Origin of the sequence: Bifidobacterium choerinum (assembly GCF_002761235.1) — a bacterium.
Classification (GTDB): domain Bacteria; phylum Actinomycetota; class Actinomycetes; order Actinomycetales; family Bifidobacteriaceae; genus Bifidobacterium; species Bifidobacterium choerinum.
This window is the reverse complement of record NZ_CP018044.1, coordinates 461,370-576,712: the sequence shown is the minus strand read 5'-3', so window position 1 is coordinate 576,712 and position 115,343 is coordinate 461,370. Positions and strand designations below refer to the sequence as shown.

General features: G+C 64.1%; 77 protein-coding genes, 1 tRNA gene, 6 rRNA genes and 1 pseudogene (2 of these 85 cut by a window edge). 59 read left to right on the top strand and 26 right to left on the bottom strand.

Going from position 1 to position 115,343, the window contains the following annotated elements; translation table 11 throughout:
- The 10 genes from BcFMB_RS02205 to BcFMB_RS02160 all read left to right on the top strand — a co-directional run.
- Nucleotides 1-590 (top strand): 16S ribosomal RNA (locus tag BcFMB_RS02205); it begins 953 nt to the left of the window's first position.
- A 551-nt stretch (nucleotides 591-1,141) separates the two neighbouring features.
- Nucleotides 1,142-4,223 (top strand): 23S ribosomal RNA (locus tag BcFMB_RS02200).
- Nucleotides 4,224-4,416: 193 nt separating this feature from the next.
- Nucleotides 4,417-4,533: ribosomal RNA gene (rrf, locus tag BcFMB_RS02195) — 5S ribosomal RNA — on the top strand.
- Together the 16S, 23S and 5S rRNA genes form the textbook arrangement of a ribosomal RNA operon.
- Nucleotides 4,534-5,036: 503 nt before the next feature.
- Nucleotides 5,037-6,422 (top strand): MFS transporter, encoded by a 1,386-nt coding sequence (locus BcFMB_RS02190; protein WP_157775029.1) that lies wholly within the window; start codon nucleotides 5,037-5,039, stop codon nucleotides 6,420-6,422.
- A 238-nt stretch (nucleotides 6,423-6,660) separates the two neighbouring features.
- A complete protein-coding gene (locus tag BcFMB_RS02185; RefSeq protein ID WP_099720928.1) occupies nucleotides 6,661-6,930 on the top strand; it encodes a type II toxin-antitoxin system RelB/DinJ family antitoxin in 270 nt (89 codons plus the stop codon).
- 56 nt (nucleotides 6,931-6,986) lie between these two features.
- The gene (locus BcFMB_RS02180) at nucleotides 6,987-7,235 is read left to right on the top strand and encodes a type II toxin-antitoxin system YafQ family toxin (RefSeq protein WP_257790235.1); all 249 of its coding nucleotides are present in this window, start codon (nucleotides 6,987-6,989) and stop codon (nucleotides 7,233-7,235) included.
- 646 nt (nucleotides 7,236-7,881) lie between these two features.
- Nucleotides 7,882-9,424: ribosomal RNA gene (locus BcFMB_RS02175) — 16S ribosomal RNA — on the top strand.
- Between the two features lie 551 nt (nucleotides 9,425-9,975).
- Nucleotides 9,976-13,057: ribosomal RNA gene (locus BcFMB_RS02170) — 23S ribosomal RNA — on the top strand.
- Nucleotides 13,058-13,250: 193 nt separating this feature from the next.
- A 5S ribosomal RNA gene (rrf, locus tag BcFMB_RS02165) occupies nucleotides 13,251-13,367 on the top strand.
- Between the two features lie 314 nt (nucleotides 13,368-13,681).
- Nucleotides 13,682-13,933: a hypothetical protein gene (locus BcFMB_RS02160; RefSeq protein WP_024541511.1), complete on the top strand. Its 252-nt coding sequence runs from the start codon at nucleotides 13,682-13,684 to the stop codon at nucleotides 13,931-13,933.
- Between the two features lie 65 nt (nucleotides 13,934-13,998).
- Here the strand turns inward: BcFMB_RS02160 and BcFMB_RS02155 are convergent, their stop codons facing one another.
- The gene (locus BcFMB_RS02155; protein ID WP_099720927.1) at nucleotides 13,999-14,775 is read right to left on the bottom strand and encodes a nitroreductase family protein; all 777 of its coding nucleotides are present in this window, start codon (nucleotides 14,773-14,775) and stop codon (nucleotides 13,999-14,001) included.
- A gap of 154 nt (nucleotides 14,776-14,929) precedes the next feature.
- A complete protein-coding gene (locus BcFMB_RS02150; RefSeq protein WP_024541513.1) occupies nucleotides 14,930-15,367 on the bottom strand; it encodes a DUF4235 domain-containing protein in 438 nt (145 codons plus the stop codon).
- A gap of 85 nt (nucleotides 15,368-15,452) precedes the next feature.
- Here BcFMB_RS02150 and BcFMB_RS02145 point away from each other — a divergent pair, with 85 nt between their 5' ends.
- Nucleotides 15,453-16,148 carry a histidine phosphatase family protein gene (locus BcFMB_RS02145; RefSeq protein WP_232513851.1) on the top strand — a complete coding sequence of 232 codons (696 nt, stop codon included), beginning with the start codon at nucleotides 15,453-15,455 and terminating at the stop codon, nucleotides 16,146-16,148.
- 53 nt (nucleotides 16,149-16,201) lie between these two features.
- On the opposite strand, the gene BcFMB_RS02140 is transcribed toward BcFMB_RS02145, so the two are convergent.
- Nucleotides 16,202-17,962: a glycoside hydrolase family 13 protein gene (locus BcFMB_RS02140; protein ID WP_099720926.1), complete on the bottom strand. Its 1,761-nt coding sequence runs from the start codon at nucleotides 17,960-17,962 to the stop codon at nucleotides 16,202-16,204.
- 514 nt (nucleotides 17,963-18,476) lie between these two features.
- Here BcFMB_RS02140 and BcFMB_RS02135 point away from each other — a divergent pair.
- The gene (locus BcFMB_RS02135) at nucleotides 18,477-19,805 is read left to right on the top strand and encodes an ABC transporter substrate-binding protein (protein ID WP_024541516.1); all 1,329 of its coding nucleotides are present in this window, start codon (nucleotides 18,477-18,479) and stop codon (nucleotides 19,803-19,805) included.
- A 504-nt stretch (nucleotides 19,806-20,309) separates the two neighbouring features.
- On the opposite strand, the gene BcFMB_RS02130 is transcribed toward BcFMB_RS02135, so the two are convergent.
- Nucleotides 20,310-21,326, bottom strand: coding sequence for a LacI family DNA-binding transcriptional regulator (locus BcFMB_RS02130; protein WP_099720925.1), 1,017 nt, complete (start codon nucleotides 21,324-21,326; stop codon nucleotides 20,310-20,312).
- Nucleotides 21,327-21,673: 347 nt separating this feature from the next.
- Here BcFMB_RS02130 and BcFMB_RS02125 point away from each other — a divergent pair, with 347 nt between their 5' ends.
- From BcFMB_RS02125 to BcFMB_RS02115, 3 genes are all read left to right on the top strand, one after another.
- Nucleotides 21,674-22,528 (top strand): carbohydrate ABC transporter permease, encoded by an 855-nt coding sequence (locus BcFMB_RS02125; RefSeq protein ID WP_024541518.1) that lies wholly within the window; start codon nucleotides 21,674-21,676, stop codon nucleotides 22,526-22,528.
- Entirely contained in the window at nucleotides 22,525-23,364 is an 840-nt protein-coding gene (locus BcFMB_RS02120; protein ID WP_024541519.1) for a carbohydrate ABC transporter permease, read from the top strand. Before BcFMB_RS02125 ends, BcFMB_RS02120 begins: the two co-directional genes overlap by 4 nt.
- A 346-nt stretch (nucleotides 23,365-23,710) precedes the next feature.
- Nucleotides 23,711-24,367: a YesL family protein gene (locus BcFMB_RS02115; protein ID WP_099720924.1), complete on the top strand. Its 657-nt coding sequence runs from the start codon at nucleotides 23,711-23,713 to the stop codon at nucleotides 24,365-24,367.
- Between the two features lie 93 nt (nucleotides 24,368-24,460).
- Here BcFMB_RS02115 and malQ read toward each other — a convergent pair whose 3' ends face one another.
- On the bottom strand, nucleotides 24,461-26,656 hold the full coding sequence (gene malQ / locus BcFMB_RS02110; RefSeq protein WP_418215000.1) for a 4-alpha-glucanotransferase: 2,196 nt from the start codon (nucleotides 26,654-26,656) through the stop codon (nucleotides 24,461-24,463).
- Nucleotides 26,657-27,238: 582 nt separating this feature from the next.
- A complete protein-coding gene (locus BcFMB_RS02105; RefSeq protein ID WP_099720923.1) occupies nucleotides 27,239-28,846 on the bottom strand; it encodes an alpha-amylase family glycosyl hydrolase in 1,608 nt (535 codons plus the stop codon).
- Between the two features lie 255 nt (nucleotides 28,847-29,101).
- Here BcFMB_RS02105 and BcFMB_RS02100 point away from each other — a divergent pair, with 255 nt between their 5' ends.
- From BcFMB_RS02100 to BcFMB_RS02040, 14 genes and pseudogenes are all read left to right on the top strand, one after another.
- Entirely contained in the window at nucleotides 29,102-30,373 is a 1,272-nt protein-coding gene (locus BcFMB_RS02100; RefSeq protein ID WP_024541523.1) for an extracellular solute-binding protein, read from the top strand.
- Between the two features lie 303 nt (nucleotides 30,374-30,676).
- Nucleotides 30,677-32,053 (top strand): carbohydrate ABC transporter permease, encoded by a 1,377-nt coding sequence (locus BcFMB_RS02095; RefSeq protein ID WP_024541524.1) that lies wholly within the window; start codon nucleotides 30,677-30,679, stop codon nucleotides 32,051-32,053.
- Nucleotides 32,050-32,946, top strand: coding sequence for a sugar ABC transporter permease (locus tag BcFMB_RS02090; protein ID WP_024541525.1), 897 nt, complete (start codon nucleotides 32,050-32,052; stop codon nucleotides 32,944-32,946). The genes BcFMB_RS02095 and BcFMB_RS02090 overlap by 4 nt, the downstream gene beginning before the upstream one ends.
- 2 nt (nucleotides 32,947-32,948) lie before the next feature.
- On the top strand, nucleotides 32,949-34,997 hold the full coding sequence (gene pulA, locus BcFMB_RS02085; protein WP_099720922.1) for a type I pullulanase: 2,049 nt from the start codon (nucleotides 32,949-32,951) through the stop codon (nucleotides 34,995-34,997).
- 20 nt (nucleotides 34,998-35,017) lie between these two features.
- Nucleotides 35,018-35,839: an HAD family hydrolase gene (locus BcFMB_RS02080; RefSeq protein WP_024541527.1), complete on the top strand. Its 822-nt coding sequence runs from the start codon at nucleotides 35,018-35,020 to the stop codon at nucleotides 35,837-35,839.
- Nucleotides 35,840-35,875: 36 nt separating this feature from the next.
- Complete coding sequence (locus BcFMB_RS02075; RefSeq protein ID WP_099720921.1) at nucleotides 35,876-36,643, top strand: TraX family protein; 768 nt, start codon at nucleotides 35,876-35,878, stop codon at nucleotides 36,641-36,643.
- A 90-nt stretch (nucleotides 36,644-36,733) separates the two neighbouring features.
- Nucleotides 36,734-37,774: a LacI family DNA-binding transcriptional regulator gene (locus BcFMB_RS02070; RefSeq protein ID WP_099720920.1), complete on the top strand. Its 1,041-nt coding sequence runs from the start codon at nucleotides 36,734-36,736 to the stop codon at nucleotides 37,772-37,774.
- Between the two features lie 898 nt (nucleotides 37,775-38,672).
- Nucleotides 38,673-40,535 carry a molecular chaperone DnaK gene (gene dnaK / locus BcFMB_RS02065; RefSeq protein ID WP_024541530.1) on the top strand — a complete coding sequence of 621 codons (1,863 nt, stop codon included), beginning with the start codon at nucleotides 38,673-38,675 and terminating at the stop codon, nucleotides 40,533-40,535.
- Complete coding sequence (grpE, locus tag BcFMB_RS02060; RefSeq protein WP_099720919.1) at nucleotides 40,535-41,227, top strand: nucleotide exchange factor GrpE; 693 nt, start codon at nucleotides 40,535-40,537, stop codon at nucleotides 41,225-41,227. The genes dnaK and grpE overlap by 1 nt, the downstream gene beginning before the upstream one ends.
- A gap of 186 nt (nucleotides 41,228-41,413) precedes the next feature.
- Nucleotides 41,414-42,454 carry a DnaJ C-terminal domain-containing protein gene (locus tag BcFMB_RS02055; protein WP_099720918.1) on the top strand — a complete coding sequence of 347 codons (1,041 nt, stop codon included), beginning with the start codon at nucleotides 41,414-41,416 and terminating at the stop codon, nucleotides 42,452-42,454.
- Nucleotides 42,455-42,459: 5 nt separating this feature from the next.
- Entirely contained in the window at nucleotides 42,460-43,020 is a 561-nt protein-coding gene (locus tag BcFMB_RS02050) for a heat shock protein transcriptional repressor HspR (protein ID WP_099720917.1), read from the top strand.
- Between the two features lie 189 nt (nucleotides 43,021-43,209).
- Entirely contained in the window at nucleotides 43,210-43,959 is a 750-nt protein-coding gene (locus BcFMB_RS02045) for an HAD family hydrolase (protein ID WP_232513850.1), read from the top strand.
- A gap of 42 nt (nucleotides 43,960-44,001) precedes the next feature.
- Nucleotides 44,002-44,220 (top strand): annotated as a pseudogene (locus BcFMB_RS09465) (FMN-binding protein); the annotation flags it as partial.
- Between the two features lie 259 nt (nucleotides 44,221-44,479).
- Nucleotides 44,480-44,734 (top strand): GlsB/YeaQ/YmgE family stress response membrane protein, encoded by a 255-nt coding sequence (locus BcFMB_RS02040; protein WP_024541535.1) that lies wholly within the window; start codon nucleotides 44,480-44,482, stop codon nucleotides 44,732-44,734.
- 71 nt (nucleotides 44,735-44,805) lie between these two features.
- Here the strand turns inward: BcFMB_RS02040 and nagA are convergent, their stop codons facing one another.
- The 5 genes from nagA to BcFMB_RS02015 form a co-directional block, all read right to left on the bottom strand.
- Nucleotides 44,806-46,095, bottom strand: a complete 1,290-nt coding sequence (gene nagA / locus BcFMB_RS02035; RefSeq protein WP_099721691.1) for an N-acetylglucosamine-6-phosphate deacetylase — start codon at nucleotides 46,093-46,095, stop codon at nucleotides 44,806-44,808.
- Nucleotides 46,096-46,142: 47 nt separating this feature from the next.
- Nucleotides 46,143-46,931, bottom strand: a complete 789-nt coding sequence (gene nagB, locus BcFMB_RS02030) for a glucosamine-6-phosphate deaminase (protein WP_024541537.1) — start codon at nucleotides 46,929-46,931, stop codon at nucleotides 46,143-46,145.
- A gap of 88 nt (nucleotides 46,932-47,019) precedes the next feature.
- Nucleotides 47,020-47,988 (bottom strand): ROK family protein, encoded by a 969-nt coding sequence (locus tag BcFMB_RS02025; protein WP_099720916.1) that lies wholly within the window; start codon nucleotides 47,986-47,988, stop codon nucleotides 47,020-47,022.
- Nucleotides 47,989-48,034: 46 nt separating this feature from the next.
- Nucleotides 48,035-49,183: an ROK family protein gene (locus BcFMB_RS02020; protein WP_232513849.1), complete on the bottom strand. Its 1,149-nt coding sequence runs from the start codon at nucleotides 49,181-49,183 to the stop codon at nucleotides 48,035-48,037.
- A gap of 160 nt (nucleotides 49,184-49,343) precedes the next feature.
- Nucleotides 49,344-50,867 (bottom strand): hypothetical protein, encoded by a 1,524-nt coding sequence (locus tag BcFMB_RS02015; RefSeq protein WP_099720915.1) that lies wholly within the window; start codon nucleotides 50,865-50,867, stop codon nucleotides 49,344-49,346.
- Between the two features lie 313 nt (nucleotides 50,868-51,180).
- On the opposite strand from BcFMB_RS02015, the gene BcFMB_RS02010 reads away from it, so the two are divergent.
- The 6 genes from BcFMB_RS02010 to BcFMB_RS01985 all read left to right on the top strand — a co-directional run bounded on the left by BcFMB_RS02010 (nucleotide 51,181) and on the right by BcFMB_RS01985 (nucleotide 59,641).
- Nucleotides 51,181-52,497 carry an ABC transporter substrate-binding protein gene (locus tag BcFMB_RS02010; RefSeq protein WP_099720914.1) on the top strand — a complete coding sequence of 439 codons (1,317 nt, stop codon included), beginning with the start codon at nucleotides 51,181-51,183 and terminating at the stop codon, nucleotides 52,495-52,497.
- A 244-nt stretch (nucleotides 52,498-52,741) separates the two neighbouring features.
- On the top strand, nucleotides 52,742-53,608 hold the full coding sequence (locus tag BcFMB_RS02005; RefSeq protein WP_232513900.1) for a carbohydrate ABC transporter permease: 867 nt from the start codon (nucleotides 52,742-52,744) through the stop codon (nucleotides 53,606-53,608).
- 38 nt (nucleotides 53,609-53,646) lie between these two features.
- Entirely contained in the window at nucleotides 53,647-54,564 is a 918-nt protein-coding gene (locus BcFMB_RS02000; protein WP_418215008.1) for a carbohydrate ABC transporter permease, read from the top strand.
- Nucleotides 54,565-54,723: 159 nt separating this feature from the next.
- Nucleotides 54,724-56,883 (top strand): 1,3-beta-galactosyl-N-acetylhexosamine phosphorylase, encoded by a 2,160-nt coding sequence (gene gnpA / locus BcFMB_RS01995; RefSeq protein WP_099720913.1) that lies wholly within the window; start codon nucleotides 54,724-54,726, stop codon nucleotides 56,881-56,883.
- Nucleotides 56,884-56,928: 45 nt separating this feature from the next.
- On the top strand, nucleotides 56,929-58,080 hold the full coding sequence (locus BcFMB_RS01990) for a phosphotransferase enzyme family protein (RefSeq protein WP_024541545.1): 1,152 nt from the start codon (nucleotides 56,929-56,931) through the stop codon (nucleotides 58,078-58,080).
- Entirely contained in the window at nucleotides 58,073-59,641 is a 1,569-nt protein-coding gene (locus BcFMB_RS01985; RefSeq protein WP_099720912.1) for a galactose-1-phosphate uridylyltransferase, read from the top strand. The genes BcFMB_RS01990 and BcFMB_RS01985 overlap by 8 nt, the downstream gene beginning before the upstream one ends.
- Here BcFMB_RS01985 and BcFMB_RS01980 read toward each other — a convergent pair.
- Complete coding sequence (locus tag BcFMB_RS01980) at nucleotides 59,629-60,258, bottom strand: flavodoxin (protein ID WP_099720911.1); 630 nt, start codon at nucleotides 60,256-60,258, stop codon at nucleotides 59,629-59,631. The two genes, BcFMB_RS01985 and BcFMB_RS01980, sit on opposite strands and share 13 nt — an antisense overlap.
- A 323-nt stretch (nucleotides 60,259-60,581) precedes the next feature.
- On the opposite strand from BcFMB_RS01980, the gene BcFMB_RS01975 reads away from it, so the two are divergent.
- On the top strand, nucleotides 60,582-61,226 hold the full coding sequence (locus BcFMB_RS01975) for a flavodoxin (RefSeq protein WP_099720910.1): 645 nt from the start codon (nucleotides 60,582-60,584) through the stop codon (nucleotides 61,224-61,226).
- Between the two features lie 269 nt (nucleotides 61,227-61,495).
- Here BcFMB_RS01975 and BcFMB_RS01970 read toward each other — a convergent pair.
- A tRNA-Ala gene (locus BcFMB_RS01970) sits at nucleotides 61,496-61,568 on the bottom strand.
- A gap of 258 nt (nucleotides 61,569-61,826) precedes the next feature.
- Between BcFMB_RS01970 and BcFMB_RS01965 the strand changes: the two genes are divergently transcribed.
- The 5 genes from BcFMB_RS01965 (at nucleotide 61,827) to yicI (BcFMB_RS01945) (ending at nucleotide 68,684) form a co-directional block, all read left to right on the top strand.
- Entirely contained in the window at nucleotides 61,827-62,831 is a 1,005-nt protein-coding gene (locus BcFMB_RS01965; protein ID WP_099720909.1) for a LacI family DNA-binding transcriptional regulator, read from the top strand.
- Between the two features lie 145 nt (nucleotides 62,832-62,976).
- Nucleotides 62,977-64,287: an ABC transporter substrate-binding protein gene (locus tag BcFMB_RS01960; RefSeq protein WP_024541550.1), complete on the top strand. Its 1,311-nt coding sequence runs from the start codon at nucleotides 62,977-62,979 to the stop codon at nucleotides 64,285-64,287.
- A 108-nt stretch (nucleotides 64,288-64,395) separates the two neighbouring features.
- Nucleotides 64,396-65,364, top strand: a complete 969-nt coding sequence (locus BcFMB_RS01955) for a carbohydrate ABC transporter permease (protein ID WP_099720908.1) — start codon at nucleotides 64,396-64,398, stop codon at nucleotides 65,362-65,364.
- A gap of 3 nt (nucleotides 65,365-65,367) precedes the next feature.
- A complete protein-coding gene (locus BcFMB_RS01950) occupies nucleotides 65,368-66,294 on the top strand; it encodes a carbohydrate ABC transporter permease (RefSeq protein WP_099720907.1) in 927 nt (308 codons plus the stop codon).
- Between the two features lie 41 nt (nucleotides 66,295-66,335).
- Complete coding sequence (yicI, locus tag BcFMB_RS01945; protein WP_099720906.1) at nucleotides 66,336-68,684, top strand: alpha-xylosidase; 2,349 nt, start codon at nucleotides 66,336-66,338, stop codon at nucleotides 68,682-68,684.
- Nucleotides 68,685-68,810: 126 nt separating this feature from the next.
- On the opposite strand, the gene BcFMB_RS01940 is transcribed toward yicI (BcFMB_RS01945), so the two are convergent.
- Together BcFMB_RS01940 and BcFMB_RS01935 are read right to left on the bottom strand one after the other, a co-directional pair.
- On the bottom strand, nucleotides 68,811-69,551 hold the full coding sequence (locus BcFMB_RS01940; protein ID WP_099720905.1) for a DedA family protein: 741 nt from the start codon (nucleotides 69,549-69,551) through the stop codon (nucleotides 68,811-68,813).
- Nucleotides 69,552-69,980: 429 nt separating this feature from the next.
- Nucleotides 69,981-70,634 (bottom strand): YesL family protein, encoded by a 654-nt coding sequence (locus BcFMB_RS01935; protein ID WP_157775025.1) that lies wholly within the window; start codon nucleotides 70,632-70,634, stop codon nucleotides 69,981-69,983.
- 468 nt (nucleotides 70,635-71,102) lie between these two features.
- Between BcFMB_RS01935 and BcFMB_RS01930 the strand changes: the two genes are divergently transcribed.
- From BcFMB_RS01930 to BcFMB_RS01895, 8 genes are all read left to right on the top strand, one after another.
- On the top strand, nucleotides 71,103-72,167 hold the full coding sequence (locus BcFMB_RS01930; RefSeq protein WP_198405432.1) for an ABC transporter permease: 1,065 nt from the start codon (nucleotides 71,103-71,105) through the stop codon (nucleotides 72,165-72,167).
- 46 nt (nucleotides 72,168-72,213) lie between these two features.
- Nucleotides 72,214-73,170, top strand: coding sequence for a carbohydrate ABC transporter permease (locus BcFMB_RS01925; protein ID WP_232513848.1), 957 nt, complete (start codon nucleotides 72,214-72,216; stop codon nucleotides 73,168-73,170).
- A 117-nt stretch (nucleotides 73,171-73,287) separates the two neighbouring features.
- Complete coding sequence (locus BcFMB_RS01920) at nucleotides 73,288-75,054, top strand: extracellular solute-binding protein (RefSeq protein ID WP_099720902.1); 1,767 nt, start codon at nucleotides 73,288-73,290, stop codon at nucleotides 75,052-75,054.
- A 274-nt stretch (nucleotides 75,055-75,328) separates the two neighbouring features.
- Nucleotides 75,329-76,846, top strand: coding sequence for an alpha-L-fucosidase (locus tag BcFMB_RS01915; RefSeq protein ID WP_232513847.1), 1,518 nt, complete (start codon nucleotides 75,329-75,331; stop codon nucleotides 76,844-76,846).
- A 70-nt stretch (nucleotides 76,847-76,916) separates the two neighbouring features.
- A complete protein-coding gene (locus BcFMB_RS01910) occupies nucleotides 76,917-79,046 on the top strand; it encodes a glycoside hydrolase family 3 C-terminal domain-containing protein (protein ID WP_099720901.1) in 2,130 nt (709 codons plus the stop codon).
- Between the two features lie 83 nt (nucleotides 79,047-79,129).
- Nucleotides 79,130-81,160: an alpha-xylosidase gene (gene yicI / locus BcFMB_RS01905; RefSeq protein WP_099720900.1), complete on the top strand. Its 2,031-nt coding sequence runs from the start codon at nucleotides 79,130-79,132 to the stop codon at nucleotides 81,158-81,160.
- A gap of 115 nt (nucleotides 81,161-81,275) precedes the next feature.
- Entirely contained in the window at nucleotides 81,276-83,303 is a 2,028-nt protein-coding gene (locus BcFMB_RS01900) for a beta-galactosidase (protein WP_099720899.1), read from the top strand.
- Between the two features lie 114 nt (nucleotides 83,304-83,417).
- Nucleotides 83,418-84,356, top strand: a complete 939-nt coding sequence (locus tag BcFMB_RS01895; RefSeq protein ID WP_024541563.1) for an ROK family protein — start codon at nucleotides 83,418-83,420, stop codon at nucleotides 84,354-84,356.
- 12 nt (nucleotides 84,357-84,368) lie between these two features.
- Here BcFMB_RS01895 and BcFMB_RS01890 read toward each other — a convergent pair whose 3' ends face one another.
- From BcFMB_RS01890 to BcFMB_RS01880, 3 genes are all read right to left on the bottom strand, one after another.
- Complete coding sequence (locus BcFMB_RS01890; protein WP_232513846.1) at nucleotides 84,369-85,175, bottom strand: TetR/AcrR family transcriptional regulator; 807 nt, start codon at nucleotides 85,173-85,175, stop codon at nucleotides 84,369-84,371.
- Nucleotides 85,176-85,298: 123 nt separating this feature from the next.
- Nucleotides 85,299-86,120 carry an alpha/beta hydrolase gene (locus BcFMB_RS01885; protein ID WP_099720898.1) on the bottom strand — a complete coding sequence of 274 codons (822 nt, stop codon included), beginning with the start codon at nucleotides 86,118-86,120 and terminating at the stop codon, nucleotides 85,299-85,301.
- 110 nt (nucleotides 86,121-86,230) lie between these two features.
- Complete coding sequence (locus BcFMB_RS01880) at nucleotides 86,231-87,853, bottom strand: dolichyl-phosphate-mannose--protein mannosyltransferase (RefSeq protein ID WP_232513845.1); 1,623 nt, start codon at nucleotides 87,851-87,853, stop codon at nucleotides 86,231-86,233.
- Between the two features lie 134 nt (nucleotides 87,854-87,987).
- On the opposite strand from BcFMB_RS01880, the gene rsmI reads away from it, so the two are divergent.
- Nucleotides 87,988-89,004: a 16S rRNA (cytidine(1402)-2'-O)-methyltransferase gene (gene rsmI, locus BcFMB_RS01875; protein ID WP_099720896.1), complete on the top strand. Its 1,017-nt coding sequence runs from the start codon at nucleotides 87,988-87,990 to the stop codon at nucleotides 89,002-89,004.
- 41 nt (nucleotides 89,005-89,045) lie between these two features.
- Here rsmI and BcFMB_RS01870 read toward each other — a convergent pair whose 3' ends face one another.
- Both BcFMB_RS01870 and BcFMB_RS01865 read right to left on the bottom strand, forming a co-directional pair.
- Entirely contained in the window at nucleotides 89,046-89,390 is a 345-nt protein-coding gene (locus BcFMB_RS01870) for a variant leucine-rich repeat-containing protein (protein ID WP_232513844.1), read from the bottom strand.
- Between the two features lie 103 nt (nucleotides 89,391-89,493).
- Nucleotides 89,494-90,318: a hypothetical protein gene (locus tag BcFMB_RS01865; RefSeq protein ID WP_099720895.1), complete on the bottom strand. Its 825-nt coding sequence runs from the start codon at nucleotides 90,316-90,318 to the stop codon at nucleotides 89,494-89,496.
- Nucleotides 90,319-90,843: 525 nt separating this feature from the next.
- Between BcFMB_RS01865 and metG the strand changes: the two genes are divergently transcribed.
- A complete protein-coding gene (gene metG / locus BcFMB_RS01860; protein WP_024541570.1) occupies nucleotides 90,844-92,706 on the top strand; it encodes a methionine--tRNA ligase in 1,863 nt (620 codons plus the stop codon).
- Between the two features lie 694 nt (nucleotides 92,707-93,400).
- Here the strand turns inward: metG and BcFMB_RS01855 are convergent.
- Both BcFMB_RS01855 and BcFMB_RS01850 read right to left on the bottom strand, forming a co-directional pair.
- Nucleotides 93,401-95,197: an ABC transporter ATP-binding protein gene (locus BcFMB_RS01855; RefSeq protein WP_099720894.1), complete on the bottom strand. Its 1,797-nt coding sequence runs from the start codon at nucleotides 95,195-95,197 to the stop codon at nucleotides 93,401-93,403.
- Nucleotides 95,198-95,227: 30 nt separating this feature from the next.
- Entirely contained in the window at nucleotides 95,228-97,117 is a 1,890-nt protein-coding gene (locus tag BcFMB_RS01850) for an ABC transporter ATP-binding protein (RefSeq protein WP_099720893.1), read from the bottom strand.
- Between the two features lie 313 nt (nucleotides 97,118-97,430).
- Here BcFMB_RS01850 and BcFMB_RS01845 point away from each other — a divergent pair, with 313 nt between their 5' ends.
- From BcFMB_RS01845 to BcFMB_RS01825, 5 genes are all read left to right on the top strand, one after another.
- Nucleotides 97,431-99,797: a beta-L-arabinopyranosidase gene (locus tag BcFMB_RS01845; protein WP_099720892.1), complete on the top strand. Its 2,367-nt coding sequence runs from the start codon at nucleotides 97,431-97,433 to the stop codon at nucleotides 99,795-99,797.
- Complete coding sequence (locus BcFMB_RS01840; protein WP_024541574.1) at nucleotides 99,794-100,750, top strand: TatD family hydrolase; 957 nt, start codon at nucleotides 99,794-99,796, stop codon at nucleotides 100,748-100,750. Before BcFMB_RS01845 ends, BcFMB_RS01840 begins: the two co-directional genes overlap by 4 nt.
- A 261-nt stretch (nucleotides 100,751-101,011) precedes the next feature.
- Nucleotides 101,012-103,198, top strand: coding sequence for a KUP/HAK/KT family potassium transporter (locus BcFMB_RS01835; RefSeq protein WP_024541575.1), 2,187 nt, complete (start codon nucleotides 101,012-101,014; stop codon nucleotides 103,196-103,198).
- Nucleotides 103,199-103,355: 157 nt separating this feature from the next.
- Nucleotides 103,356-104,231, top strand: coding sequence for a class II glutamine amidotransferase (locus BcFMB_RS01830; protein ID WP_099720891.1), 876 nt, complete (start codon nucleotides 103,356-103,358; stop codon nucleotides 104,229-104,231).
- A 46-nt stretch (nucleotides 104,232-104,277) separates the two neighbouring features.
- Complete coding sequence (locus BcFMB_RS01825) at nucleotides 104,278-104,991, top strand: HD domain-containing protein (protein ID WP_099720890.1); 714 nt, start codon at nucleotides 104,278-104,280, stop codon at nucleotides 104,989-104,991.
- A 110-nt stretch (nucleotides 104,992-105,101) separates the two neighbouring features.
- On the opposite strand, the gene BcFMB_RS01820 is transcribed toward BcFMB_RS01825, so the two are convergent.
- Nucleotides 105,102-106,313, bottom strand: a complete 1,212-nt coding sequence (locus BcFMB_RS01820) for an ATP-binding cassette domain-containing protein (protein ID WP_099720889.1) — start codon at nucleotides 106,311-106,313, stop codon at nucleotides 105,102-105,104.
- Entirely contained in the window at nucleotides 106,310-107,782 is a 1,473-nt protein-coding gene (locus BcFMB_RS01815; protein ID WP_099720888.1) for an ABC transporter permease, read from the bottom strand. The genes BcFMB_RS01820 and BcFMB_RS01815 overlap by 4 nt, the downstream gene beginning before the upstream one ends.
- A 407-nt stretch (nucleotides 107,783-108,189) precedes the next feature.
- On the opposite strand from BcFMB_RS01815, the gene BcFMB_RS01810 reads away from it, so the two are divergent.
- On the top strand, nucleotides 108,190-109,905 hold the full coding sequence (locus BcFMB_RS01810; protein WP_099720887.1) for a hypothetical protein: 1,716 nt from the start codon (nucleotides 108,190-108,192) through the stop codon (nucleotides 109,903-109,905).
- An 81-nt stretch (nucleotides 109,906-109,986) separates the two neighbouring features.
- Here BcFMB_RS01810 and BcFMB_RS01805 read toward each other — a convergent pair whose 3' ends face one another.
- Nucleotides 109,987-111,042: a GmrSD restriction endonuclease domain-containing protein gene (locus tag BcFMB_RS01805; protein ID WP_232513843.1), complete on the bottom strand. Its 1,056-nt coding sequence runs from the start codon at nucleotides 111,040-111,042 to the stop codon at nucleotides 109,987-109,989.
- A gap of 429 nt (nucleotides 111,043-111,471) precedes the next feature.
- Here BcFMB_RS01805 and BcFMB_RS01800 point away from each other — a divergent pair, with 429 nt between their 5' ends.
- Nucleotides 111,472-112,293 (top strand): ADP-ribosylglycohydrolase family protein, encoded by an 822-nt coding sequence (locus BcFMB_RS01800; RefSeq protein ID WP_099720885.1) that lies wholly within the window; start codon nucleotides 111,472-111,474, stop codon nucleotides 112,291-112,293.
- Nucleotides 112,294-112,739: 446 nt separating this feature from the next.
- Here BcFMB_RS01800 and BcFMB_RS09690 read toward each other — a convergent pair whose 3' ends face one another.
- Complete coding sequence (locus BcFMB_RS09690; RefSeq protein WP_232513842.1) at nucleotides 112,740-114,740, bottom strand: InlB B-repeat-containing protein; 2,001 nt, start codon at nucleotides 114,738-114,740, stop codon at nucleotides 112,740-112,742.
- 258 nt (nucleotides 114,741-114,998) lie between these two features.
- Here BcFMB_RS09690 and BcFMB_RS01785 point away from each other — a divergent pair, with 258 nt between their 5' ends.
- On the top strand, nucleotides 114,999-115,343 hold the 5' portion of the coding sequence (locus tag BcFMB_RS01785; protein ID WP_099720883.1) for an S-layer homology domain-containing protein. Its footprint extends 1,413 nt past the window's final position; only the first 345 of its 1,758 coding nucleotides appear in the window; it begins with the start codon at nucleotides 114,999-115,001; its stop codon lies beyond the right edge, outside the window.

The following is a 115,343-nucleotide window of genomic DNA, read 5'->3' as shown; positions in this document are numbered from 1 at the left end:
ATTCGATGCAACGCGAAGAACCTTACCTGGGCTTGACATGTGCCTGACGATCCCGGAAACGGGGTTTCCCTTCGGGGCGGGTTCACAGGTGGTGCATGGTCGTCGTCAGCTCGTGTCGTGAGATGTTGGGTTAAGTCCCGCAACGAGCGCAACCCTCGCCGCATGTTGCCAGCGGGTTATGCCGGGAACTCATGCGGGACCGCCGGGGTCAACTCGGAGGAAGGTGGGGATGACGTCAGATCATCATGCCCCTTACGTCCAGGGCTTCACGCATGCTACAATGGCCGGTACAACGCGATGCGACATGGTGACATGGGGCGGATCGCTGAAAACCGGTCTCAGTTCGGATCGCAGTCTGCAACTCGACTGCGTGAAGGCGGAGTCGCTAGTAATCGCGGATCAGCAACGCCGCGGTGAATGCGTTCCCGGGCCTTGTACACACCGCCCGTCAAGTCATGAAAGTGGGCAGCACCCGAAGCCGGTGGCCCAACCGTTTTTCGCGGGGGGAGCCGTCTAAGGTGAGGCTCGTGATTGGGACTAAGTCGTAACAAGGTAGCCGTACCGGAAGGTGCGGCTGGATCACCTCCTTTCTACGGAGTTCTGTGGGGCGCCCGTGTGGCGTCCGTTTCGGGACGATGTGTTTCCCGCCCTTGTGGGGGTGGGGGTCGTCCCTGCTGGTGTGGAAGAGATCAAGGATCTGTTGCCGGCCCTGTGGGTCGGTGGTGGTGCGGTGCATGCTGTTGGGTCCCCGGACCGCCACGCCCCTTGTGTGGGGTGGGTGTTCCGCGCCCATGGGTCCGGTGCGGCGTGTTCGTCGTGTCGTGCGGGCTTGTGGTGTGGTGGTGGTTTGAGAACTGGAGAGTGGACGCGAGCAACGGCCGCATCCGTTTGGGTGTGGTTGGTGTTCGTACTGTGAATGAACCGAGGCGCATCGGTCCGTTGTGGCTGGTGCGGCCTGGACGCATCCCTGTTGTGGGGTGTGTGTGTTCGTTCGTTTGTTTCGTGTCGGCCATGCCCTGTTGTGGGGTGTGGTTGATGTGTGTGATGATCTGATAGTCGAGTGTTCCAGTTGGACACAGTTTTGTGTTTTTCGTTGTGTGTTCGCGATGGCCGCCCATGGGTCCCTGTTGGGGCTGGTGGTCGGGTTGTTGTGAAGGGCGCAGTGGTGGATGCCTTGGCAGACAGTACCGATGAAGGACGCGTGGGGCCGCGATAGTCCTCGGGGAGCCGCCGACATGGCTTTGATCCGAGGGTTTCCGAATGGGGCAACCCGCCAGCCGTCATGGGCTGGCACCGCATGTTGTGCGGGGGGTACGCAGGGAAGTGAAACATCTCAGTACCTGCAGGAGAGGATACTCCGTGAGTAGTGGCGAGCGAAAGCGGATGATGGCTAAACCGTGGTCGTGTGATACCCGTCGGGGGTTGCGGCTTCGGTGTCGTGGGAGCGTGTGTCCCGGTGCCGACGTGCCGGGCGTCAGTGATAAAACCGTGTGTGAGGCGAACCGGGTTGGATACCGGGCCGTAGAGGGTGATGGCCCCGTAGCCGAACGCGCATGGTCTGGCGATCGCGTCTCCCGAGTAGCGCGGGCCTCGTGGAATCCCGTGTGAATCCGCCCAGACCGTTGGGTAAGCCTGAGTATAGCTGTCTGACCGATAGTGGACGAGTACCGTGAGGGAAAGGTGAAAAGCACCCCGGGAGGGGAGTGAAAGAGTTCCTGAAACCGTGCGCCTACGAACCGTCGGAGCCTGGATTCGTCCGGGTGACGGCGTGCCTATCGAAAAATGAGTCTGCGAGTCAGTGGCATGTGGCGAGCATAAGCCGTGTGGCGTATGCGTAGCGAAAGCGAGTCTGAAAAGGCGTTTTTCAGTCGCGTGTCCTGGACCCGAAGCGGGATGATCTAGCCCTGGGCAGGTTGAAGCGTGGGTAAGACCGCGTGGAGGACCGCACCCACTTAGGTTGAAAACTGAGGGGATGACCTGGGGTTAGGGGTGAAAGGCCAATCAAATTCCGTGATAGCTGGTTCTCTCCGAAATGCATTTAGGTGCAGCGTCGGTTGATTGCGCGCAGGGGGTAGAGCTACTGGATGCTTGCGGGCCCGTACCGGGTACCAACAGCAACCAAACTCCGAATACCTGTCGCGTGTATGCCGGCGGTGAGTCGGCGGGGGATAAGCTCCGTCGTCGAGAGGGAGACAGCCCAGACCGTCGTCTAAGGTCCCCAAGCGCGTGCTAAGTGGGAAAGGATGTGGAGTCGCATAGACAGCCAGGAGGTTGGCTCAGAAGCAGCCATCCTTGAAAGAGTGCGTAACAGCTCACTGGTCTAGTGGTTCCGCGCCGACAATGTAGCGGGGCTCAAGCACGCCACCGAAGACGCGGACGCCAGTTTGTCTGGCGTGGTAGGAGAGCGTCCCTTGAGGGTCGAAGCCGCCGGGGAACCGTGTGGTGGACTTCAGGGGAGTGAGAATGCAGACATGAGTAGCGAGAGCAGGGTGAGGATCCCTGCCGCTGGATGACCAAGGGTTCCAGGGCCACGTTCGTCGTCCCTGGGTGAGTCGGGTCCTAAGGCGAGGCCGACAGGCGTAGTCGAATGGATGAACGGGTCGATATTCCCGTACCGGCCGCATGACCGATCAGCGGTCCCTTGACCGATCGCGTGTTTCCATCGGATCCGTCCTTCCTTCGGGTTGGTCGGTGATGTTCGGGTTCGCGCGTGGCGTCCTGGGGTCGAGCGCATGGAGTGACGCGGACGGGTAGCCGGCCGGGGAGGTGGTTTTCCCTGGTCAAGCGTGCGGCCCCGCCCCCAGGCAAATCCGGGGGCAGCATGGGGCGAGGCGTGATGATGGGGGCCTTGATGGCCCGATATCCGGTGATCCCGTCGGCCGAGAAAAGCTTCGGCGCGAGGTGGGCGGCCGCCCGTACCCCAAACCGACACAGGTGGTCAGGTAGAGTATACCGAAGCGAGCGAGCGAATCCTGGTCAAGGAACTCGGCAAACCGCTCCCGTGCCTTCGGCATAAGGGAGACCCCCCGCGGTGGGACGTCCTTGCGGCGTCGAGCGGTGGGGGGTGGCACAAGCCAGGGGGTAGCGACTGTTTACCAAAAACACAGGTGCATGCCAAGACGCAAGTCGCCGTATATGCACTGACGCCTGCCCGGTGCCGGAAGGTTAAGAGGATCCATCAGCGCTTTGCGCGAAGTGGTGAATTCAAGCCCCGGTAAACGGCGGTGGTAACTATAACCATCCTAAGGTAGCGAAATTCCTTGTCGGGTAAGTTCCGACCTGCACGAATGGCGTAACGACTTCCCCGCTGTCTCGACCAGGAGCTCGGCGAAATTGCAGTACGAGTAAAGATGCTCGTTAAGCGCAGAAGGACGAAAAGACCCCGGGACCTTTACTATACCTTGGTATTGGCATCAGGTGCGGATTGTGTAGCATAGGCGGGAGACTGTGAGGCATGCACGCCAGTGTGTGTGGAGTCGGCCAGTGAAATACCGCTCTGTCCCCATCTGATGCCTAACCCGGACAAGTCAGCCTTGTCGGGGAGAGTGCCTGGCGGGTAGTTTAACTGGGGCGGTTGCCTCCCAAAGAGTAACGGAGGCGCTCAAAGGTCCGCTCGGCCCGGTTGGCAATCGGGTGTCGAGTGTAATCGCACAAGCGGGCTTGACTGCGAGATCGACGGATCGAGCAGGGACGAAAGTCGGAGATAGTGATCCGGTGCCGGCGTACGGACGCGGCATCGCTCAACGGATAAAAGGTACCCCGGGGATAACAGGCTGATCATTCCCAAGAGTCCATATCGACGGGATGGTTTGGCACCTCGATGTCGGCTCGTCGCATCCTGGGGCTGGAGCAGGTCCCAAGGGTTCGGCTGTTCGCCGATTAAAGCGGCACGCGAGCTGGGTTCAGAACGTCGTGAGACAGTTTGGTCTCTATCCTCTGCGCTCGTTGGAATCCTGAGGAGGCCTGCCCATAGTACGAGAGGACCTGGGTGGACGAACCTCTGGTATGCCGGTTGTCGCGCCAGCGGCACGGCCGGTTGGCTACGTTCGGGAGGGATAACCGCTGAAAGCATCTAAGCGGGAAGCCCGCTCCAAGATAAGGATTCCTGACACCCCTCCGGGGGTGTGTGAGACCCCACATGAGACCATGTGGTCGATAGACCGGACGTGGAAGCCCCGCAAGGGGTGGAGCCGACCGGCACTAACGGTCGAAGACGACCCCCACCGCGACCCATCGCGCGGCACACGCGTGCGGGACACGCGACCATCGGGAGTCACACGGCAAAGCATCGAACACGCGAACAGACGACGACACATCGTCCCGGTACGAACACGCAGCGCGTCCACCATCCGGTCCCCAAACCAACCACCAACCGGCCCGACGGGTCGGGAACATGGATAACAGAACAACAAGTCTTGCGGCGGTCACAGCCCAGGGGAGACGCCCGGCCCCATTCCGAACCCGGAAGCTAAGACCTGGCACGGCGATGGTACTGCACCCGACAGGGTGTGGGAGAGTAGCACGCCGCCGCACCCACACTTCACACGAAAGCCCCGAACCGGCACACCGGTCCGGGGCTTTCCCATACCCACACCCCGAAACCGCTTCTTAGCCCGTTCCGAGGCCGCTGCATATCACTGAGGCCCAAACTTCAGATTCATGCGCAAACGCTGCAAGATTCGCGTCCGCATGCCTTCCATATCCGCCCCAGGCAATAGCGCCTGTCGGGTATACTGGGACAGTGTCAAGCGAGGTCCTGCCTCGCTTCTTCCATGCCGTGCCGCACAAGCGGACGGCGTGCCCTTCCTGTAGTGCTCGGCAACGCGGAATGGGCCGCAATCCTGCCGAGCCAAGAAAGGTAGCCGGGAACGGCTTACGCACCGATGCCCAATCGCGTCCCCAACGATTCCTCATTGACGTCTCAATCCTCCCAATCTCATCCTCTTGCTTCGTCAGATGCACGCAATGCCGGCGAATCACCTGCGGCTGAACATATCAAACCGAAACTGCTGCTCGCAATCGTCGCGACCGGCGTCATGGCTTTCATCGGCATCCTGACGGAGACGATGACCAACGTGCTCTTCCCGACGCTGATGGAGGAGTTTCACATCGGCACGGCCGTTGTGCAATGGCTGACGACCGGCTATCTGCTCGTCGTCTCGATCGTCGCGCCGCTTTCGTCGTATCTCAATCATCGATTCACGCTCAAGGCGTCCTTCATCGTCGCGATCGCACTGTGCATCGCCGGCCTGCTGACGGCCGCCCTCGCCGTGAACTTCCCGATGCTGATGGTCGCCCGCATCCTGCAGGGCGCCGGTACCGGCATCGCACTGCCGCTCATGTTCAACATCATCCTCGAGCAGTCGCCGCGGTCCCGTCTGGGATTGCTGATGGGCGTCGGCAACATGGTGTGCGCGATCGCGCCGGCGCTGGGGCCCACCGTCGGCGGTGTTGGCGTGGCCGCGATTGGCTGGCGTTGGATGTTCGCGATTCTGATCCCGTTCCTCGTGATCGCCGGTGTCATCGGCGCGGTGACGATCCGTCAGCCGCGTCCGACCGAACGTGTGCATTTCAGCTGGGCGCAGCTTGCGCTGTTGATGGTCGGCTTCGTCGCCTTCGTGTTCGCGCTCGATCGCTTTGGTGCCTCCATCACGGCACTCACCTCCAGTGAGCCGAACGCCTCCGGTGTTCTTGCGCTTGCGGTGGTGCTGCTCATCGTGTCGGTGGCTGCGCTCGTATGGTTCGCGATGGCGAGCAAACGTTCGCGCGATCCGCTCATCCATATGGGCGTGCTCCACTCGGTGCCGTTCCGCTGGCATCTGCTGGCCTATGTGATGCTCGAAGGCGTCACGATCGGTTTCGGTTATCTTATCCCGAATCTCGCTCAGCTCGGTTTTGGCTCGACGACGACCGTCGCGGGTCTGCTGATCCTCCCGGGTGCGCTGCTCGGCGCTGTCCTCGCGCCCGTCGGAGGCGCCTTGCTCGACCATTTCGGACCGATGCGTCCGATTCTGTCCACGATGGCGCTTGCGATCGTCGGCATCGTGCTGATGCTGCTCATGGTGCGTCTCACTGCGAGCGTGTGGATGATCTGCGTCAGCTATATCGCCTATATGATCGGTTTCTCGATGGCCTATCCCGATACGATGACGGCCGGCATGGGCGCCGTCCGGACGGCGATGCAGCCGGACGGCAACGCGATGTTCAGTACCTTCCAGCAGCTCGCCGGTGCCGTCGGCACGACGGTGATGTCCATCTGCCTGGGTGTGGCCCAGTCCGGGCGCAACCTGGAAACGGACAAGGCGGCCTTTGAGGCCGCCACGCAGCGCGGGGGACGTGCCGGCATGATCGTATTGCTCGTCGTGCTGATCTGCGCGTTCCTCGCGAACGTACGCGCCTTCGCCATACGTCGCGCACGCTGAGCGATCATTGTCGGCGTTGAACCGATGTTCCACGTGAAAACACGAAACATCGGTTCAGCGCCAGGTTCATACCGTTTTGCCTGTGCTGCGTTTCACGTGGAACGGGTGGTTTTTCTTTCGCCGACCGCACTGCGTTTGCGGGCTGGTCGCTCGTGGGTGAAGCACGGGGCCAGAGCGATGATGTTGACTATCGTGAGGCGCAGATATAATATTGTCTTACGTTGGTCAAGGAGTGATCATGAGCATGACATCGGTGACGGTTCGGGTCGATGAGGATACGAAGAAGCAGGCCTCGGAGATCGCGGAGGATTTCGGCTTCGATCTATCGAGCATCACGCGTGCGTTTTACCGCCAGATCGTGCGTGAACGACGCATTCCGCTGAATCTGTCCTACGGCAACGCGCCGGAGGAGACACTGGAGGCATTGGCGGATGCCCGCCGCATGGCCAAGGAGGGCGAGCTCCGCTTCCAGGACGCCGATGAGATGTTCGAGGCATTGGGGATCTGAATATGGCGCGGTTGGAAGCGGATTACACCCCGGCCTTTCGCCGCGACGTCAAGTGATTGCGGCGCAGGCATGTCGATCTGACGGAGCTGAAGAACGTCATACGGTTGGTTCTCGAGGACACGGAGGAAGCCAAGGAGATATTGCGCGTCCGGCATCGTGCCCACCGGCTCAATGGCAAGGATTGGCAGGGTGTGGTCGAATGCCATGTGGGCAATGCTGGCGATTGGCTCGCCGTATGGACCCGCGAGGATTCCTTTGCCGTGTTCATGCGTACAGGCACGCATGAAGAGATATTCGGCGGATAGCGCCGTGCGTCCGGATCCGATGTTGTCTTCGCCGCGAATCGGCCGTGACCGAGACGCCGCTGTATCGGCGATGCCTCTGCTCCGGCGTTCAGTCCGGCGGTGGATTCGTCGCTGTTCGGTGGCGGCTTGTGCTTGAGGTACGTGGTGTTCTCCGTTCGTGCCGGCGGTGGCTGTTGATTCGGTGGTTGGTGTTTTCGACACGCCGGGTGGTGGGTGTTTTTGGTTGGTTGGTGGTGGTGTTGTGGGTGTGGTTGGGTGTGGTGTGGGGTGGTTTTGGGGTGTTTTCGACACGCCGTTGGTTGTGTGTGTTTGCAAGGGTTTTGGGGTGGTTGGTGTGGGGTGGGTTTGCGTTTTGGTTGGGGTTCGTGTAAGTTATTCATCTTGCTGCCGGTTGGTGAGCTTCTGGACTGGGTCCGGAGGGGTTCGTCGGCCGTGTGTGGTGGTTTGAGAACTCAATAGTGTGTACTGTACTACTTCATCACATGGCCTTTGTTGGTTGTGTGGTGGTCTTTGATTGCCAGTCCGATGCCCGCCCGTGTGGTACCCGAGGGGGTTTGATGGGTGTCGGGGTTTTTGTGTGACCGTCCTTCCTTATTGGATGGTCCGTCTTTTTCTTTTGGGGCCGTTTGGCTCTTCATGAAGGTTTTTTGTGGAGGGTTCGATTCTGGCTCAGGATGAACGCTGGCGGCGTGCTTAACACATGCAAGTCGAACGGGATCCGGCCGGGCTTTGCTTGGCTGGTGAGAGTGGCGAACGGGTGAGTAATGCGTGACCAACCTGCCCCATGCACCGGAATAGCTCCTGGAAACGGGTGGTAATGCCGGATGCTCCGCACCTTCGCATGGGGGTGTGGGAAATGCTTTTGCGGCATGGGATGGGGTCGCGTCCTATCAGCTTGTTGGCGGGGTGACGGCCCACCAAGGCGTTGACGGGTAGCCGGCCTGAGAGGGTGACCGGCCACATTGGGACTGAGATACGGCCCAGACTCCTACGGGAGGCAGCAGTGGGGAATATTGCACAATGGGCGCAAGCCTGATGCAGCGACGCCGCGTGCGGGATGGAGGCCTTCGGGTTGTAAACCGCTTTTGTTCAAGGGCAAGGCGGGTCTTCGGGCCCGTTGAGTGGATTGTTCGAATAAGCACCGGCTAACTACGTGCCAGCAGCCGCGGTAATACGTAGGGTGCAAGCGTTATCCGGATTTATTGGGCGTAAAGGGCTCGTAGGCGGTTCGTCGCGTCCGGTGTGAAAGTCCATCGCTTAACGGTGGATCCGCGCCGGGTACGGGCGGGCTTGAGTGCGGTAGGGGAGACTGGAATTCCCGGTGTAACGGTGGAATGTGTAGATATCGGGAAGAACACCAATGGCGAAGGCAGGTCTCTGGGCCGTTACTGACGCTGAGGAGCGAAAGCGTGGGGAGCGAACAGGATTAGATACCCTGGTAGTCCACGCCGTAAACGGTGGATGCTGGATGTGGGGCCCTTTCCACGGGTTCCGTGTCGGAGCTAACGCGTTAAGCATCCCGCCTGGGGAGTACGGCCGCAAGGCTAAAACTCAAAGAAATTGACGGGGGCCCGCACAAGCGGCGGAGCATGCGGATTAATTCGATGCAACGCGAAGAACCTTACCTGGGCTTGACATGTGCCTGACGATCCCGGAAACGGGGTTTCCCTTCGGGGCGGGTTCACAGGTGGTGCATGGTCGTCGTCAGCTCGTGTCGTGAGATGTTGGGTTAAGTCCCGCAACGAGCGCAACCCTCGCCGCATGTTGCCAGCGGGTTATGCCGGGAACTCATGCGGGACCGCCGGGGTCAACTCGGAGGAAGGTGGGGATGACGTCAGATCATCATGCCCCTTACGTCCAGGGCTTCACGCATGCTACAATGGCCGGTACAACGCGATGCGACATGGTGACATGGGGCGGATCGCTGAAAACCGGTCTCAGTTCGGATCGCAGTCTGCAACTCGACTGCGTGAAGGCGGAGTCGCTAGTAATCGCGGATCAGCAACGCCGCGGTGAATGCGTTCCCGGGCCTTGTACACACCGCCCGTCAAGTCATGAAAGTGGGCAGCACCCGAAGCCGGTGGCCCAACCGTTTTTCGCGGGGGGAGCCGTCTAAGGTGAGGCTCGTGATTGGGACTAAGTCGTAACAAGGTAGCCGTACCGGAAGGTGCGGCTGGATCACCTCCTTTCTACGGAGTTCTGTGGGGCGCCCGTGTGGCGTCCGTTTCGGGACGATGTGTTTCCCGCCCTTGTGGGGGTGGGGGTCGTCCCTGCTGGTGTGGAAGAGATCAAGGATCTGTTGCCGGCCCTGTGGGTCGGTGGTGGTGCGGTGCATGCTGTTGGGTCCCCGGACCGCCACGCCCCTTGTGTGGGGTGGGTGTTCCGCGCCCATGGGTCCGGTGCGGCGTGTTCGTCGTGTCGTGCGGGCTTGTGGTGTGGTGGTGGTTTGAGAACTGGAGAGTGGACGCGAGCAACGGCCGCATCCGTTTGGGTGTGGTTGGTGTTCGTACTGTGAATGAACCGAGGCGCATCGGTCCGTTGTGGCTGGTGCGGCCTGGACGCATCCCTGTTGTGGGGTGTGTGTGTTCGTTCGTTTGTTTCGTGTCGGCCATGCCCTGTTGTGGGGTGTGGTTGATGTGTGTGATGATCTGATAGTCGAGTGTTCCAGTTGGACACAGTTTTGTGTTTTTCGTTGTGTGTTCGCGATGGCCGCCCATGGGTCCCTGTTGGGGCTGGTGGTCGGGTTGTTGTGAAGGGCGCAGTGGTGGATGCCTTGGCAGACAGTACCGATGAAGGACGCGTGGGGCCGCGATAGTCCTCGGGGAGCCGCCGACATGGCTTTGATCCGAGGGTTTCCGAATGGGGCAACCCGCCAGCCGTCATGGGCTGGCACCGCATGTTGTGCGGGGGGTACGCAGGGAAGTGAAACATCTCAGTACCTGCAGGAGAGGATACTCCGTGAGTAGTGGCGAGCGAAAGCGGATGATGGCTAAACCGTGGTCGTGTGATACCCGTCGGGGGTTGCGGCTTCGGTGTCGTGGGAGCGTGTGTCCCGGTGCCGACGTGCCGGGCGTCAGTGATAAAACCGTGTGTGAGGCGAACCGGGTTGGATACCGGGCCGTAGAGGGTGATGGCCCCGTAGCCGAACGCGCATGGTCTGGCGATCGCGTCTCCCGAGTAGCGCGGGCCTCGTGGAATCCCGTGTGAATCCGCCCAGACCGTTGGGTAAGCCTGAGTATAGCTGTCTGACCGATAGTGGACGAGTACCGTGAGGGAAAGGTGAAAAGCACCCCGGGAGGGGAGTGAAAGAGTTCCTGAAACCGTGCGCCTACGAACCGTCGGAGCCTGGATTCGTCCGGGTGACGGCGTGCCTATCGAAAAATGAGTCTGCGAGTCAGTGGCATGTGGCGAGCATAAGCCGTGTGGCGTATGCGTAGCGAAAGCGAGTCTGAAAAGGCGTTTTTCAGTCGCGTGTCCTGGACCCGAAGCGGGATGATCTAGCCCTGGGCAGGTTGAAGCGTGGGTAAGACCGCGTGGAGGACCGCACCCACTTAGGTTGAAAACTGAGGGGATGACCTGGGGTTAGGGGTGAAAGGCCAATCAAATTCCGTGATAGCTGGTTCTCTCCGAAATGCATTTAGGTGCAGCGTCGGTTGATTGCGCGCAGGGGGTAGAGCTACTGGATGCTTGCGGGCCCGTACCGGGTACCAACAGCAACCAAACTCCGAATACCTGTCGCGTGTATGCCGGCGGTGAGTCGGCGGGGGATAAGCTCCGTCGTCGAGAGGGAGACAGCCCAGACCGTCGTCTAAGGTCCCCAAGCGCGTGCTAAGTGGGAAAGGATGTGGAGTCGCATAGACAGCCAGGAGGTTGGCTCAGAAGCAGCCATCCTTGAAAGAGTGCGTAACAGCTCACTGGTCTAGTGGTTCCGCGCCGACAATGTAGCGGGGCTCAAGCACGCCACCGAAGACGCGGACGCCAGTTTGTCTGGCGTGGTAGGAGAGCGTCCCTTGAGGGTCGAAGCCGCCGGGGAACCGTGTGGTGGACTTCAGGGGAGTGAGAATGCAGACATGAGTAGCGAGAGCAGGGTGAGGATCCCTGCCGCTGGATGACCAAGGGTTCCAGGGCCACGTTCGTCGTCCCTGGGTGAGTCGGGTCCTAAGGCGAGGCCGACAGGCGTAGTCGAATGGATGAACGGGTCGATATTCCCGTACCGGCCGCATGACCGATCAGCGGTCCCTTGACCGATCGCGTGTTTCCATCGGATCCGTCCTTCCTTCGGGTTGGTCGGTGATGTTCGGGTTCGCGCGTGGCGTCCTGGGGTCGAGCGCATGGAGTGACGCGGACGGGTAGCCGGCCGGGGAGGTGGTTTTCCCTGGTCAAGCGTGCGGCCCCGCCCCCAGGCAAATCCGGGGGCAGCATGGGGCGAGGCGTGATGATGGGGGCCTTGATGGCCCGATATCCGGTGATCCCGTCGGCCGAGAAAAGCTTCGGCGCGAGGTGGGCGGCCGCCCGTACCCCAAACCGACACAGGTGGTCAGGTAGAGTATACCGAAGCGAGCGAGCGAATCCTGGTCAAGGAACTCGGCAAACCGCTCCCGTGCCTTCGGCATAAGGGAGACCCCCCGCGGTGGGACGTCCTTGCGGCGTCGAGCGGTGGGGGGTGGCACAAGCCAGGGGGTAGCGACTGTTTACCAAAAACACAGGTGCATGCCAAGACGCAAGTCGCCGTATATGCACTGACGCCTGCCCGGTGCCGGAAGGTTAAGAGGATCCATCAGCGCTTTGCGCGAAGTGGTGAATTCAAGCCCCGGTAAACGGCGGTGGTAACTATAACCATCCTAAGGTAGCGAAATTCCTTGTCGGGTAAGTTCCGACCTGCACGAATGGCGTAACGACTTCCCCGCTGTCTCGACCAGGAGCTCGGCGAAATTGCAGTACGAGTAAAGATGCTCGTTAAGCGCAGAAGGACGAAAAGACCCCGGGACCTTTACTATACCTTGGTATTGGCATCAGGTGCGGATTGTGTAGCATAGGCGGGAGACTGTGAGGCATGCACGCCAGTGTGTGTGGAGTCGGCCAGTGAAATACCGCTCTGTCCCCATCTGATGCCTAACCCGGACAAGTCAGCCTTGTCGGGGAGAGTGCCTGGCGGGTAGTTTAACTGGGGCGGTTGCCTCCCAAAGAGTAACGGAGGCGCTCAAAGGTCCGCTCGGCCCGGTTGGCAATCGGGTGTCGAGTGTAATCGCACAAGCGGGCTTGACTGCGAGATCGACGGATCGAGCAGGGACGAAAGTCGGAGATAGTGATCCGGTGCCGGCGTACGGACGCGGCATCGCTCAACGGATAAAAGGTACCCCGGGGATAACAGGCTGATCATTCCCAAGAGTCCATATCGACGGGATGGTTTGGCACCTCGATGTCGGCTCGTCGCATCCTGGGGCTGGAGCAGGTCCCAAGGGTTCGGCTGTTCGCCGATTAAAGCGGCACGCGAGCTGGGTTCAGAACGTCGTGAGACAGTTTGGTCTCTATCCTCTGCGCTCGTTGGAATCCTGAGGAGGCCTGCCCATAGTACGAGAGGACCTGGGTGGACGAACCTCTGGTATGCCGGTTGTCGCGCCAGCGGCACGGCCGGTTGGCTACGTTCGGGAGGGATAACCGCTGAAAGCATCTAAGCGGGAAGCCCGCTCCAAGATAAGGATTCCTGACACCCCTCCGGGGGTGTGTGAGACCCCACATGAGACCATGTGGTCGATAGACCGGACGTGGAAGCCCCGCAAGGGGTGGAGCCGACCGGCACTAACGGTCGAAGACGACCCCCACCGCGACCCATCGCGCGGCACACGCGTGCGGGACACGCGACCATCGGGAGTCACACGGCAAAGCATCGAACACGCGAACAGACGACGACACATCGTCCCGGTACGAACACGCAGCGCGTCCACCATCCGGTCCCCAAACCAACCACCAACCGGCCCGACGGGTCGGGAACATGGATAACAGAACAACAAGTCTTGCGGCGGTCACAGCCCAGGGGAGACGCCCGGCCCCATTCCGAACCCGGAAGCTAAGACCTGGCACGGCGATGGTACTGCACCCGACAGGGTGTGGGAGAGTAGCACGCCGCCGCACCCACACTTCACACGAAAGCCCCGAACCGGCACACCGGTCCGGGGCTTTCCCATACCCACACCCCGAAACCCGACACACCAAACCGGGGGCTTCTTCATATCTGGACCTCTACGCCACCAACCAGCATCGCGGACCGTGACCATCAGAATCCCAAGACCATCCGCCGGCCCTGGAATCCTCCTGTTGCCGGCCGGCCGCATTGCCAGTCGAAACCATTGCGCATCCGCCCTCCGAGCAGGAAGACATGCAGCCTTCCCCACCCGGGCCATCATGTTGCTGCCTTCGGTCGGGGAGACGCATCTATGATGTGCAATATGCACTATTTCACGCCGAAACGCTGCGAGACGACGAGCAAGATCATGTACCATGATCAGCAGACCGCGTGGCAGGCGGCCGAGCAGAGCCGCATCGAACGCGGCATGGAGCTATGGGTGTACCGATGCCAGTACTGCGGCCAATGGCATCTGACGCATCACGACCCGGCGCTGAATCAGGCCGTAGGCCATTTCAAACGCTCGCAGAAGCGGTATTCACGAAAGAAAGGGTACAAGCCGCGCTATCGGTGACACGGCCCGTACCCTTGCCATCCTCGTCGCGCACGACATCATCGCCATGCATAACGAACCATCAATCAGCGATTCAGCTCGAAGCCCTGCTTCGCTGCATGTTCGAGGCCGCGGCCCAGCACCTCGCCGGCGACGGCTTTCTTCGCGATCTGCGCGTCATAGGTCGGCAGCGGCGTATTCGGATCGCGCAGGTCATAGTACTGATGCACTTCCTCGTTGAACTCCGCGATGTTGCGCATGATGAAGGAAGGATCGTCGTTGTAGCGGTTGTCGAAGAACTGCAGGTCGGCGCCCATGCGCGGCTTGACCTCCGGCTCCTGGGCGGGCTTGCCGATCGCAAGGCCCAGCACCGGATACGTATACTTCGGCAGATGGAACAGCTCGATGAGCCGCGGAATGTCGTTGAGGATCGAGCCGAGGATCACGCAGCCGAGTCCGAGCGACTCCGCCGCCGTCTCCATCGCATGGAGCGCAAGGACGGCGTCGTTCTGCGCCTGCGTGAAGCGGTAGCTGTTCTTGAGGGTGAACGCATCGGAATCGACGGCGCCACCCTGTTTGCGGGCAATCACCATATTGCGGTATTCGTCGAGGACGAAGACGTAGAGCGCGGGCGCCTGCGCGATGTACGGTTGCTTCGCGATCGCGGCGAGATCGTCCTTGAGGCTTTGGTCGACGACGCGAATCGCCGACCAGTCGTTGAGATACTGGCTCGACGCCACATGCTGCGCGGCGGACTCGATCGTCGCCGTCATCTCGGGCGACAGCGGCTCGGGACGGAACGCGCTGATCGAACGACGGTTGAGCAGGACATCGACGGTGTCATTATGCAGTAGTTCAGTCATACCGGTATTATCCCAGACCGCCGCTGTTGCGCGCGTCGGACGTACCAATAGCGCAACGGCGACCTACAGATATGCACGGATATGCGATCGCTGACCAAACGAAAGGTACGGCAGCAAGAAGGCCCGGCGACGATCGTCGCCGGGCCTTCGTCGTTCAGCCGCGCCTGCGCTGCAGCCGCGTGATGATCTTCTGGACGCCCTTCGTCGAGACGTCGGTCAGCAATGTGCCGAAGGCCGCCGACGCGGCCGCGAACAGCATGCTCATGACGAGTCCTTGCTGCCGGTCCTGCGCATCGTCGTCGGGGTTCGGATGGATCTTCGCCGTGACCAGATTCCACACGGAGCTGAACACCTTGCCGCCGATGAGACCGACGACGGCGGGGAACGCCATGCGGAAGACCTTATCGCCGAGCGTGTCCGGATCGGCCATGCGGGCTTCGCGCATGGCCGTGACCTTGTCGTTCACGTTGTTCAGCGCCGCGACCGTCCTGTCTGTCGTCGCGTCGAGATCGGAGCGTTCACCGGCGATGGCGTTCGTCGCAGCGGTGAGCTTGGCGTCCGCGGACGCCGATTCATGCTGATGCTTCTTCATACTGCACCAGTGTATGCCATCGTCGATGCAAGGTCGCCGTGAACGGTCGCGTCCCGTCATTCATGCGGCACGGTACAGTGGGCATATGCAGAATTCAATGATGAATGACCACGCGAAGCGTTACGGCACGCTCGTGCTGCTTCGCCATGGGCAGACGCGCTGGAGCGAGACCGGCCAGTACATCGGGCGCACGAACATCCCCCTCACCGACGTCGGCATGCAGCAGGCACGCGACGCCGGCGAGCGTCTGCGCGCGTTGTTCCCGGACGGCTTCGCCGACGGCGACGTCTACTGCTCCGATCTGCAGCGTGCGATGACGACGGCGAACGAGGCCGGATTCCTGACGCCGACGCTCACGCCCGACCTCGAGGAGTGGGATTACGGCCGCGCCGAGGGACGCACGCGCGCGGAGCTCTTCGCCGCGCTCGGCGAGGAGTGGAACGTCTGGGCGCAGGGACCGACGGCGCTCGCCGACCATCTCGCCGGCGAACGCGTCGAGATTTTCCCCGATGGCCAGCAGATCACGATCATCAACGGCCCGGGCGAAAGCATCGAGGACGCGGCCGCACGCGCCCGCCATGTCATCGACCGGGTGATGCCGGCGCTCGAGGCCGGCCGCGACGTGCTGTGCGTGGCACACGCGCACATCCTGCGCATCCTGACGACGCAATGGCTCGGCGTGGATCCGCGCTTCGGCCGCAATCTCAAACTCGACACCGCGCACATCTGCGCGCTGTCCGTCTACAAAGGCGACCACGTGATCTGGAAGTGGAACGTCTGAGCGGACGGACGACGCGCCGATGTGCGCGGTGACGGATGGACGGCGACGCGCGATCAGATGCGCATCCACACGGCCGCGTCGACCGGCAGCGAATAGCCGTCGAAGGCCGTCGAACGCAGCACGATGTCGCCATGCGGCAGCTCGACCGGCGACGGGCCGAAGTTGACGATGCAGGCGAAGCGGTCGCCGTCGACGGCCGGACGCGCATAGGCGATCACGTCGGATTCGCCCGGGTCGAGCACGTCGTCGCCGAGCCACGCGAGCGACAGGTCGCCGGTCGGCGTCAGATGGTCCTGACGCCAATGCAGCGCGCGCCGGTAGAGATTGAGCATCGACGTGTCGTCGGCGTCCTCGGCGTCGGCCGCATAATCGGCATACCACAGCGGCTGCGGCAGATGCGGGTCGGCGGGGACGGATCCGTCGGCCGGCGCCGACGAGAAGCCGAAGGACGCGCCGGTGCCGAAGCGGGGATCCCAGTCGGCCGGGCGCGGACGGTCGGCGGCGACCCACGGCAGCGGCACGCGGCAGCCGTCGCGACCCTTCTGCGCGTCGCCATGGTCGGTGTTGAACGCGACCGGATCCTCAAGATGGTCCCACGGAATCGTTGCGACCTCCGGCAGACCCAGCTCCTCGCCTTCATACACATAGACCGAACCGGGCAGGCCCAGCTCCATCAGGATCGCCGCGCGCGCCCTGCGTGCGCCGAGCTCGCAATCTTCGGGATAGGTGGTGCCGGAACGCAGCAGCCAGTCGTTCGCGAGGACATGGTAGCCGTTCGTGCGCACCTGCGGCAGGCCGTAGCGGCTCGCATGGCGGCAGACATCATGGTTGCTCATGACCCACGTCGTCGTCGACTTCGCCTCGTCGGCGCTCGCAAGCCCCTCGACGATCGCCGTGCGGAACTCGTCGGCGAACCAGTCGGCCTTCGCGAATTCGAAGTTGAAGACCTGACCCAGCTCGTCCTTCGACGCGTACAGATGCTGGTGCTCCGGCACGATCCAGGCCTCGCCGACGGCGAAGCGCGGCGGGTCGTATTCATTGAAGACGGCATTCCACTCGCGGTAGATGTCATGCACCTCGGGACGGTCCCACAGCGGATGGGTGCCGTCATGCGACTGGTCGCCGCCGACGCTCCAGCGCTCGAGCTCCTTGAGCGGGCGGGAATCGAGATCCTTCGCCAGGCCATGCGCCACGTCGATGCGGAAGCCGTCGACGCCGCGGTCCGACCAGAAGCGCAATGTGCGCTTGAAATCGTCGTGCACGTCCTGGTCCTTCCAGTTGAGGTCCGGCTGCTCCTTCGTGAACAGATGGAGATACCATTCTCCGCCGCCGACCGGCTCCCAGGCCGGGCCGCCGAACAGCGACTGCCAGTTGTTCGGCGGCAGCTCGCCGTGCTCGCCTTCGCCGTGGCGGAAGATGTAGCGGTCGCGCTCCGCGGAGCCGGGCGCGGCGGCGAGGGCGGCCTGGAACCACGGGTGCAGGTTCGACGTGTGGTTCGGGACGATGTCGACGATCACCTTGAGTCCGGCCGTATGGGCGGCCTCGAGCATCGCATCGAAATCGTCGAGCGTGCCGAGGCGCGGATCGACGTTGCGGTAGTCGATGACGTCGTATCCGCCGTCGGCGAGTTCGGACGGGTAGAACGGCGAGAGCCAGACGGCGTCGACGCCGAGCTTCTTGAGATAGCCCATCTGCGCGGTGACGCCGGCGATGTCGCCGAGACCGTCGCCGTTCGCGTCGCGGAAGCTGCGGGGATAGACCTGATAGACGACGGCTTGTTTCCACCAGTCGTCATGGGTGTTGTTGAGGGTCATGACGTTCCTTTCCCGACGGCATGCGGATCGTGTGCATGCCTCACCATCGATGTGTTCGCCTGGTGCGTGTCCCGGTTTTCGTTCGGACATGCGCGGCTGCAGCTAATTATATTCCTTTGTAAAGAAATAGATGCACGACGCGGACATGTCGAAGTGTCGCATACGTCGGGCACGGCGGACATGGCATGGCGGAAGCCGTCGCGTCGGCGTCATGATTGGCGTCACGGTGTGCGCCATCGCGGCGCGGCCGCCACGGGCGACGACGCTCCCGGTGTGTCGTTAGCAAACGCTTTCATCGGTCGTAAAACACCGGGGAACATTGGAAACGCGGTATTTCTGCGCTGCAAGCGGTGCTGAAGTCAGCGCAAAGGCCGCCGTTCGGCGTGCCTACGTTTGCACATTTTGTATTTATGGTGCACAATGGTCGTTGAAAGAAGTTGTCGAGGAAAGAGACTTCTTAACGTGCACCGCGAAGGTGCAGCGCCCGGCAGGGCGTACAGAGAAAGGTTCGAAGATGAATCGTACGATGAAGACAACCGTGGGATTGCTCGCCGCGGCCGCTATGGTCGTGCCGCTCGCCGCATGCGGCGGCGGAAGCTCCAGCTCCTCCGGTGATGGCAAGGGCAGCGTCTACTTCCTGAACTTCAAGCCGGAAGCCGCGGACCAGTGGAAGGCGGTCGCTGCGGAGTATGAGAAGGAGAAGGGCGTCAAGGTCAAGGTCCAGACGGCCGCTTCCAACACTTATGAGCAGCAGCTCAAGTCCGAGCTCGCCAAGAGCGAAGCCCCGACGATCTTCCAGGTCAACGGCCCGGTCGGATACCAGAGCTGGAAGGCTTACACCGCGGATCTCAAGGACACCGCGATCTACAAGGACATGAACGACCAGAGCCTCGCGCTCACCGACGGCGACAAGATCGTCGGCGTGCCGTACGTCATCGAGTCCTACGGCATCATCTACAACAAGGACATCGTTGCGAAGTACACCGCCCTCGACGGTGCGGTCATCAAGTCCGCCGATGAGATCAAGGACTTCGACACGCTGAAGAAGGTCGCCGACGACATGCAGAAGCGCAAGAAGGATCTCGGCATCGAGGGCGCCTTCACGTCGGCCGGCTTCGACGCCAGCTCCGATTGGCGCTTCAAGACGCATCTGGCGAACATCCCGCTGTACTACCAGTTCAAGAAGGACAACATCACCGCTCCGCCGGCGTCCATCAAGGACATGTACATGGACAACTTCAAGAACATCTTCGACCTGTACATCACCGATTCCACAACCGAGAAGACCCAGCTGAGCTCGAAGACCGGCGATGACGCGAGCTCCGAGTTCGCGCTCGGCAAGGCCGCCTTCTACCAGAACGGCACCTGGGCATGGAGCGATCTGCAGAAGGCCGGCATGAAGGACTCCTCGGTCGGCATGCTCCCGATCTACATCGGCGTTGACGACAAGACCGAAGGCCTTGCGACCGGCTCCGAGAACTACTGGTGCATCAACTCGAAGGCTTCCGAGGCCGACCAGAAGGCCTCCGCCGACTTCCTCGAGTGGGTCATCACCTCTGATGAGGGCAAGAAGGCGATGAGCGAGGACATGGGCTTCACCACGCCGTTCTCGACCTTCAACGATGTCAAGACCACGAACCCGCTGATCGCCGACGCGAACGCCAGCATCCAGAACAAGAATCTGACGCAGGTCGCTTGGGACTTCTCGATGATGCCGTCCGAGGAGTACAAGAACGTCCTCGGCCAGGCGATGCTCGCCTATGCGCAGGGCACCGGTGACTGGAACGCCGTCGTCGACGCCTTCGTCAACAACTGGGCGACCGAGTATCAGGCGACGCACTGAGTCGGTTGGGCGGCCGCGTCCGACGCGGCCGCCCCCATCATCGACCGAACATCGTCATCGACGATCGTTCGCATCGACACAACTGAACATCGATAACTGAACAGCGTCGCATGGTCGCACCTCTCTGATCCCGTGGACGCCGCCCTGAACGGCGGCGTCCACGCGACGATCGTACGACGTACGCCGACGATCGTCGGCAATAATCGAACATCGATAACTGAAAACCGCTTTTTTCTTCCTCTGAATCCTTCTGTGCAACGTGGGGCGCCGCATTCGTGCGGCGCCCCACGTTCGTATATTCGGAATGCTGCGCGCGACCGCGACGACGCGACGCCGATATGCGGATCCGCGCGCTATGGCTGCGGCGGTCGTCGGCGCTGCGAAGGCGGCGTCCATGCGAGGACGACGTTGCATATGGCGATCCATACGAAGACGACGGTAGGGGGGCCACGATGACGTCATCGTGGCCCCCTGTTCGTCTGTTCGTATTTGGGGAGTGGCCGATCAGGGACGCGGTTCGGCCGGGCCGGTCGACGAACGGATGACGAGGCGCGCCGGCTCGGTGACGTACAGCTGCTCGGGCGTTTCGCCGTCGATGAGTGCGAGCGTCATCTCGGCGGCCTTGCGCGCCATGCGCACCGGATCCTGTGCGATCGTCGTCAGGCCGATGTCGCTCGCATAGGTGCTGTTGTCGTAGCCGATGACGGAGATCTGCCCGGGCACCGCGAAGCCGCCGCGCATCAGCTGGAAGATGAGCGGAATCGCGATGCCGTCCTCCTGACAGGCAACGGCCGTCGGCATATGTTCGAGACTGAGCAGCTGCGTGACGACTTCGGCGATGCGGTTCTCCGATTCATCGGCGCTGATGACATGCGGCGAGATGCCGGCATGACTGCAGCATTCGATGAACGAATCGAAACGCTGCTGCACGCTGAAATGCAGTGAGACGTCGCGGTTGGCGCGCACATAGGCGATGTCGCGGTGGCCGAGGGCGATGAGATGCCTCGCGGCGAGGATCGAGCCCTGCTCGTCGTCGATGTTCACCGATGCCGAGAATCCACGTTCCTTCGGCAGCACCGAGTTGATGCCGATGATCGGCACATGGATTGAATTGAGTTGGGCGATCTCCTTGCTGTCGATGTCGAAGGAGACGACGATGACAGCGTCCGCGTTGCGGCGCACCGGCAGCATCTCGAAGAACTCCTTGCGCTCCTCGATGCTCGAGACCTGGAAGATCGACAAGTCGTAGCCCTCGGCGTGCAGCACCTGATTGAGGCCTTCGATGACCGATGCGCTGAACCACAGACGCAGATGGTCGCTGACGAGCAGCGCGATGCGCAGCGCGCGGCCGGTCTTCAGCGCGACGGCAGAACGGGAGGTCGAGAAATTGAGTTCCTCGGCGATGTGCAGCACTTTCTCGCGGGTGGTCTTCGAGACCAACTCAGGACGGGTGAAGGACCGCGACACCGTGGAAATCGATACGTTGGCGGCGCGCGCGACGTCCTGAATGCTCGTGCTCATCTCAGCTCCTTCGACATTGAAGAACGATCCGGTGGTGGTGATCGGTGTGCAAACGTTTGTGCAACGCGGATTTCACAAACGTTTGCAGTATATCATGTTCCTTACAAAACGGCGAGCTTCCAGCGATTCATCGCGCAAAGCGCCGCGATGGCCGACGGAGGTGACGGCAGTGATGACACGCAAAAATGTAAACGTTTGACAGGGTTCTGCTTCGCTGTTACAGTGGGCACTGTCATCCACATGCCCGGAGGCTAGGACGAGCCGGCATGGCGCCGGAACGGCCGAAGGCAAGGAGAGGGCGCATACGCAGGAGTATGCACAGAAAGAACGAGGAAAGTAGGCATACTATGATCAGTATGGCCGGTAAGGCGATACGCCGTTGGTGGGCGTTATTTGTACTTCCGACATTCGCCGCATTCATCATCGGTTTCGTGGTGCCGTTCATCTACGGCGTCTACCTGAGCTTCTGTGAGTTCACGACGGTCACCGATGCCCAGTTTGTCGGCTTCAAGAACTATGCGAAGGCGCTGCAGGACAAGACCTTCCTGCATGCGCTGCTGTTCTCCACGCTGCTGACGATCGTCACGACGATCATCATCAACGTCGTCGGCTTCGCGATCGCGTACATGCTGACAAAGTCGATTCGCGGCGCCAACCTGTTCCGTTCGGTCTTCTTCATGCCGAACCTCATTGGCGGCATCATCCTCGGCTACATCTGGATGCTGCTGCTCAACGGCGTGCTCGCCCATTGGTCGAAGTCACTGACCTTCGATCAGAAATACGGCTTCTGGGGCTTGGTCATCCTGGTCTGCTGGCAGCAGATCGGCTATATGATGATCATCTACATCGCCGGCATGCAGTCGTTGCCGACCGACGTGCTTGAGGCGGCGTCGGTGGACGGTGCGAACGGCCGTCAGACGATGTTCAAGATCATCATCCCGCTGATGATGCCGTCGATTACCGTCTGCTCGTTCCTGACGGTCACGAACGGTTTCAAGCTCTTCGACCAGAACCTCGCGCTGACGAACGGCGCGCCGAGCCGCATGTCCGAAGGCCTGGCGCTTAACATCACGAACACGTTCTACGGACGCGTCGGTTTCGAAGGCGTCGGCCAGGCCAAGGCCGTGCTCTTCTTCATCCTGGTGGCGGTCGTCTCGCTGCTGCAGAACAAGCTCACCACATCCAAGGAGGTCGAGGCATGAACGGCGACAAGGTTAAGCACAGTGGTCTGTGGACCCTGTTCTTCTCGATGATCTCGATTGCCTGGGTCTTCCCGATCTTCCTGGTCATCATCAACTCCTTCAAGCAGAAGGCGTACATCAGCGACAACGCTTTCTCGTTCCCGACGAGCGACACCTTCTCCGGATGGGACAACTATGTGCGCGGCGTCGAGCAGACGAATTTCTTCGCGAGCTTCGGCTGGACTGTCATCGTGACCGTCGGTTCCGTCGCACTGATCCTGCTGTGCACCTCGATGTGCGCATGGTGGATCGTCCGCGTCAACAACTGGGCGGCCAAGGCGCTGTACATCCTGTTCCTGTTCAACATGATCGTGCCGTTCCAGATGCTGATGTTCACGCTCTCGTGGCTCGCCGATCGCCTCGGTCTCAACACGCCGTGGGGCCTGTGCATCATCTACCTCGGCTTCGGCGCTGGTCTCGCCGTGTTCATCTTCACCGGCGTCGTCAAGGGCATCCCGCAGTCGCTTGAGGAATCGGCGATGATCGACGGCGCTTCGGTGCCGCGCATCTTCTTCCAGGTCGTCGTGCCGATCATGAAGCCGTCGATCATCTCCGTGGCGATCCTTGAGGCGATGTGGGTCTGGAACGACTACCTGCTGCCGTATCTGACGCTCGACCTGAACAAGTACAAGACGATCTCCGTGTCGATCCAGTACCTCAGGGGCGGCTACGGTTCGGTGGATATGGGTGCGATGATGGCGTGCCTCGTGCTCGCGATCATCCCGATCATCCTCTTCTACATCCTGTGCCAGAAGTACATCGTCAAGGGTGTCATGGCCGGCGCCGTCAAGGGCTGACGCCAAGTCAGCCCTTGGAAAACAGCGCGGTGCGCTGTTTTCAGGAGGCGGCCCGAGCGGCTGTGCCGCGAGGGTGGGTTTGAGTCCGGCCGTAGGCCGGTCGATATCTGCAGGGCCGGAGGAGGCGCCGTCAAGGGCTGACGTCAAGTCAGCCCTTGGAAAAGCGCGGTCAAAGGCTGATCTTTCCAACCATCAATCAACACACGAAGGCCGGGTGCCACGGCTTCCCTTCGGGGAAGGCCGCAGCGCCCGGCCTTCGCCTTGCATATCGTCCGCGGCGCGGCCGGATGAAATCAGCTGCCCGCACTAAGCTCGGACGGAGCATGCGAGACAGGCAGGAGCGTACATGAGCTGGCTTTCCCCGGATTCGAAATTCATGCAGGCGTGGAACAACTTCACCGATGCGATCATCATCAACCTGCTGATGCTCGTCACGAGCATCCCGATCGTGACGATCGGCGCCGCATTGTCCGCCGGGCAGACGGCGACGCGCAAGATGCTCATCGGGCAAGGTCATGTCACGAGGAACTACTTCGCCGCATTCAAGGAGAACTTCGCCCGTGCGACGATCCTGTGGGTCGTCTATCTGCTGTTCGGAGCCGCGCTCGTCTACAGCTGGATCGTGCTGCGGATCACGCCGCTGCTGATCCCGAAGATCGCATTGACGATCCTGTGGGTCATCGGCTTCGAATGGGTGTTCGCGCTGCAGGCGCGCTTCGAGAACCCGCCGACGCGCACGATGGCGAACGCCTACATCTTCGGCGTCACCTATTTCCCGGCGACGCTCGCGCTCGCCGCGATCGACGCCGTCTATTTCGGCTTGTTCGTCTATCTGTGGTTCAAGCTGCCGCAGATGCTGTTCCTGCTCGTCGTGCTCGGCTACGGTTCGCTGCTGTCGCTGCATGTGCCGATCCAGGAGTATGTGCTGCGCAAATACACCGGCCAGCCGTTCTCAACGCATGTGCAGGAGGACACCTGGACCGTCAAGAAGAAGCCGCAGTGAGCGGCTGCCTGCAGCGGCAGCCGGAAAACATGGAGGGCCTCCCGTCGTCGGGAGGCCCTCCATGTCTGAACCGTTAGAGAGAGGTCGAAAAAACTAACGGTTCATGATCTGAGACAGCGACATCACGCGCGGCGAGTCGAAGACCTCGTTCGTCGGTACGACGTGGCCCTCGGCATCGGCGAGCGGGATGCGCCAGTTGGGATATTCGGTCGAAGTGCCGGGCTGGTTCTGCGTGCGCATCTCGCCGACGCCGTCGACGAGCGCGGCCTGCAGCAGAAGTGCGGGGGAGTCCTTGAGCATCGCGTGCATCGCCTCGACGATCTGCTGCAGATGGCCGGGGACGTCGTCGGCCGCCTCCTGCGGCAGCCATCCGCCGGACACGAGCAGTTTGAGCATCGCCCGCTGCTCGGCCTCGGCCGACTTCATGAACTCCTCAACCGGCTCGCTGAGCAGATGCAGCTGCTCGCGCAGCTTGACGTGCTCGTACATCAGATAGCCGGCGGTCGGCGGCAGATCGTGCGTCGTGACCGAAGCGAGCGAATACTCGCGGTAGGTGTCCGGCATCGCATACGGGTCGCCGGCGTTCGGCGAGTTGTCGACGCGCGCGAACCATTCGACGGTCGTGCCGAGGACACCATGCTCGGCGAGGATACGGGAGACATAGTCAGGGACGGTGCCGAGGTCCTCGCCGATGACCATGCCGTCGACGCGCGACGCCTCGATCGTGAGGATCGCGAGCATCGCCTCGTAGTTGTAGCGCACATAGGCGCCGCCGCGCGGACCCTTGCCCTGCGGGATCCACCACAGGCGGAACATGCCGAGCACATGGTCGATGCGGATCGCGCCGGCGTGCGCGAACATGTTGTGCACCATGTCACGGTAGACGTTGTAGCCGTCCGACTCCATGAAGTTCGGGTCGAAGGGCGGCTGGCCCCAGTCCTGCCCCTGCTGGTTGTAGAAGTCGGGCGGGCATCCGACGGTCACGGTGCCGACGGCGAAACGCTCCGGGCTCCACCACACGTCGGAGCCGTAGGTGTGCACGCCGACGGCCATGTCCTGCATCAGGCCGAGCGCCATGCCGGCGTTCTTCGCCGCACGCTGCGCCGCCTCGACCTGCTCCGCGGCGATCCACTGCAGCCAGCACGCGAAGTCATAGAGGTCGCCGTAGTCGTTCTCGAGCTGCGCGATCTGCGGGCTGTGTCGATCGTACTTCGTGAACCAATCGTTTTCGGCATCCCATGGTGCGCCCCACACCTGGAACGCGACCGACCACAGTGCGAAGGCACGCAGATCCTCGCCGGCCTGCTGACGGAACTCGTCGAAGGCCGCCTGACGCTTGGTCGAACGCTCCTGCTTGAAGACGATGTGCAGCGCTTCGCGCTTCGCATCCCACGCCGCGTTGATGTCGATCGGACTCGGGTCGGTGTCCGCCGCCGCGACGCGTGCATGCAGCGCCTCAACCTTGTTGAAGTCGTCGCCTTCGAGATGTTCGTATTCGGGGATGTCCTGCGGACGGATGTAGGTGACGTTGAGGAAGCGTCGCGACTCCGGCAGATACGGCGACGGTTCGAGCGGCGTGATCGGCGCCGTCGCGTGGATCGGGTTGATGAGCATGAAATCGGCGTGCGACTTCCTCGCCGCGTCGGTCACCAGTTCCCTGAGATCGCCGTAGTCGCCGACGCCCCATGAATCGGCCGAGCGCACCGAGTACATCTGCGCCATCCAGCCCCAACGATGGCGTTCCTGTACGGCCTGCGGCACCGGAATGCGCGCCGGCGCGCAGATCACGTGGGCCGTCGCATGGCGCTCGCCGTCTTCGACGGTGAGCGTGTGGTAGCCGATCGGCAGCGCATCGGTCAATGTCAGTTCGTAGACGGTCACGTCGGCGTCCGGCGCCGCCTCGGCGTCCTTGCGTTCGACGGTGAAGAAGTCGCCTTCGGCGTGCACGCCCTCCTCGAGCATCAGCGTGACGGTCGGCTCGCCGTGCAGTGCATGCAGCTCGACCGGTTCGTCGGTGCCGATGAACTTGACGACGGTTGGCGGCACGAGACGCGTGGCCTCTTCGTTCAGACGCAGCTTGAGCGCCTCGTCGACGCGTTCGTCGGTCGACGCGTCGACGCCGAGCGCCTTGAGCACGGTGACGAGGACGTCGTCGTCGATTTCGACGTAGGTGCCGAGCTGGTCGATGTACGACGTGGAGACGCCCCACATGTTCGCCAGTCGGATGAGTGGACGCGTGAGGCGCTCGGCGCTCTCCTCGCGCTGTGGTGTAGTCTGGTCCGGCATCATTGCTCCTTATTTCCTCATGGGTGGCGGGGCGTGTGCGCTCGCGCGCGGCGGTCACGCGTTCCCCTGTGCTTTCCTCGATTGCTGATGGTGGTCGCGGAACGTCATACTTCGTTGGTGACGAACCATCGCCTGCAGTCGAGTATAGCGTATGTTGAAAGCGTTTGCAAATGCGGTGTTTTGGCTTTATCAAGCCAAAATTGGGTGATATGAGTGTGACGGCGTGCCGGCGGTTCCCCGGCGTGTACGCCTACGTTTGCAAACCGACGTCGCGGGGGAGGGGCGAGACGGAGCGGCGAGGCCGGCTTGCGGTGTCCGGTTTCCGTCCCGGTTCGTCGATGGGTTCGATGGGTTGGGACGCAAACGGGCCCTTTTGCGTCCCGGTTCGTCGAGGTGACCGATGGGTTGGGACGGAGCGGGACGGTTCGTCGATGGGTTCGATGGTACGGGACGGAAACGGGCCCTTTTGCGTCCCGGTCCATCGAGGTGACCGATGGGTTGGGACGCTGGCGGATTGGATCGGCGGCCGATGGGACGGAATGGGACGCAAGGTCAGAGGTTCTGCGTCCCACTCCGTCCGAACGGCTACTGCAGGACGGCGAAGGACTGCGGCGGGAGCGTCAGCGTCGTGTAGTCGAGCGTCGGGTCGCCATAGGACAGTGTCACGGTGCGCGCCTCGCTGCCTTCGCCGACCGGCAGCTCGATCGTTTCGGTCTCACGGCCCGGGTTGACGGCGACGACGGCGCTGACGCCGTCCTTCGTGCGCTTGAAGACGAAGGAACGGCGCTCGTCGGAAGCGAACAGCACGGTGAAGTCGGCGTCGGCGCGGAAGGCCGGCGAGTCGGCGCGCAATGCGAGCACGTCATGGACGGCCGTCCACAGCGAGTCGTCGGCATTGATCTGGTCGGCGACGGTCGGCGCGTCGTCGGATTCGTCAATCGGCAGATAGAGCGCGTCGGCGCTCGCTCCGGAGAAGCCGTCGTTCGCCGAACGGTCCCACTGCATCGGCGTGCGGCTGCCGGTGCGTGTATAGCCGCCCTCCTTCGTGGGCAGGTCGCGGTAGCGCATGCCGATCTCGTCGCCGTAGTAGATGAACGGGGCGCCCGGCATCAGCAGCATCGTCGCATAAGCGAGGCGGATCTCCTGCGGCGACAGGCGCGGCGCGACGCGCGCCGTGTCATGGTTGCAGGTGATGAGGTCGAGGTAGCCGCCGCGCTTGCGCGCCTGCTCGAGGCGCGGCTCGTATTCGTTGAGGAAAGCGCGGATGCCGACGCCACTGTCCGCGTTGAAATAGCTCTTGTCGCCGTCGTGCAGCATCGGGGTGTCGGTGTTGCGCAGCAGCATGTTGTAGCCGTTCGGCACGCCATCCCAGCGCCAGTCGAGATAGAAGTCCATGTCGAAGCCGGCGTCGAAGGCCTCGTCCGGGCGGCCCCATTCGGAGACGAAGGCCGCGTCCGGGAACTCCTCGCGGATCTGCTTGAACATGTACCGCCAGGTCGCGATCGTGGACGGCTTGCCGTTGTCGTCGTTCTTGACGAGGCTGTCGGCCATGTCGACGCGGAAGCCGTCGGCTCCGCGCGACAGCCAGAAGCGCATGACGTCGAGCATCGCGCCGCAGGTGTCGAGCGCCGCGTCGCCGAGCGCCGGCTGCTGCCAGGGCTTCGTCGGATGCGCGAAGCCGTAGTTGAGCGCCGGCTGGAACGCGAAGAAGTTCGTGATCGCCGCGCCGTTGCGTGGATAGACGCCGCCGATGAACGGCAGGCCGTCGCCGCCGGTGATCCACGAGTCGGTCCAGATATAGCGGTCGGTGTACAGGTTGTGCCGTTCTTCACTGCTGGCGATGAACCACGGATGTTCGTCGCTCGTGTGCCCCGGGACAAGATCGAGCAGGACGTGCATGCCCCGGGAGTGCGCCGCGGCGAACAGATCGATGAGGTCATCGTTGGTGCCGTAGCGCTCCGCGACCTTCGTGTAATCGGCGACGTCGTATCCGGCGTCGCGGAACGGCGAGGCGAAGCAGGGGTTGAGCCACAAGGCGTTGCAGCCCAATGACCGGATATAGTCGAGGCGTTCGGTGATGCCCGGGATGTCGCCGATGCCGTCGTTGTTCGAATCGTTGAAGCTCTGCGGGTACACCTCGTAGAAGACGGCCTGTTGCAGCCATGAAACAGGTGTGTTCATTGAGTTGGTCATATCGCTCCTTGCTGTGGGGTAACGCTCACGGCGTTTCCGTGAAAACGACACTCACGATGCGGACAGTTTTTGACAACGTTTGCAGGTGTGGTATACAGTATAGACCACTGAAGCGTTACGCAGCGCTCCGCTGAATACCAACGGTGGAGGTAGCTACGACGTGGAGACCTCGCGGAGCTGATTCGCGGGGTTCCCGCATGCGTGATGTTGAGGAAAACAGATGCAACTGCATTGATTGATGGAAAGGAAAGGTCAATGATGATCAATTGGAAGAAGGCAATCGGTCTGACCGCGGCTGTTGCGATGCTCGTCCCGATGGCGGCTTGCGGCGGCAACGATTCGAACGCGAACGGCAACGCCGCCGCTTCGAACTCGAACGAGAAGCAGACCGCGACGCTCACCGTGTGGGCTCCGTCGGAGGACGCCGACTGGATCAACGACATGGAAGCGGCGTTCGAAAAGGCCCACGCCAACTATGACATCACCTGGAAGAACGCGACCGTCTCCGAAGGCGACGCCGCCAAGACCGTGCAGACGGATCCGTCCGCTGCGGCCGACGTCTACATGTTCGCGAACGATCAGCTCGGCACCCTCATCAAGCTCAACGCCATCGGCGAAGTGAGCGAGGACGTCGCCAAGCAGGTCCAGGACCAGAACTCCAAGACGATGGTCCAGTCGGTCACCGGCGCCGACGGCAAGATCTACGGTGTGCCGTACACCTCGAACACGTACTTCATGTACTACAACAAGGACAAGTTCTCGGCTGATGACGTCAAGAACCTGAACACGATGCTCGAGAAGGGCAAGGTCTCCTACCCGCTGACGAACTCCTGGTACATCCCGGCGTTCTACCTCGGCGCCGGCATGCAGATGTTCGGCGACAAGGGCCAGGACGGTGCCGCGGGCATTGACTTCGGCTCCAACGCCGATGCCGTGACCAAGTACCTCGTCGACATGGTCGCCAACCCGAACTTCGTCCTCGACGACGGCACCAACGGTGTCTCGAACCTCGTCGACGGCACGACCGACGCGATGTTCTCCGGCTCCTGGTCGGCCGCTGACGTCAAGAAGGGCCTCGGCGACAAGTACGGCGCCGTCAAGATGCCGTCCTTCACCGCCGATGGCAAGGACTTCCAGATGAAGTCCTTCGCCGGCTCGAAGGCCGTTGCCTTCAACCCGAGCGCGAAGAACCCGCAGGTCGCCTCCGAGTTCGCCGCCTTCCTCGGCTCCGCCGACGCCCAGAAGAAGCACTGGGAGATGCGCGAGATCGTTCCGTCCGACAAGACGCTGACCGACCTCGAAGGCATGAAGGACGCCCCGTACGTCCAGGCTCAGATCGACACGATCGAGAAGACCTCCGTGCTGCAGCCGACGATCGCCGCGATGAACGGCTGGTGGACCCCGGCCGAGAACTTCGGCAAGGCCATCTACAACAAGGACGTCACTGCTGACAACTACAAGGATCAGACGAAGACCTGGATGGAGACCGAGAACAAGGAAGTCAAGGCTCAGGCGACTGAGGAGTGATTTCGCGGGGCCTCAAGGCTCCATCCCACCGGCCTGTGCCGGTGAGATTATCGGTGGATAATCGAAAATAGTGTGCGGAAGGCCTCAGATCCTGAGCTTTCCGCACACCTCATGTTCAGGATCAATCAGGCGGCGTCGCCTGAGGGGTGCGTGGGGGTCATTCTCGGGCTATGCACGCACCCGTCCGCAGGCCGTTGCGAGGTCGCACGGTTCGTGGGCACGGTCGCACGCCCCACACATCATACTTTTCAAAAGAGAGGCGGTAGAGGGTTCATGAGTACGGTAACCCTTTCACAACGAGAACTGCGGCGCCGCCGGAAACTGGGCGCGGACTATGTGGCACCATCGCCATACACGCTGAAGAACGCCTTGGAGAAGGGCGACGTCTTCACCAAGCTGTCCATCCTGATTTTCGGCCTCGGCAACGTGGTTCGCAAGCAATACGTCAAGGGTCTCATCTATTTCGCCGGTGAGGTCCTGTTCATCATCTACATGATCATGACCGGCGGCACGTGCATCAAGAACCTGATCACGCTCGGCGGCAACAAGCCCCGCAGCGGCTGGGTCAACGGTCAGTACGTGAACATCCCGGGCGACAACACGGTCCTGCGCCTGCTCTACGGCGTGACCACCGTCGTCTTCTGTGTCGTCTTCGTGCTGTGGTGGATCCTCGAGATCCGCTCCGCATACAAGGCGCAGTGCCTGGCCGGCAAGAACGGCCATGCCCCGTCCTTCATGGACGACATCCACACGCTCTTCGACGCCAAGGCGAACCAGCTGCTGCTGTTCCTGCCGATCGCCGGCATCCTGATCTTCACGGTCCTGCCATTGATCTTCATGATCTCGATGGCGTTCACGAGCTATGATCACAACCATCTGACGCTGTTCAAATGGGTCGGCCTTGAGAACTTCAAGACGGTGTTCTCGAACACCGGCAGCAGCGCGGTCTCGGGCAGCATGTTCCTGTCCGTCCTCGGATGGACGCTGATCTGGGCGTTCTTCGCGACGTTCCTGAACTTCTTCTTCGGTCTGTTCCTCGCGATGATCATCAACCGCAAGACGACCTACGGCAAGAACGTGTGGCGTGCGATCTTCTCGATGTCGATCGCCGTCCCACAGTTCGTCTCGCTGCTCGTCATGCACCAGATGCTGCAGCCGACCGGCGCCGTCAACCGCCTGCTGCAGAACTGGGGCTGGATCGACGGCCCGATGCCGTTCTTCACCGACGCCACGTGGGCGCGTGTGACCGTCATCATCGTCAATCTGTGGATCGGCATTCCGTACACGATCATGCAGGTGACCGGCATCCTCCAGAACATCCCGGCCGACCTCTATGAGGCCGCGAAGATCGACGGTGCGAACTGGTGGCAGATCTTCACGAAGATCACGATGCCGTACATCATCTTCGTGCTCACGCCGTACCTGATCACGACGTTCACCGGCAACGTCAACAACTTCAACGTCATCTACCTGCTCACGCGTGGTGATCCGGCCGTCAACGGCGCTTCCGCCGGCAAGACCGACCTGCTCATCACCTGGCTGTACAAGCTCACGGTGGATCGCAACGATTACAACCTCGGCGCGGTCATCGGCATCATGACGTTCATCGTCCTTGCCGCGGTCTCGCTGATCACCTACCGCAACAGCGGTTCCTATAAGAACGAGGAGGCCTTCCGGTGAGTAAGCACACTGAAGTCAAAGCGCAGAGCCAAGGATTCCTGCACGATCAGAGGAAGCGGCGCATCGCGGCCGACGTGGCGACCTACATCCTCCTCGGCGTGCTCGCGGTCATCTGGCTGCTGCCAATCGTCTGGATCTTCCTCGAGAGCTTCAACAAGAACACCGCTCCGTACCAGAGCACGTTCTTCCCGACGGAGTACTCGTTCGACAGCTACATCGGCCTGTTCACCGACCGTAAGGTCCTGGACTTCCCGCGCATGTTCCTGAACACCTTCATCATCTCGATCTTCACGTGCCTCATCTCCGTGTGGTTCGTGCTCTCGGTCGCATACTGCATGAGCCGTATGCGCTTCCGTGGCCGCCGCTCGTTCATGAACCTCGTGCTGATCCTCGGCATGTTCCCGTCCATCATGTCCGTCGTCGCGATCTACTTCATCCTCAAGGCGATAGGTCTGACGAGCGACGGCATGACGATCCTCGCTCTGATTCTCGTCTACTCGGCGGGCACCGGTGCAGGCTTCTACGTCATGAAGGGCTTCATGGATACGATCCCGATCTCGCTTGACGAGGCCGCGATGCTCGACGGCTGCACGCGTTGGCAGGTCTTCACGAAGATCATCATCCCGATGTCGAAGCCGATGATCGTCTACCAGGCCATTACCGGCTTCCTGATCCCGTGGCTCGACTTCGTCATGGCGAAGGTCATCGCCCGCACGCAGGAGAACTACACGGCCTCGCTGGGTCTGTGGCTCATGCTCGAGAAGGAATACATCAACACCTGGTTCGGCCGCTTCGCGGCAGCCGCTGTGATCATCTCCGTCCCGATCGCGATCCTGTTCATCGTGATGCAGCGCTTCTATCAGGAATCCATGTCGGGTGCAGTGAAAGGCTGATCATGATTCAGGCATTCGAGCCCCTTTCCGAAGGGTTGGAGCCGGGTGTCGCAGAACCGTTCCCGCTTTGTCTGGAACGCACACTGGGTGCCGAGGTTTGCGAATCCGGCACCCAGTTCGCTCTCTGGGCACCATCGGCGCGTACTGTGACGCTGCGATTGTTCACCCGCGGTTCCTCCGAGCAGTCCGATGATATGCTCATCGAGACCATGACGATGGCGAAGCAGTCCGATGGCGCCTGGACTGCGGCTCTCCCACGGAACCTCGACGGCGTCTACTACGACTATCTTCTTGAATTCGACGGCGGCGTCACGCACCGTTCCGCCGACCCCTGGGCGCGTGCGGCCGGCGTCAACGGGCGCCGTAGCATGGTCGTCGACCTCGCGCGCACCGACCCGGAGGGCTGGGACGAGGACGAACGTCCGCGCACGCCGACCTCGGAGACGATGGTCTGGGAGGCGCACGTCGGCAGCTTCAGCAACAACCCTCACAGCGGCGTTCCCGAGGAGCACCGAGGCAAGTACCTCGCGTTCACCTACGACGACACGACGCTCGATGGCGACGGCGAACACCCGACGTGCATGAACTATCTGCGCGACCTCGGCGTGACCGCCGTGCAGCTGCTGCCGTTCTATGACTACGGTTCCGTCGACGAGCGCGACCCGTCCCAGTTCAACTGGGGCTACGATCCGCTCAACTACAACGTGCCGGAAGGCTCGTTCTCGACCGACCCCTACGACGGCGCGAACCGCATCACCGAATGCAAGCGGATGATCCAGTCGCTGCACGCCAACGGCATCAAGGTCATCATGGACGTCGTCTACAACCACATGTATTCGGCCGACAACTGGTTCGAACGCACGGTGCCGGGATACTACCTGCGTCGCAACGACGACGGCACGTTGGCGAACGGCTCCGGCTGCGGCGACGACATGCAGACCGAACGCGCGATGTTCCGCAGGTTCATCGTCGAATCGGTCACCTACTGGGCGCGCGAATACCATCTCGACGGCTTCCGCTTCGACCTGATGGGCCTCATCGACGTGCAGACGATGAACATGGTGCGCGCGTCGCTCGACCGTCTGCCGGGAGGCGAATCGATCCTGATGTACGGCGAGCCGTGGGCGGCCGGGCCAACGAACACGCTGCCGGGCACCGAACTCGCCAACAAGGAGGGGCTGCGCTATCTCAACACGCGCATCGGCCACTTCTGCGACCGCACGCGCGACGCGATCAAGGGCCATGTCTTCTATATGGAGCGCAAAGGCTACGTGAACGGCGACGCGAAGGCGAACAAGCCGCTCATCGAGCTGGGGGCGGACGCGTGGCGCGCACCGGAGACGAACGAAGGCGAAGCCGGGCAGATCATCCAGTACGTGAGCGCCCACGACGACCTCACGCTGTGGGACAAGCTGACGATGAGCATGTGCGAAGGGGACGAGCAGCTCGATGCGATCTTCGACGCCGAGCCGAGCCCGCAGACGACGGCCGTGCTCGAGGCGAACAAGCTCGCCGCGGGCATCATCTACACGGCCGCCGGCATCCCGTTCATGCTCGCCGGCGAGGAATTCGGCAAGACGAAGCACGGCAACGACAATTCCTTCGACTCCGGCAAGGAGGTCAACGAAGTGGATTGGCGCCGCGCCTGGCGTATGGGCGAGCTGCGCGACTACTACCGTCGCCTCATCGCGCTGCGCCGCGCGAACCCGGACTGGTTTGACGCCGAGCACATCGCCGTCGACGCGCCGGGCAACGCCGTCGCCTACCGGATGCACGACACGGCCGTGACGGTCAATCCGGACGCCGACGACCACACGATCGCCGCCGACAAGCTCACGCACGCCTACGCCGATGACGCCCACGACGAACTGCCGATGCCCGCGGGCGCCGACGACGACACGGCGCAGCCGCGCTGGGTCTGCGTGCTCGATTCGACGATGCACGACGGCATGCCCGATCCGCGCCGCACCGAATCGGTCGACGGCCGCATGCCGATGCCGGCGCGCTCGCTGCGCGTCTGGAGGCTCGAAACGGGCCGCGACACGCGCTGAACGGCGCTGAAAGGAATCCGATGACAACGGCACTCAAGTATCAAGCGGTGTTCTTCGACCTCTACGGCACCCTCGTCGACATCCACACGGATGAGCAAAGCGAGGGCCCGTGGACGGCGCTGCGGTGCGCACTGTACCGGGACGGCGCCGAATTCGCGACGAACGATCAGCTGCGCGCGCAGTTCGCCCGCGAACGCGCGAAGGCGAACGCGACGCGCGACCAGCGCGAATGGTTTGAGCCGGATCTGCTGCCCGCATACCGCGGCCTGTTCGACGCGTGCTGGATCGACGGCACGCCCGAACAGGCGCGTGCCGCCGCGTGGACCTTCCGCCGCGCGAGCACGACGAAGCTGCAGCTGTTCCCCGGCGCGATCGAACTGCTCGACCGTCTGCACGACGAAGGCCGCACCGTCATCCTCGTCAGCAACGCGCAGGCGTGCTACACGAGGCCGGAGCTCACCTTGCTCGGACTCGACGAGATGTTCGACGACATCATCATCTCGAGCGACGAAGGAGTGCGCAAGCCGTCGTTCGAGATTTTCCGCCGCGCGCTCATGCACGCTGACGTCGAGCCGGAGCATGCGCTCATGGTCGGCAACGACGAGAACAGCGACGTCTTCGGCGCCGTCGCCTGCGGCATCGACGCCGCCTATCTGCACACCGACGACAACACTGGCGGCGCCACGGTGCCGCAGGCGGCCATCTCGCTCGAAGGGGCCGACTACGACGGACTGCTCGCCTTCATCCACGGCGCCGACGCGGCGTGGAACGCGCTGCAGGCGCCGCGGGCGGCGGGCGGCGCGGACGACGATACGGAAAACGACACGGAGGCGAAGGACTGAGCGTCGCGCGGGCGACGACGGAACGGACGAAACACTATGGTGGACGAATACACACGGTATCTGGACGAGAAGAAGCAGCGCAAACATCGCGGACTGTCGAGGTTCAAGCTCAAGGTCATCGGCGACGTGCTGCTGTTCCTTTCGGCAGCGAGCGTCACGTTGATGCCGATGCTGCTCGGCGCGCCGACGGCGGACAACATGGCCTCGCTCACCGTGTCGGTGCTGTGCGAAGCCGTCTCCTGGGTCGCGATCCCGATCTACGCATGGCTGCTGTACACCGGCTTCGACCATACGCGCAGCTGGCTGCGCTACGGTGTGCAGCTGCTCGTGCTCGCACTCGTCAGCGAAGTGCCCTACGACATGGCCACCTTCGGCAGTTTCTTCGACCTGCGCTCGCAGAACCCGGTCTTCGGCCTCATCATCGCATTGATCGTGCTCGTGCTGCTCGAGATGATGGAGGACTACGGCAAGGGGCTGCGCATCACACTCAGCGTGCTGGTCATCCTCGTCGGCCTGCTGTGGGACTGGCTGTTCAAGATCGGACAGTCGCAGGCGATGCTCAATATCGGCATGGTCACGCTCGGCATGGCGCTCATCTTCTACTATCTGCACGCACGTGAGAACACGATGATGTTCACGGCGGCGCTTCTCGGCGCCGTGTGCTTCATCACACCGGGCATCGGCGTCGCGTTCCTCCACTACCGCAACGACGAGATCGGCTATCGGCACACATGGACGAAGTGGGTGTTCTATGCGATCTACCCGCTGATGCTGCTCGTGTGCGGACTGGTCGTCGTGCGTTGACGGTTCGAGGCGAGGCAGCCGCGGATAATCGGACAACCACCATCACAATCAACAAGGGAAAGCACAATCAAGTAAAGTAAAGGGGCAATCGTGCAGAAGCAAGGAATCCGCGAAGTCGCGCAGCTTGCGGGAGTGTCCATCTCCACCGTCTCACGAGCGTTCACCCGGCCGGAACTCGTGTCCAAACGGACACGCGAGAAAGTCATGAGCGCCGCGGCGAAACTCGATTTCAACATCTCCCGTTCGGCGACGGCACTCAAGTCGGGACAGACCTTCCGCGTCGCGCTGCTGATGAATCAGGAAATCACCAGCTGGTTCAACGTCGAGGTCTTCGCCGGCGTCAACTCGGTGATGCACAAGGAAGGCTACGACATCTCGCTGTTCCAGCACATCGACGACGCGCGCACGCGCACGCAGTTCTTCCACGACATGCCGGTGCTGCGCAACGTCGACGCCGTGTTCGTCGCGTCCTTTGCGATAGAGCCGGAGGAGGCCGAGCAGCTCAGGCGCACGCGTGTGCCGATCATCGGCATCAACACGCCGAACGTCGAAGCCTTCGACGCGACGATCAGCGTCGACGACGAACAGGGCATGTACCGCGCGACGCAGCACATGATCAACCTCGGGCACAAGCGCATCGTCTACACATGCTCGGCGGCCGAGGAATCGCTCGAATCGTCGATCGACGCGCGCGGACGCGGATTCATCCGCGCCTGCGAGGCCGCGCAGAAGACGCACGACATCGATTGGAAGGTGCTGTCGGTGCCGCGGGGGCATGATTTCGCCGACGCGGCGCTCGCGGCCGTGCTTTCCGAGGAAACGTTCCCGGACGCGATCTGCTGCCAGATGGACATGATGGCGATTCCGCTCGTGCTCAAGCTGCAGCGCCACGGCTACCGCACGCCGCGCGACTATTCGATCATCGGTTTCGACGACTCGTCCTACGCGGACACGATCGACCTGACGACGATGCGCCAGGATCCGTTCGCGATGGGCGCGTCGGCGGCGCGCAAGTGCCTGAAGCTGCTCGCCGGCGAGGAGTTGGAGGAACCGCATTCGACGATCGAGCCGAAGCTGATCCTGCGCGGCACCGACGCCCGTCTCGACCCAGATACGCCGCTCGAGCGGTGACGGGTGTTTGCCGGACGCCTGACGGGTGCGGCCTGCACGACCCCTGCGAGGATGCAGGGCATGGCTGGGCCGTCGTAGGAATACCGCGGGATGAGGATGAGGATGAGGAACTAGGCATTAGAAGAACCATTAGAGGAATTAGGGGTTGTAACGAAAGGCTTCGCATCGTCCGTTGGTGAGGGCCAAAGGGCAAGGGAATACGGGGCGGCCATGCCGAGGGGGCATGGCCGCCCCGCTGTTTTGGGGTTGGGCGCGCGTTGGCGGTTGGGTGCGGTTTGCGTCCGGTTCCGCCGGCGCGCGCGACGGTTTGGGACGCGGGAGGTGCGGTTTGCGTCCCGGCTCGTCGAAGTCGTCGATGGTTTGTCCCGCTATCGGGTCTGGTTGCGGGTGGTTTCGTCGAGTTGGTCGATGGCTCGGGACGGAGCGTCTCGGTTCGCCGGCTGGATCGATGGTTTGGGACGCGGACTGGTGCCGTTGCGTCCGGTTTCATCGATGGGCGCGACGGCGACGGCGAGGCGCGCTGGTCCGTGGCGGCCGGCGTGATGCTGCTGTTCGTGGCGATGACGGGCGCGGCGTCGCCGCTGCGGCGGCGGAGCGCGACCGTGTGCTGCTGAACGCGACCGCGCTCTGCGGCATACCGCATATCAGCTCAAGCTGAGGATTGGCTGGACTTTCCGTCCCGGAATGCTGGAACCGTTGCAAAACGGCGGTTTTTCGGGGGCGGAAAACATTTTCGGAAAAATCTTCCGCAGTGGGAATAACGTCCGGCATGAAATAGTTGAGTGATGTAGGCTCAAGTTTTGGAAGGTTCAAGAAGGCCGGTCAAAAAGATGACCGCCGCCGGACAGAACTCGAGCGAAAACGTAACAAGTAGTGAACCAAACAAAGGAGAACAAGTATGGGACGCGCAGTCGGTATTGATCTGGGTACCACCAATTCCTGCATCGCGACGCTGGAAGGTGGCGAGCCCACAGTAATCGTGAACGCCGAAGGTGCACGCACGACCCCGTCGGTCGTCGCCTTCAGCAAGTCCGGCGAAATCCTCGTCGGCGAAGTCGCCAAGCGTCAGGCGGTCACCAATGTCGACCGCACGATCAGCTCGGTCAAGCGCCACATGGGCACCGATTGGACGGTGGACATCGATGGCAAGAAGTGGACGCCGCAGGAGATCTCGGCGCAGATCCTGATGAAGCTCAAGCGCGACGCCGAAGCCTATCTGGGCGAGCCGGTGACCGACGCGGTCATCACCTGCCCGGCATACTTCAACGACGCACAGCGTCAGGCGACGAAGGACGCCGGCACGATCGCCGGCCTCAACGTCCTGCGCATCATCAACGAGCCGACCGCGGCCGCGCTCGCGTACGGCCTTGAGAAGGGCAAGGAAGACGAACGCATCCTCGTCTTCGACCTCGGTGGCGGTACCTTCGATGTCTCGCTGCTGGAGATCGGCAAGGACGACGACGGCTTCTCGACGATTCAGGTCCAGGCGACCTCGGGCGACAACCACCTCGGTGGCGACGACTGGGATCAGCGCATCATCGACTGGCTCGTCAAGGGCGTCAAGGACAAGTACGGCGTCGACCTGAGCAAGGACAAGATCGCGCTGCAGCGCCTCAAGGAAGCCGCCGAGCAGGCGAAGAAGGAACTGTCTTCGTCGATGTCCACGACGATCAACATGCAGTACCTCGCGATGACCCCTGACGGCACCCCGGTGCACCTCGACGAGACGCTCACCCGCGCCCACTTCGAGGAAATGACGAAGGACCTGCTCGACCGTTGCCGCACGCCGTTCAACAACGTGCTCGCCGACGCCGGCATCTCCGTCTCGCAGATCGACCACGTCGTGCTCGTCGGCGGTTCGACCCGTATGCCGGCCGTCAAGGAGCTCGTCAAGGAGCTCGACGGCGGCAAGGAACCGAACCAGTCCGTCAACCCGGATGAGGTCGTTGCCATCGGCGCCGCCGTGCAGTCCGGCGTCATCAAGGGCGACCGCAAGGACGTCCTGCTCATCGACGTGACCCCGCTGTCGCTCGGCATCGAGACGAAGGGCGGCATCATGACGAAGCTCATCGACCGCAACACCGCCATCCCGGCGAAGCGTTCGGAGATCTTCTCGACCGCCGAGGACAACCAGCCGTCCGTGCTCATCCAGGTCTATCAGGGCGAACGTGAGTTCGCTCGCGACAACAAGCCGCTGGGCACCTTCGAGCTGACCGGCATCGCTCCGGCTCCGCGTGGCGTCCCGCAGATCGAGGTCACCTTCGACATCGACGCGAACGGCATCGTCCATGTCTCCGCGAAGGACAAGGGCACCGGCAAGGAACAGTCGATGACGATCACCGGCGGCTCCGCACTGCCGAAGGACGAGATCGACCGCATGGTGCGCGACGCCGAGGCCCACGAAGCCGACGACAAGAAGCGCAAGGAGGAAGCCGAGACCCGCAACCAGGCCGAAGCCTTCGCCTATCAGACCGAGAAGCTCGTCAACGACAACAAGGACAAGCTCTCCGACGACGTGGCCAAGGAAGTCACCGACGCGGTCAACGAGCTCAAGGAATCGCTCAAGGGCGACGACATCGAGAAGATCAAGTCGGATCAGGAGAAGCTGATGACGGCCGCGCAGAAGATCGGTCAGGCGCTCTACGCGCAGCAGGGCACCGAAGGCGCCCCGGCCGGCGACAACGGCGCATCGAACTCCGGTGACGACGACGTCGTGGACGCCGAAGTCGTGGACGATGACGACGACAAGGACAACAAGTAATGCCCGACTTCAACAAGGACGACTACCTCGATGACCTGCCCGACGCCGACGCGTTGGCGGACGGGCAGGCCGATCCCGGCTCCCAGCTCATGGACGACATCGAGCGCGACGCTGCGGCAGAGCAGCAGCCCGCCGATGCGGACGTGAAGGACGGGGCACAGGACGACGCGGCGCAGTCCGTGTCGTCCCCGGCCGAGGAAGCGGCCGAAGCGGCTCAGCAGGAGCCGCCGCAGGCTGACTCCGAAGACGGCAAGCTCACTCCGCTTGGCCAGGCCAAGAAGGAGGCGGCTGAGTACCTCGAAGCGCTGCAGCGTGAGCGCGCGGAGTTCATCAACTACCGCAACCGCACGCGCAAGGACATGGATCGGGCACGCCAGCAGGGCATCATCGATGTGCTGACGGCGGAGCTGTCCGCACTTGACGACATCGATCGCATCCGCGAGCACGGACAGATGGATGATTCGTTCAAGGCGGTCGCGGCGAAGCTCGAGAAGACCTTCGAGAAGTTCGGCGTGGAGAAGTTCGGCGTCAAAGGCGAGGACTTCGACCCGACGAAGCATGAGGCCGTGCTGCACAAGCCGGATCCGGACGCCGAGAAGGCGACGGTCGACACGGTTGTGGAGGCCGGCTACCGCATCGGCGATCGCGTGATCCGCGCGGCCCGCGTGGTCGTGGCGTCGCCGCAGAACTGACACGGTGACGCATGGGGAGGCCGTGGACCACAATCGTGTGCGGTCCACGGCCTCCTGTGCGCTGTACCAACTGATGCCGGCGAAGGGAGGCGTCTTAAAGACGTCGCCCGCCGCCGGCAATGAACGAGACTTTTTCACCCGTCCCGACGGGGACGGATTCAGCAACACCTCGAAAGGAGGCACAACATGGCTGAGAACGAATGGCTGAACAAGGACTTCTACAAAACCCTCGGTGTCTCCAAAGACGCCACGGAAAGCGAGATCACGAAGGCGTATCGCAAGCTCGCGCGTAAGTACCATCCGGACATCAACAAAACCAAGGAAGGCGAGGAGAAGTTCAAGGACATCTCCGAGGCCTACGATGTGCTCAAGGACAAGGAATCGCGTGAACGCTACGACGCGATCCGCCAGTTCGGCGCGGGCGGTGCGCGCTTCGCCGGCGGTGCGGGAGGCGCGGGCGGCTTCAACGCCTCCAACCTCAACGACATCTTCTCGATGTTCGGCGGCGGCGCAGGTGCGGGCGGCAACGGCTCGCACATCCGCTTCTCGACGAACGGCGGCGGCGCGGGCTTCGACGACATCTTCTCGATGTTCGGCGGCGGCAACGCAGGCGGCTACGGCGGCCACGGCTACGAGGACTACGGTGACGGCGCCTACGCCGGCTACCGTCCGACTCCGGCCCCGGAGGACGGCGCCGACCTCAACTCGAAGATCATGCTGACCTTCCGTCAGGCCGTCAAGGGCGCGACCGTCTCGCTGAGCGCGGGCGGCAAGAAGTTCAAGACGCGCATCCCGGCAGGCGTGAAGAACGGCCAGAAGATCAAGCTCGCCGGCAAGGGCAAGCCGGGCATGCACGGCGGCAGGAACGGCGACATGTATCTGACCGTCACCGTGACGCCGGACGCGAAGTTCACGATGGACGGCGTCGACCTCGTCATGGACCTGCCGGTCACCGTCGGCCAGGCCGTCGATGGCGGCAAAGTCGAGGCGAAGGACTTCAACGGCGAACCGGTGACCTTCAAGGTGCACGCCGGCACGTCGAGCGGCGCCGAGGTGCGCGTCAGGGGCAAGGGCGTCAAGACGAAGCGCGAGACCGGCGATCTCGTCGGACGCGTCCAGATCCGTGTCCCCGAGCATCCGGGCGTCGGCGAAAAGCACGCCGCGAAGGAATTCGACAAGGCGTGCGGCGACTTCGCCGATAGGCTCGCCGAGCAGCGGGAGGCTTGAGCAGCATGACGCGGGTCTCCCAGCAGAAACGCCGGCTGTATGAGATGTGCGCGATGGCGATCGTCGCGCAGCGGGCGAATCTCGAAGGTGCGGCGCGCGTCGGCTTCAACGTCGACCTGCCGATCTTCAGCGTCGGGCGCGCCGCCGAACTCGCGAGCATCCATCCGCAGACGCTGCGTCAGTACGACCGCGCCGGCCTCATCGTGCCGCAGCGCACAGAGGGCGGCGCACGTCGCTACTCGCTGCGCGACATCGACCGGCTCATACAGGCGCAGTCGATGAGTCAGCATGACGGCATCAACCTCACCGGCATCGCGCGCATCCTCGAACTTGAGGAGGAGAACCGTCAGCTGCGCCGGCAGCTTGAACGGCTGAGTGACAACTCGGTGAGTGTCTTCACCGCCGACATGGACGGCGACATCACCGAAGTGCGTCGTTCCTCGCGTGCGCGGCACTGGCGGCGGCATCTGCACCCGCAGACGCGGCAGCTGGCGGCCGGCGCGAGTCATCGGCCGGCTCAGGCCGAGTCGAAATCGGTGGTCCTGTGGCATACGATCTACCGGTGAACGAATAGGCGGCATAGGCATAGAGGACAGCAAGGCGTCCGGAACCTGAATTTGGGTTCCGGACGCCTTGTGTATGTATGTGTGGCGTCGCGTGTGGCGTATGCGTGCGCTGTGCGGGACGCGGGCGCGTATCGTAGGAAGTGGTGCCGGACCGAGATGGCCGTGGCGTATGGCGATCGAACGACGCGAATGACGAAGGAGGAGACGATGGGCGCTCGCAACAATGGAGCCGCCGGGGTCGGCGCGCTGCAGGGCGTGTTCTGGGACATGGATGGGACGCTCATCGATTCCGAGCCGCTGTGGCACGAAAGCGAGCTGCGGCTCGTGCGTGAATACGGCGGCCACTGGACGAAGCAGATGGCGATGGACGGCTCCGGTCGACCGGTGCCGCAGATCGCCCATGAGATGGCCGATCTCGGTTGTCCGCTGCCTCCCGACGAGATCGGACGTCGCATGATCCAATACGTGACCGACGAGGAGAAGAAGCGGCTGCCGTGGATACCCGGCGTGCGCCGTCTGCTCGAGCAGCTGCGCGACGCCGGTGTGCCGTCGATGCTCGTGACGACGTCGCCGCGTGACCTGGCTGAGAACCTCATCGCGCAGGCGCCGCCGAACACTTTCGCCGGTTATGTATGCGGCGACGACGACGTGCCGAAGAAACCCGATCCGGCGCCGTACAAGCTTGCCGCGCAACGACTCGGCATCCCCGATGTGCTGCTGCCGTGCTGCGTCGCCTTCGAGGATTCGATGAGCGGGCGCACGTCGGCTGCCGCGTCCGGCATGATGACCGTCGTCGTGACCGGCTATCTCGCCGGCGGCTATGTGCCCGGTCCCGGCTACACGACGACCGAAAACTACGACGACATCACGCCGCAGTCGCTTAACCGCATGGTGCAGCGCATGTACGACCGTCTCGCGCCGCTCGTCGGGCGTGACTGAGCCTGCGTCCGCCGCGCACGATCGACGTGTATGTCAAGTGCGCGTGACGGCCTTGTGCATGATGTATGCGTCGTCGGGCATCCGTTCACATCCATCTCACGGGGGCATCAGGAGGCTTTCGCCAAGGAAGTGCCGGGGGTCGTCACCGGCAAGCCGATCAAGGATCTGAAGGTCGACAAGATCGCCGGCGCCAGCTGGACGAGCGACGCCTTCAACGCCGCCTTGGATGAGGTGCGGCGGCAGGCGGCGCAGCAGCACTGACCTGTAGTCGCGTCCTGGGCCGTGGCGGTCGGCGGGAGGCACGAGCGGGATGAGGGTCGTCGTGTCCGGTTCCGCTTCTGCCGCGTTCCGCGGCCGACATGGGCGCGACCATGCGTATAACAGCCCGACCTGAGCGTTACGTGATTTTGCCGTGGTAGCGGAAACCCGCGTGATTGCGGGCGAAACGCGCCCTGATCCCGTACCGTGGAGGATAGTTCAAGGTTTTTCGGACTTTGGAAAGACTCAAAGGAAGCGCAATATGTATTGGATTTGGACGCTCGTCGTCGGAGCGATCATCGGCGCCATCGCCGGCGCGATCACCAACCGCAGCGGATCGATGGGTTGGATCGCCAACATCATCGCCGGTCTTGTGGGCTCGTCGCTCGGTCAGGCGATCTTCGGCAGTTGGGGACCGCAGCTCGGAGGCATGGCAATCTTCCCATCGCTCATCGGCGCGGTCATCGTGGTGCTAGTCGCCTCGTTCGTCGTGATGCGGGTCGTCGGCAAGAGTTGACTGTTCGCGCTTCGGTCTCGATTATGCGCAATTAGCCCGTATTGGGCCGTACTGCGGTCCAATCCACAAGCCTACCGTTGACGGCGCCCGGCGCACCAGACATGCCGGACCGCCCAATCGGCGAGGTCGAGCAGCAGCACGTCGGCCGCATAGCCGCGGCATACCAGGCCGAGCGGCGCGCCGGTGACGGCGTTCGGACGGTCGAAGCCGAAGACCTGCGCCGGAATGAGCGTCGCCGCGGCGACGGCGTCGGCCGGGGCCATGCCCAGATTGAGCACCGCACGTCGCACTGCGCCCTCGAGCAGCAGCGTCGACCCGGCGATCGCGCCGTTCGAGACGAGACGGGCGTGGCCGTCGACGACCCGCACATCCAGTCCGCCGAGCTTGTAGGGACCGTCCGGGCAGTCGGTCGCCGCCATCGCGTCGGTGACGAAGACGGTGCGGCGCGGTGCGAAGCCGAGCGCCATGCGCAGCACCGGGTCCTGCACATGGAAGCCGTCGGTGATCAGTTCGATCGCGACGCGCGGGTCCTCGACGGCCGCTGGGATCGGCCCGGGCTTGCGATGGTGCAGCGACGGCATCGCGTTGAACAGATGCGTCATCAGCCGTGCGCCGGCGTCGAAGGCGCGCACGGCCGTCATGTAGTCGGCGTCGGTGTGGCCGACGGCCGCGACGACGCTGGCGTTCGCGAACATGCCGATCGCCCGCATCGCGTGCGGCAGCTCCGGCGCGATCGTGATCTGCCGCAGGCATCCGTCGGCGGCGTCGAGCAACGTCTCGACATGCTCCGGCGTCGGGTCGCGCAGGCATGCGGGATCATGTGCGCCCTTGTGCAGCGGCGAAAGGAACGGGCCTTCCAGATGCGCGCCGAGGATGTCGGGCCGCTCGCGCATCGCGTCGCGCACATTGCGCAGGTTCGCGGTCAGGGCGTCGAAGGGATTCGTGATGAGGCTGCAGACCTGCCGCGTCGTGCCATGCATCATATGCCCGGCACGCGCGACGCGGATGCCGTCGGCGCCGTCGTCGAAGGACATGCCCCACGCGCCGTGCGCATGGATGTCCACGTATCCCGGCGTCAGCAGCATGCCGTGCGCGTCGTGCGTGTGTTCGTCATCGATGCCGTGCCGCGCGGCGGCGGCCTTGAAATCCGCAGCCGTCGCGCCTGCGGCGACGATGACGCCGTCCGAGCAGATGATCCAGCTGTCGGGGAGGATGCCGCGTGCGTCGACGCGCGTCGCGTTGACGATGCCGAAGGCTTCGGGCGGCAGGGCGAAGGAACGTGCGATTCGTTCGGCGGTCGCGGCGCGTTCATGCGGCGCCGTCGGGATGCCGGGAAGTTCGGATGGGCTGTCCTGATGCATGATCGTCATTTTCGTGTCCTGTACGGTCCGCTGGCGGACGCGCGCCCTCAGATGCCCTGCCATGCCGGCTTGTGCGCGTAGGCGTAGCGGTAGTAGTCCTTGTTGCGCAGTCGTGCCGCCGCCTGTTCGTCGACGATGACGGTCGCGTGCGGATGCAGTTGCAGCGCGCTCGCCGGGCAGAACGACGAGACGCCGCCCTCGACCGTCTCGGCGATCGCTTCGGCCTTGCCGTCGCCGAACGCGAGCAGCACGAGATGGCGCGCCTTCATGATCGTGCCGATGCCCTGCGTGATGCAGTGCGTCGGCACCTGATCGACGTCGCCGTCGAAGAAGCGCGCGTTGTCGATGCGCGTCTGTTCGGTGAGCGTCTTGATGCGCGTGCCCGAGGCGAGCGACGAACCCGGCTCGTTGAACCCGATGTGGCCGTCGGTGCCGATGCCGAGGATCTGCACGTCGATGCCGCCGGCCGCCTCGATGGCCGCGTCGTATGCCTTGCCGGCATGTTCGATCGTCGCGAGGTCGCCGTTCGGCACATGGACGAGCTCCGGGTCGAGGCCGAGCGGTTCGATGACGGTGCGTTCGATGACGCTGTGATACGACTCCGGATGCTTCGGGTCGAGGCCCGCGTACTCGTCGAGCGAGAAGCCGCGCACCCGCGAGACATCGAGACCGCGTTCCGTGATCGTCCTCGCTAGCTCCTGATAGGCGGCGAGCGGGCTCGAGCCGGTCGCAAGGCCGAGCACGCAGTCTGGCTTGCGCTCGATGAGATCGGCCACGCACTTGGCGTAGATGGCGCCTGCCTCTCGTTCGGACTCGGCGATGATGACTTCCGTCATGATGATGCTCCTTCGTGATGCCGTCGAGGCTATGCGGCGGCTGATCGATGATTGGCTATTGTGAATGCTGATTGCCGTATGGGCGGTGTCACGCGCCGACCGATGCCGCAGCGTTGAGCGCTGCGCCGATCGCGCCCACCGGCAGATCCTTCGGCGCGAGCCGCAGGCGCGCCGGCAGGTTGAGCGCATGGATGAAGCCGCTGTCATGGGCGCGGCGGCGCAGTTCGGCGCGGATCGCATCGAGCAGCGGAGTGCCGGTCTTCGCCATGCCGCCGCCGATGATGATGACGTTCGGGTCGACGGTCACGGCGAGCACGTCGAGCGCGTTGGCGATCGCGGCGACGATCGTGTCGCGCGTCTCGACGGCATGCCGGTGGCGCGGATGTGCGTCGTCGGCCGCTGCCGCGAGGATGTCCGGCATCGGCGGATCGGCATACGGCCACAGCCGTTTTGCGGCCCCGCCGCTGCCCGCCGTCTCGAGACAGCCGCGCTGCCCGCATGCGCAGCGCCAGCGATGCGGCTCGACCGGGATGTGGCCGATTTCGCCGACCGTGTTGCTTGAGCCGTGGTCGAGCCTGCCGTCGCGGATGACGCCGGCCGCCATGCCGGTGCCGAGATTGAGGAACGCGATCGTCTCGTCGGACGCGGTGCCGTCCTCGATGAGGCGGGCGGCGCCGAAGGCGGCCGCGTTGACGTCGTTCTCGACGACCGTCGGCAGTCCGAAGCGCGCATGGATGGCGCCTGCGAGCGGCACATGGTCGATGGACAGGTTTGCGATGTCGCGCACGTCGCCGGTCGTGCCGTCCACGGTGCCGGGCGTGCCGATGCCGATCGCGCCGCAATCTGCGGGAACGTGGGCGAGCAGCGTGTCGATGAGCGCGGCGACGTCGTCGATGAGCGCGGCGGCTCCCGGCCGGGCGGGGCGGTCGGCCTGAGTGAGGACGCACACGTCGCCGTCGCCGGCATGCGCGGACGTGTCGATGACGACGCCCGCGATCTTCGTGCCGCCCACGTCGATGCCGATGAGCGGCGGCGGTGAATTGGTTGAATCTGCCATGACAACTCCTTTGTTGCGGCTGATGGTGGTGAGGGTCGACGCCCGCTCAATCGCGTGCGCGCAGTTCGCGGATATGCGGCACGAGGAGCCGCAGCACGTTGATCGCCTGCCCGCGCAGCGAGGCGTCCGCGCCGACCTGACAGCGGTGCAGCAGCGGAATCGTCATGTACTGCGTGTTCATCGCGGCGCTCAGCTCGCCGCGCATCGCATGGATGAAGGTCTCGCCGGCGATGTCCGCGGGGGCGTCGATCGTCACGTCGCGCAGATTGAGCAGGCCGAGCGACATCGCCATGACGCGGCCGAGCAGCTGGCCCGCCCCGGTGAGGATCTCGGTGCGCTGCGCGGGGTCGACGGCGATCTGCGCGTACAGGTTGTTCGTGGACAGGTACGCCTCGAGGCAGCCGCGTTTGCCGCAGGCGCAGGCGGGGCCTTCCGGGTCGACGACGACATGGCCGATCTCGCCGGCCATCGAGGTGGCGCCGTCGATGATCTGCCCGTTGAGGCACAGACTGGCGCCGACGCCGGCGCCGATGCGGATCAGCATCGAATCGTCGCCGCCTTCGCCGAAGAACCGTTCCGCGACGAGCGCCGCGTTGGTGGCGTTGCCGACGAGCACGGGCATGCCGAGCGCCTCGCGCAACTGGGCGTGCAGCGGCACGTCCTCCCATCCCAGCTGCACGGCGTCCACGACGGTGCCGTCACGGTCGACGACGCCGGGCACGGCCACGCCGACGCCGAGGATCGGCTGTACGGCGTCCGCCTTGAGCCGCTGCACGAGATCGATGATGATCTCGAGCGTGACGTCGGTGCCGTGTTCGACCGGTATCTCGGTGCGTTCGATGATGCGCCCGCCGAGGTCGACGAGCGCGCCCTGCACGACGTACTGCTGGGACAGGTCGATTGTGATGATGCGCCAGAAGGCGGTGTCGATCGCGAGCATGACCGAGCGTTTGCCGCGGCCGCTGCGCGTGTCCTCGCCGACTGCGCGGATGATGTGGTTGTCGAGCATCTCGCCGGTCACTTCGGTGGCGGCCATGCGCGAGAGCCCGAGCGTCTTGCCCAGTTCGCTGCGCGAGATCGACGCGGCCGGGAACAGCAGATTGAACGCGGCCATCGTGTTGCGGCCGCGGATGTCGGAGGGTACGGTCTTCGTGCTCGTGTTCAGCAGGATCTGTTCGAGTGGCGAAGGGTTCATTATGGCTCCTTGTCTCGAATGCCGCCGTACGATGGTGGATGGATGTCGGCGTCGATGGTCGGCTGATATGTTCAGCGTAGCAAGTTGTCTTAATTATGTCAATCAAGTATACATAATTACGCTGTTGTGAAAAATCGTGTTGTTGCGGCGCTTGACGTCGTCACTTCGACCTGTGCATCTGTGGTGATGATTGGTTATTGTCACCGTCATATCGATATGGCTGCGGCGCTTCGGCCGCGTCCTGTTCGGGGGTGTCCGCGAAGCCGATGTAGACGTTGCCGCTGTAGCTGACGTGCGAGCCGCGGGGATGCCATTCGGTGCGTTTCGGCGTGGCGCCGGCGTAGACGAAGGTGTTGCCCTCGACGTCGGCCGTGCCGTCCGCGCGGTCGAGGCGCAGCGGGTCGGCGTCTTCGGCGATGATGAAGGTGTTGCCGGTGACGCTCGCGTCCGGGTTGCGCGGGATGTCGATCGCCCCCATGCGGTCGCGGTCGGAGACGTTGCAGTGGAACAGCGAGTTGACGGCCTTCTCGTTGCAGAACATGATGCACCCGCCCGAGTTGTTGCGCGAATAGTTGTAGCGGTACTCGGTGCCGTCGCCGAAGTCGGCGTCCCACGCCTGGCCGTCGCCGTTGCCGCGGTCGGCGTTGAGCGTGTCGTAGGCCTCGTTGTATTCGAAGATCGCGTTTCTGCAGCGCCACGGCCAGATCGCCGCGGCGACGCGGTCGTTCGTCGTCGCCGTGTAGACGTCGTCGCGGATGTCGCTGGCCGCTTCGCGCGAGACGTTGCGCCGCACGAGCGGACGGTCGCAGTACATGACGGTGATCGCGTCGCCGCCGGCGCGCTCGACGACGTTGCCTTCGACGACGACGTTCGTCGCGCCGTAGCGGCGCAGCGTCGCCTCGTCGATCGTGCCGTCGCCGTAGTCGAAGGTGTTGTCCCAGTTGCCGTCGGCGTCGCGTCCGCCGTGGTCGATGACGTTGAGGTAGGCGGTGTATCCGACGGCGATGCCCCAGCGGCTCGTGTCGCGCACGATGTTGTCGGCGATGCGCAGGTCGTCGAAGCGCGCGATGTTCGTCTCGATCGTCGACGCGTCCTCGGGGAGGTGCGCGATGATCTGGATGCCGCCGTTGGCCATGTGCTTGTCGTAGATGTTGCCGTTCACGTCGTGGATGTACAGCCGCTCCAGCCTGACGCCGCGCGACGTGCCGCCGTTCTCGGCGATGACGGCGACGCCGGTGCGGTCCATGACGTCGAGGTCGTTGTAGCGGTGGCCGTCGGCGTCGTCGATGCGCCGGTTCGTGATCTCGATGTCGTGTACGTGCACGTGCGAGCAGTCGCGCAGCAGCAGCGCCGTCGAGACGGTACCGCGGTTGCGGTGCGGGGAGCCTCCGATCGGTGCGCGGTAGTCCTCGAACCATCGGCCGTTGCCGTCGCAGGCGATGATCGGAAGCGGCTGTGACGGGTCGCCGTAGCAGCCGATCGTCACGGGCCGCTCCGCGTCGCCGGAGATGTCGTGCAGATGCAGCGACTGTCCGGTGAATCGCGAGCCGCGCGCGAGCAGCAGCGCGTCGCCGGGGGATGGGTCGAGCCCCTCGGCGCGGGCGAGCGTGCGCCACGCCGATGCCGGCGTCAGGCCGTCGTTGGCGTCGTCGCCGTCGGATGAGGAGATGAAGTGGTCGGTCATGGCGTGGCCTTTCGTTGGTGTTGTGCCGTTCGCGCGTCCTTCGTCGGTGCGGTCGGGCAGAAGGGATGACTCGAGTGTACACCATTTGAACGGAATGATGACATTACGGTATATGGTCGATAAATGCTGATATTTCAACGTTTCTTGAGTAGATATGCTCAGAAAGAACTAAAAAGTAATCAAAGTTGACAAAAAGTTGACGGCTCGGTATCGTGAAGGCATCACCACGAGGCAGTGGCGGTGCAACGTAAGCCAAAAGGAACCAATGGGCGGCTGTCCGCCCATAGCCCCGATCACGAAGGAGTGCAGGGACATGAAGTGGAACAAGGGTTTGATGACCGGAGCGGCGGCGGTCGCCGCGGCGTGCATGGCGCTGTCCGGATGCGGCGGCGCCTCATCGTCCGGCGGCGCATCCGGCGGTTCGTCGTCCGGCGGCAAGGTGGAGATCACCTACATCCACCGACTTCCGGACAAGTCGGGCATGACGTCGGTCGAGCAGATCGTCTCGCGCTGGAACAAGGAGCATCCGGACATCCATGTCAAGGCGATCCATTTCAACGGCAACGCCTCCGACCTCATCAAGAAGCTCGAGACTGACGTCAAGGCGGGCAACGCCCCCGACCTCGCGCAGGCCGGCTACTCCGAGATCCCCGAGCTCTTCACGAAGGGCATCCTCGAGGACGTGACCTCCGAGGCCGAACAGTACAAGGGCGACTTCGCCGAAGGCCCGTTCGACAACATGTCGATCGGCGGCAAGACCTTCGGCCTGCCGCAGGATACCGGACCGCTCGTCTACTACTACAACAAGACCGAATTCGACAAGCTCGGCATTGCCGTGCCGAAGACGCAGGGCGAACTTATCGCCAGCGCGAAGAAGGCCGCCGCGCAGGGCAAGTACATCATGTCCTTCCAGGCGGATGAGGCGGGCAACATGCTCACCGGCCTCGCCGGCGCCTCCAGGCCGTGGTACACGGTCGAGGGCGACGCATGGAAGGTCGATACGCAGACGGCGGGCTCGAAGGCCGTCGCGAAGGTCTACCAGCAGCTGCTCGACGACAAGTCGGCGACGACGAACCCGCGCTGGGATCCGTCCTTCGACGCCTCGCTGCAGAAGGGCGAGCTCATCGGCACGATCGGAGCCGCATGGGAGGCACCGCTGCTGATGGATTCGATGGCGGACAAGGGCAAGGGCGACTGGCGCGTCGCGCAGATTGGCGACTGGTTCGACAACGGCGAGAAGACCGGCCCTGACGGCGGCTCCGGAGTCGTCGCTCTCAAGGGCATCAAGCACAAGGCCGAGGCGATGCAGTTCCTCGACTGGTTCAACACGCAGATCGACGACCTGACCTCGCAGGGCCTCGTCGTCGCCGCGACGACCGGCACCGCGAAGACGCCGGCGAGCTGGTCCGAGTTCTACGGCGGCCAGGACGTCATGGCCGAGTTCGCGGCGGCGAACGCCAACCTCGCCGGATTCTCGTACATCCCCGGCTTCTCCGCCGTCGGCACGGCGATGAAGGAGAAGGCCGCGGACGTGGCCGAGGGCAAGGCGAAGACCGGATCCATCTTCGACGCTGCGCAGACCGCATCGGTCGACACCCTCAAGGACTACGGACTGTCGGTCGCGCAATAGGCGACACGACGCCGGCAAGCACGGCAATCACCGACAGGAGGGGACGGGATCCGTCCCGTCCCCTCCCATCCATCTTGTGCAAAGGAGCAATGCGATGGCAACGGTAATCTCATCAGCGACGCCCACCAAACCCGGCGTCCTCGTGCGCGCCACGGAAGGCGAGACGGGGGCGACGAAGGGCAAGAGGACGAAGGGACGCCTGTCCCCGGCGGCAAGGCGCGAGGAGCGCACCGGCTGGCTGTTCATGCTGCCGTTCGTGTTGCTCTTCCTGCTCGTCTTCATCGTCCCGATCCTCTACGCGGTCTACTCGAGCTTCTTCCAGCAGGTCGCGACCGGCGGCGGCGCCTACGGCGGCGGCGAAATCGTCAACAGATTCGTCGGACTCGAAAACTTCAAATACGTCATCACATCGGGCACCTTCTGGGCGGGCATGGGCAGGGTGCTGCTCTACACGCTCATCCAGGTGCCGATCATGATCATCAGCGCGCTCGCGCTCGCGATGCTGCTCGACTCGCTCATCGTCAAGCACGTCGCCGGCTTCCGCCTCGGCTACTTCCTGCCGTACGCGATCCCGGGCGTCATCGCCTCGATCATCTGGGTGTATCTGTACAACGGCCAGATCTCGCCGATCGTCAAGGGGCTCGCGGCGCTCGGCATCAACGTCGACTTCTTCGCAAGCAACGTCGTGCTCGCGTCGATGGTCAACATCACGACGTGGACCTTCACCGGTTACAACATGCTGATCTTCCTTTCGGCGCTGCAGGCGATCCCGCACGAGCTCTACGAGGCGGCGCGCATCGACGGCGCGAACGGCTGGCAGGTCGCCACGAAGATCAAGCTGCCGAACGTGCGCGGCGCCGCGCTGCTCGCGATGCTGCTGTCGATCGTCGGCACGATCCAGCTGTTCAACGAGCCCCAGGTCATGCAGACCGCCGATCCGGCCATCTCCTCCTCGTACACGCCGATGATGATGGCGTTCAACACATCCCGCGGCTTCCTCACCCCGAAGGGCGACGGCCCCGCCAACGCAATCGCGATCGTCATGGCGATCATCGCCGGACTGCTCGCAATGATCTACGCCTTCGCTGAAAGGAAGGTGAACGAGTCATGAGCCTCATCGACACCACGCGCGCGAAGTTCCGCAACCCGATGCGCGCACAGAAGAAAGCCGACCGTATGCGCGAACGCATGGAGAACGACCTGCCGCGTTCGATGCGTCCGAAGCCGATCGCGAAGATCCTGACGGTCATCATCCTCGTCGTCGCGCTCATCTACTTCCTGTTCCCGATCTACTGGGCGATCGTCGCGTCCACGAAGAGCCCGGCGCAGCTCACCGGATCGAACGGCCTGTGGTTCGCGGTGCCGCTGAACGAACTGCCCGACGCGATCGCCGCGAACTACGCCACATTGCTCGGCTGGACGCGTGACAGCTTCTGGCGTTGGGTCGGCAACTCGCTGCTCTATTCGGGCCTCTCGGCGGTCATCGGCACCGTCGTCTCGGTCATGGCCGGCTATGCGACGGCGAAATTCCGGTTCCGCGGCAAAGGCGTGACGATTGGCGTCATCATGGCGGCGATGCTGATGCCGGCGGCGCTGCTGACGATCCCGCAGTATGCGATCTTCAACTCGCTGCATCTGGACAACACGATGCTCGCGGTCATCATCCCGTGCTGCGTCTCGCCCTTCGGCTTCTTCCTGGGCCGCGTCTACGCGCAGAGCTCAGTGCCGAACGAGCTGCTCGAGGCGGCGCGCATCGACGGCGCCGGCGAGGCGCGCATCTTCTTCACGATTGTGCTGCGGCTGCTCGCCCCGGCGATGGTCACGATCTTCCTGTTCATGTTCGTGGCCACTTGGAACAACTTCCTGCTGCCGCTGATGATGCTTTCGAGCGAGGACCTCTATCCGGTCACGCTCGGCCTGTACGGCATGGTCTCGCTCGCCGTCTTCAACGACCGCGGCGCGTTGATGATGGGCGCACTGCTCGGCGTGCTGCCGGTCATCATCCTCTTCCTGACGCTGCAGCGCTTCTGGCGTGCGGGCCTCGCGGCCGGTTCCGTCAAGGGCTGAGCGGCGCGCAGCCTTCCCGATGTGCGTGGCCGCGCATGGGCGACCATGCGACGCGGATCATGCGCGGCCGCGCATCTGCCTTCCGTCTATCCTCATTCCCCAGTATTTCCGATTTCCCGATTTCTCCCATCCCCTCCCATTCGTTCCCAAGGAGTCATCATGACCACGACTGGCCGTTTCACGATACCGAGCGAAGAGCATTTCGCCGACGAGACGAAGCGTCTCGCCGAACTGTGGGGCGCCGACGCCATCCGCAATTCCGACGGCACCCATCTGGACGAGGCCGTCGAGCGGCTCGGCAAGAAGATCTACAGCGCCTACTTCCCGACGCGCGCTCACAATGAATGGATCAGCCTGCACATGGATGAGACGCCGCAGGTCTACCTGCTCACGCAGCGCGTCCTCGCCGAGGCGGACACGGTCACCGTCGACCTGATGGAGCGCTTCTACGCCGAGCAGCTGCAGCCGAACCGCGACGCCGACCCGCACCGCTACTGGGAGGTCGTCGACCGCACGACCGGCGAGGTCGTCGACCCGGAACGTTGGGATTTCGACGCCGAGCATGATGCGGTGACGATCCGCGGGAGCGAAGCGATGCACGAATACACGGTCTCGTTCCTCGCATACATCATCTGGGATCCGGTCGAGATGTACAACCATCTGACGAACGACTGGGGAGACAAGGAGCATGAGATCCCCTTCGATATCTACCATCCGGCGACGCGCGACTTCGTGTTCCGCACGTTCGGGCAGTGGCTCAAGGACAATCCGCAGACCGACGTCGTGCGCTTCACGACCTTCTTCTACCAGTTCACGCTGATTTTTGACCAGAAGCACCGCGAGAAGATCGTCGACTGGTTCGGCTGCGCCTGCACGGTCTCGCCGCGCGCGCTCGACGACTTCGAGGCGCTGCACGGTTACCGTCTGCGCCCCGAGGACTTCGTGGACGAAGGCTGCTACAACTCTACGTGGCGCATCCCGCGCAAGGCGCAACACGACTGGATCGCGTTCCTGGCCACCTTCGTGCGCGCGAACGTCAAGAAGCTCGTCGACGAGACGCACGCCGCCGGCAAGGAGGCGATGATGTTCCTCGGCGATCAGTGGATCGGCACCGAACCGTACATGGAAGGCTTCGACGAGCTCGGCCTTGACGCGGTCGTCGGCTCGGTCGGCGACGGCACGACGCTGCGCATGATCGCCGACATCCCCGGCGTGCGCTACACCGAGGGCCGCTTCCTGCCGTACTTCTTCCCCGACACCTTCCATGAGGGCAACGATCCGAGCATCGAAGGCCTCGACAACTGGCGCAAGGCGCGCCGTGCGATCCTGCGTTCGCCGATCTCGCGCATGGGCTACGGCGGCTACCTCTCGCTCGCCGCGAAGTTCCCGAAATTCGTCGACACGGTGACGGCGATCGCCGACGAATTCCGCGACATCCACGAGCGTACCGGCGGCAAGCCGGCCGAAGGCGAGCTCAACGTCGCGATCCTCAACTGCTGGGGCCGCATGCGTAGTTGGATGGCGTTCACCGTCGCGCACGCGCTGCCGAACCAGCAGACCTACTCGTACTACGGCATCCTCGAGGCGCTCTCCGGCATGCGCGTCAACGTGCGCTTCATCAGCTTCGACGACGTGCTCGAACGGGGCGTCGACGACGACGTCGACGTCATCATCAACGCCGGCCCCGAGCGCACCTCCTTCAGCGGCGGGGACGTGTGGCGCGACCCGCGCCTCGTCTCGACGATCCGGCGCTGGGTGCGCGGCGGTGGCGCCTTCGTCGGCGTCGGACAGCCGACGTCGAGCGATTGGCAGGGGCGGTTCTTCCAGCTCGCCGACGTGCTCGGCGTCGACCAGGAGCGCTTCCAGACGTTGTCGGTCGACAAGTACTGGCCCGCCGTCACGGACGCCAACTTCATCACCGAGGAGGCGACCGACGTCGACTTCGGAGAACCGATTCTCAACGTCTACCCGATCGATGAGGACGTGACGCTGCTCGACGTGAAGGACGGCCGCGTGCGGCTCGCCGCCAACGACTACGGCCGCGGCCGCGGCGTCTACATCTCCGGATTGCCGTATTCGGCGGCGAACGCCCGGCTGCTCGAACGCGCGTTGTTCTATGCGAGCCGCAACGAGGACCGTTACGCCGCATGGAGCTCGACGAACCCGGAATGCGAGGTCGCCCACTTCCCGGAAAGGCACCTGTATTGCGTCGTCAACAACACCGATCAGATGCAGACGACGAGGGTGCAGCGCGCAGACGGCGCAATCGACGATTTCACACTCGCGCCGAGCGCGATCGCTTGGCAGGAGCTCGAATAGACGATCCGCGGCACGTGGGCGGCATCATGCGACAAGGAGGTCGACATGGACAATGGCAGCAGCAAGCAGACGGCGGCGCTGAAGCGCATCGTGGAACGGTTCGCCATCGACGGCGCCGTCGCGTCGGTCACGCCGTACGGCGACGGGCACATCAACGTCACCTATCTCGTGGTCACCGATGAGGCCCGCTACGTTCTGCAGCGGATGAACACCGATGTGTTCCCGGACACGGCGGCCCTGATGCGCAACATCGAGCTCGTCACCGGATTCTTGCGCGCGCAAGGCCAGGAGACGCTCGAGATCATCCCGACGAAGGATGGCCGCAGCTGGCTCGCGGCGGACGACGGCATGTTCCGCGTCTACCGATTCATCGAAGGTACGATGTCCTACAACCTCGTCGACGATCTGCGCGTCTTCGAGCGCGCCGGCGCGGCCTTCGGCGCGTTCCAATGCACGCTCGCCGAATTCGACGCCGCCCAGCTCGCGGAGACGATCGCCCGATTCCATGACACGCCGCACCGCTATGCCGACTTCCGTGCGGCCGTCGCGGCCGATCCGCTTGGCAGGGCGAAGGACGTGCGCGACGAGATCGGGTTCTTCGATGAGCGCGCGCCCGAATACGGGCGGATCGTGGACGCGCTCGCCGACGGATCGGTGCCGCTGCGCGTCACGCACAACGACACGAAGCTCAACAACATCCTGATGGACGCGGACAGCGGCGAGCCGCGCGCGATCATCGACCTCGACACGGTGATGCCCGGTTCGATGCTCTTCGACTTCGGCGATTCGATCCGCTTCGGCGCTTCGACCGGTCTCGAAGACGAGCCGGACCTGGGCAAGGTGCATTTCAGCCTGCCGCTGTTCCGCGCCTACGCGAGCGGATTCCTCGGCGAGGTCGGCGCGACCGCCGCCCCCCGTGAACTCGAGCTGCTGCCTGAGGCCGCGCGGCTTATGACGCTCGAATGCGGCATGCGCTTCCTCGGCGACCATCTGCTCGGCGACGTCTACTTCGCGACGAAATACCCCGGACACAACCTCGTGCGCGCGCATACGCAGATGCAGCTCGCACGCGAAATGGAGGAGCGGATGCCGCAGATGCATGCCGTCATCGACGAGATCATGGGCGCCGGTGCCGAACATGACGCGAACGCTGGATCCGACTCGGACGCCGCAGAGGAGGAGCACGACGATGCGTGAGACGGCTTCCACGGCCGCCGAGGAGACGGCGGTTCTCGGCGCCATCGACGCGCTCGTCGACTATGCGCGCGCCCGGCTGCTGCTCGACCCGCGCGACGTGGACTGGATGCGCAACCGGCTGCTGGAGGTCCTCGGCGCCGACGAGGCGCGCCGCGCGGAAGCGGCCGCGCTCCGCTTGACCGAATCGGATGACGCGGCGGCGTCGGGCGACGCGGCGAACCCGGACGACATCGCGGCGACGGATGATGCGTCGAGGAAGGCGGCCGCCGCCTTCCTCGACGACGACGTGATCATGGGCGCGCTGTCCGCGGCGCCGTCGCGCATCCAGGACGCCTATGACGACGTGCGAGCCGGCGCCGGCAACATGGCGGCGATGCGTTGGTTCTACGACTACGGCGTCGCGAACGGCTACATCAAGCTCGCGCAGCTGCGGTGCAACGTGCGTTTCGACGGTGCCGGCCTCGTCGTGACGATCAACACGGCGAAACCGGAGTTCAAGGACATGCGCAAGGCGGCGAGCGGCAACAGCGTCGACGGCAGCTTCGCGCAGTGCACGATCTGCCATGCGAACGAAGGGCTCGCGGCGCGCGGCAAACGCACATTGCGCACCGTCGAGGTCGAACTCGACGGCCGGCCGTGGTTCTGGCAGTTCTCGCCCTACGGCTACTTCGCGCAGCACGGCATCTGCGTGAACCGCGAACATACGCCGATGCACGTCGACAGGTCGACCTTCGCCAACCTGCTCGACTTCGTCAACCAGTTCCCCGACTACTTCCTCGGCTGCAACGCCGCGTTGCCGCGCATCGGCGGATCGGTGCTCGCTCATGACCATTACCAGGGCGGCGGCGAGACGATGCCGATGCAGCGCGCGGCGGCATGGCGGCGCTACCGCTGCCCGGACGCCGACGACGCCGTCCTCGAGATTATCGACTGGCCGGCGAGCGCGATGCGTGTGCGCTCGCGCAACCGCGCCGCCATCGTACAGGTCTGCGAGCGTATTCGCGAAGCCTGGGCATGCTACGACGACGCCGCGCTCGGCATCGCATCCCATGACGCCGCCGGCGCCGCACAGTCGTCATTGTCGCCGATTGCGCGGCTCGTGCCCGGCGAGGACGGCGCTCCCATGTATGAGATGAGCCTGATCCTGCGCAACAACGCGGTGAGCGGGCGGTATCCGCTCGGCGTCTTCCATGCGCATCCCGAATACTTCTTCGTCAAGCAGGAACCGATCGGCCTCATCGAGGCGATGGGCTTGTTCGTGCTGCCGGGGCGTCTCGTCGGGCAGCTCGGTGCGCTCGAGGACGCATTGGTCGCCGGCGATGCGCTGCCCGACGGTCTCGCCGAGTTCCGGCTGCTGTGGGATGAAGTGCGTGAAGCACTGAGGCAGGAGGGGATGGGCGCCGCGGATCGCGGAATGGACCGCGATACGGTCCGCAGGGCCGTCCGCGATGCGCTCGCCGACGTCTGCCGACGCATCCTGGATAACATCGCCGTCTTTCCGAATCACGAGGAGCTCGGCCGATTCCTCGAGGGGCTGGGATTTGAGGCTCAGGACTGCTGACGGACCCATGCCTCGACGTTCTGCGCGCTTTCCGACGAGCTGAAGCGCTGCCCGTCCTTCCAATCGCCACCGTTGGCGAGCTTCGCCAGTTCGCTTGCGCTTGAGCCGAGCGGCGAACTTGCGGAGGTGCAGAACGGGATAACCGTCTTGCCGGAGAAATCGTTGGCGCGCACGAAGGTGTTCATCGGCCATGCCGCGACGCCCCACCAGATCGGATAACCGATGTAGACGGTCGTGTAGCGGTCCCAGTCGGGCACCTCGGTCGTCTTGAGCTTGACGTCGCGCAGGCGTTCGTCGTCGTGCTCCCTGCTGACTCGGCTGTCGGCGTCGTTGTAGTTGAGGTCGTCGCTCGTGTACGCTTCGGCGGGTTCGATCGCGAACAACGTGCCGCCGGTGGTCGTCGCGATGTCCTCGGCGACGCGCTTCGTGCTGCCGGTCGCCGAGAAATACGCGACGAGCGTCGTCGAGTCGCCGCCCGTCGCCGGTGCGACGGTCTGCGCGGCCGACGGGGTGGACGTCGCCGCGGCGTCGCCGGATCCGCCTCCGCAGGCCGTCAACGTGACAACGGCCGCCGCCCCGACGATGCATGCAGCAAGACGCTTGTGCCAGTTCATCATGTCCTCCTTGTATCGTCGCGTGCCCCGTCAGGCCGCGTTGCCGCTTGGATACGGCCAGTATCGCATGCCTGTGCCGCCCAAGCACATGTCTGCGGAATGACGAAATGCATGCGCGATCGTAATGCCGCTGCTGATGGCATGTCCGATTGTGTCTAACGGCTTATCGGAGTCGGATTGCCGGTTGTGGCCATATCCAAGAATGCAATCAGTGAACGTATTGCAGATATGCATGTAAAATCGTTGTTTCGCTGTATTGGTTTTCCGTGCGATCCGGTGCCTGTGCTGCGAACGCACAAGCTAAACGGTTTGGCAAGGAGGGTGCCATGAATCTGGCGAAACGCATCATGACAGGCATCGTCGGGCTTGCGGCGGTGGTGACATTGGCGGCGTGCGGCTCGACCGGCTCGACGTCGAATAGCCCGACCGCGGACGCGTCGGACGGCACCGGCGGCAGTGCACCCGCAGGGACCGCGACGAGCGGCGACGGCAAGACGATCGTCGTCTATTGGTCGGGCACGGGCAACACGAAGCGCGTCGCCGAGGACATCGCCAAGGACACGGACGCGACGCTCTACGAGCTGGAGCCGGATCCGGCGTACACGCAGGAAGATCTCAACTTCAACGACGCCGACAGCCGCGTGGTCAAGGAATACGAGGACAAAAGCCTCGAGGACATCAAACTCAAGAACGCGCAGGTGCCAGATTGGAACAGTTACACGACCGTCTACATCGGCTATCCGATCTGGTGGCAGGAAGCGGTGTGGCCGGTGCGCAACTTCATCCGAGACAACGACTTCTCCGGCAAGACGGTCATCCTGTTCTGCACATCGATGAGCTCGCCGATCGGCGATAGCGCGACGAACCTGAAGAAGCTCGCGAAGAACCCGGGCGCTTGGAAGGACGGGCGACGCTTCTCCGAGGACGCCGACCCGAACGACGTCGCCGACTGGGTCAAGAGCCAGCGGTAGTCGTTCGCTCTGCCCACGCGTACACAACGAACGCGCATGGCGACAGGGCGTACCACCACATTGATATGCGGTGCGCCCTGTCGCATGCGCGGATTCCGGTACCACGCCCGATGTCCCCGCTCGTACACCTGACTGTGTGCCTAAAACGTGGATTTCTGTGTACTTTTCCGCACTTTCACGCACTCGACCCGTACCATCGGGAGAAGCTCGAAACCCTTGGAATCACAAAGAAAAGAGCCGCTGCGGTGGAATGAATGCAGCGGCTCTAGTGGAGCTGATGGTAATCGAAACCACGACCTCTTCGATGCGAACGAAGCGCTCTACCAACTGAGCTACAGCCCCGTGGATGTTGTCGTGCTCCGCATGACAACTCGCCTAACGATACTAGTGGATGCGAACAAATGCAAATCGCGTGTGTCGCGGCGTGGCGGCGCCTTCGTTTCGACGAATTTCGACAATCGACGCGCAATGATGGAATGTCCTGTCGAAACACGTTAGGATGGCGCGCGGGTGCGGCGTGCGCGACCACGGCGCGCAACGTATGACGCGGCGGGCGCGAGGCAGCGCCGCCGCGCGACGCAATCAGCGAGCGAGGTGCAGATGGCTGGTATCAAGGATGTGGCGGCGAAGGCCGGCGTGTCGATCAGCACGGTCTCCTATGTCGTCAGCGGTAAACGCAAGATCGGCGATCAGACGCGCGGGCGCGTGCGCGCGGCCGCGCTCGAGCTCGGCTACCGGCCGGTCATCGACGCGACGACGCCGGTCGGGTCCACCCATGTGCTCGCCGTCAGTTCGCCGTTGCGTCCATACACCGACGCGTCGAACTATGCAGCCTTCTTCCTTGCGCTCGCGTCGGCGTCGAAACGGCATGGCTACGACATTCTGCTGCTGATGCACGAGGCCGGCGATCAGGAGCTGCGGCGCGTCGCCGACCGGCATATGGCGGACGGCGTCTTCCTGCTCGACGTCCTGCTCAGCGATTCGCGCGCGGACATGGCCGGCGCGATCGACATTCCCGTGGTCAGCATCGGCTATACGAACGACACGGCGAACGTGTACACGGTGGACATGGACTTCGCGGGCATGGGGCGCGAGGCGATGGACAAGGCGCATGTGCTGGGGCACCGCCATGTGATGCTGTACTGTCCCGACCGCCGTGCGTTCCTCGACGGCTCGAACTTCCTCGTCCGTTTCCTCGATGCGGCGATGCAGCGCGGTGAGGAGCTCGGCATGACCGTCATGCGCAAGTTCGCGTCCGGCCGATCCGCCGATGACGTGAACCTCGCCGTCGACGAGGCCTTCGCCGTCGATCCGCGAATCACGGCGATCATCTGCGAGGAGAACGCCGCGCAGATGGGGCTGCTGATGAATGCGTTGAGCCGCAGGGGGCTGCGTGTGCCGCAGGACGTCTCCGTCATGGCGGCGTGCGCGAACGGTTCGACGGCGCGGCTCGCCGACGAGATGCCGATGAACCCGGCCGCCGTGTGCGAGCGCGCCGTCGATATCATGGTCGAGGTGCTGCGCGGCGAGCGTCGTGATGTCGGCTACGTCGAGCTGCTGCCGGGGGAGTACTGTGCGCGTGGCACGATGCGCGCGCGTCGGTGACGTCGCCGTGCTTCGAACCGATTTCGACGATTGTCGAAATCGGTTGGATGACGATTACTTCGATGATTTAATTTACTCATGAGATTCAACGGCTGAATCCCTGCAATATCCGAAAGTCAGTAATGGCGCTGAAAAAGGAAGAGATATGAACGTTCGTAAGGCAATCGCGGCGGGTCTGGCCGCTGTGACGGCGGTCGGCATGTGTGGGCTTGCGGGATGCGGCGGCAGCGGCACCGCGCAGGAGGAGAATCCGACCTCGATCAAGATCTGGCACTACGAGGAGGACAACGGCGCGATGGGCGTCGCCTGGAAGAAGGCGATGGAGATCTTCGAGAAGGAGACCGGCGTCAAGGTCGAATTCGAGAAGAAGTCCTTCGAGCAGATCCGCCAGAACGCGTCGCAGATCCTCAACTCGGACGAGGCCCCGGACGTCATGGAGTACAACAAGGGCAACGCGACCGCGGGACTCCTCGCCAGCCAGGGACTGCTGACGAATCTCGACGACTACGTCAAGCAGTACAAGTGGGACGAGAAGGTCACCGGATCGCTCGCCGACACCGGCAAGTACAACGACAAGGGCGTCATGGGCTCCGGCAACTGGTACGGCATCACGAACTACGGCGAGGACGTGATCATGTACTACAACAAGGACATGTTCGACAAGAACGGCATCGAGATCCCGACGACGATGGACGAGCTGACCGACGCGATGCAGAAGTTCGTCGACAAGGGCATCACGCCGCTTGCCGAGGGCGCCGCCGAATACCCGGTGCAGCATCTGTGGTGGCAGCTCGCGCTGAGCAAGGCCGACGACCAGTTCGTCAAAGCGTACGAGATGTACGACGGCGACGTCGACTGGGATTCGGAGCCGATCGTCTACGCGACGCAGACAATCAAGGACTGGACCGACAAAGGCTACATCTCCAAGGACTGCACCGGCCTTAAGGCCGAGGACGTCGGCCAGGGCTTCATCAACGGCACCTATCCGATGTTCTTCTCCGGCACCTGGTGGTTCGGCCGCTTCCAGAACGACATGAAGGGCAAGAACATCACGTTCTCGACGTTCCCGCAGTCCAAGAAGGTCGTCGGTTCCTCCGGCAACCTGTGGGTCATCCCGGAGAACTCGAAGCGCAAGGATCTGGCCGCCAAGTTCATCAACATCACGCTGAGCCCCGAAGTGCAGGACCTGATGGGCAACTCCGGCGGTCTGCCGATCGCCGCCGATCCGGACAAGATCACCGATCCGTCCACGAAGGAGCTCATCGAATCCTTCAACACGGTGCTCAAGGACAACGCGCTCGGCTTCTACCCGGATTGGCCGACCGCCACGTTCTACGACGAGCTCAACGCCTCGCTGCAGGAGCTCATCAACGGCTCGACCGATGTCAAGGGCGCGATCGCCCAGATGAAGTCCGACTATGACAAGGGCGTCCAGGACGCCGGCGTCAAGGACTGACCGGTCCTCCGAACCCATTCCATTCGCGGCGGCCGGGCGGCGCAGCTCCGCGCTCGGCCGTCCGGCCGCCGCATACCTGCAGGTCAACACCGCTGAGGGAAGTGCATCATGTCTTCACCAACCAACCGTACCAAGCGCGAGCGCGACGCGGCCAAACGCGAGCGTGGAATGTCGCGCATCCCCGGAAGCCCGTCGCGGCGATTCTGGATCTATCTGATTCCGGGTCTGCTGATGCTGCTGTGGATCATCGTGATCCCGGCCGTCTGGAATATCTATCTGAGCTTCACCAACTACCGCGGCATCAAGCCGCCGGTATGGGCCGGCATGACGAACTGGGCCCGCCTCGTCAAGGACCATACGTTCTGGATCTCGTTCATGAATTCGATCTGGATGATTCTGGCGATGGTCATCATCCCGATTCTCGTCGGCCTCATATTGTCGTCGCTGCTGTTCGACGTCGTGCAGAAGAAGTTCGGCCCGCGCACCGCCTCGACGATGCGTGCGCTGTACTACTTCCCGCAGCTGTTGCCGATCGCCGTCGCGTCGCTCGTCATGGGCTGGATCCTGCGTCCGGAGAACGGCGCGCTCAATGCGTTGCTCAAGGCGATCGGGCTGGGCGACCTGCAGCACGACTGGCTCGGCAAGCCGGACACGGCGCTGATTTTCCTGATGCTCATCATGATCTGGATCCAGATCGGATACCCGCTCGTCATCTTCATGTCCGGTCTGCAGCGCGTCGATCCGGAGCTCTACGAGGCCGCAAGCCTCGACGGCGCCAACTGGTGGCAGCGGTTCCGCGCGATCACGCTGCCGTCGATCAAGCCGGAGATCTTCGTCGTCGCGCTCACCTGCACGATCGCCGCACTCAAGGTGTTCGGCCCGGTGCAGATGCTCACGCGCGGCGGTCCGGGCACGAGCACGACGGTGCCGTCGTACTACTCGTACAAGCAGTTCTTCCAGTCGCAGCAGGTGGGATACGGTGCGGCGATCGCCACGGCGCTCACCATCGTCATCATCATCGTTTCGATCGCGTTCACGAACCTTCAGGAGAAGGTCGCCAAAGAGGATGAGGAGTAGGCCATGACTTCCACGCTCGTATCCGCCGAACAGGACTACGAATACAACTCGCCCGATCAGCACAAGCTCACGCCAAAGGAACTCAAGGAGATCGCGCATGTCAAGAAGAACCGCACGGCGGGCGACTGGGTGGCGCTCGCGCTGCTGATCGTCGGTGCGCTCATCATGATGTTCCCGTTCATCGTGCTGCTGCTCAACGCCTTCAAGACGCCCGCCGACTACAATGCCTCCGGTCCGCTCGCGTGGCCGAAGGAGCTGAGCTTCGCAGGCCTGTCCACGTTCTGGCAGCGCGTCAACTTCCCCGAGAAGGTCTGGAACAGCATCTGGACCTCCGGACTTGTGGCCGTGCTCGCCGTCGTGCTGTCGATGTTCAACGCCTTCGCGCTCGGCATCGGCCGCGTCAAGGGCCGCAAATGGATCATACTGCTCATCATGCTCGCGAACATGCTGCCGCAGGAGGCGATGCTCTATCCGCTGTACACGATGTTCAAGGGCATGGGCCTGTACAACAACCCGTGGGCGATCGTCATCATCTTCACCGTCATCCAGAGCGCCTTCGGCACCTATCTGCTGTCGTCGGTCTTCGGCACCTTCCCGAAGTCGATCCTCGAGGCCGCCACGATCGACGGCGCGAGCCGCTGGCGCATCTTCAAGGACGTCGTCTTCCCGATCTCGAAGCCGACGCTGAGCGTGCTGCTCGTGTTCTTCTTCATCTGGACATGGAACGAGTACATGATCCCGCTCGCGTTCCTCGTCGACAACTCGTCGCAGACCGTGCCGATCGCGATCAGCTCGCTGACCGGCGACCGCCTGATGGACGTCACGACGACGGCTTCGGCATCGCTCATCAGCATCGTGCCGACGCTCATCTTCTTCCTGATCTTCCAGCGCACGCTGTCGCGCGGCATCACCGCCGGCGCCGTCAAGTGACGCGCGCACCATCCATCCACACCATCCACCAAGGAGACTCCATGAAATTCACCAACGGCTACTGGCTGATGCGTGACGGCGTCGACGCGCTGTTCGCGCGCGACGCCTACGAACTGCACGCCGATCCGGCGCGAGAGACAATCGACGTGCTCGCGCCGACGGGCGTCGTCCACGAGCGCGCGAACACGCTCAACCTGCCGGCGTTTCACGTGGAACTCAGCACGCCGATCGAAGGCGTCATCCGCGTGCGCGCCACCCACTGGCGCGGCGGCGCGCAGGGCATCGGCTTCCCGATCATGCACGACGAGGCCGGCGGACGCGACTACGTGAGCGTCGTCACGCATGGCGACGGCGACGGCGAGACCGGCGAGCGCGGCGCGACGGCCTCGTTGCGCTCCGGCGGACTGACGGCGACCGTCGTCAAGGGGCCGGAATGGAACCTCACGTTCACCGACGAATCCGGCCGCGCGCTCACGCAGTCGCGCGGCAAGTCGCTCGCGCACTTCGCGCTCAACGACCTCGCCGACGTCAGCGCGGAGCCGGTCGGCGAGTTCGGCGTGACGCCGACCGGACTCGCGAAGGACGAATCGCGCACGTTCACGTCGATCCAGCTTGCGCTCGGCGTCGGTGAGACCGTCTACGGCCTCGGCGAACGCTTCGCCGCGTTCGTCAAGAACGGGCAGAGCATCGACATCTGGAACGAGGACGGCGGCACCGCGTCCGAGCAGGGATACAAGAACGTCCCGTTCTATATGACAAGCAACGGCTACGGCGTCTTCGTCAACGACCGCGGCCACGTCTCCTTCGAGGTAGGCACCGTGAACACCGAGGCCGTGCAGTGCTCGGTGCCGGGTGAGACGATTGACTTCTGCGTCATCTACGGGCCGACGCCGAAGCAGATCCTCGACCGCTACACGCGGCTGACCGGGCGCCCCGCCATGGTGCCGGCGTGGAGCTACGGCCTGTGGCTGACGACGTCGTTCACGACGAAGTACGACGAGGCGACGATCACGTCCTTCGTCGACGGCATGGCCGAGCGCGGCATCCCGCTGAGCGCGTTCCACTACGACTGCTACTGGATGCGCGAGTTCCACTGGACCGATTTCGCATGGGATTCGCGGTTCTTCCCGGATATCGAAGCGACGCTTAAACGGCTGCACGAGGACAAGGGGCTGCATCTGTGCGCGTGGATCAACCCATACATCGGCCAGGCCGGCGCGATGTTCGACGAGGGCATGCGCGAAGGCTACCTCGTGCGCAACCCGGACGGCACCGTCTGGCAGACCGACTACTGGCAGGCCGGCATGGGCCTCGTCGACTTCACGAACCCGGCGGCGCGCGCCTGGTTCAAGGGCAAGGTCGTCGCGCTGCTCAAGCAGGGCATCGACGCGATCAAGACCGACTTCGGCGAGCGCATCCCGCGCGACGTCGTCTGGTATGACGGCTCGCCGAAGCTGTCGATGCACAATTGGTACACCGAACTGTACAACCGGACGGTGTTCGAGGCGATCGAGGAGGTGTACGGCGTCGGCAAGGCATGCCTGTTCGCGCGTTCGGCGACGGCCGGCGGACAGCGCTTCCCGGTGCATTGGGGCGGCGATTGCGAATCGACGTTCAACGGCATGGCGCAGACATTGCGCGGCGGTCTGTCGCTCACGTCCTCCGGATTCGGCTTCTGGAGCCATGACATCGGCGGCTTCGAAGGCGCGTTCCCCGATCCGGCCGTCTACAAGCGCTGGCTGGCCTTCGGTCTGCTCAGCTCGCATTCGCGGCTGCACGGCTCGACCGTCTACCGCGTGCCGTGGCTGTTCGACGAGGAGGACGAGCGGCAGGGGCGCAGCGTCGAACCCGGGCAGAGCGCCGTCGACGTGTGCCGCAAGTTCACGCTGCTTAAGCTCAGCCTGATGCCGTATCTGTATCAGGCCGGCATCGAAGCGCACGAACACGGCACGCCGGTCATGCGTTCGATGTTCGTCGAATTCCCCGACGACCCCGCATGCCGCACGCTCGACCGCCAGTACATGCTCGGCTCGTCGCTGCTCGTCGCGCCGGTGTTCAGCTACTCGGGCGACGTGAGCTACTATCTGCCGGCCGGCGGGTGGACGAACTGGTTCACCGGCGAGCATGTGCGCAGCGAACACGGCGTGTGGCGCAGCGAACGGCACGGTTTCGACTCGGTGCCGCTGTGGGTGCGCGACGGCTCGGTCATCGTCACACATCCGGGTGCGACGACGCCGGACTACGACTACGCGGCCGATCCGGACGTGCGCGTCTTCCTCGGCGATGCAAGCGAAGCGAGTGCGACGGTCGCCTGCACCGACGGCCGCCGCGTCGTCTTCACGGCGAGACGTGACGGCGACGGGGTCGTCGTCGACCGCGTCGAAGACTGATGCGGCGATGCGTGCCGCGTAGAGCGTCGACATATAGATGAACGCGCCGGCGACGGACGGTATGACATCGTCCGCCGCCGGCGCGTTTCGCATGTATGGGTCGGCGGAAGCGCGGATTGCGCGCGATCAGGCGTTGCGGGCGTCGTCGTCGAGGGATTCGACGAGCGGCGTCGTCTCCTCCTCTGCGACCTCGGTCGCCGGCGTGACCTTCTTCTTGCCGAACTTCGCCTTGAACAGGCCGACGAAGGTCGGGATCAGCGAGATGACGAGGATTGCGACGATGACGAGCTCGAAGTTCTCCTGGACGACCGGGATGCCGCCGAAGAAGTAGCCGAGCAACGTGAACAGCGACGACCAGACGAGGCCGCCGAGAATCGAGAACGGCGTGAAGCGGCGCCATTGCATGCCGGTGATGCCGGAGATGAACGGCATGAACGTGCGGATGAACGGGAAGAAGCGGCCGAGGAAGACGGCGAGCGGGCCCCAGCGGTCGATCATCGTCTCCGTCTTCGCAAGACGTTCCGGCGTCATCGACTTGACCTTGCCGGATTCGATGATGCGGCGGCCGAAGAAATGGCCGATGAAGTAGTTGCACTGGTCGCCGAGGATCGGCGCGGTCCAGACGACCGGCAGCAGCGCGGCGATCGGCAGCGCGGATTTCCCGGTCGCCGCGTCCGGCGCGGCGAAGAAACCGGCGGCGAACAGCAGCGAGTCGCCGGGCAGGAACGGGAAGAAGACGACGCCGGTCTCGATGAAGACGATCAGGAAGATGAAGCCGAGCGTGGGGGCGACGCCCATCGCGATCCAGCCGGCGATCGCGCCGCGCGGATCCTTGAGCAGGTTGGCGATGAAATGAATGAATCCCATGGAAATCCTTGACGAGTGAGGACGCGGATGCGCCGTGGCCATGCGTTACCTATTACCGGTTATCTTGTATAGCATGTCAGCCCTACGGCTCGGCGGCCGGAAAGGGTGCGGATGGTCGGGGGGAGACGGTCGCGGAAGGGCTTAGCGAACGGAGTTGGGTGGCTGTGCGGCGGTTGCGGTCGCGGAGGTGCTGGTTAGCGAACGGAGTTGGGCGGAAGTGCGGCGGTCGTGTTCGCTGAGGTGGGGCTTAGTGAACGGAGTTGGGCGCGAGTGTGACAGTTGCGGTCGCGGAGAGGAGGGTGATGCCGCAAAAGAGAGCGGCCGCAGCCAAGGAAGCGCTGCGGCCGATTGTTGAGGAAAGGGGAAGGGTAAGTCTGGTTTGTTTACCGGATGTCCATCTCGGTATGCGGCGCGGGTGCCGCGAGCCGATCACAGTCCGGAGTTGGCGTTCACGTAGGTCGGGCGTTCGACCTCGCCGTAGCCGCCGTACTTCTTGAAGCCCCACAGCAGGATGAGCGACTTCGCGTAGGCGACCCAGCTCAGACCGAAGATGAGCATGAGCACGCGGATGAACGGGACGAAATACGCCAGGCCGAGCACGACGACGTCGATGCCGACGAGCGCGAACGAGCAGGCGAAGGCGCGCCACGGGAACAGCGCGGCGAGCTTCCAGGTACGTCCGACCGAATTGGCGAAGCGCGCCTGCAGCGGGAACAGGTATTCGGCGAGGAACAGCACGGCGACCGATGCGGCGACGAGGATGATGAGCGGGACGTAGGCGGCGTTCGTGTCCCAGGCCACCCAGAACGCGAGGCCGAAGATGAGGACGGCGACGAGCGCGAGCAGCAGCAGTCCGGAGATGAGGCCCTGCTTGAACTCCCGCTTGAAGCGCTTGAGGTATTCGTGTACGAGCCGGATGTCGTCATGTTCGTCGTACTGGAACAGCGTGCTGTAGAGCGCCGCCTGCGCCGGACCGATCGTGACGATCGGCAGCAGCGTGACGAGGAAGACGAGATTGAGCGCGGTGAATCGCGCGAGCGTTCCCATGAACTGCCAGAACGGCGCTTCGGTGTTGAACCTCATGCTGCTTCCTTTCCGTGCCGCGGCGCCGCTGCGATGCGGCGTCCGTGTGCGTCGTGCACCCGGCGACTCCGTATATACGCACTGTATATATCTGCCGGACGATGGCTGGCGGCGTGCAGATCGTTCTGCGGTTCGCCGTGCAGGGTGTCGTGGCGGAGTCGTTGTTGGATGCATGTCCACATCGACTGTTGTTGATAAGTATATAAATAAGTGACACGCTTGTCTACTGCAACAGCATCCCGCGTGTCGTGAAAACGTTGCCATTTCAAGGTAGAGTGAGTTCAGATCGCAGTGAAGTTCGCGTGTCGCCCTGTGTTTCCAACGGGTGGCGCGCCATCGCGACACCGGACTTCGTTATCTGATTTGACAAAGATAGTCGTTGTTTATAATCTATTCAACAAGAAGTGAGAAAGCCTCGCGGGGTTGCGGGACTTGGAATCGCTGACATCAGTTTCCGAAGGAGGAGAGATGCAGACGTCGTCTAGTACCGAAACCGATGAGACCATCGGTTCGACCGGTGGCGCCGCGGCGGTCGTCGGCAGGGAAGTCGAAGCCGCCGAAGAATCCAAACTGAGCCGTCGCGACCGTCGCGCCGCGAAGAAGGCGGCGAAGATGGCTGCCGAGGCCCATGTGGACAAGCGCCATGCGTTCAAGCTGTGGCTGTACGTGGCCCCGCTGCTGATTCTCGTGTTCCTGTTCAGCTACATCCCGCTGTTCGGCTGGATCTACGCGTTCTATGACTACCAGCCGCCGATCCCGCTCTCCGAAAGCAAGTTCGTCGGCCTGCAGTGGTTCGAGATGATGGTGCAGAACCCGGCGCAGCTGCGCACGATTGGACAGGTCCTGCTCAACACCTTCGCGATGTCGGGTCTGAACATCCTCACCTCGTTCCTGCCGGTCATCTTCGCGATCGCGCTCAACGAGATCCGCGCCAAGTGGTTCAAGAACATCATCCAGACGCTCACGACGCTGCCGAACTTCATCTCGTGGGTCCTCGTCTACTCGATCGCCTTCGCGATGTTCTCGTCGACCGGCATGGTCAACGACCTGCTGATGAACCTGCACATCATCAGCGAACCGATCAAGTTCCTCGACTCGCCCGACCAGGTCTGGCTCAAGATGCTGCTGTGGAACCTGTGGAAGGGCCTCGGCTGGGGTTCGATCATGTACCTCGCGGGCATCGCCGGCATCGACCCGGAGCTTTACGAGGCCGCGCAGGTGGACGGCGCCAACCGCTTCCAGCAGATCATCCACGTGACGATCCCGCAGCTGATGCCGACCTACTTCGTGCTGCTCATGCTGTCGATCTCGAACTTCCTCAACAACGGCATGGACCAGTACTACGTCTTCCAGAACGCCTTCAACCAGAAGTGGATCCAGGTGCTCGACCTCTACGTCTACAACGTCGGCATGGGCCAGAACAGCCTGTCGCTCGGCACTGCGATCTCGATGCTCAAGTCTCTCGTCTCGGTCGGCCTGCTGCTGCTCGTCAACTGGCTGTCCAAGCGTACGCGCGGCGTCGGCATCGTCTGATCCGCATCCAGCAGTCACGAATCGTGTATTGGGTTAAGGAGTAACCATGTCAACCGCAACAGCACCCGCAAGCGCCAAGAGGCCGAAGAGGGCCAAGGCGAGCGTCTCGCCGGCCATGCGCCGCACGAAGGGCGAGAAGATCTACAACGTCGTGAACATCATCATCCTCACGTTGTTCGCGCTGATCTGCACCTACCCGTTCTACTACCTGATCATCAACTCGCTGTCGAACAACCAGGCGGCCGCCGCCGGCGACGTCACCTGGAAGATCGAAGGCCTGCACTGGGACAACTACAAGACCGTGCTCGGCCTCGACGGCCTTGCGCAGTCCGCGTGGATCTCGGTGGCCCGTACCGTCATCGGCACCGTGCTCACCGTCCTCGCCTCCGCCTACCTCGGCTTCATGTTCACGCAGCAGAAGATGTGGAAGCGTTCGTTCTGGTACCGCTTCGTCGTCATCACGATGTACTTCAACGCGGGCCTGATCCCGATGTTCATCACGATGAAGAACTACGGCCTGACGAACAACTTCTGGGTCTACATCCTGCCAGCGATTGTGCAGCCGTTCAACATCATCCTCGTCAAGACCTACATCGAGTCGATCCCGGCATCGTTGCAGGAGGCCGCCGAAGTGGACGGCGCGGGCACGATGACGGTGTTCTGGAAGATCGTGCTGCCGATGTGCACGCCGATCCTCGCGACCGTTGCGATCTTCTCCGCCGTCAACCAGTGGAACTCGTTCCAGGACACACTGATCTACATGACCGATTCGAAGCTGTGGAGCCTGCAGTACTTGCTCTACACCTACATCAACCAGGCGAGCTCGATCGCGAACTCGGTCAAGGCGAACGCCGCGAACGCCGCACTGCTGGCCACGGCGGCGACGCCTACGGCGATCCGCATGACCGTCTCCGTCATCGTCGTCCTGCCGATCATGTTCATCTACCCGTTCTTCCAGCGCTTCTTCGTCAAGGGCATGATGCTCGGTGCTGTCAAGGGCTGACCGTACGCGGGGAGCCGTGCGGCTCCCCGCCCCGATCCACGTTTCCGTACCAACCACCAACCAACCAGATGTGCTCAGTGATGAGCCGAAGTTAGAAGGATACAAGGAGGTTTCCTCATGGAAATCAGGAAGAAGATCGTCTCGGGAATCGCCGCGACGCTTTCGGCGGCGATGCTCGTCTCCGTCGCGGCCTGCGGCGGCAACGACTCCGCGAGCGACGGCCCCGACGACGGCAGCTTCATGAAGGTGGACGTGTTCTCGTCGACCGCGAACTACCAGGGCGTCCAGAAGGGCTGGTTCGCCAAGATCGTCAAGGACAAGTTCAACATGGAGCTCAACATCATCGCCCCGAACGTGGCCGGCGGCGGCGACACCTTGTTCGACACGCGTTCCACGGCGGGCAACCTCGGCGACCTCGTCATCGTCGGCATGCAGAACGGCCGTCTGCAGAAGCTCGTCAAGTCGAAGCTCATCACCGACATGACGCCGTACTACGGCAAGATGACGAACGTCAAGCGCTACCAGGCCGGCGTGGACTACGTGACGAAGCAGGCCGGCCAGGACGGCGTCTGGGGCGTGCCGGGCAACGTGTCCGACGAATCGCCGACGAAGTCCGCCGACGGCATCGAGCCGGTCGCCGCCCCGTACATCCGCTGGGACTACTACGCGAAGATCGGGTACCCCGAGATCAAGGATCTCGACGGTTTCGCGGACGTGCTCAAGCAGATGCAGGACAAGGCGCGCGAGGAGACCGGCGACGACGACATCTACGCCGTGTCGCTGTTCAAGGACTGGGACGGCGAGATGATGCAGAACGCGATGGCCGCCTCGCAGTGGTACGGCTACTTCGCGCAGAATTCGGTGCTCGTGCCGTCCGACGACAAGGATTCGCAGATCGTCCCGGCCTCCCAGGTCGGCAGCGCCTACGACAAGATGATCGAGTTCTTCAACAAGTGCGACCGCATGGGGCTCGTCGACCCGGAATCGACGACGCAGAACTGGGACAACCTGTCGACGAAGGTGACGAACGGCAAGGTGCTCATGTCGATCTGGTCGTGGCTCGGCAAGCCGCGCATGAACGGCAACGAGAACCAGGAGAAGGGCGTCGGCTTCATGCTCGCCCCGCTGCAGGACATGGACGTCTACACGCCGGGCTTCCAGCCGGAGGGCGATGGCAACACCTTCATCGCGATCGGCTCGAAGGCGAAGAACAAGGAACGCCTCGCCAAGTTCATCGACTGGCTCTACTCGCCTGAAGGCATCTACGCCTCGGCCACCAACTCCGGCGGCGCCGCCTGCCCGAAGGACATGTGCTGGACGCTCAACGACAAGGGCGAGCCGCAGCTCAACGAGTTCGGCGAGAAGGCGATGTTCAACTCCGACGGCCTGCAGGTTCCGGCCGAATACGGCGGCGGCTCCTACAACGACGGCATCTCGACGCTCAACTTCAAGACGGTGAATGCGAACAGCACCGACCCAGACACGAAGTCGGCGTTCAACCCGCAGCTGTGGGCGACGCAGCTCGCGAAGCAGACGAAGCTGAGCGAGGACTGGTCGAAGCACATGGACGGCGCGAAGACCGACATCGAATACCTCGAGAAGACCGGCAAGCTCGCCGTCGCGCCGGGCGCGACCTACACGCCTCCTCAGGAGGATTCGCAGATCTCGACGCTGCGTTCGTCGGTCAAGACCGAAGTGATCAACGCGTCGTGGCAGGCCGTCGTCGCCAAGAGCGAGGCCGAATGCCAGTCCATCTTCAAGAACATGGGCACGCAACTCAACGACCTCGGCTACGAGCAGGTGCTCAAGGTCGACGAGGACAACGCGAAGGCGCTCATCAAGGCCCGTCGGGAGATCGTCAAGAAGTACGCGGACAAGGAGTGAGCCTTCCGGCACACCACAGTCCCGCTTGAGGACGAGCGAATGAACCTTACCCGATAACTGAGGAACCATAACTGAACAACTGAAGGTCGTCGTCGCTGATCGGCGACGACGACCGCAGCCACGGGAGCGTCGCATCCGTCGGGATGCGACGCTCCCTGCAAATCACCGGTTGGTTCGATGGTTGAACCAACTCGGGCGCGCCGCACAAGTAGACCAAATAGACACCGAATCAACAGACCGAATCGACAGCCGACATGAAAGGGGGAGTGCCACGATGATGGACGACAAGGCGATGCTCGATGCGACCGCGATGCTCGACGCCTGCGCCTTCGACGCGACAATCGCCGCCGGTCCCTTCGACGCATCGTGGACGTCGCTCGCCGCGCACACGAACCCGGCATGGTTCGCCGACGCAAAGTTCGGCATCTCCACGCATTGGGGCCTGTACACGGTCCCCGGATACCGCAACGAATGGTATTCGCGCAACATGTACATCGAAGGCTATCCCGAATTCGAGCATCATCGCGCCGTCTACGGCGACCAGCGCGTCTTCGGCTACAAGGACTTCATCCCGATGTTCACGGCGCCCGCCTTCGACGCCGACGCCTGGTGCGCGCTGTTCGCCCGCGCCGGCGCGCGCTACGTCATGCCGGTGAGTGAGCACCACGACGGATTCCAGATGTACCGCAGTCGGCTGTCACATTGGAACGCCGCCGAAATGGGGCCGCGCCGCGACGTGCTCGGCGAACTGCGCGCTGCCGCGATCGCGCACGGCCTGCATTTCACGACGTCGAACCACCGCGCCGAACATTGGTGGTTCATGGGGCACGGCCGCTGTTTCGACTCCGACGTGCTCGAGCCGATGCGCCGCGGCGACTTCTACTGGCCGGCGATGACGCCCGAGCCGAACGAGTTCGACATCGACGCGCGCCCCGCGCCGACCGCCGAATTCCTCGACGACTGGCTCGCGCGCAACGTCGAGATCATCGACAGATACGCGCCCGAACTGCTCTACTTCGACTGGTGGGTGCAGCATCGTGCGTTCCGTCCTTATCTTGCGTCGTTCGCCGCCTACTACTACGACCATATGGCCGCGCTCGGCCTCGACGCCGCGATCTGCTACAAGTACGACGCGCTCGCGTGGGGTGCCGGCATCGTCGACGTCGAACGCGGCGGATTCGCCGACGCGACGCCCTTCGTCTGGCAGACCGACACGGCGATCGCGCGCAACTCGTGGTGCCACACCGACTCGCTCGACTACAAGACGCTTCCCGAGCTGCTCGTGAGCCTCATCGACGCGGTGAGCAAGAACGGCAACCTGCTGCTCAACGTCGGCCCGTGCGCCGACGGTTCGATCGCCGAGCATGACCGCGCGCTGCTCGAAGGCATCGGTGACTGGCTCGCGGCAAACGGCGACGGCATCTACGGCAGCCGCCCGTGGCATATCAGCGGCGAAGGGCCAACAGTGCTGCCCTCCGGCATGTTCGCCGACCAGAAGCCGACGGCGTGGACCGCCGACGACTGGCGATTCACGGCGAAGGGCGGCGACCTCTACTGCTACTGCCTCAACCCGTCCGGCGCCGACGAACTCGTCTGCCGCACCTTCGCCGCCTTCGACGGCGAGCATCGGCCGGCGTTCAACGGCGTCATCTCCGGCGTCGATCTGCTCGGCGACGGCCCGACGCCCTATGAGCGCCGCGCCGACGGCCTGCACTTGCCGATCTCAGAGAGACGAAGACGGCCGGCCGGCGAGATGGCTGTGCCGCTTGGCTTCCGCCTGCGGCTCGGCTAGAAAGCCATCGCACGATGACCAATCAGCTTTCAACGACTTCCAATCCGCAACGGAGAGAAGGAGACCACCAATGACGATGATCAGCGAAGCGAATATGCGCAAGGCGCGCGAACTGACCGCGCAGCTCACGCTCGAGGAGAAGATCGGCATGATCCACGGCGCCGCGCTGTTCCACACGGCCGCCGTCGAACGCCTCGGCATCCCCGAGATGAAATTCGACGACGGCCCGATGGGCGTGCGCGCCGACACACACGACGACAACTGGGCGCCGCTCAACAACACGCGCGACATGGTGTCCTACCTGCCGAGCGGCTCGGCCGTCGCCTCCACATGGAACCCGCGACTGGCGCATCTGACCGGCCAGGTGCTCGGCCAGGAGGCGCGCGGCCGCGGCAAGGACGTGATCCTCGGCCCCTCGCTCAACATCAAGCGCTCGCCACTGTGCGGACGCAACTTCGAATACATGAGCGAGGACCCGCTGCTCACGGCCGTGCAGGGCGACGCCTACATCGAAGGCGTCCAGGAATCGGACGTCGCCGCCTGCCCGAAGCACTTCGCCGCGAACAGCCAGGAGACCGACCGACTCGAGGTCGACGAGAAGATCGGTGAACGCGCGCTGCGCGAACTGTATCTGCCCGCCTTCCGCGCGGCCGTGCAGCAGGCCGGCGCGCTGACGATCATGGGCGCCTACAACAAGGTCAACGGCGCGCAGTGCTGCGAATCGCATTGGCTGCTCGACGAAATGCTGCGCGACGAATGGGGATTCGACGGCCTCGTCGTCTCCGACTGGGGCGGCATCAAGAACACCGAACGCAGCGCCGCCGTCGGTATCGACGTCGACATGAACGTCACCTACGACTTCGACGACTACTGCTTCGCGCGCCCGCTGCTCGAAGCGGTCAAGGACGGCCGCATCGCCGAATCGACGATCGACGCGAAGGTCGAGCATGTGCTCGCCGTCATGGACGCGCTCAACATGCTCGGCGACGCCCGCGCGCATCGCAAGGCCGGCTCCTACGCGACGCTCGCGCATGCGCGCTCGGCGCTCGACATCGCGCGCGAATCGATCGTGCTGCTCAAGAACGACGCACAGGTGCTGCCGCTCGACGAACATGGCATCCGCCGCCTGCTCATCGTCGGCGCGAACGCCGACCGCATCCACTCGCTCGGCGGCGGCTCGGCCGTCATCAAGGCGGTGCACGAGATCTCGCCGCTGCTCGGCATCAACGGCATGCTCGGCGGCAACATCGAGATCACCTACGCTGAAGGGTATTACGCGCCGCAGGTCAATCAGGACGACACATGGCAGGAGGAAAGCCTCGAGAACTCGCAGGCGAAGGCGAACGAGGAAGCGGCGCGCGCACGCCGGCTGCGCGACGAGGCGCTCGCGCTCGCGCAGGACTTCGCGCAGACCGGCGACCCGGTCATCTTCATCGGCGGCCTCAACCACGACTACGACCTCGAGGCGCGCGACCGCGAGGACATGACGTTGCCGTACGAGCAGGACGCGCTCATCGACGCGCTGCTCGACATCGATCCGGACACGGTGCTCGTCTTCGTCGCCGGCTCGCCGATCGCGATGCCGTGGGCGGACAAGGCCTCGACGATCGTCTGGAATTGGTACAACGGCATGGAAAGCGGCACCGCGCTCGCCGAAACGCTTTTCGGGCGCGTGAGCCCGAGCGGCCACCTGCCGGAGACCTTCCCGATGCGACTCGAGGACTGTCCGGCGCATGCGATCGGCACCTTCGGGCTCGTCGGGCACGTCGACTACGCCGAGGACATCTACGTCGGCTACCGCTACTACAGCACGAAGGACGTGCCGGTGCGCTTCTGCTTCGGCCACGGCCTGACCTACACGAGCTTCGCATACTCGGACCTCGAAGTGCGCGAACTCGGCGACATGATCCGCCTTGATTTCCACGTCACGAACACCGGCGCGCGCGCGGGCAAGGCGGTGCCACAGGTCTACGTCACGCTCGAAGACACCGGCGAAGACCGTCCGGCGTTCGAACTGCGCGGCTTCACGAAGGTCGCGCTCGAGCCGGGCGAACGGCGGCAGGTGACGATCGAGATCCCGCGCGACGAGGCGCTGCGCTACTGGAGCGAGTGGACGCACGCCTTCGCGCTCGCGCCGCGCGCGGCCGTGCACGTCGGCGAATCGGTCGGTGACCTGCGGCTCGACGGCTGGATCGGCTGAGCGGACGGCAAATCAGTAATCAATCAACACAACAAACATCAACCAACAACATCAACCCACACACAACTAAGCAGGGAGACACCATGAAGTTCCTCAACGGCGGATGGCTCATCAAGGACGGCTTCGACGTCAAGTACGCGGCCAACATCTACACGGCGGACACCGAGGCGGACAAGCTCACGCTGTACTGCCCCTTCGGCTCGCCGATCTACAACCCCGGCATGACGCTCGACGGCGGCATCCTGACGATCGAAGTGACGAGCCCGCGCGAGAACATCATCACAACGCGCCTGATCAACTTCCGCGAGGACCGCTCGCACAAGCCGACCTTCGCGCTTAACGAGGACCACCCGCACGTCACGATCGACGAGACGGACGAGGCGTGGACCTTCACGTCCGGCAAGACGACGCTGCGCATCGCCAAAGGCGAGACGATCGATTTCCTCTACAGCTACGACGGCAAGCCGATCGCCCACTCCGGATGGCGCGCGAAGGCGCTCGTGACCGATCCGGACGGCGCACTGCACGTGAGCGAACAGCTCGACCTCGGCGTCGGCGAGAAGATCTACGGCCTCGGTGAACGCTTCACGAACTTCGTCAAGAACGGCCAGTCGGTCGAGATCTGGAACGAGGACGGCGGCACCGGCACCGAGCAGGCGTACAAGAACGTCCCGTTCTACATGTCCAACAGGAACTACGGCCTGTTCGTCGACAACCCCGGCAAGGTCGAGTTCGAAATCGGCTCGGAGAAGGTCTCGCGCGTGCAGTTCAGCGTGCCCGGTCAGGAGATGACGTACTCGGTCATCGGCGGTGCGAACATGAAGGACGTGCTCGCCTCCTACACGGCGCTCACCGGCCGCGCGCCGCTCGTGCCCGACTGGAGCTACGGCCTGTGGCTGAGCACGAGCTTCACGACGGATTACGACGAGCAGACGGTGCTCGACTTCGTCGACGGCATGGCCGAACGTGGCATTCCGCTTTCGGTGTTCCACTTCGACTGCCGTTGGATGAAGGAACTCGAATGGTGCAACTTCGCGTGGGACGAGTCGAAGTTCCCCGATCCGGAAGGCCTGCTCAAGAAGCTGCATGACCGCGGCCTCAAGGTGTGCGTGTGGATCAACTCGTACATCGGCCAGAAATCGCCGCTGTTCGAGGAAGGCGCCCGCAACGGCTACTTCATCAGGCGCAAGGACGGCTCGGTGTGGCAGTGGGATAAGTGGCAGGCCGGCATGGCGATCGTCGACTTCACGAACCCGGCCGCCGTCGAGTGGTATCAGGGCTATCTGAAGAAGCTCGTCGCGATGGGCGTCGATTGCTTCAAGACCGATTTCGGCGAGCGCATCCCGACCGAGGACGTGCAGTACTACGACGGCTCCGACCCCGAGCTCATGCACAACTACTACACGCTGCTGTACAACAAGGCCGTCTATGACGTCCTCGTGGAAACCAAAGGCGCCGACGAGGCGATCCTCTTCGCGCGTTCGGCGACCGTGGGCGGCCAGTGCTACCCGGTGCATTGGAGCGGCGACTGCTCGTCGAACTACCCGTCGATGGCCGAATCGCTGCGCGCGGGACTCTCCTTCGGCATGTCCGGCTTCGGCTACTGGAGCCACGACATCGCCGGCTTCGAGGATCAGGCGACGCCCGACCTGTACAAGCGCTGGACGCAGTTCGGCCTGCTCAGCTCGCATTCGCGCTACCACGGCTCGACCGCCTACAAGGTGCCGTGGCTGTACGGCGACGAGGCGGTCGACGTCTGCCGCGAATTCGTCGAGCTCAAGGATTCGCTGCGCCCGTATCTAGAGAAGAGCGCGCGCGAGACGCATGCGAGCGGCGTGCCGATGATGCGCTCGATGGTGCTCGAATTCCAGGACGACCCGACGTGCGAGGACATCGACACGCAGTACATGCTCGGCTCCGACATCCTCGTCGCGCCGATCTTCAACGAGGAGGGCATCGCCCGCTTCTACGTGCCCGACGCCGGCGACGGCGCCCCGTGGCGCAACCTGATCACCGGCACCGAATATGAGCCGGGCCGCTGGTACGTCGAACAGTACGACTACCACACGCTGCCGGTGCTTGTGCGCCCCGGCACGGATCCGCGCAACGTGTGATCCCCCTCACGTCCGGGCGGTTTCGTCGGCCGCCCGGACGTGGCGCTTTCCCATGACGATAGACTGATGGCGATTCGGACGGCGACGGTGCCGTCCTATGCGAAGGAGCGATACGATGACGGCGATGTTCGACGATTTTCTCTTCGGCGGCGACTACAACCCCGAACAGTGGCCACAGGACAGCTGGGAGCATGACCTCGAACTGCTCGAGCATGCGCACATCAACGAGGCGACGATCAACGTGTTCTCGTGGGCGCTGCTCGAACCGAGCGAAGGCGACTACGACTTCTCGATGCTCGACGCGATCGTCGCATCGCTCGACCGCCACGATATCCGCATCGTCATGGCGACCGGCACGGCCGCCGTGCCGGCGTGGATGGCGCGCAAGTACCCGCATGTGATGCGCAAAGGCGTCGACGGCACGCAGCAGATCTTCGGCGGCCGCCACAACTTCTGCCCGAGCTCGCTGAAATACCGCGAGCGCGCGCAAGCGCTCGCCTCGGCCGTCGCGCGCCGCTACGCGGGCCATGACGGCCTCGTCGCCTGGCATGTCAACAACGAGTACGGCAACGGCGGCGGCTATTGCTACTGTGATACCTGCGCGGCTGCGTTCCGCGACTGGCTGCGCGCCCGCTACGGCACCGTCGAGGCGCTCAACCGCGCATGGTGCATGAACTTCTGGAGCCATACGATTTACGATTTCGACGAGGTCGCGCCGCCCGTCACCTACGGCGATGGCATCGGCACCGACAAATGCGTGATCTCCGGTCTGCAGATCGACTACCGCCGTTTCCAGAACGAGCAGATGCTCGACTGCTTCCGCCTCGAACGTGACGCGATCCGCGAATTCGATCAGGAGACGCCGATCACGACGAATCTGATGGGAACGTTCAAGGATCTCGACTACTTCGCGTGGGGTCGTGAGATGGACGTCGTCAGCTGGGACAACTATCCGGGCATGGATACGCAGCCGAGCTTCACGGCGATGTGCCACGATCTGATGCGCGGCGTCGGCGGCGGCAAGCCGTTCATGCTGATGGAGCAGACGCCGAACCAGCAGAACTGGTTCCCGTACTGCAAGGTCAAGCGTCCCGGCGAGGTCGGCAAGCTCAGCTGGCAGGCCGTCGCGCACGGCGCCGACACTGTACAGTTCTTCCAGCTCAAGCAGTCGATCGGCGGCTGCGAGCGCTTCCATGGCGCCGTCATCGGCCATGACGATTCCGACCGCTCCCGCACCTACCGCGAAGTCCGCGCGCTTGGCGCCGACGTCGCCGCACGTGCGAAGCGCATCATGGGCGCGCGCGTCAACGCGAAGGTTGCCGTTGTCTTCGATTGGGAGAACTACTGGTCGCTCGAAGGTTGCGTCGGCCCGATGCAGGGCCTGCACTATCCGGACGAAGTGCATCGCTTCTACCGTGCGCTGTGGAAGCGCAATGTTGCCGTCGACATCATCGAAAGCACGGCCGATCTGGAGACGCTGCGCCGCTACGATCTCGTCGTCGCGCCGACGCTGATCATGGTCAAGCCGGGCGTCGCCGACAATCTCGAACGCTATGTCGCCGGCGGTGGCGTCCTCGTGACCGGATACATGTCCGGCATCCACGACGAGCACGATCTCGTCATCGAAGGCGGCTATCCGGGCCCGCTGCGCGGTCTGTGCGGCGTGTGGGTCGAGGAGATCGACGCGGTCGCGCCCGGCGCGAGCGTGCCGGTGCGCCTCAACGTCGGCGGCGCGGACGTCGATTGCTCGGGCACGATCGTCGCGAGCATCATCGAGCCGGAAGGTGCGTGCACGCTTGCGACCTACGGTGCCGACGACTTCTACGCGGGCACGCCGGCCGTCACCGCGCACGAGGTCGGCGAAGGCTGCGCCGTCTTCGTCGGCACCGCGCTCGACGAAGCCGGCATCGACGCGCTGTTCGACGACGTGCTGCGCACGGCCGGCGTGGCGACGATCGACGCGCCCGAGGACGTCGAGGTCGCCAGTCGCGTCGGTGACGACGGCACCGTGTACACGATCGTGACGAACACCGGCGACGCCACGCGCGTGTGGGAGCGCGCGGACGGTGAACGAATCGTGCTCGACCCCTTCGCGGTGCTGCTGTTCGAGAACGACGTGCAAGTCGCGACGCCGCAACGATGAACGACGTGCAACGATGAGCTACGTACCGGGGCGGCGCCGCAATGGCGGACCGCCCCGGCCGATATGGGCACGTCGTCGGTACAATTGGCGAGGACGGACAAAGAGGAGCGAACGATGACGAAACGCAGCGGCGTGCATCAGGTGCTCGCGTTCGAGATCAACACGAACTTCACGCGGTACGCACTGTTCACCGACGGACGGATGGGCATTCCCGGCACTTTCGCGACGCCGAACACCGATCTCGACGAATTCTACGACGCGCTCGTGCAGGTCGTGCGCAAACTCGGCGTGCAGCTCGACGGCATCGCGATCAGCATGCCTGGATTCATCAATCCGCGCACGCAGACAGCGGAGACAGCCGGCGCGCTGCGCATCCTGTACAAACAGCGCATCGGCGCCGAACTGACGGCGCGCCTCGGCGTCGACATCCCCACATGGATGGAGAACGACGCGAACTGCGCGGCGATGGCCGAAAAAATGACCGGCAACGCGCGCAAATGCGACGATTTCGTGCTCATCACGCTCGACATGGGCATGGGCGGCGCGCTGTTCCTCGACGGCAAGCTGCGGCGCGGCAAGGATTGGCGGGCCGGCGAACTCGGCACGATGATCATCAATTACGATTCCGCAGGCTCGCTGCCGCTGCACGACTTCGTCTCGACGATGAAACTCTCGCAGTGGTACGCCGAGGAATTTGGCGTCAACGAGGGCGACGTGCTGCCGAGCACATTGTTCCACAAGCTCGACGATCCGCGCGTGCGCGCAATCGTCGAACGGTGGCTGCGCTACGTGGCGGTCGCCATCTTCAACACCGTCGTCGCCGTCGACCCGCAGATCGTGCTCGTCGGCGGCAGCATCAGCCGCGAGCCGGCGCTCGTGCCGATGCTCGAGGACGCGCTGAACACGATCCGTGACTGGAAGGCGTTCAAAACGCAGATCAAACGCTGCCGCCACAGTGGCAACGCCGGGCTGGTCGGCGCTTATTTCATGTTCGTCGAGGAAGTCGTCGAACATGGCGGCGCCAGCGACGTGCTCGCCGTCGGCGCGCGCTGAGCGGAAGGTCGCTCAGCCGAGCTCCTGTAGCGTGTACGGCAGCAGGCAGCGCGTGTCGTGCGCGTCGAGCTCCGACGGGTCCATGCAGCCCTCCCACAGCGCACGCGGGAAGATGACGTCGCTGAAGCGCACCCACTCTTCGAGCAGATCGATTGATTCGTCGGCGAGCCAACGCTGCTGCAGGCCGTCCATCGCCGACTGCGCGAGCGTGAACAGATCGAAGAAACGTTCCTCGGTCATGCCGCGCGGCAGCAGCCAATTCATCGAACCGACCATCTCCCACAGCCGCATATGGCGGCCGGTGAAGAAACGGTGAGCCGGATGGTCGGGGTTGAGCGCCTCGCCGCTGAGCACGCAGAACAGCTGAATCATCTCCGGACGCTGCATGTTGTACAGCACGGTGTTCAGGCAGTAGCGCGGATAGCAGTAGATGCGGTGGCCGTCGCCGTCGACCGCCGACGCGCTCAACGCGGCGAACTCGTTCGATTCGGTCGTGTCGTAGCCTTCCGACAGGACCATGCGCAGCAGATCCTCTTTGGAATCGATGTAATGGTAGAGCGCGGCCTCGCTGATGCCGATCTCGTCTGAAATGTCCTGCAGCGACATGCCCCAGTAGCCTTTGACGGCGATTGTCTTCGACGCGGCGCGCAGGATCTGCAGATGCCGCTCCTCCTGACTCATGCGCTTGCGTTTGACGAAGCGTTTGCCCGAGGTTGTGTCGCGCACCGTGACCTCATGGGAGGCGAGCAGCGGCTTGCGCGGCTCATGGGACACGCCATGCTGGTCGAGGATCTGCTGCCATGCGGCGACTGTCATCATAGGTCCTTTGCTCGGCGCACGACGCCGACGATACGGGGATGGAGGATCGGCGTCGCGGTTTGCGGCCGACGGAGTTGTGGATTATCTGTGCATAGAAGTGTAGCGCGGGCGGGGACGGCGGGCTCAGCGGGCGAAAACACGGTCTAGCCACGCGAGCGCGAGCTGCAGCCAGACATCGACGCCCGGTTCGATGCCGTCGGTGCCGCCCCAGGCGGTCTCGGCCGTCGCGAGCGACAGACCATGGCCGCCGGTCGGGAACAGATGCGCCTCGACCGGGACGCCGGCGGCCTTGCAGGCGGCGATGAGCCGCAGCGTGTTCTCGACCGGCACGCAGTCGTCGGGCACCGTGTGCCAGACGAAGACCGGCGGCGTCTTCGCATCGATATGCTCCTCGATCGACACTTCACGCATCAGTTCGGGATCGGGGTAGCGTTCGCCGAGCAATGCGCGCAAGCTGCCGTCATGGCGGAACTCGCCGGAGGTGATCACCGGATAGGACAGCATCATCGCGGCCGGACGCAGCATATCCGGGTCGTAACCGTGGGTGAGCAGCACGTCGTCGGACGCGCTCGTGGTGAAATCGGCGGCGAGATGGCCTCCGGCAGAGAATCCGATAACGGCGATGTGCGACGTATCGATATGCCATTCGTCGGCGTGCTCGTGCATCTGCCGCACCGCCTCGGCCACCTCGAGCACGGCGGTCGGGTAGACGGAAGGTTTGCACGAGTAGCGCAGGACGAACGCGTCGCAGCCGTGCGCGAGGAAACGCAGCGCGATCGGCTCGCCCTCGCGGCCGGTCGTCATCTCGTAGCCGCCGCCGGGCAGCACAAGGACGGCCGGACGGCGACGCTCGAGATCGATGTCGGGATAATTGTCGGGGATGTAGCCGGCGAAACGCGCGTCGGTGCCGTCGATGCCGCTGATCGTCGTCTCGAAATACTGCATGACACTCCTTGGTTCGGGTCGGCGACATCGCCGGCGCGGAAAATGAATCGTTCGCGACCCATATTAGTTCGGTCGTCGAAATATCTTCGCCGGCGGAGCGACGCCAGCCGTCAGATCCACGAGTCGAGCCACATATGGCTCAGCCAGAACTCGTACGGCACCGGCATCGCCGTCCAGATCGGGTAGAAGAAGATCGAGATCAGCGTCGTCACGACGAGGACGCCGATCAGCGTCGCGCGCCACAGCGCCGATGTGCAGGTCTCGCGGATCCAGTCGAGCACATAGCAGATCGCGAGGATGATCCACGGCAGCAGCACGATCGAATAGAACGTGAAGGTCGTGCGGTGCAGATACTGCGCCCACGGCAGCCAGCCGGCGAGGAAGCCGGCGAGCACGGCCCAGATGCGCCAGTCGCCGCGCCTCCAGATCGCGATGCCGATCGCGACGAGCGCGCACAGCGAGCCGAGCCACCAGATGATCGGGTTGCCGAGCGACGTCACCGCGGCGACGCATTCGCTTTTCGGCGCGAGCGAGCACAGGCCGGGATGGCCGGAAGGCTTCTCCCAGTAGAAGCTCGTCGGACGGATCTGCAGCGGCCAGGTCAGCGGGTTCGCCTTGTAGTCGTGCGGCGCGTCGAGTGTCGTGTGGAACTGCCACATCTGCCGGTGGTATTCGACGAAGGAGCGCAACGTCGGCGGCAGCCATGCGACGCCCTGGCCGGGATGGGAGAGCGCCCAGTCGTGCATGTAGGAGTCGGGATGGATGAACCATCCGATCCACGTCGCCAGATAGCTCAGCGCGTACAGCGGGATCATATACAGCGCGGCGAGCAGCCCGGAGCCGAGGCCGGCGTTGAGGAACCAGCGCCGGTAACCGGCCTGATGGTACAGCCAGGCGTCCCACAGCACGCTGATGACGCAGAAGACGGCGAAGAAATAGGTGCCGGACCATTTGACACCGGTCGCCAGGCCGAGCAGCACGGCGGCGCCGACGCGGTACCAGGAGCATGCGATCTGCGGCGGCTTGGCGTCCGGGTCGGCTTCATGCGCGGCGAACAGACGCCGGCGCGACCAGTCGCGGTGCATGACGAGCAGCATGAACGCGCCGAGCGCGAACACCATGATGAAATTGTCGAGCAGGCCGGTGCGGCTCAGCACGATGCCGACGCCGTCGATCGCCATCAGATAGCCGGCGACGAGCGCGACCGGCATGTTATGCCACAGGCGCAGCGCCAGGCGGATCAGGATGACGATCGCCACGACGCCGGCGAGCGCCGTCGCGATGCGCCACGCCCAGACGTGCTGCGCGCCGCCGCACAGCCTGAGCCCCAACGCGATGAGCCATTTGCCCATCGGCGGATGCACGACGTATTCGGCCGAGTCGAGCCATCCGTCGACGTCGCCGGCGGCGAAGGGGATGTTCGGGCTCACGCTCGCGCCGTCGTAGACGACGCTGTCGGGCCAGTCGCGCGGTTCGCCAGTGTTGAGCATCGTCCATGCGTCCTTGACGTAGTAGGTCTCGTCGAAGACGACGGCGCGCGGTTCACCGAGGCGGATGATGCGCAGCAGCGCGCCGAAGAGCGCGACGATGAGCGTCAGCCCCCACGAGACCGGCGCGGACAGCGGCGGGATGCGCGTGGCCGTGGGGTTCTCGGCGACGTCGCTTGCGCGCCGGCCGTGCCGCGGACGGGTGAGCGCGAACATGGCGGTGGTGAAGGACCTGGCAGCGGACATCTCAAACCTCCCGGACATCGTGGCGCCGGCGATGCCGTCGTCCGGCGCGCGTGTCCCACGCTACCGGAGGTCGTGTATGGCGTCGACCGTGCATGCCGCGCGCGTTTGGGAGACGCGCGCGGCATACTGAAGGCATGACGGCACACAGCATCGATGACGAAACGCATGGCAACGGATACGCGGCGGGCCCTGATACGGACGGGCGGACGGACGACGGGACGGCGACGCAGGTTGACGTCGAACTCGGCGACGCGGCGCTCGACGTGCATGTTCCACGTGGAACGGTCGTACTCGCGGCGACGCCGATCGGCAACACGGCGGACGCGTCGGCGCGTCTCGTCGCGCTGCTCGAACGCGCCGACATCGTCGCCGCCGAGGACACGCGCCGCCTGTACGCGCTCGCGAACCGCCTCGGCGTGCATGTGGCGGGACGCGTCGTCGCTAACCACGACCACAACGAACGCGGCAAGGCCGACGGGCTGCTCGACGAGGTGGCCGCCGGTGCGACGGTGCTCGTCGTCTCCGACGCCGGCATGCCGACGATCAACGATCCGGGACTGGCGATCGTGCGCCGCGCAATCGAACGCGGACTGCCGGTGACCTGCGCGCCGGGGCCCTCCGCCGTGCTCGACGCGCTCGCATTGTCCGGGCTGCCGACCGACCGCTTCTGCTACGAGGGGTTCCTGCCGCGCAAGCACGCCGAACGCGTGCAGCATCTGCGCGCGCTCAAAGGCGAACGGCGCACGGTCGTGTTCTACGAAACGCTGCACCGCATCGCCGATGCGATGGCCGACCTCGAGGAGATCTTCGGCCCCGACAGGCCGATGGCGCTGTGCCGCGAGCTGACGAAGGACTACGAGCAGATCCGGCGCGGCACGATCGGCGAGATCAGGCGGGGCGTCGAGGACGACCCGCCGCGCGGCGAGATGGTGCTCGTCGTCGGCGGCGCGCAGGACTGCGAGGAGGACGGCGGCGAGACCTTGGGCGTCGAGGCGCTCGCCGCGCTCGCGACGCGTTACGCGCAGGAGCACGACGTGCGCATCAAGGACGCGATCGCGACGGTCGTCGCCGAGCATCCGGGGGTGGACGGCGCGCTCGCGAACAAGAAACAGGTGTATGCGGCCGTGCTCGCCGCGCGAGGCGGACGCTGAGGCGGCGGACGCGCGTCGCCGTCCTCGCTATGGGTGGTGGGTTATGCGCGTGCGCGGTCGACGGAGTCGAACAGCATCTGCAATGTCTCGCGCACGCCAGGACCGCCCTGCTGGGAGATGTATTCGAGCAGGTTCGCGTCGGCGGAACGGTTGACGATGACCCATTTGCGCAGATGCGGCGCGTGGCGCGCGATATGCCACAGGACCTCGATCGGCGTGTCCGGGTCGCTCGCGACCGTCGGCGTCAGACGGATCGGCGGCGCCGGCGGCGTCAGCGGCTCGACGCACGATTCGCTTGCGGCGCAATCCTCGGCTCGCGTCGATTCGAGGCGGCGATGTGCGGCGCGTGCGCGTTTCGCGCAACCGCGACGATGGGACATAGACATGGAAATCTCCCGATGGTCGTCGATAACTGGATACTATATCTGCCGGTGTCGAACAACGGCGATGATGTGGGTGTCGATGCGACGGCGGTCGCCGTCGGCGCGGTCAGGCGATGCAGGCGAAATCGGCGATCACCTCGCGCGCCCGTTGCGCCGCATGCAGGTAGGCGCAGCCCTCGAGGATGAGCAGGCAGTCTTCGATGTCGATGCTGAAATGGCGCAGCAGCTGCAGGATCAGTTCGTCGAGCGACTGCTCGTAGATGTCCTCCGGCGGGCACATCGCCAGATCGCAGACCGTGCGTTCGGGCGTCGTGATGGTCAGCGGTCCGACCGGCTGTGTCTGCTTCGGCGGGACGCGCCGCTCGCGCACGTTGATCGGGCGTCCCATCAGCGGCGCGCGGTAGTGCGTCGTCGACAGGACGTCGACGGCGCTCGGGAATTCGCCGCCGAGCCACACCCATGCCGCCGCGCGGCCGCAGGCGACGAGCTGCGGGTTCGGCAGCATCGCCGCGACGATCGCGGCGCGGCCGTACAGCGTCTCGCCGTCGGCGCTGCGGTAGGCGTGGCGTTCGTCGAGCGCGATGAGCGCGCCGGCGCGCACGAGGCTGCGCATCGCGAAGGGACCGGGGAGGTTGTCGTAGGTGTACAGGACCGTCTGCGTGGTCGCGTCGTCGTCGCCGGCGCCCATATGGCGGCTCCTCGCGCCGTCCGGGGCGGTGCCGTCATGCGGCCTCCGCGTCGTGTCGTGGCGGGGGAAGAGGCCGTCGACGCCTGCGTCGTCGTAGGTGAAGCAAGCCGCCTTGCGCAGGTCGATGCACGGCTGGCGGCGCTTGTCGTCATGCGTCGAGCGCGGCCGTTCGTCGTCCGCCGGCGGCTGCCACAGCGGCAGCATCGGCTGGTAGGCCTCGGTATGCCGGTCATGAACGCCCATCGGTCATGCCTCCTCTCCTCGTCCCCGGCTCGCGCCGGCACTCGTCGGCGCGTCTGCGCACGTCCGCTCGTGATGGGCGGCGTGTCCGGCCGGGTGACGAAGCCCGTGGCGTCGGTTGCCGTCGATCGGTGGCCGGACACGCCATGCATGCGCCGTCGGCACGGGATGTGCGTCATGGCGCATGGGACGAGCGTAGGGTCGGGGCGCGCGGAGGTGCAAGGCGAGCGGCGAACAATGTGCAAATGTGGATAACCGGCGTGGGATGCCCACCGCGTGTGGATGACGATGTGGACGGGGCGGTGCGTTGTGGACATCGTCGTGGATGCATTCACACGTTATCCACATGCCGGCCGCACGGCGGTTGTTGGCGTTGCGCCATGCGGTACGCCCGGACGGGGCGGTGCGCGGATGACGGCGCGATCGCATGGGATGGGTCTGCGCGCCGGTCGCGGCGCGGCCGCACGCCGCTGCCGGCGGGGCCTCGCGTGATGCGGTGGTGTCCGCGTGCTGCCGGATAATCGGCGCATGACTCATATTATGGTGAATGTCGCTTGGCCGTATGCGAACGGCCCCCGTCATATCGGCCACGTCGCGGGCTTCGGTGTGCCTTCGGACGTCTACGCGCGCTACCAGCGCATGAAGGGCAACGACGTGCTCATGGTCTCCGGCACCGACGAGCACGGAACGCCGATCCTCGTCGAAGCGGACAAGGAAGGTGTCACCCCGCAGGAGCTCGCGGACCGCTACAACCGCGTCATCGCCTCCGATCTGTGCAAGCTCGGCCTGAGCTACGACCTGTTCACGCGCACGACGACGAAGAACCACGAACTCGTCGTCCAGGAACTGTTCCGCCAGTGCCTCAAAAACGGCTACATCTACAAGGGCACGCAGAAGGTCGCGATCTCCCCGTCGACCGGCCGCACGTTGCCGGACCGCTACATCGAAGGAGAATGCCCGATCTGCCATGCGCCGGGCGCGCGCGGCGACCAGTGCGACAACTGCGGCAATGAGCTCGACCCGGACGAGCTGATCAACCCGGTCTCGAAGATCAACGGCGAGACGCCGATCTTCCAGGAGAGCGAGCACTACTTCCTCGACCTGCCGGCGCTCGCCGATGCGAACCTCGCATGGCTCAAGACGCGTCAGGGCTGGCGCACGAACGTCCTCAACTTCTCGATCGGCCTGTTCCGCGAGGTCAAGCCGCGCGCGATCACGCGCGACATCGACTGGGGCATCCCGATCCCGGTCCCCGGCTGGATCGACAACCCGAACAAGCGCCTGTACGTGTGGTTCGACGCCGTCATCGGCTACCTGTCCGCGTCGATCGAATGGGCGCGGCGCTCCGGCGACCCCGAGGCGTGGCGCAAGTGGTGGAACGACCCGTCGACGCCCGGCTACTACTTCATGGGCAAGGACAACATCACGTTCCATTCGCAGATTTGGCCCTCCGAGATGATCGCCTACAACGGCGGCGGTTCGAAGGGCGGCGAGGCCGGCCAGCTCGGCCCGCTCAACCTGCCCGAGCAGGTCGTGGCCTCCGAGTTCATGACGATGGAGGGCAAGAAGTTCTCGTCGTCGCGCGGCATCGTCATCTACGTCAAGGACATCCTCGAACGCTATCCGGTGGACGCCGTCCGCTACTACATCTCGGTCGCCGGCCCGGAGAACTCCGACTCCGACTTCACGTGGTCCGAGTTCGTCCGCCACAACAACGAGGAGCTCGCCGCGTCGTGGGGCAACCTCATCAACCGCGTCGCGAACCTCATCGCGAAGAACTTCGGCGAAGTGCCGCCGATCGCCGAGGACAGGCTGACCGGCGAGGACCGCGCGCTGCTCGCCGAGTCCGCGGCCGCCTTCGACACCGTCGGCTCGCTCATCGAGACGCATCATCAGAAGAACGCGCTCAACGAGGCGATGCGCCTCGTCGGCGACATCAACAAGTACATCTCGGCGACCGAACCGTGGAAGATCAAGGACGATTCCGATCGTCTGGGCACGGTGCTCCATGTGGCCGCGCAGGCGGTGCTCGACGCGAACCACCTGCTCGCGCCGTTCCTGCCGCACTCGGCGCAGAAGGTGTGGGAGGCGCTCGGCGGCACCGGCACGTTCTCGCCGTTGCCGCACATCGAAGAGGTCACTGACCTTGACGACCCAGCCTTCCATTACCCGATCATCACCGGCGACTACGTGCTCGGCGAAACGCTGCGCCCGTGGAGGAGCGAACCGATCGAGGTCGGCGCGAAGGTCGCCAAGCCGACGCCGATCTTCGCGAAGATCCCGGCCGAGGCCGTCGACGAGGAGCTCGCCCGCTTCGAGACCGCGCTCAACGCGCGCCGCGAGGCCGAGGCGCAGCGACTCGCCGCCGAGCAGGCGAAGCTCGCCGAATAAGCGACTATCGGCGGTCCGGACCGCGGTTTCGAAGGCCGGTGCGAGGATGGATATCCGTCCTGCACCGGCCTTCGCCATGCGTCGGGGAGGTCCGTCTGGCCGGTTGTGAACGTCTGCGGTGCGGTTCGTGTCGGTTGCGTTCGCGGAGATGGCCGGTTGTGAACGTTTCGGGTGCGGTTTGTGTCGGTGATGTTCGCGAAGGTGGTCGGTTGTGAACGTCTGCGGTGCGATCTGCGCCGGCGGCGTTCGCGGAGGCGGATTTCCGCGGACGCGGCAGGTTGCAGGTCGGGTGCGGCGCGTTGGCGCGCAGCGGGTTTTGCTGGAGGCGAAGGGCGTCGTGACGGTGGCGCGGCGATGGACACAACTGCGGGGCGGTGCTGGTGGAAGTGGGACAATCGTTGGAATGGCGCCGTTTTGGCGACATTGAGGTCGGCTGTGCACATGCGCGCCGCCGGCCGATTCTCCCGTTCCGCGCCTGTTTTTCAGGGAATTTTCAGAAAATCGTAGCGTCGCACTCAGCAACGGATGGTTATATGAATCCTGTCAGCGATCGCCACAGGCTCGCCGACGAGGTTCCTTCCAGAACCCCATAACTGAACCCTTCTTCTCTCTTCTCTCTATTGAAATGCCGGCGGCCTTCTCTCCGCCGGCTTTTTCTTTTCCTTTTTCTTCCCGCACCGTCCGACCTGCCCGACTATTCGATCGCGTCGGTGATCATCGCGTACTGCGATTCGACGAGGCGCCAGTAGTGGCCGCGCCTCGCCATCAGCTCGTCGTGCGTGCCCTGCTCGACGAGCTGCCCGTGGTCGATGAAGCAGATGACATCGGCGTTCTCGATCGTGCTCAGGCGGTGCGCGATGATGAAGCTCGTGCGCCCGACGAGCAGATGGTCGAGTCCCGCCTGCAGCGCCTCCTCGGTCTTCGTGTCGATGTTGCTCGTCGCCTCGTCGAGGATCAGGATCCTCGGGTCGGCGAGCAGCACGCGCGCGAAGGCGATGAGCTGGCGCTGTCCCATCGACAATGTCGCGCCGCGCTCCTCGACGACCGTGTCGTAGCCGTCCGGCAGATGCATGATGAAGTCATGCGCGTGCACGGCCTTCGCGGCGCGCTCGATCTCCTCGTCGGTCGCGTCGAGCCGCCCGTAGCGGATGTTGTCTCGGATCGCGCCGGAGAAGATGAACGTGTCCTGCAGCATGACGCCCATCTGCCGGCGCAGCGACGTGAGCGTCACGTCGCGCACGTCGTGCCCGTCGACCGTCACCGATCCATCGGCGACGTCGTAGAAGCGCGACAGCAGGTTGATGATCGTCGTCTTGCCGGCGCCGGTCGGGCCGACGAGCGCGACCGTCTGCCCGGGGGAGACGTGCAGGTCGACGAGGTTGAGGATGTTCCTGCCGTCCGGTTCGTAGCGGAACACGACGTCGTTGAAATCGACCTGCCCATGCACCGGCGGCAGCTCGACCGCGTCGGACGCATCGGTGATCTCCGGCTGCACGTCCATCGTCTCGAAGATGCGTTCGAGATACGCCGAGCAGGTGACCAGCTGGTTGTAGAAGTTGCCGATGTTGATGACCGGATTCCAGAAGTTGTTCGCATAGCCGATGAACGCGATCAACGTGCCGGTCGTCGCCGCGACGCCGGCGACGTGCATGATGCCGACGTAGTACAGCAGCGCCATCGTGCTCATCGAGATGATCTCGATGCTCGGCCACATCAGGAACTGCAGATGCACCGAGCGCATCCACGCCGTGCGCACCGCGCCCTGCTGCTCCTGGAACGTGCGGTACTGCTCCTGTTCGCGCGCGAAGGTCTGCGTCGTCTTGACGCCGGCGATCGACTCGTGGATGAAGGCGTTGAGATTGCTCTGCTTGTTGGACAGGTTCTGGTACGCCTTGCGCTGGAAGTGCTGCAGCACGCGCACGACGACGATCAGCAGCGGGAACAGCACGAGGCTCCACAATGCGAGCTTCCAGTCGATGACGAACATGATGACCAGCGTGATGACGAAGGTGAACACGTCGGAGATGACGTTGATCAGCCCCGAGCTGAGCGTGTCCGACAACGTGTTGACGTAGTTGACGACGCGGATCAGGATCTTGCCATGCGGCCGCGAATCGAAATAGCTGAACGGCAGCGTCTGGATATGCGTGAACAGGTCGCGGCGCATGTCCTTGAGCATGAGCTGCCCGACGCGCGTGATCTCCAGCGTGCGGTAGCGCAGCCCGATCTCGTACAGCACGATCAATGCGAGCATGAGCAGCGATATCCAGCCGAGCAGCGCGTAGTTGCCGTGCGGCAGCACGTCGTCGATGACGACCTTCGTCAGATACGGCACGCTCACGGCGATGCAGCTCATCGACATGACGACGGCCACGATCTTCGCGATGCGCGCGCGGTACGGCTTCATGTAGACGGTGATGCGCCTGAGGTCGCCGAGATTGATCTGCTCCTCGAGTTCCTCGTCCTCGCGGAAGGTGTTGCGTTTCGCCATCGTGTCTCCTCCTCTCTGCGTTCGCCGCGCTCAGCGCGCGTCCGTCCCGTCGTCGGTCGCATATCCCTGCGCCTGCCCGGACTGCGCGCCGAGCTGCTTGTGGTAGATCGCCCAGTATCTGCCGTGCTTGGCGACGAGTTCCTCATGGGTGCCGCGTTCGACGATGTGGCCATGCTCGAGCACGAGGATGAGGTCGCTGTCCTTGATCGACGAGATGCGGTGCGCGATCGTCACGATCGTCTTGTCGCCGTCGAGTTCGTTGAGATGCTGCCGGATCTTCGCCTCCGTCTCCATGTCGACGGCGCTCGTCGTATCGTCCATGATCAGGATCGACGGGTCGTCGGCGATCGCGCGCGCGAGGCTCAGCCGCTGCTTCTGACCGCCGGACAGGCCGACGCCGCGCTCGCCGACGACGGTGTCGTAGCCTTCGGGCATCCGCTCGATGAAGTCGTCGGCGCCGGCGATGAACGCGATGTGCCGGATGTACTCGGGCGACGGCGTGTGCGCGCCGTCGACGCCGAAGCTGATGTTGCCGCCGATCGTGTCGGAGAACAGGAACGTGTCCTGCGCGACGACGCTCACCTGCGAGCGCAATGTGCGCAGCGGCCAATCGCGCGCGTCGACGCCGTCGATGAGGACGCGCCCGCGCGTCGGGTCGTAGAAGCGCGCGATCATGTTGACGAGCGTCGATTTGCCGGCGCCGGTCTCGCCGAGGATGCCGAGGCGCGCGCCGGCCGGGATCGCGAAGTCGATGTCGGTCAGGATCGGCGTCTCCGGGTCGTCGGGGAACGCGAAGTCGACGTGTTCGAAGCGGATCGCGCCGTCGATATGGTCGGGCATCGCCGCCATGCGCGTCGTCGTACGTTCGGCGGACGCGACGGGCGCAACGGACGCAACGGACGCGTCATCGTGGTCGGCGGGCTGCGGCTCCCGGATGCGCGGCGTCGCCGTGAGCAGACGGCGGATCTTGACGCAGGAGGCGTTGAAGCGCTGCCAGTTGTTGACGAGCCAGCCGGACTGGCGGATCGGGGAGTCGATCATCCACAGATACGAGTTGAAGGCGACGAGGCCGCCGAGCGTCATGTTGCCCTTGAGCACGAGGAAGCCGCCGAGCGCGATCGTGATCAGCTGCAGCGAGAAGCCGAGGCCGTCGAGCCACGGCATGTAGCGGCGCGTGTTGCGCGCCATGTCCATGTTGCGCTCCATGTAGTCGTCGTTGCGTTCGTCGAACTTCTCCGTCTCGTAGTCCTCGCGGACGAAGGCCTTGACGACGCGGTTGCCTTCGATGTTCTCCTCGACCATCGAATTCATCGATGCGAGCGAATTGCGGATCGCGAGGAACAGCGGCTTCGCATGCTGCGACAGCTTGCGCGTGAGCACGAACAGGAACGGCGTGACGCAGGCGAGCGCCAACGCGAGCCGCCAGTCGATCGACGTCATCATGACGAGCGCACCGACGAACATGACGACGCAGTTGATCGCCTGATAGCTCACCCAGCTGAGCAGATGGCGGATCGCGTCGGTGTCCGACGTCATGCGGCTCATGATGTCGCCGGTGCGCGTGTGGTTGAAGTAGTTGAAGTCGAGCGTGTGCAGCTTCTCGTATTCGTCGCTGACGAGACGGAAGACGGTGTTCTGCCCGAAGCGCTCCATCCACATCGCGTTGCCGTAGTAGGCGGCGTCGCGCACGACTGTGACGACGATCATCAGGATGCATAGCTTGGCGAGCAGCTGCAGCTGATGCTGTTCGATGACCTGGTCGACGATGCGCGCCGAGATCAGCGGCGTGACCAGCGCCATCGCCGCGCTGACGGCGTACAGCGTCAGGCCGCCGACGGCGCGCGGCAGGTCGGGCTTGCAGTAGGCCATGAGCCAGCGGAGGTTGCCGGCGTGCTCGTTGTGTTTCGGATCGACGTACATCGGTGGTGTTCATAGCTCCTGTGCGCTGTGGTTCACCGGCACGGATGGATGGTGCATTCGGCGGTAACGGTCATCCTGCATTATTGACAGCTGTAGGAACTTAAGCAAACCGGCGCCGGCGCCGGCGTGTCGGTGGCGGTCTGAGGGCGTCGGCGCGGCGAAAGTGGTCGTGCTTCCCCCGCGTTTTCCTCGCGTGGCACAGCATGGTCAGACGTAAACAACGCATGTGCATAATGGAATGGACGAGGATGGCCGGCCATGACGACCTTGGCCATGCGCTTGAACGAGGAAGAAGACGAGGAAGGCGACGGCGATGACTGGCGTAGTGGAGCGAATGCTGGGTGGCGAGGAACGCATCGCGGGTCGTCTGATTCCCGACGCATCCGGAAGGTTCGTCTGGGGCAACGGCGTCGTCACGATGGTGTTCGAGGCGTCGGCGGACGCGCCGGTGCGGCTCGTCGGCCTGTCGGGACGCGGCATGCGCCAGGTGGACGCGAACATTCCGGGCGAGCCCGACGCGCAGCCGATCGTCGAACTGCGCTCGTCGGTCGACGGCGGCGGCGACAACCGTCTGCAGCTCGCCGCATCGGCCGCCGGCCTCAAACTGCGCTTCGTCAAGGCGGTGCTCGTCTCGCCGCCGATGGACGAAAGCATGCGCAGCGGCCCGAACGCCAAGCCGATGGACGCGCTCGCGATCGTGCAGCGCGACCCGAACGGCGACGGCCCGCTCGTCATCTCCGTCTTCAAGACGCGCACCGGCCTGAGTGCCGTGCGCACCTACACGATGCTGCACGACGACGACGAATACCCGGTCGAGGCCGTCTCGTCGATGAACGTGACGCTGCCGCTCGCGGCCGCCCGTCTCGACGACGCGCAGACGCTCATCTACTCCGGCGAAAGCTCCTGGGACCTCGAGAATGCGTGGAGCTGCCAGCCGCTGCGCTCGACGCCGCTGCGCGACCGCGACCAGCAGATCAATCCGGGCATGTCGTCGGCGCGGTTCGCGCGCAGCTCGTCGTCGACGTGGTCGACCGGCGAATACCAGCCGGCCGGCATCGTCGAAGGCTACAGCGAGGACGCGGGCGCCCGTCCGTTCTCCTTCATGTGGCAGATCGAGCACAACGGCGCATGGGAATGGGAGATCGGCGAGGACGACCCCGGCATCCGCGTGAGCGCCTACGGCCCCGAATACCGCGACCATCAGTGGTTCACGATGCTCGGCGATGGCAATGACTTCGTCTCGGTGCCCGTCTCCTTCGCGATCTGCGGCGGCGACTGGCAGCGCGCCGTCGCCGAGATGACGGTGCACCGCCGCGCGCTGCGCCGCCACCACGCGGCCATTCAGGGCCGTTCCGACGTCTTCGACGACTCGCTGCTGCGCGTCGTCTACAACGACTATATGAACACGCTGTGGGGCGACCCGACGATCGAGAAGGAGCTGCCGCTCGTCGAAGGCGCCTCGAAGGTCGGCGCCGACGTCTTCTGCATCGACGCCGGCTGGTACGACGACGAGGACGGCGGCTGGTGGGACATGGTCGGCGAATGGCAGCCCTCCTGCGACCGTTTCGGCACGATGCGCCTCGCCGGTCTCATCCACGACATCCAGGCCCACGGCATGATCGCCGGCCTGTGGCTCGAACCGGAGGTCGTCGGCGTGCGTTCGCCACTCGCCAAGGAGCTGCCCGACGACGCGTTCTTCTGCCGCCACGGCCGCCGCATCGCCGATCAGGGACGCTACCATCTCGACTTCCGCTCGCAGGCCGCGCGCGACCATGCGAGCGCCGCCGTCGACCGGCTCATCGACGAATTCGGCATCGGCTACTTCAAATTCGACTACAACACGACGCCCGGCGTCGGCACCGACGTGAACGTCGACTCGGTCGGCGAGGGACTGCTCGAGCATTGCCGCGCCGTGCAGGACTGGATCGACGACGTGCGCCGCCGCCACCCCGACGTCATCATCGAGAACTGCGGATCCGGCGCGATGCGCGCCGACTACGCGATGCTCGGCAGGCTCGACCTGCAGTCGACCTCCGATCAGGCCGATCCGCTCGTCTACGCGGCGATCGCCGCCGGCGCCGGTATGACGGTGCTGCCCGAACAGCAGGGCAACTGGGGCTACGCGCAGGAGGAGATGGACGACGAGACCGCCGTCTTCACGCTGACCGCAGGCATCCTCGGACGTCTGTACCTGTCCGGCTTCATCAACCGCATGGACCCGATGCGCCTCACGCTCGTGCGCGACGCCGTCACCCTGCATCGCGCGGTGCTCGACGAACAAGGCCGTCTGATGCCGTGGTGGCCTTACGAGCTGCCCGGATTCAAGGACTCGTGGCTCGCCTATGGGCTACGGCACGATGCACGGATCTCGAAGGACCTGTTCCCCGATGTCGCCGATATCATCGACGACCACGGCCACTGTGAATACCTTGCCGTGTGGCGGCGCAGCGGCGTCGAATCGATGTATCTGACACTTGGCGAAGGCGCGCATATCACGCAGGTCTTCCCCGACCCGGCACATCCGGAGCATGCGCCGAACGCACAGCCATGGACGATTGAACAGGTCGATCCGCAGACGGTGTGTCTGACGGCCGCGAACCTGGACGTGCCGTCGGCGCGCATCTTCGCGGTGACCTACGGCGACGACGCCGACGCGGCGAAGGAGGCCGAGAAGGCATGAGCAGGAAGCACCGTGACCGCAACTGGGCGCCGGCGCCCGAGGCATTGCCCGCGGACGCGCGGGTCGTCGACAACCACACGCACGTCGCATCGGTCGTGCCGTTTTCCGAGGCGATGAGCCACGAGGCGCAGGAGCGCGGGCAGGATCCGGTGCCCGTCTACAGCGTCGACGAACTGCTGCGCCAGGCGGCCGACGTCGGCGTCGAAGGCGTCATCGACTGCGGCTGCGAACTGCCGGACCTGATGACGGCCGTCGACATGGCGAGGGAACACCCGGGCAGCGTGCATGCGGCCATCGCGATCCATCCGAACGAATCGGTGCTCCACGGCCACCGCGGCGCGCCCGGTCCGGACGGGCTGCCGGTGCGTTACAAGCCGTGGCACGATGTCGGCATCGACGACGCGATCGCCGAAGTGCACCGCATCGCCGTAGCCTATCCGAAGCAGGTCGTCGCGATCGGCGAAACCGGCATGGATCTGTTCCGTACCGGCGAAAGCGCGAAGGAGCTGCAGCGCGACGCGTTCCGCGCGCATATCGCGCTCGCGAAGGAACTCGACCTGCCGATGCAGATCCATGACCGCGACGCGCACCGCGACGTCATCGAAACGCTGCTTGCCGACGGCGCGCCGCGCAGGACCGTCTTCCACAGCTATTCGGGCGACGCCGAGATGGCGAGGATCGCGCGCGAACACGGATGGTATCTGTCGCTTTCCGGCACGTCGAGCTACAAAGGCAACGACGGCATCCGCGAATCGGCGAGGATCGTGGGCCTCGACCACGTCATGGTCGAGACGGACGCGCCGTATCTGACGCCGATGCCGTATCGCGGAAGGACGAATGCGCCGTATATGATTCCATACACATTGCATTCCCTTGCCCGATATCTGCAGATGTCGGTCGAGGACGTCGCGAGGGCGACGCGGGCCACGACCCGCGAGGTATACGGCGTCTGAACAACGGCGGCGCGTCGCCGTGCGCCGTGTCCCGCGCATCGGTGCGCGGCGGCGCCGGCGGCGGATTGTAGGCGTCGCCGTGGACCGTACGGGCGCCGGTGTGCTGTAAGCAAAGGTAGTGTTGGGGCGCCGGCGCGGCGCGATATCGTTCCCTATTGCATATTTTGCAAGTGCGGATCCGCGCGGCTGAAGGAATGCGAGCAAGGACGGGGCGAACCCGGTGATGCGGGCGGCTGGATCCTGCTCGTGAAAGGAACCGTGATGGCTGAAAGGCCGGATGACAACGGCGAGGACACGCTGCTCAAGCGCGCCGCGCAGTATACGAAGGCTCCGAAGGTCTCGCACAAGGTGCTGACCAAGCAGGAGCGCGAGGAGATCCTCAAGGAGCACAGGCTCAAGCAGGCGCAGGCCGAGCGTCTGGAATCGACGAGCACGTCGGGCCCCATCGGACGTGCATGGCGCAAACTCCAATCGAGCCCCGACAAGGTCTCGCTCGCTATGGCGCTCGTCGCGCTCGGCGTCGTGTACGGCGACATCGGCACGTCGCCGCTCTACACGATGCAGACCTTCCTCTACGGGCGCGGAGGCATGGCGAACACGACCGACGGATCGGTCATCGGCATGCTGTCGCTCGTGTTCTGGTCGATGACGCTCGTCACGACGGTCGAATACGTGCTCATCTGCATGCGCGCGGACAACCACGGCGAAGGAGGCATCCTCGCGCTCTATTCGCGCCTGCGCCGCTACGGCAAATGGCTCGCCGTGCCGGCGATGATCGGCGGCGCCGCGTTCCTGGCGGATTCGGTGCTCACGCCGGCGATGTCGATCAGCTCGGCCGTCGAAGGCCTGACGACGCTGCCGGGGCTGGAACGGCTCTTCGAGGAGAACACCGGGCTCACCGAGATGATCGCCCTCGTCATCCTGGTGTGTGTGTTCGCGGTCCAGTCGCGCGGCACCGAGAGCATCGGCCGCGTCTTCGGTTCGATCGTGCTCGTCTGGTTCCTGTTCATCGGCGTCGTGGGACTGGTGAACATGTCCAACGACTGGAGCGTGCTGCGCGCGCTCAACCCGGTGCATGGCGTCGCGTTCCTGTTCAGCGGGCAGAACGTCGCCGGCATCGCGCTGATGGGCACCGTCTTCCTGTCCATCACCGGCGCCGAGGCGCTGTACTCGGACATGGGCCATGTGGGGCGCGGCAACATCTACCTGACGTGGCCTTTCGTCAACCTCTCCCTCGTGCTGTGCTATTTCGGCCAGGGCGCGTGGATCATGGACCATGCCGGTGACGCCGCCTACATGAAGTCGGTGCCGAACCCGTTCTTCGCGATGATGACGCCGGGCGTGCGCGGCGTGGCCGTCGTGCTTTCGGTGGTCGCCGGCATCATCGCCTCGCAGGCGCTCATCTCCGGCGCGTTCACGATCGTCTCGGAGGCGACCGGCCTCAACTGGATGCCGCATATGCAGGTGCGCTATCCGTCGCGTACGCGCGGGCAGCTGTACATTCCGATGATCAACGCCGTGCTGTGCGTCTCGACGGTGTCCGTGCTGCTGATCTTCCATGATTCCGAACACATCGCCGCCGCCTACGGTCTGGCGCTCACCGTCACGATGATCATGACCTCGGTGCTCGTGACCGTCTATCTGTGGCATCTGCGCTCCCGGTTCGCGGCCGTGCTGTTCGCGATCGTGTTCCCGTCGATCATGGTCATGTTCTTCGTCGCGTCGATGGCGAAGTTCCTGCACGGCGGCTGGTTCACGATGATGCTCATGCTCGCGATCCTCGGCGTCATGTACACATGGGACCAGGGCACGATGCTCGAACGCGCGCAGCGGCGCCATATGAGCCCCAAGGAATGCCTTCCGGTGCTCCAACGGCTGCATGAGGACGCGACGGTGCCGTACTATTCGGACAACATCGTCTACCTGACGAGCGATCAGGAGATGTGCCGCTTCGACACGGACATCTTCTTCTCGATCTTCGCGAACCACCCGAAGCGAGCGCGCGCATGGTGGGCCGTCTCCGTGGAGACCGCCGACGAGCCGTTCACGCGCGAATACTCGGTGGAGACCTTCGGCACCGATTACGTGTTCCGTGTGCGCATGCGCCTCGGCTTCAAGGTCTCGCAGTCGATCCCGGCGTACCTGCATCAGATCATGCACGACCTGCTGCGCTCGGGCGAACTGCCGAAGCAGACGACGCACTATCCGAAGGTGGATGCCGATCCCGAGATCGGACCGATCCGTTACGTGCTGATCCATAAGGAGCTCATGCCCGAATCGAAGGTGTCATCCGGCGGGGCGATGGCGCTGCGCGTCAAGTACGCGATCCGTCATGTGGCCGGCTCGCCGATCAAATGGTTCGGCCTGGCGCCGTACGACCCGGTCACCGAGGTGCAGCCGCTCTTCCTGTCCACGGTGCGCCCGCCGCGCCTCAAGCGCATCATGTGACGTCCGCGACGGCGTGTCGGCGGCCGGCAGGTCCGGCCGCCGACACCGGCCGCAACGGCGTCCCCCGGGCGGTTTTGAGGCCGCTAGAAGTACGATCAATAGCGAAAATGCGAGAAAAGCGCGCATCGGCAACAGACAGCGGTTACAGTAACGTCTCATGTGCAGATTGCTTGGATACGCCACGAACGATGTCAACGCGAGCCTTCATCAGGTGCTTGGCATGCGCGAGTGCGCCGCGTTCCGCGATCTGAGCGTCATCCACAATGACGGCTGGGGCGCCGCGCTCATCACCGAACCGGCGGCCGCGGCGCATGTGACCGACGGCGGCGCGCCGTCCCCGGAGACCGGATCGGCGCTGTACCGCAACACGATCGCCGCCCACTACGACCCGATCTTCGACGAACTGGCGTCAGTCGGCGCACGCAGCGCGCTGTTCCATCTGCGGCTCGCCAGCTCCAACCTGCCGCTCATCCTCGAAAACCAGCATCCGTTCTTCGCGAACGGGCTGAGCTTCATCCACAACGGCGACATCTCCGACGCGCAGGGCCGCAACATCACGGCGAACCGTTCGTATCCGATCGACCACAGCCTCGTGCAGGAGACCGGCGGCCGTTCCGACTCGGCGATCTACTTCGCGACGGCGCTGCAATACCTGGGCGTCGGCTACGAACTCGAGGAGGCGCTCGCGCAGGCCGTCAAGGAGCTGCGCGCCGCGTATCCGGACAGCAGCTACAACTGCATGATCCAAAGCAAGGACACGTTCATCGCGTTGCGCGCCGAGAGCGGCAAGCCGACACGCCAAGGCGTCGTGGACGTCTACGCGCGCCATGGGCGCGCCGACGAAGCCGAGGACTACGCGGTGCTGCGCTACCGCGACCTCGGCGGCACGGTGGACGGCGCTGCGATGCGCGGCGTCGTCGTGACGAGCTCCGGCTATGCGCAGCCGGAGTCGGAAGGCTGGCGCGAGCTCGGCAACAACCGGATGATCGTCGCGTCCAACCGCACCGGCGCCTACCGCATCCGTTCGATCTGAACGTCGTTCCACCGGGATAATGCGCCTGCGGCGCTACGATGGCGGTATGACCGGAACGATTCCCACACTTGAGCAGATCGACGCGCTACACCGCAAGGTCGCGCCGTCGCAGGCCGCATACGATCTCATCCACACCCATTGCGTCATCGTCGCCGACATCACGCGCCGCCTCGCGCATCGGCAGAACGCGTTGTTCATGCGCCGCTGCACGTTGCCTGACGCGCGCGCCGAACAGACCGACGTGCCGCCGACCGACGGCATCGCCGGCGGCCTCGTGCCGCCGCGGTACATCGACGTCGACACGGCGGTGCGCGGCGCGATGGTGCATGACATCGGCACCTATCTGGTGCTCCGGGAGAACGGCGCGGACGGCGGTCCGCTCAAGTTCGGCGACAACTACATCGAACACGGACTGCTCGGCTACCGGCTGCTGCTCGACGAAGGCGTCGACGAGTCGATCGCGCAGTTCGCGCGCAACCACACCGGCGTCGGGCTCACCAGGGAGGCGGTCGAACGGCAGCATCTGCCGCTGCCGCCGGACGACTACGTGCCGGTCAACCTCGAACAGGAGATCGTCATGGTCGCCGACAAATACAACAGCAAATCGATGCCGCCGCGTTTCCTGACGGCCGCGACCTACGCGCGCAAGGCGGCGCGCTTCGGCGAAGCCAACCGCGACGAATGGCTCGGGCTCGTGCGCAAATATGGTGAGCCGCCGGTCGCCGAACTCGCCGCGCACTACCATCAGAAGCTGACCTGAGCGCGGCGGCTGTCTGGGCGGCGCGACGCCGTGATATACGAATTGCCCGGAGGATCGCGGAGGATCCTCCGGGCAATTCTCGCCGTCATGGCGACGCCGTGTCGCGCCGCTCAGCGCAGATCGATCGTCTCGTCGAGGTGGGCGGCGACCTGCGGGTCGGCGGTGACGACGATGACGGTGCGCGCCTTCGCGTCCGTGTGCAGTTGCGCACGAAGCAGATCGAGGATCGTCGCCGCGTCCGCGTCGTCGAGCCTGGCCGTCGGCTCGTCGGCGATGACGATGTCCGGATCGTTCGCGATCGCGCGGGCGACGGCCACGCGCGCCGCGTCGACGGCGTCGAGATCGCGTACACGGGTGCGCGAACGGTCGGCTGTTTCGATCGCGGCGGCGTCATCAGCGCAGTCGCCGGCGTCGTCGGTGTCCGCGGCGCCGAAGCCGACCGCGCGCAGCAGGTCCTGCGCGACGACCGGGATCGGCTTGAGGAAGTTGCGGCCGGACGCGTCCATCGTGTAGATGAGGTTGTCGGCGGCGCTCAGCTCGAGGCGCAGCGGCCACATCGCGAGGATCGCGCCGATGCGGTGCCCGCGCAGTTCGAGCGGGCTGAGTTCGGCGAAGGACGTCGTCTTCGTGAGCACGCGGCCGCGCGTCGGTGTCAGGAAGCCGGTGAGCATCGCGACGAGCGTGTTGTGGCGGCGGTCGTCGTCACGGTCCACGAGGATGGCGTAGCTGCGGCCGGCCTCGCAGCGCAGCGTCAGATCGTCCCAGATGTGTTCGCCGGTCTTGCGGTCGTCGACGCCGACGCCGTCGAAGGCGAGCATCGGGTAAGCGCGGAACACGGCGTCGTCGGCGTCGCGCGAGCCGTGACGGATCTCCTGGTCGAGCGTCGCCGACACCGATGCGGACAGCGTCGCCGCGTCGCCGTCGGTCGCGTCGTCGGCGGTGCCGGCGTCTGCATCGTCGGTGGTGGCGTCGTTGTCGTCTGCATCGTCGTCGGGGGAGGCGGCGAGGTCCTCGGCGAGTTCCTCGACGCCGCTTGTGCCGTCGATCGCGATGCTCGGCGCGTCGTCGTAGTCGATCGTGTAGGTGACGCTGAGCGCGTCGTCGGAGACCGCGGTCGGGTCGGTCGCGGAGGCCTCGGTTGCGCAGGCGGCATCCGTGTCAGTGACCGCAGTCGCGTCGGAAGATGCGGCCGCCGTGTTGTCATCGGTCGGCATCGCATCGGCTGGGGTGGTTGTCGCATCGTCGGCGGTCGGCGTCGCGGCGGTATCCGTCACAGCCTCGTCGGCGTCCTGCGCCGGCGTCGTCGTATGTTCGTCGGTCATGCCTGCTCCTTCTTCGTCGACGTTGCATCCGTCGTCGATGTCGTGTCCGCTGTCGACTCCGCGTCCTTCGTCGACTCCGCCTCGTCGTCCGTATCGCTGTGGCCGATCGCGTCGTCGTCGCCTTCGTCCGTGTCGTTTTCGGAGGCCTTCGCGTCGTCATGCGCAAGATACGGCGACGCGAACAGCTGCGCGGTCGGGAACGCGGCGACGCGCACGCCGGCGATCGCCGCGAGCACAAGGCAGCCGGCGGCGCTTATCCAGATGAGGTTCCACACGAGCGCGGCCGGAAGCGTGAAGCTGTGGCCGTCGACGAAGTTGCCGGCGAGCGGATTCGCCGTGCAGCAGCCGATGATCAGGCCGATCGCGGCGCCGAGCAGCGTCGGCCACAGGATCTCGTTCATGAACTGCCATGCGAGGCGCCCCTTCGTGACGCCCACCTGCAGCGCGAAGCCGATCTCCTCGCGCCGCGGCAGCGCCTGCAGCAGCGTGAGCGCGAGCAGCAGCGCGCCGCCGATCGACCACAGCAGGATCAGCGTCAGCCGCATGGTCGAGGCGAGCGAGTCGAGCGGCTCGAGCGAACGCTCGTACTGGTCGATCGTCGGAGAGGAGAGCCGGTAGCCGCTCGGTAGTTTGACGTCCTTGACCGCCTGCTTGAAGGCCTCGTACTGCTCGACGCCCTGGAACATGAAGACGACGTTGACGTCGGGGCGCTGCCAGCCGGAGGCATCGAGCGGGTCGAGGTCGTCGGCGGCGAAGGAATAGTAGGTTGTGTAGAGCACGTTGTCCGGCACGTCCTTCGCGAAGGGCGCGGCGCCCTCGGCCGGTGCCGTGTACTCGTACAGGCCGCACACCGTGTACGTGTAGGTCGTCTTCGCGTCCTTCGCGTTGCCGAGCGTGACCTCGTCGCCGACCTTGATGCCGTTCTTGTCGGCGAGCGCCTTCGACATGATGAGGTCGTGCCGGGTGACGTCCTCGTAGCCGAGACCCTTGCCGTCCACGATCCGGTAGGTGCCGTAGCTGTTCGCCGGGACGGCCTGCTCGCTGAGGAAGGACTGGAGCGTGAAGTCGCCGCCGGTCTCGTCGGCGCCTGCATCCGGCTGCTGCGCGCCGGCGACCGGCTTGAGCTTGTCGCCGCCGCGCACCGGCACCGAGTCGATGAGCGTGTAGCCGAAGGTCGCGTTCTTCTCGTTGGCGGCGGCGCCGATGCCGTTGTAGTCGTCCCACGTCATGTAGTTCTTCGTCGAATCGGCGTTGTCGCCCTGCGCCCGCGCCTTGCTCAGGTCGCTTGGCGTGAAGACGCCGAGCGGCGTCAATTGGTCGTAGCGCGCGCCATGCGCTTCGTCGTACTCGTGCAGCACGGCCACGCCGAAGGCCGACCAGAGGGTGACCAGCAGGCTGACGACGATCGTCAGTACGGTCCTCCAAGGGTGACGGCGCAGCGCGGACCATGCGTTCTTCGCAACGAACATCCGTTGTCTCCCGTTGATTGTTCCCGATGTGCGCGTTCCGGGGATCGCGCACGTTCACTACCGTGATTGTATCTAGCAAGGCGGTCTGAACGATGCCTGAATGGCCACGGCTTCGCGCACGGTGAGCGTCGCGGCGAACCGACAGTCGCCGTCACATCCGAGCGCGCCGTCGTGGCGTGTCATGACGTGTTGCGTTGCGACGTGCCGTGGCGTGCTCGGTCGTCGCCGCGGACACCGGTTATCCACATTCGTCGGCGCATTGTGGATGACACGCCCGTTCTCCACTTATCCACAGTTTTTCCGATGCTGTTGGCGGCGCGCGGCGGCGCCATGCGAGGGTGGGCAGGGACGTCGGCGATGGCCGCCGACGGTGTGGCAGCCGCATTCCGCGGCGGTAAGGAGCACCCATGCGCGATACCTACACCTTCGATTCCGAGGCGTTTCTGGCGACGCTCGCCGCGCTGTCCTCACGCTTCGAACAGGTCGTCGCATCGTCGGCGCTGTCGTTCGACGGCATCGACGACGACGCCAACCCGATCCAGCATCCGGAACATCGTTGTGACGGCCTTGCGAAGATCGCCGACGTCGCTGCGGCGGGCACGGCGGCCGCTGCGGGCGACGTCGTCGGCGCCGACGGCCAATCGCGCGATGAACGCGGCGGCGTGCGCGAACGGATGCGCAACAGCGAAGGAAAGGTGGATTCGCGCATCCTCGAGCTCGCGGCGGAACTGTTCGGCGGCACCTGCTGGGCGTCGCTGATCGGCGTCGCATCGCTCGCCTTCGACGACGCCGTCGTCGACACGGCGCGCGCGTTCATGATGCAGGCGGCGCGCTGCGTGCGGCGCAACGGACTGGCCGTCTGGCTGCACGGCCTCATCGCCGATGCGTCGTCGGCGAAACTGCTCGGCAAGCCGAGTCCGATGATGCCGATGACGATCCGTCCGATGAGCCGCATCCAGATGCACCGTTGGGTCAGTTCCGACGCGGCGCACCACTACGGCACGCGCAAGCAGCGTCTCGAGGACATCGACGAATACCGCAAGCAGGCATATCGGCTCACCGCGTACTGCCTGCTGCGCTGGGGTACGCCGATCGACGAATGCAACAACATCGCGTCGCTGATGCTGTCCGACCCGAAGTTCGGCGTCAGTCTGCTGCGTCAGGACCCGAATCTGCTGCTGCAGGGCGTCGCCCCCGACCGTCGCATGGGCCGTGTGCTCGCCTATGTGCGGCATCTGCGCGTGCAGGCCGACATCTACTATGCGCGCGCCGTGCAGCGGCACTGGGATCTGCCGCAGCTCGACCCGGCCAACCACACCGAGGCGACGGCGGCGATGGACCGGCGGTATCTGTACGACGCGCACCGGCTCGTCGTCTCCTACCGCGCATTGTGGGACCGCGACGTGCCGAAGGCCGACGCCGTGCTCGCCGAGGTCATGCAGACGCAGGAGTATCCGCGCATGAAGCTGTGGGAGAATCCGGTGTATCTGCGCGACGTGGCGCGTTCGCTCGTCGGGACGTCATTGTCCGCCGACCTCGTCGAAGGCTTCGAGACGCGCGACGTGCAGCGTTTCGAAGCGGGCGTCGCACGCCTGCGCACCGTGGCGAAGATGGTCGACACGATGACGCTGCTGCTGATGCCGATCGCGTTGTCCGACTCGCACGAGCCGCAATGGGCGCAGATGAACCGCGGCGGCTACCGTTCGCGCACGCAGGCGTGGCGGCTGTACTGCGACGTCGGCGCAGACCTCGCGCTCGTCGTGCTGGACCGCATCGACCGCGGCGACGACCGCTACCGCGCCGATGCCGCCGCCGCGCTGATGCAGCTCGACGTGCAGGCTTACTGCGAGATGACGATTCCACTGTTCCAACCGCAGGACGTCGGCGATGCGAAGCCGGATGAGGATGTGCGGGCCGGCGGTGACGTGCGGAAGCATGGTGATGCGCGAAACGGCGGCACGCGAAACGACGTTGCGCCGCCGGACGCCGTAACCGCGCGGATGGATGGCGGTGCCGAAGTCGCCGAAGGTGCGATGGCTCACGTGGCAATCGAGACGGCAATCGGTGAGGTCGCGGCTGCGCATCCGGCCGACGAACGCGAACGGGTGGACGTCGTCGCCTGACATCCACCCGTCCGATGTGCCACTGTGCGCGCTATTGCCTGCGTCGCAAACGTTCGTGCCGCGCCATGCCGCGGACGCGCATCACTCGCAGGCGATGCCGTCGCCGTCGCGGTCGAGCTTCGGCGCATAGCCGGGGTCGCTGCGGTGCAGCGGCGCCTTGCCGGCGGCGCGCACGGCCGCGCAGTTCTTGTAATAGACGTTCTCGTCCTGCTGCGCCGGCGCGGGTGTGGGCTCTTGCGTCTGCGCCGGCGCGGGTGCCGGTTCCTGGGTCTGTGCCGGTTCCGGCGACTCCTGCACCTCAATCGGCGTGACGACGCCGCCATCGGTCGGCACCTGCTGCGTCGGGCAGCTCGACAGCACGTTCTTCATCGCGTCATGCTCGCCCTGCGTCACCCACAGATCGTACTTCTTCTTGACGCCGATCTGACGTGCGACGTATTCGCAGCGGAACGACTTGTTCGCCGGCAGCCACGTCGCCGCGTCGCCGTCGCTCTTCTGCTGGTTGGCCGGGCCGTCCACGGCGAGCAGATTGTACGGGTCGTTCGCGAACTGCGTGCGCGTCGCCTCGCTCAGCTGTTGCGCACCGGTCTGCCACGCGTTGCTCAGCGCGACGACATGGTCGATCTGCACGGCCGTGCTCGTGTCCTGGCCGCGCGTGAAATCTATGCGCTTGCCGGTGTACGGATCGTTGAGCACGCCGGTGGCGACGACGCAGTCATGCGTGTTCGCCTTGTAGGTCTTGTCGGACATGTCGCGGTTGAGGATGTCATTGCGCGTGTCGCAGCCGTTATGATCGACGTCGCTCCATGCCGGGCCGAACTGGTCGCGCGCATAGCCGGTCTTCGGCGCGCGGCCCTTGACCGGCAGCTGCTCGAGCACATCGAGGGCGCTGCCCTCAGGCACCTTGAGATCCGGCTCCTTGCTCACCTGCGCGGACGGCTTCTCATCGGACGAACCGTCGTCGGAGACGGACTGGTTACGCTTCGTCTCGCTCGACGACGCCGAACTCGACGCCTCGGCGGAGGACGGCGTCGATCCCGAACACGCGCCGAGCGACAGCAGCAGGCCCGCGCTCGCGAGCAGCGCGATGGTTTTACGGAATGCGTCGGCGGACATGGGTGTTCCCTTCTGATTCATTTGATTCAACGTATGCTGATATGGATCCGGCCGCGCTCGCCGCGGTGGCCTGATCCGCGAATATGCTACCGGTGCCAGTGTAGAAGACGTATCAGTATGTGAGGCGAGGACGTCCACGTTCTCCATCGATTGTTCACAGGGGGAGTGGGAGCGGGTGGCGTGGCTGTGCGGTCAGGTTCGTAGACGCGGCTGACGGTTCGGGACGCAAACAGGCCGATTGGCGGGTGGGTTCGTAGGGCGCGCCGACGGACCAGGACGCAGCGGGTGGGTTCGTCGAAGGTGCCGACGGATCGGGACGGAAATGGGCTGATTGGCGGGCGGGTTCGTCGGCGGTGCCGACGGATTGGGCCGCCCCGCTGTCGCAGCAATCGTCGGGGTTGTAGAATCGTCGCAACGAATCAGCGAGGAGATAGGGAAACGGGGAGGGCAATGGTGTTTCAGCATCAGGCATTGCTGCGGCCGGCGATCTACGGCGTCGCCGTCGGCGACGCGCTGGGTGTGCCGTACGAGTTCATGGCGCGCGGCGGCTTCCGCTGCACGGATATGGTCGGCTATGGCTCGCATCGGCAGCCGGCGGGCACATGGTCAGACGACACGAGCATGACGTTGGCGACCGTCGATTCGCTGCGGCAGAACGACGGCCGGGTCGATGTGGACGATATGCGCCGCCGCTTCGTCATGTGGCTGTGTGACGGCATGTACGCAATCGACGGCAACGTGTTCGACTGCGGCATCACCGTGCGCGAGGCGCTGCGGCGGGGCGTCGGGCGTGACGGCGAACGCAGCAACGGCAACGGTTCGCTGATGCGCATCCTGCCACTCGCGTTCACCGATGCCACCGACGACGAGGTGCGCGCCGTCTCCGCGATCACGCATGCGCATGCGACGAGCATGGACGCGTGCGTCGCCTATGTGCATGCCGCGCGCGCCCTGCTCAACGGCGCCGATCCGCGCGAGGCGGCGTCAACGGCCGGATATGCGGATATTTGGGAACAGCCGGTTTCGGCGATTCGTTCGACCGGCTATGTGCTGCATACGCTGCCTGCGGCCCTGTGGTGCCTGACGACGACCGGCAGCTACGCCGACTGTGTGCGTGCGGCCGTCAATCTGGGTGAAGACACCGATACGACAGCCGCCGTCGCAGGAGGGCTGGCCGCGATACAGTATCATGGCGGCTCTGGCGACGTGTCGCGGGATTGGCTTGAGCGGCTGCGCGGCAGGGAGATCATCGAATCCGTGCTGCCGGCGTGAGAGGTGCGGGTGCAGGCTCGGGCGTGTGGCGGCCTGTTCCGCGGGGTAGGTTCGTCGCCCCCGTCGACGTTTCGGCCCACAACCTGGTTGCTCCGCGGGCCGGATTGTCGGCCATGTCGACGAACCGACCCGGAATCCGGCCGTTTTACGGGTAGATTCGTCGACTCCATCGGCGGATCGCCCCGTAGCGGGTCAGTTCGTCGGGCCAGTCGACGATTCGCCCCGGAATTCGGCTGTTCCACGGGGCGGATTGTCGGCCGTGTCGACGAACCGACCCGGAAACAGGCTGTTTTGTGGGTCGGCTCGTCGACGCCGTCGACGGAGCGGGGAGGGTTGCGTTCCGGAAATGGGGGTTGAAACGACTGAGAGGCGCAGTTCGGGTTGAACTGCGCCCCTCAGTCATGCAACCTGGTCGTCGGGCCGGAACCACATGGATTCTGGCTGCCTTACTTGGCGAGCTGGTTGTCCAGGCGGTGCAGGAAGGCGGCCATGTCCTGGCGGACGACCGGGCTCATGCCACGGAACTCGCGTGCGTTGCCGACCTTCCAGCCCTCGGAGATGCCCGAGCCGGCCAGCCATGCGATGTCGTCGGCATGTGGCGTCTTGCCCGGATCGGTGAACTTCACGTCACGGAAGTCATACTTCGGCGTCACGCCGCCGTCCTTCTTGCCCAGCTTGGCCAAGCGGCGCAGGAACGCGGCCATGTCCTGGCGTACGACCGGGCTCATGCCACGGAACGTGGACGATCCGTCCTTCTCCTTCCAGCCGGTGGAGATGCCGGCGTGGGCGAGCCACAGGATGTCCTCGGCGTGCGGCGTGCCACGGTTGACGTCCTTGAACGTGTTCCAATCAGCGTTGGTCGGCTTCCACGTCTTCGCGTCGCCGATGCCGCGCTTGACCGCCTCGCGACGCAGGAACGCCGCCATGTCCTGACGCACGACCGCGCTCATGCCACGGAACTCGTACCTGCCGTCGGCCATCTTCCAACCGGTCGAGATCCCGTTGTCCGCCAACCACTGGATGTCCTCATGATGCGGCGTCGACGACGACACATCACGGAACGTGATCTTGACAGGCGTCGTCTTCGCGGTCCAATGCGCATACAACGTCAGATCGCCGGTGACTGGCTTCGAGAAGTCATATTTGGTGCCGCCGTCCTTCGCCGTGTACCAGCCGTCGAAGGTATAGCCCTCACGCGTCGGCGCATCCGGCGCGCTGACCGTCTCTCCGGAGACGACCGAGATCACCGTATTGCCGGATCCCCCATTCGTATCGAACGCAACCGTGAACGACGGCACCTCAAACTGTACGCGCACGCCCAGCGGCATCTGCGCGTCGCTGAAATGATAATCATAGGTGACGAGGCCATCGGTGCTTGTCGGCGTCAGCACGGTGCCCTGAAGCGTACCGCCCTGCACATCCGAGATGCGCGATACGTCAATGCCGGGCGCAGCCTTCGCCAGATCCAGCGAAGCGTCGGTTATGGGGCCGAACTGCTGGTTGGAGAAATCCGAGAATTGAACGGATTTCGCGACGTCGCCGAGCCACAGCAACCGATTGTTGTCGAGATACAAATCGATGAGGTTGGTGTTATGACGCAGATCCACGGATGTCAGTTGATTATTGCTGAGACTCAAATAATTGAGCGCGGTGTTATGGCTGAGATCGATGGAAGTCAGCCGATTATTTGGCAAACTCAATGATTCGAGCACAGTGTTATGGCTGAGATCGATGGAAGTCAATGGATTGGCTTCCATGCTCAATGATTTGAGCGCGGCGTTCTGGCTGAGATCGACCGACAATACGGAGTTATTGTCGATGTCCAGATAATCAAGCTTAGGGGTGCCTTCCAGATTCACATGGGTGAGCTGATTGTTGTGGAGATCCAATGTGGCGAGTGCCGCATGATTGCTCACATCCACAGTGGTGAGCTGGTTGCCGTCGGCATACAGATCGTAGAGCGCGGGATTGTGGCTGATGTCGATGGACGTGAATTGATTGTCGGACAGCGTTAAATAAGCGAGTGCGGGATTGTGACTGAGATCGATGGATTTCAGCTGGTTATCACTGACGAAGAGGCGTTCAAGCTGGGGGTTGTGGCTGACATCCAAGGACGTCAGTTGATTGCCGCCGAGATCCAGATCGGTCAAACTGGGAAAGTATTCGATGCCGGCGGCGGATGTGATGTTTCCGCATGTGTCGTCGTAGTAGCAGCCGCCTTCGATCTTCCATATGCTGTGCAGCTCGTCCGAGCTGAGTACCCCATCGTTATCCGAATCTTGTTGCTGAACCAATGCACGGAACGCCGGGTCGGGGAAGTGCGCGGCGTCGAGGGGGACGCTGGTTTCTGCTGCGATGCCGGTCGTGCAGGGGATCATCATCAGCGCCGATGCCAATGCGACGCCGAGGGCACGTCGGGCGACGCGCGGTAGTTTGGTGGTATTCATACCGATATCCCTTCTCTTCTGTCGTTGTCTGAAGAGGAATTTCATACATCGAAATTCCGTGGAGGGCGCATTGTCTTCTCCTTTGCGCTCATCGTAACAGGACCGCGAGGGAAAGGCAAAATATTGATATTCCGTCGACGCCATACTTGTCCGCGACATGCGGTTGACAAAGAATATCGATTGTCTACACGATTGATATCGTGATTCTTCGATGGGGATGAACCATGGGAACAATGCAAAGAAGAGAGAGGAACAACTATGTCCGGTGGAACAAGGAAGGGGCTGCGCTGGATCAGCGCGCCACTGGCCGCGGCGATGCTGTGCACGATGATGCCGGCCACGGCCCAGGCGACCGACGTCGAAGGCTGGGAGCCGCAATTCGAAATCAGCGGGCAGCCGGCGATGCATGAGCGCTCGCAGCAGACGCAGCCGGATATGGATGCGCTGCGTGAACAGGTCGACGAACTGAACCGGTCGCGCAGTCAGGACGCCGCCTACTACAATCTGAACGTGGAGCTCGGCGAAGGCGTCATCGGCATCGCGCTCGTGCAGCTGCAGCAGGACGCCGTGTACGCACAGGCCCGGCAGAGCCTGCGCAAATGG

What these genes read in the sequence shown, in the direction of transcription:
- BcFMB_RS01855 (WP_099720894.1), bottom strand. Translation starts at nt 95,197, where the DNA reads ATGGCGAAACGCAACACCTTCCGCGAGGACGAGGAACTCGAGGAGCAG.
- nagB (WP_024541537.1), bottom strand. Translation starts at nt 46,931, where the DNA reads ATGACGGAAGTCATCATCGCCGAGTCCGAACGAGAGGCAGGCGCCATC.
- BcFMB_RS01950 (WP_099720907.1), top strand. Translation starts at nt 65,368, where the DNA reads ATGACTTCCACGCTCGTATCCGCCGAACAGGACTACGAATACAACTCG.
- BcFMB_RS01985 (WP_099720912.1), top strand. Translation starts at nt 58,073, where the DNA reads ATGCGTGAGACGGCTTCCACGGCCGCCGAGGAGACGGCGGTTCTCGGC.
- BcFMB_RS02015 (WP_099720915.1), bottom strand. Translation starts at nt 50,867, where the DNA reads ATGACCGACCACTTCATCTCCTCATCCGACGGCGACGACGCCAACGAC.
- BcFMB_RS02190 (WP_157775029.1), top strand. Translation starts at nt 5,037, where the DNA reads ATGGCTTTCATCGGCATCCTGACGGAGACGATGACCAACGTGCTCTTC.
- BcFMB_RS02120 (WP_024541519.1), top strand. Translation starts at nt 22,525, where the DNA reads ATGAACGGCGACAAGGTTAAGCACAGTGGTCTGTGGACCCTGTTCTTC.
- BcFMB_RS01845 (WP_099720892.1), top strand. Translation starts at nt 97,431, where the DNA reads ATGACTGGCGTAGTGGAGCGAATGCTGGGTGGCGAGGAACGCATCGCG.
- rsmI (WP_099720896.1), top strand. Translation starts at nt 87,988, where the DNA reads ATGACGGCACACAGCATCGATGACGAAACGCATGGCAACGGATACGCG.
- BcFMB_RS01870 (WP_232513844.1), bottom strand. Translation starts at nt 89,390, where the DNA reads ATGTCTATGTCCCATCGTCGCGGTTGCGCGAAACGCGCACGCGCCGCA.
- BcFMB_RS02105 (WP_099720923.1), bottom strand. Translation starts at nt 28,846, where the DNA reads ATGACCAACTCAATGAACACACCTGTTTCATGGCTGCAACAGGCCGTC.
- BcFMB_RS01880 (WP_232513845.1), bottom strand. Translation starts at nt 87,853, where the DNA reads ATGTCCGCTGCCAGGTCCTTCACCACCGCCATGTTCGCGCTCACCCGT.
- BcFMB_RS02125 (WP_024541518.1), top strand. Translation starts at nt 21,674, where the DNA reads ATGATCAGTATGGCCGGTAAGGCGATACGCCGTTGGTGGGCGTTATTT.
- BcFMB_RS01800 (WP_099720885.1), top strand. Translation starts at nt 111,472, where the DNA reads ATGGTGTTTCAGCATCAGGCATTGCTGCGGCCGGCGATCTACGGCGTC.
- BcFMB_RS01955 (WP_099720908.1), top strand. Translation starts at nt 64,396, where the DNA reads ATGTCTTCACCAACCAACCGTACCAAGCGCGAGCGCGACGCGGCCAAA.
- BcFMB_RS01930 (WP_198405432.1), top strand. Translation starts at nt 71,103, where the DNA reads ATGCAGACGTCGTCTAGTACCGAAACCGATGAGACCATCGGTTCGACC.
- BcFMB_RS01980 (WP_099720911.1), bottom strand. Translation starts at nt 60,258, where the DNA reads ATGATGAACTGGCACAAGCGTCTTGCTGCATGCATCGTCGGGGCGGCG.
- BcFMB_RS01940 (WP_099720905.1), bottom strand. Translation starts at nt 69,551, where the DNA reads ATGGGATTCATTCATTTCATCGCCAACCTGCTCAAGGATCCGCGCGGC.
- BcFMB_RS02145 (WP_232513851.1), top strand. Translation starts at nt 15,453, where the DNA reads ATGCAGAATTCAATGATGAATGACCACGCGAAGCGTTACGGCACGCTC.
- BcFMB_RS01895 (WP_024541563.1), top strand. Translation starts at nt 83,418, where the DNA reads ATGACGAAACGCAGCGGCGTGCATCAGGTGCTCGCGTTCGAGATCAAC.
- BcFMB_RS01900 (WP_099720899.1), top strand. Translation starts at nt 81,276, where the DNA reads ATGACGGCGATGTTCGACGATTTTCTCTTCGGCGGCGACTACAACCCC.
- BcFMB_RS01810 (WP_099720887.1), top strand. Translation starts at nt 108,190, where the DNA reads ATGCGCGATACCTACACCTTCGATTCCGAGGCGTTTCTGGCGACGCTC.
- BcFMB_RS01935 (WP_157775025.1), bottom strand. Translation starts at nt 70,634, where the DNA reads ATGAGGTTCAACACCGAAGCGCCGTTCTGGCAGTTCATGGGAACGCTC.
- gnpA (WP_099720913.1), top strand. Translation starts at nt 54,724, where the DNA reads ATGACCACGACTGGCCGTTTCACGATACCGAGCGAAGAGCATTTCGCC.
- BcFMB_RS01885 (WP_099720898.1), bottom strand. Translation starts at nt 86,120, where the DNA reads ATGCAGTATTTCGAGACGACGATCAGCGGCATCGACGGCACCGACGCG.
- nagA (WP_099721691.1), bottom strand. Translation starts at nt 46,095, where the DNA reads ATGCATCAGGACAGCCCATCCGAACTTCCCGGCATCCCGACGGCGCCG.
- BcFMB_RS01820 (WP_099720889.1), bottom strand. Translation starts at nt 106,313, where the DNA reads ATGACCGACGAACATACGACGACGCCGGCGCAGGACGCCGACGAGGCT.
- BcFMB_RS02150 (WP_024541513.1), bottom strand. Translation starts at nt 15,367, where the DNA reads ATGAAGAAGCATCAGCATGAATCGGCGTCCGCGGACGCCAAGCTCACC.
- BcFMB_RS01915 (WP_232513847.1), top strand. Translation starts at nt 75,329, where the DNA reads ATGATGGACGACAAGGCGATGCTCGATGCGACCGCGATGCTCGACGCC.
- grpE (WP_099720919.1), top strand. Translation starts at nt 40,535, where the DNA reads ATGCCCGACTTCAACAAGGACGACTACCTCGATGACCTGCCCGACGCC.
- BcFMB_RS01865 (WP_099720895.1), bottom strand. Translation starts at nt 90,318, where the DNA reads ATGGGCGTTCATGACCGGCATACCGAGGCCTACCAGCCGATGCTGCCG.
- BcFMB_RS02140 (WP_099720926.1), bottom strand. Translation starts at nt 17,962, where the DNA reads ATGACCCTCAACAACACCCATGACGACTGGTGGAAACAAGCCGTCGTC.
- malQ (WP_418215000.1), bottom strand. Translation starts at nt 26,656, where the DNA reads ATGATGCCGGACCAGACTACACCACAGCGCGAGGAGAGCGCCGAGCGC.
- BcFMB_RS02045 (WP_232513850.1), top strand. Translation starts at nt 43,210, where the DNA reads ATGACGAAGGAGGAGACGATGGGCGCTCGCAACAATGGAGCCGCCGGG.
- BcFMB_RS02025 (WP_099720916.1), bottom strand. Translation starts at nt 47,988, where the DNA reads ATGGCAGATTCAACCAATTCACCGCCGCCGCTCATCGGCATCGACGTG.
- BcFMB_RS02040 (WP_024541535.1), top strand. Translation starts at nt 44,480, where the DNA reads ATGTATTGGATTTGGACGCTCGTCGTCGGAGCGATCATCGGCGCCATC.
- BcFMB_RS02115 (WP_099720924.1), top strand. Translation starts at nt 23,711, where the DNA reads ATGAGCTGGCTTTCCCCGGATTCGAAATTCATGCAGGCGTGGAACAAC.
- BcFMB_RS09690 (WP_232513842.1), bottom strand. Translation starts at nt 114,740, where the DNA reads ATGAATACCACCAAACTACCGCGCGTCGCCCGACGTGCCCTCGGCGTC.
- BcFMB_RS01960 (WP_024541550.1), top strand. Translation starts at nt 62,977, where the DNA reads ATGAACGTTCGTAAGGCAATCGCGGCGGGTCTGGCCGCTGTGACGGCG.
- BcFMB_RS02160 (WP_024541511.1), top strand. Translation starts at nt 13,682, where the DNA reads ATGCACTATTTCACGCCGAAACGCTGCGAGACGACGAGCAAGATCATG.
- BcFMB_RS02055 (WP_099720918.1), top strand. Translation starts at nt 41,414, where the DNA reads ATGGCTGAGAACGAATGGCTGAACAAGGACTTCTACAAAACCCTCGGT.
- BcFMB_RS01990 (WP_024541545.1), top strand. Translation starts at nt 56,929, where the DNA reads ATGGACAATGGCAGCAGCAAGCAGACGGCGGCGCTGAAGCGCATCGTG.
- BcFMB_RS02050 (WP_099720917.1), top strand. Translation starts at nt 42,460, where the DNA reads ATGACGCGGGTCTCCCAGCAGAAACGCCGGCTGTATGAGATGTGCGCG.
- BcFMB_RS02020 (WP_232513849.1), bottom strand. Translation starts at nt 49,183, where the DNA reads ATGAACCCTTCGCCACTCGAACAGATCCTGCTGAACACGAGCACGAAG.
- BcFMB_RS01975 (WP_099720910.1), top strand. Translation starts at nt 60,582, where the DNA reads ATGAATCTGGCGAAACGCATCATGACAGGCATCGTCGGGCTTGCGGCG.
- BcFMB_RS02155 (WP_099720927.1), bottom strand. Translation starts at nt 14,775, where the DNA reads ATGACTGAACTACTGCATAATGACACCGTCGATGTCCTGCTCAACCGT.
- BcFMB_RS01850 (WP_099720893.1), bottom strand. Translation starts at nt 97,117, where the DNA reads ATGTACGTCGATCCGAAACACAACGAGCACGCCGGCAACCTCCGCTGG.
- BcFMB_RS01965 (WP_099720909.1), top strand. Translation starts at nt 61,827, where the DNA reads ATGGCTGGTATCAAGGATGTGGCGGCGAAGGCCGGCGTGTCGATCAGC.
- BcFMB_RS01815 (WP_099720888.1), bottom strand. Translation starts at nt 107,782, where the DNA reads ATGTTCGTTGCGAAGAACGCATGGTCCGCGCTGCGCCGTCACCCTTGG.
- BcFMB_RS01805 (WP_232513843.1), bottom strand. Translation starts at nt 111,042, where the DNA reads ATGAATCAGAAGGGAACACCCATGTCCGCCGACGCATTCCGTAAAACC.
- BcFMB_RS01825 (WP_099720890.1), top strand. Translation starts at nt 104,278, where the DNA reads ATGACCGGAACGATTCCCACACTTGAGCAGATCGACGCGCTACACCGC.
- BcFMB_RS02135 (WP_024541516.1), top strand. Translation starts at nt 18,477, where the DNA reads ATGAATCGTACGATGAAGACAACCGTGGGATTGCTCGCCGCGGCCGCT.
- BcFMB_RS02010 (WP_099720914.1), top strand. Translation starts at nt 51,181, where the DNA reads ATGAAGTGGAACAAGGGTTTGATGACCGGAGCGGCGGCGGTCGCCGCG.
- BcFMB_RS01830 (WP_099720891.1), top strand. Translation starts at nt 103,356, where the DNA reads ATGTGCAGATTGCTTGGATACGCCACGAACGATGTCAACGCGAGCCTT.
- BcFMB_RS01920 (WP_099720902.1), top strand. Translation starts at nt 73,288, where the DNA reads ATGGAAATCAGGAAGAAGATCGTCTCGGGAATCGCCGCGACGCTTTCG.
- BcFMB_RS01835 (WP_024541575.1), top strand. Translation starts at nt 101,012, where the DNA reads ATGGCTGAAAGGCCGGATGACAACGGCGAGGACACGCTGCTCAAGCGC.
- pulA (WP_099720922.1), top strand. Translation starts at nt 32,949, where the DNA reads ATGATTCAGGCATTCGAGCCCCTTTCCGAAGGGTTGGAGCCGGGTGTC.
- BcFMB_RS02100 (WP_024541523.1), top strand. Translation starts at nt 29,102, where the DNA reads ATGATGATCAATTGGAAGAAGGCAATCGGTCTGACCGCGGCTGTTGCG.
- BcFMB_RS02075 (WP_099720921.1), top strand. Translation starts at nt 35,876, where the DNA reads ATGGTGGACGAATACACACGGTATCTGGACGAGAAGAAGCAGCGCAAA.
- yicI (WP_099720900.1), top strand. Translation starts at nt 79,130, where the DNA reads ATGAAGTTCCTCAACGGCGGATGGCTCATCAAGGACGGCTTCGACGTC.
- BcFMB_RS01910 (WP_099720901.1), top strand. Translation starts at nt 76,917, where the DNA reads ATGACGATGATCAGCGAAGCGAATATGCGCAAGGCGCGCGAACTGACC.
- BcFMB_RS01925 (WP_232513848.1), top strand. Translation starts at nt 72,214, where the DNA reads ATGTCAACCGCAACAGCACCCGCAAGCGCCAAGAGGCCGAAGAGGGCC.
- BcFMB_RS01890 (WP_232513846.1), bottom strand. Translation starts at nt 85,175, where the DNA reads ATGATGACAGTCGCCGCATGGCAGCAGATCCTCGACCAGCATGGCGTG.
- BcFMB_RS02000 (WP_418215008.1), top strand. Translation starts at nt 53,647, where the DNA reads ATGCGCGCACAGAAGAAAGCCGACCGTATGCGCGAACGCATGGAGAAC.
- metG (WP_024541570.1), top strand. Translation starts at nt 90,844, where the DNA reads ATGACTCATATTATGGTGAATGTCGCTTGGCCGTATGCGAACGGCCCC.
- BcFMB_RS02005 (WP_232513900.1), top strand. Translation starts at nt 52,742, where the DNA reads ATGCTGCCGTTCGTGTTGCTCTTCCTGCTCGTCTTCATCGTCCCGATC.
- BcFMB_RS02130 (WP_099720925.1), bottom strand. Translation starts at nt 21,326, where the DNA reads ATGAGCACGAGCATTCAGGACGTCGCGCGCGCCGCCAACGTATCGATT.
- BcFMB_RS02185 (WP_099720928.1), top strand. Translation starts at nt 6,661, where the DNA reads ATGAGCATGACATCGGTGACGGTTCGGGTCGATGAGGATACGAAGAAG.
- BcFMB_RS02080 (WP_024541527.1), top strand. Translation starts at nt 35,018, where the DNA reads ATGACAACGGCACTCAAGTATCAAGCGGTGTTCTTCGACCTCTACGGC.
- yicI (WP_099720906.1), top strand. Translation starts at nt 66,336, where the DNA reads ATGAAATTCACCAACGGCTACTGGCTGATGCGTGACGGCGTCGACGCG.
- BcFMB_RS01840 (WP_024541574.1), top strand. Translation starts at nt 99,794, where the DNA reads ATGAGCAGGAAGCACCGTGACCGCAACTGGGCGCCGGCGCCCGAGGCA.
- dnaK (WP_024541530.1), top strand. Translation starts at nt 38,673, where the DNA reads ATGGGACGCGCAGTCGGTATTGATCTGGGTACCACCAATTCCTGCATC.